93 protein-coding genes and 4 pseudogenes (1 of these 97 running past the window's edge) are annotated in these 115,343 nt (G+C 60.5%); 34 read left to right on the forward strand and 63 right to left on the reverse strand.

Annotation, left to right across the window (positions count from 1 at the left end; all coding sequences use genetic code 11):
* A protein-coding gene (locus tag AB7933_RS22255) for a substrate-binding domain-containing protein (RefSeq protein ID WP_024076372.1) crosses the window boundary here: on the reverse strand, nt 1–646 show its 5' portion. Its footprint begins 278 nt before the window's first position; the window shows 646 of its 924 coding nt (coding positions 1–646); the start codon lies at nt 644–646; its stop codon lies off the left edge, out of view.
* Between the two features lie 216 nt (nt 647–862).
* Here AB7933_RS22255 and AB7933_RS22260 point away from each other — a divergent pair, with 216 nt between their 5' ends.
* Nucleotides 863–1,540, forward strand: coding sequence for a sterol desaturase family protein (locus AB7933_RS22260; RefSeq protein ID WP_024076373.1), 678 nt, complete (start codon nt 863–865; stop codon nt 1,538–1,540).
* Nucleotides 1,537–2,634 (forward strand): SMP-30/gluconolactonase/LRE family protein, encoded by a 1,098-nt coding sequence (locus AB7933_RS22265; RefSeq protein ID WP_024076374.1) that lies wholly within the window; start codon nt 1,537–1,539, stop codon nt 2,632–2,634. The genes AB7933_RS22260 and AB7933_RS22265 overlap by 4 nt, the downstream gene beginning before the upstream one ends.
* Nucleotides 2,635–2,694: 60 nt before the next feature.
* On the opposite strand, the gene AB7933_RS22270 is transcribed toward AB7933_RS22265, so the two are convergent.
* The 7 genes and pseudogenes from AB7933_RS22270 to AB7933_RS22300 all read right to left on the reverse strand — a co-directional run bounded on the left by AB7933_RS22270 (nt 2,695) and on the right by AB7933_RS22300 (nt 9,353).
* Nucleotides 2,695–4,206 carry a hypothetical protein gene (locus AB7933_RS22270; protein WP_024076375.1) on the reverse strand — a complete coding sequence of 504 codons (1,512 nt, stop codon included), beginning with the start codon at nt 4,204–4,206 and terminating at the stop codon, nt 2,695–2,697.
* A gap of 188 nt (nt 4,207–4,394) precedes the next feature.
* Nucleotides 4,395–4,535: pseudogene (locus AB7933_RS22275) on the reverse strand (iron ABC transporter permease); the annotation flags it as partial.
* Nucleotides 4,520–4,894: a hypothetical protein gene (locus AB7933_RS22280; protein ID WP_024076376.1), complete on the reverse strand. Its 375-nt coding sequence runs from the start codon at nt 4,892–4,894 to the stop codon at nt 4,520–4,522. The pseudogene AB7933_RS22275 and the gene AB7933_RS22280, both read right to left, overlap by 16 nt.
* Nucleotides 4,895–4,896: 2 nt before the next feature.
* Nucleotides 4,897–5,034 (reverse strand): hypothetical protein, encoded by a 138-nt coding sequence (locus AB7933_RS22285; protein WP_024076377.1) that lies wholly within the window; start codon nt 5,032–5,034, stop codon nt 4,897–4,899.
* 137 nt (nt 5,035–5,171) lie between these two features.
* On the reverse strand, nt 5,172–6,233 hold the full coding sequence (locus AB7933_RS22290) for a lipocalin-like domain-containing protein (RefSeq protein WP_041160971.1): 1,062 nt from the start codon (nt 6,231–6,233) through the stop codon (nt 5,172–5,174).
* Nucleotides 6,223–8,685, reverse strand: coding sequence for an ABC transporter permease (locus AB7933_RS22295; RefSeq protein ID WP_024076379.1), 2,463 nt, complete (start codon nt 8,683–8,685; stop codon nt 6,223–6,225). Before AB7933_RS22295 ends, AB7933_RS22290 begins: the two co-directional genes overlap by 11 nt.
* Complete coding sequence (locus AB7933_RS22300) at nt 8,685–9,353, reverse strand: ABC transporter ATP-binding protein (protein ID WP_024076380.1); 669 nt, start codon at nt 9,351–9,353, stop codon at nt 8,685–8,687. The genes AB7933_RS22295 and AB7933_RS22300 overlap by 1 nt, the downstream gene beginning before the upstream one ends.
* Nucleotides 9,354–9,630: 277 nt before the next feature.
* Between AB7933_RS22300 and AB7933_RS22305 the strand changes: the two genes are divergently transcribed.
* The 3 genes from AB7933_RS22305 to AB7933_RS22315 all read left to right on the forward strand — a co-directional run bounded on the left by AB7933_RS22305 (nt 9,631) and on the right by AB7933_RS22315 (nt 13,685).
* Nucleotides 9,631–10,314 (forward strand): histidine phosphatase family protein, encoded by a 684-nt coding sequence (locus AB7933_RS22305; RefSeq protein ID WP_024076381.1) that lies wholly within the window; start codon nt 9,631–9,633, stop codon nt 10,312–10,314.
* Nucleotides 10,315–10,502: 188 nt separating this feature from the next.
* Complete coding sequence (gene arnT / locus AB7933_RS22310; protein WP_024076382.1) at nt 10,503–12,158, forward strand: lipid IV(A) 4-amino-4-deoxy-L-arabinosyltransferase; 1,656 nt, start codon at nt 10,503–10,505, stop codon at nt 12,156–12,158.
* 9 nt (nt 12,159–12,167) lie between these two features.
* Nucleotides 12,168–13,685 carry an ArnT family glycosyltransferase gene (locus tag AB7933_RS22315; RefSeq protein WP_024076383.1) on the forward strand — a complete coding sequence of 506 codons (1,518 nt, stop codon included), beginning with the start codon at nt 12,168–12,170 and terminating at the stop codon, nt 13,683–13,685.
* A 23-nt stretch (nt 13,686–13,708) separates the two neighbouring features.
* Here AB7933_RS22315 and AB7933_RS22320 read toward each other — a convergent pair whose 3' ends face one another.
* From AB7933_RS22320 to AB7933_RS22335, 4 genes are all read right to left on the reverse strand, one after another.
* Nucleotides 13,709–14,422: an AAA family ATPase gene (locus AB7933_RS22320; protein WP_024076384.1), complete on the reverse strand. Its 714-nt coding sequence runs from the start codon at nt 14,420–14,422 to the stop codon at nt 13,709–13,711.
* Nucleotides 14,422–15,165, reverse strand: a complete 744-nt coding sequence (locus AB7933_RS22325; protein ID WP_024076385.1) for a hypothetical protein — start codon at nt 15,163–15,165, stop codon at nt 14,422–14,424. Before AB7933_RS22325 ends, AB7933_RS22320 begins: the two co-directional genes overlap by 1 nt.
* Complete coding sequence (locus tag AB7933_RS22330) at nt 15,143–15,436, reverse strand: hypothetical protein (RefSeq protein WP_024076386.1); 294 nt, start codon at nt 15,434–15,436, stop codon at nt 15,143–15,145. The genes AB7933_RS22325 and AB7933_RS22330 overlap by 23 nt, the downstream gene beginning before the upstream one ends.
* A gap of 433 nt (nt 15,437–15,869) precedes the next feature.
* Entirely contained in the window at nt 15,870–18,419 is a 2,550-nt protein-coding gene (locus tag AB7933_RS22335; RefSeq protein ID WP_024076387.1) for a putative mucin/carbohydrate-binding domain-containing protein, read from the reverse strand.
* Nucleotides 18,420–19,016: 597 nt separating this feature from the next.
* On the opposite strand from AB7933_RS22335, the gene AB7933_RS22340 reads away from it, so the two are divergent.
* Nucleotides 19,017–19,793, forward strand: coding sequence for a helix-turn-helix transcriptional regulator (locus tag AB7933_RS22340; RefSeq protein WP_024076388.1), 777 nt, complete (start codon nt 19,017–19,019; stop codon nt 19,791–19,793).
* A 96-nt stretch (nt 19,794–19,889) separates the two neighbouring features.
* On the opposite strand, the gene AB7933_RS22345 is transcribed toward AB7933_RS22340, so the two are convergent.
* The 6 genes from AB7933_RS22345 to AB7933_RS22370 all read right to left on the reverse strand — a co-directional run bounded on the left by AB7933_RS22345 (nt 19,890) and on the right by AB7933_RS22370 (nt 24,986).
* Entirely contained in the window at nt 19,890–20,822 is a 933-nt protein-coding gene (locus AB7933_RS22345) for a pyridoxamine 5'-phosphate oxidase family protein (protein ID WP_041161260.1), read from the reverse strand.
* Between the two features lie 80 nt (nt 20,823–20,902).
* Nucleotides 20,903–21,787 carry a LysR family transcriptional regulator gene (locus tag AB7933_RS22350; RefSeq protein WP_024076390.1) on the reverse strand — a complete coding sequence of 295 codons (885 nt, stop codon included), beginning with the start codon at nt 21,785–21,787 and terminating at the stop codon, nt 20,903–20,905.
* Nucleotides 21,787–22,704 (reverse strand): LysR family transcriptional regulator, encoded by a 918-nt coding sequence (locus AB7933_RS22355; RefSeq protein ID WP_024076391.1) that lies wholly within the window; start codon nt 22,702–22,704, stop codon nt 21,787–21,789. The genes AB7933_RS22350 and AB7933_RS22355 overlap by 1 nt, the downstream gene beginning before the upstream one ends.
* An 18-nt stretch (nt 22,705–22,722) precedes the next feature.
* Nucleotides 22,723–23,355, reverse strand: a complete 633-nt coding sequence (locus tag AB7933_RS22360; RefSeq protein ID WP_024076392.1) for a glutathione S-transferase family protein — start codon at nt 23,353–23,355, stop codon at nt 22,723–22,725.
* Between the two features lie 165 nt (nt 23,356–23,520).
* Nucleotides 23,521–24,312, reverse strand: coding sequence for an ABC transporter permease (locus AB7933_RS22365; RefSeq protein WP_024076393.1), 792 nt, complete (start codon nt 24,310–24,312; stop codon nt 23,521–23,523).
* The gene (locus AB7933_RS22370) at nt 24,309–24,986 is read right to left on the reverse strand and encodes an ABC transporter ATP-binding protein (RefSeq protein ID WP_041161261.1); all 678 of its coding nucleotides are present in this window, start codon (nt 24,984–24,986) and stop codon (nt 24,309–24,311) included. Before AB7933_RS22370 ends, AB7933_RS22365 begins: the two co-directional genes overlap by 4 nt.
* 255 nt (nt 24,987–25,241) lie before the next feature.
* Here AB7933_RS22370 and AB7933_RS22375 point away from each other — a divergent pair, with 255 nt between their 5' ends.
* Nucleotides 25,242–26,447, forward strand: coding sequence for a DUF1835 domain-containing protein (locus tag AB7933_RS22375; protein ID WP_024076395.1), 1,206 nt, complete (start codon nt 25,242–25,244; stop codon nt 26,445–26,447).
* A 195-nt stretch (nt 26,448–26,642) separates the two neighbouring features.
* Here AB7933_RS22375 and AB7933_RS22380 read toward each other — a convergent pair.
* From AB7933_RS22380 to AB7933_RS22475, 20 genes and pseudogenes are all read right to left on the reverse strand, one after another.
* A pseudogene (locus AB7933_RS22380) lies at nt 26,643–27,044 on the reverse strand (Hcp family type VI secretion system effector); the annotation flags it as partial.
* Between the two features lie 175 nt (nt 27,045–27,219).
* Nucleotides 27,220–28,545 carry an LLM class flavin-dependent oxidoreductase gene (locus AB7933_RS22385; RefSeq protein WP_024076397.1) on the reverse strand — a complete coding sequence of 442 codons (1,326 nt, stop codon included), beginning with the start codon at nt 28,543–28,545 and terminating at the stop codon, nt 27,220–27,222.
* Between the two features lie 90 nt (nt 28,546–28,635).
* Nucleotides 28,636–29,070 (reverse strand): RidA family protein, encoded by a 435-nt coding sequence (locus tag AB7933_RS22390; protein ID WP_024076398.1) that lies wholly within the window; start codon nt 29,068–29,070, stop codon nt 28,636–28,638.
* 11 nt (nt 29,071–29,081) lie between these two features.
* Nucleotides 29,082–30,665 (reverse strand): flavin monoamine oxidase family protein, encoded by a 1,584-nt coding sequence (locus tag AB7933_RS22395; RefSeq protein ID WP_024076399.1) that lies wholly within the window; start codon nt 30,663–30,665, stop codon nt 29,082–29,084.
* A 12-nt stretch (nt 30,666–30,677) separates the two neighbouring features.
* Nucleotides 30,678–31,601 (reverse strand): ABC transporter substrate-binding protein, encoded by a 924-nt coding sequence (locus AB7933_RS22400; RefSeq protein ID WP_024076400.1) that lies wholly within the window; start codon nt 31,599–31,601, stop codon nt 30,678–30,680.
* 18 nt (nt 31,602–31,619) lie between these two features.
* Nucleotides 31,620–32,393 (reverse strand): amino acid ABC transporter ATP-binding protein, encoded by a 774-nt coding sequence (locus AB7933_RS22405; protein WP_024076401.1) that lies wholly within the window; start codon nt 32,391–32,393, stop codon nt 31,620–31,622.
* Nucleotides 32,386–33,351, reverse strand: a complete 966-nt coding sequence (locus AB7933_RS22410; protein ID WP_024076402.1) for an amino acid ABC transporter permease — start codon at nt 33,349–33,351, stop codon at nt 32,386–32,388. The genes AB7933_RS22405 and AB7933_RS22410 overlap by 8 nt, the downstream gene beginning before the upstream one ends.
* Nucleotides 33,352–33,367: 16 nt before the next feature.
* Nucleotides 33,368–35,761 carry a TonB-dependent receptor plug domain-containing protein gene (locus AB7933_RS22415; RefSeq protein ID WP_041160972.1) on the reverse strand — a complete coding sequence of 798 codons (2,394 nt, stop codon included), beginning with the start codon at nt 35,759–35,761 and terminating at the stop codon, nt 33,368–33,370.
* Between the two features lie 576 nt (nt 35,762–36,337).
* Nucleotides 36,338–38,560: a type II secretion system secretin GspD gene (gene gspD / locus AB7933_RS22420; protein ID WP_024076404.1), complete on the reverse strand. Its 2,223-nt coding sequence runs from the start codon at nt 38,558–38,560 to the stop codon at nt 36,338–36,340.
* The gene (locus AB7933_RS22425; protein ID WP_024076405.1) at nt 38,557–39,081 is read right to left on the reverse strand and encodes a general secretion pathway protein GspN; all 525 of its coding nucleotides are present in this window, start codon (nt 39,079–39,081) and stop codon (nt 38,557–38,559) included. The genes gspD and AB7933_RS22425 overlap by 4 nt, the downstream gene beginning before the upstream one ends.
* Nucleotides 39,078–39,689, reverse strand: a complete 612-nt coding sequence (gspM, locus tag AB7933_RS22430; protein WP_024076406.1) for a type II secretion system protein GspM — start codon at nt 39,687–39,689, stop codon at nt 39,078–39,080. Before gspM ends, AB7933_RS22425 begins: the two co-directional genes overlap by 4 nt.
* Nucleotides 39,664–40,707 carry a PilN domain-containing protein gene (locus AB7933_RS22435; protein ID WP_024076407.1) on the reverse strand — a complete coding sequence of 348 codons (1,044 nt, stop codon included), beginning with the start codon at nt 40,705–40,707 and terminating at the stop codon, nt 39,664–39,666. Before AB7933_RS22435 ends, gspM begins: the two co-directional genes overlap by 26 nt.
* On the reverse strand, nt 40,704–41,429 hold the full coding sequence (locus tag AB7933_RS22440) for a hypothetical protein (RefSeq protein WP_024076408.1): 726 nt from the start codon (nt 41,427–41,429) through the stop codon (nt 40,704–40,706). Before AB7933_RS22440 ends, AB7933_RS22435 begins: the two co-directional genes overlap by 4 nt.
* The gene (locus AB7933_RS22445) at nt 41,426–42,055 is read right to left on the reverse strand and encodes a prepilin-type N-terminal cleavage/methylation domain-containing protein (protein WP_024076409.1); all 630 of its coding nucleotides are present in this window, start codon (nt 42,053–42,055) and stop codon (nt 41,426–41,428) included. The genes AB7933_RS22440 and AB7933_RS22445 overlap by 4 nt, the downstream gene beginning before the upstream one ends.
* Complete coding sequence (locus AB7933_RS22450) at nt 42,052–42,420, reverse strand: type II secretion system protein (protein ID WP_024076410.1); 369 nt, start codon at nt 42,418–42,420, stop codon at nt 42,052–42,054. Before AB7933_RS22450 ends, AB7933_RS22445 begins: the two co-directional genes overlap by 4 nt.
* Nucleotides 42,417–42,848: a type II secretion system protein gene (locus AB7933_RS22455; protein WP_024076411.1), complete on the reverse strand. Its 432-nt coding sequence runs from the start codon at nt 42,846–42,848 to the stop codon at nt 42,417–42,419. The genes AB7933_RS22450 and AB7933_RS22455 overlap by 4 nt, the downstream gene beginning before the upstream one ends.
* 9 nt (nt 42,849–42,857) lie before the next feature.
* Nucleotides 42,858–43,283: a type II secretion system major pseudopilin GspG gene (gene gspG / locus AB7933_RS22460; RefSeq protein WP_024076412.1), complete on the reverse strand. Its 426-nt coding sequence runs from the start codon at nt 43,281–43,283 to the stop codon at nt 42,858–42,860.
* A gap of 20 nt (nt 43,284–43,303) precedes the next feature.
* A complete protein-coding gene (gene gspF / locus AB7933_RS22465) occupies nt 43,304–44,506 on the reverse strand; it encodes a type II secretion system inner membrane protein GspF (protein WP_024076413.1) in 1,203 nt (400 codons plus the stop codon).
* Nucleotides 44,503–46,232, reverse strand: a pseudogene (gene gspE, locus AB7933_RS22470) (type II secretion system ATPase GspE). Before gspE ends, gspF begins: the two are co-directional and overlap by 4 nt.
* Before the next feature lie 155 nt (nt 46,233–46,387).
* Nucleotides 46,388–46,612 (reverse strand): hypothetical protein, encoded by a 225-nt coding sequence (locus AB7933_RS22475; protein ID WP_041160973.1) that lies wholly within the window; start codon nt 46,610–46,612, stop codon nt 46,388–46,390.
* 507 nt (nt 46,613–47,119) lie between these two features.
* Between AB7933_RS22475 and AB7933_RS22480 the strand changes: the two genes are divergently transcribed.
* On the forward strand, nt 47,120–49,870 hold the full coding sequence (locus tag AB7933_RS22480) for a beta-glucosidase (protein ID WP_041160974.1): 2,751 nt from the start codon (nt 47,120–47,122) through the stop codon (nt 49,868–49,870).
* Nucleotides 49,871–49,918: 48 nt separating this feature from the next.
* Here AB7933_RS22480 and AB7933_RS22485 read toward each other — a convergent pair whose 3' ends face one another.
* The 5 genes from AB7933_RS22485 to AB7933_RS22505 all read right to left on the reverse strand — a co-directional run bounded on the left by AB7933_RS22485 (nt 49,919) and on the right by AB7933_RS22505 (nt 55,892).
* Nucleotides 49,919–50,533: a TetR/AcrR family transcriptional regulator gene (locus AB7933_RS22485; protein ID WP_024076417.1), complete on the reverse strand. Its 615-nt coding sequence runs from the start codon at nt 50,531–50,533 to the stop codon at nt 49,919–49,921.
* A gap of 352 nt (nt 50,534–50,885) precedes the next feature.
* Nucleotides 50,886–53,291 carry a TonB-dependent receptor gene (locus AB7933_RS22490; RefSeq protein ID WP_024076418.1) on the reverse strand — a complete coding sequence of 802 codons (2,406 nt, stop codon included), beginning with the start codon at nt 53,289–53,291 and terminating at the stop codon, nt 50,886–50,888.
* Nucleotides 53,292–53,418: 127 nt separating this feature from the next.
* A complete protein-coding gene (locus AB7933_RS22495; protein ID WP_024076419.1) occupies nt 53,419–53,871 on the reverse strand; it encodes a hypothetical protein in 453 nt (150 codons plus the stop codon).
* 57 nt (nt 53,872–53,928) lie between these two features.
* The gene (locus AB7933_RS22500) at nt 53,929–55,212 is read right to left on the reverse strand and encodes an ATP-binding protein (RefSeq protein ID WP_024076420.1); all 1,284 of its coding nucleotides are present in this window, start codon (nt 55,210–55,212) and stop codon (nt 53,929–53,931) included.
* Nucleotides 55,209–55,892 (reverse strand): response regulator transcription factor, encoded by a 684-nt coding sequence (locus AB7933_RS22505; RefSeq protein ID WP_041160976.1) that lies wholly within the window; start codon nt 55,890–55,892, stop codon nt 55,209–55,211. The genes AB7933_RS22500 and AB7933_RS22505 overlap by 4 nt, the downstream gene beginning before the upstream one ends.
* A gap of 188 nt (nt 55,893–56,080) precedes the next feature.
* Here AB7933_RS22505 and bamA point away from each other — a divergent pair, with 188 nt between their 5' ends.
* On the forward strand, nt 56,081–58,447 hold the full coding sequence (gene bamA / locus AB7933_RS22510; RefSeq protein WP_024076422.1) for an outer membrane protein assembly factor BamA: 2,367 nt from the start codon (nt 56,081–56,083) through the stop codon (nt 58,445–58,447).
* Nucleotides 58,448–58,540: 93 nt separating this feature from the next.
* On the opposite strand, the gene AB7933_RS22515 is transcribed toward bamA, so the two are convergent.
* The 6 genes from AB7933_RS22515 to AB7933_RS22540 all read right to left on the reverse strand — a co-directional run bounded on the left by AB7933_RS22515 (nt 58,541) and on the right by AB7933_RS22540 (nt 63,328).
* Nucleotides 58,541–58,828, reverse strand: coding sequence for a cyd operon YbgE family protein (locus tag AB7933_RS22515; protein WP_024076423.1), 288 nt, complete (start codon nt 58,826–58,828; stop codon nt 58,541–58,543).
* Entirely contained in the window at nt 58,825–58,947 is a 123-nt protein-coding gene (gene cydX / locus AB7933_RS22520; RefSeq protein WP_024076424.1) for a cytochrome bd-I oxidase subunit CydX, read from the reverse strand. The genes AB7933_RS22515 and cydX overlap by 4 nt, the downstream gene beginning before the upstream one ends.
* Nucleotides 58,948–58,969: 22 nt before the next feature.
* Nucleotides 58,970–60,106, reverse strand: a complete 1,137-nt coding sequence (gene cydB / locus AB7933_RS22525; protein ID WP_024076425.1) for a cytochrome d ubiquinol oxidase subunit II — start codon at nt 60,104–60,106, stop codon at nt 58,970–58,972.
* A complete protein-coding gene (locus AB7933_RS22530; protein ID WP_024076426.1) occupies nt 60,099–61,670 on the reverse strand; it encodes a cytochrome ubiquinol oxidase subunit I in 1,572 nt (523 codons plus the stop codon). The genes cydB and AB7933_RS22530 overlap by 8 nt, the downstream gene beginning before the upstream one ends.
* Nucleotides 61,667–61,843, reverse strand: a complete 177-nt coding sequence (cydP, locus tag AB7933_RS22535; RefSeq protein ID WP_024076427.1) for a cytochrome oxidase putative small subunit CydP — start codon at nt 61,841–61,843, stop codon at nt 61,667–61,669. The genes AB7933_RS22530 and cydP overlap by 4 nt, the downstream gene beginning before the upstream one ends.
* A 159-nt stretch (nt 61,844–62,002) precedes the next feature.
* Nucleotides 62,003–63,328, reverse strand: coding sequence for a sigma-54 interaction domain-containing protein (locus AB7933_RS22540; protein ID WP_093235417.1), 1,326 nt, complete (start codon nt 63,326–63,328; stop codon nt 62,003–62,005).
* Nucleotides 63,329–63,571: 243 nt separating this feature from the next.
* Here AB7933_RS22540 and AB7933_RS22545 point away from each other — a divergent pair, with 243 nt between their 5' ends.
* From AB7933_RS22545 to AB7933_RS22620, 16 genes are all read left to right on the forward strand, one after another.
* Nucleotides 63,572–64,450 carry an MBL fold metallo-hydrolase gene (locus AB7933_RS22545; RefSeq protein ID WP_024076429.1) on the forward strand — a complete coding sequence of 293 codons (879 nt, stop codon included), beginning with the start codon at nt 63,572–63,574 and terminating at the stop codon, nt 64,448–64,450.
* Nucleotides 64,451–64,502: 52 nt separating this feature from the next.
* Nucleotides 64,503–66,173, forward strand: a complete 1,671-nt coding sequence (locus AB7933_RS22550) for a bifunctional protein tyrosine phosphatase family protein/NAD(P)/FAD-dependent oxidoreductase (protein ID WP_024076430.1) — start codon at nt 64,503–64,505, stop codon at nt 66,171–66,173.
* 28 nt (nt 66,174–66,201) lie between these two features.
* A complete protein-coding gene (locus AB7933_RS22555; RefSeq protein WP_024076431.1) occupies nt 66,202–67,005 on the forward strand; it encodes a sulfite exporter TauE/SafE family protein in 804 nt (267 codons plus the stop codon).
* Nucleotides 67,006–67,075: 70 nt separating this feature from the next.
* Nucleotides 67,076–67,510, forward strand: coding sequence for a YeeE/YedE family protein (locus tag AB7933_RS22560; RefSeq protein WP_024076432.1), 435 nt, complete (start codon nt 67,076–67,078; stop codon nt 67,508–67,510).
* A gap of 2 nt (nt 67,511–67,512) precedes the next feature.
* Nucleotides 67,513–67,932 carry a DUF6691 family protein gene (locus AB7933_RS22565; RefSeq protein ID WP_024076433.1) on the forward strand — a complete coding sequence of 140 codons (420 nt, stop codon included), beginning with the start codon at nt 67,513–67,515 and terminating at the stop codon, nt 67,930–67,932.
* Between the two features lie 281 nt (nt 67,933–68,213).
* Nucleotides 68,214–68,447 carry a hypothetical protein gene (locus AB7933_RS22570; RefSeq protein ID WP_024076434.1) on the forward strand — a complete coding sequence of 78 codons (234 nt, stop codon included), beginning with the start codon at nt 68,214–68,216 and terminating at the stop codon, nt 68,445–68,447.
* A 343-nt stretch (nt 68,448–68,790) separates the two neighbouring features.
* Nucleotides 68,791–70,347, forward strand: coding sequence for a methyl-accepting chemotaxis protein (locus AB7933_RS22575; protein WP_024076435.1), 1,557 nt, complete (start codon nt 68,791–68,793; stop codon nt 70,345–70,347).
* A gap of 177 nt (nt 70,348–70,524) precedes the next feature.
* Entirely contained in the window at nt 70,525–71,517 is a 993-nt protein-coding gene (locus AB7933_RS22580; protein ID WP_041160977.1) for a SphA family protein, read from the forward strand.
* Nucleotides 71,518–71,532: 15 nt separating this feature from the next.
* A complete protein-coding gene (locus AB7933_RS22585) occupies nt 71,533–72,714 on the forward strand; it encodes an MFS transporter (RefSeq protein WP_041160978.1) in 1,182 nt (393 codons plus the stop codon).
* A 35-nt stretch (nt 72,715–72,749) separates the two neighbouring features.
* The gene (locus tag AB7933_RS22590; RefSeq protein ID WP_024076438.1) at nt 72,750–74,195 is read left to right on the forward strand and encodes a carotenoid oxygenase family protein; all 1,446 of its coding nucleotides are present in this window, start codon (nt 72,750–72,752) and stop codon (nt 74,193–74,195) included.
* A 229-nt stretch (nt 74,196–74,424) separates the two neighbouring features.
* Nucleotides 74,425–75,276 carry a fumarylacetoacetate hydrolase family protein gene (locus tag AB7933_RS22595; protein WP_024076439.1) on the forward strand — a complete coding sequence of 284 codons (852 nt, stop codon included), beginning with the start codon at nt 74,425–74,427 and terminating at the stop codon, nt 75,274–75,276.
* A gap of 3 nt (nt 75,277–75,279) precedes the next feature.
* Nucleotides 75,280–76,101 (forward strand): IclR family transcriptional regulator, encoded by an 822-nt coding sequence (locus AB7933_RS22600; protein ID WP_024076440.1) that lies wholly within the window; start codon nt 75,280–75,282, stop codon nt 76,099–76,101.
* A 21-nt stretch (nt 76,102–76,122) separates the two neighbouring features.
* Nucleotides 76,123–77,769, forward strand: coding sequence for a bifunctional 3-(3-hydroxy-phenyl)propionate/3-hydroxycinnamic acid hydroxylase (locus AB7933_RS22605; RefSeq protein ID WP_024076441.1), 1,647 nt, complete (start codon nt 76,123–76,125; stop codon nt 77,767–77,769).
* A 22-nt stretch (nt 77,770–77,791) separates the two neighbouring features.
* On the forward strand, nt 77,792–78,640 hold the full coding sequence (locus AB7933_RS22610) for a VOC family protein (protein WP_041160979.1): 849 nt from the start codon (nt 77,792–77,794) through the stop codon (nt 78,638–78,640).
* A gap of 72 nt (nt 78,641–78,712) precedes the next feature.
* Nucleotides 78,713–80,191, forward strand: coding sequence for an aldehyde dehydrogenase family protein (locus AB7933_RS22615; protein WP_024076443.1), 1,479 nt, complete (start codon nt 78,713–78,715; stop codon nt 80,189–80,191).
* 71 nt (nt 80,192–80,262) lie between these two features.
* Nucleotides 80,263–81,261, forward strand: coding sequence for a helix-turn-helix domain-containing protein (locus AB7933_RS22620; RefSeq protein WP_024076444.1), 999 nt, complete (start codon nt 80,263–80,265; stop codon nt 81,259–81,261).
* 86 nt (nt 81,262–81,347) lie between these two features.
* Here the strand turns inward: AB7933_RS22620 and AB7933_RS22625 are convergent, their stop codons facing one another.
* From AB7933_RS22625 to AB7933_RS22640, 4 genes are all read right to left on the reverse strand, one after another.
* On the reverse strand, nt 81,348–82,049 hold the full coding sequence (locus tag AB7933_RS22625; RefSeq protein WP_024076445.1) for an MlaA family lipoprotein: 702 nt from the start codon (nt 82,047–82,049) through the stop codon (nt 81,348–81,350).
* A gap of 102 nt (nt 82,050–82,151) precedes the next feature.
* Nucleotides 82,152–83,546 (reverse strand): efflux transporter outer membrane subunit, encoded by a 1,395-nt coding sequence (locus AB7933_RS22630; protein WP_024076446.1) that lies wholly within the window; start codon nt 83,544–83,546, stop codon nt 82,152–82,154.
* Complete coding sequence (locus AB7933_RS22635) at nt 83,543–86,677, reverse strand: efflux RND transporter permease subunit (RefSeq protein WP_024076447.1); 3,135 nt, start codon at nt 86,675–86,677, stop codon at nt 83,543–83,545. Before AB7933_RS22635 ends, AB7933_RS22630 begins: the two co-directional genes overlap by 4 nt.
* A 2-nt stretch (nt 86,678–86,679) precedes the next feature.
* A complete protein-coding gene (locus AB7933_RS22640) occupies nt 86,680–87,864 on the reverse strand; it encodes an efflux RND transporter periplasmic adaptor subunit (RefSeq protein WP_024076448.1) in 1,185 nt (394 codons plus the stop codon).
* A gap of 143 nt (nt 87,865–88,007) precedes the next feature.
* On the opposite strand from AB7933_RS22640, the gene baeS reads away from it, so the two are divergent.
* Nucleotides 88,008–89,393 (forward strand): sensor histidine kinase efflux regulator BaeS, encoded by a 1,386-nt coding sequence (gene baeS / locus AB7933_RS22645; RefSeq protein WP_024076449.1) that lies wholly within the window; start codon nt 88,008–88,010, stop codon nt 89,391–89,393.
* A 3-nt stretch (nt 89,394–89,396) separates the two neighbouring features.
* The gene (locus AB7933_RS22650; RefSeq protein ID WP_024076450.1) at nt 89,397–90,080 is read left to right on the forward strand and encodes a response regulator; all 684 of its coding nucleotides are present in this window, start codon (nt 89,397–89,399) and stop codon (nt 90,078–90,080) included.
* A 279-nt stretch (nt 90,081–90,359) separates the two neighbouring features.
* Here the strand turns inward: AB7933_RS22650 and AB7933_RS22655 are convergent, their stop codons facing one another.
* From AB7933_RS22655 to AB7933_RS22670, 4 genes are all read right to left on the reverse strand, one after another.
* A complete protein-coding gene (locus AB7933_RS22655; RefSeq protein ID WP_024076452.1) occupies nt 90,360–91,259 on the reverse strand; it encodes a LysR family transcriptional regulator in 900 nt (299 codons plus the stop codon).
* A gap of 162 nt (nt 91,260–91,421) precedes the next feature.
* Complete coding sequence (locus AB7933_RS22660; RefSeq protein WP_024076453.1) at nt 91,422–92,564, reverse strand: FAD binding domain-containing protein; 1,143 nt, start codon at nt 92,562–92,564, stop codon at nt 91,422–91,424.
* A 52-nt stretch (nt 92,565–92,616) separates the two neighbouring features.
* The gene (locus tag AB7933_RS22665) at nt 92,617–93,729 is read right to left on the reverse strand and encodes an alkene reductase (RefSeq protein WP_024076454.1); all 1,113 of its coding nucleotides are present in this window, start codon (nt 93,727–93,729) and stop codon (nt 92,617–92,619) included.
* A gap of 37 nt (nt 93,730–93,766) precedes the next feature.
* Entirely contained in the window at nt 93,767–94,411 is a 645-nt protein-coding gene (locus AB7933_RS22670) for a DsbA family oxidoreductase (RefSeq protein ID WP_024076455.1), read from the reverse strand.
* 350 nt (nt 94,412–94,761) lie between these two features.
* Between AB7933_RS22670 and AB7933_RS22675 the strand changes: the two genes are divergently transcribed.
* Genes AB7933_RS22675 through AB7933_RS22685 form a run of 3 tightly spaced genes read left to right on the forward strand, consistent with a single transcriptional unit; the run spans nt 94,762 to nt 98,749 of the window.
* Nucleotides 94,762–96,036 (forward strand): c-type cytochrome, encoded by a 1,275-nt coding sequence (locus AB7933_RS22675; RefSeq protein ID WP_024076456.1) that lies wholly within the window; start codon nt 94,762–94,764, stop codon nt 96,034–96,036.
* Nucleotides 96,033–96,497: a (2Fe-2S)-binding protein gene (locus AB7933_RS22680; protein ID WP_024076457.1), complete on the forward strand. Its 465-nt coding sequence runs from the start codon at nt 96,033–96,035 to the stop codon at nt 96,495–96,497. Before AB7933_RS22675 ends, AB7933_RS22680 begins: the two co-directional genes overlap by 4 nt.
* Nucleotides 96,494–98,749, forward strand: coding sequence for a xanthine dehydrogenase family protein molybdopterin-binding subunit (locus tag AB7933_RS22685; RefSeq protein ID WP_024076458.1), 2,256 nt, complete (start codon nt 96,494–96,496; stop codon nt 98,747–98,749). The genes AB7933_RS22680 and AB7933_RS22685 overlap by 4 nt, the downstream gene beginning before the upstream one ends.
* A 237-nt stretch (nt 98,750–98,986) precedes the next feature.
* Here the strand turns inward: AB7933_RS22685 and AB7933_RS22690 are convergent, their stop codons facing one another.
* Nucleotides 98,987–99,919 (reverse strand): LysR family transcriptional regulator, encoded by a 933-nt coding sequence (locus AB7933_RS22690; protein WP_024076459.1) that lies wholly within the window; start codon nt 99,917–99,919, stop codon nt 98,987–98,989.
* A 13-nt stretch (nt 99,920–99,932) separates the two neighbouring features.
* Entirely contained in the window at nt 99,933–101,165 is a 1,233-nt protein-coding gene (locus tag AB7933_RS22695; protein WP_024076460.1) for an MFS transporter, read from the reverse strand.
* A gap of 240 nt (nt 101,166–101,405) precedes the next feature.
* Between AB7933_RS22695 and AB7933_RS22700 the strand changes: the two are divergent.
* Nucleotides 101,406–101,657, forward strand: a pseudogene (locus AB7933_RS22700) (integrase); the annotation flags it as partial.
* A gap of 161 nt (nt 101,658–101,818) precedes the next feature.
* Here AB7933_RS22700 and AB7933_RS22705 read toward each other — a convergent pair.
* A complete protein-coding gene (locus AB7933_RS22705; protein ID WP_024076461.1) occupies nt 101,819–102,994 on the reverse strand; it encodes an integrase core domain-containing protein in 1,176 nt (391 codons plus the stop codon).
* 621 nt (nt 102,995–103,615) lie between these two features.
* Here AB7933_RS22705 and AB7933_RS22710 point away from each other — a divergent pair.
* On the forward strand, nt 103,616–104,329 hold the full coding sequence (locus AB7933_RS22710) for a hypothetical protein (protein WP_375156273.1): 714 nt from the start codon (nt 103,616–103,618) through the stop codon (nt 104,327–104,329).
* A gap of 2 nt (nt 104,330–104,331) precedes the next feature.
* Here the strand turns inward: AB7933_RS22710 and AB7933_RS22715 are convergent, their stop codons facing one another.
* Nucleotides 104,332–105,294, reverse strand: coding sequence for an IS30-like element ISPpu17 family transposase (locus AB7933_RS22715; protein WP_004577240.1), 963 nt, complete (start codon nt 105,292–105,294; stop codon nt 104,332–104,334).
* Nucleotides 105,295–105,410: 116 nt separating this feature from the next.
* Between AB7933_RS22715 and AB7933_RS22720 the strand changes: the two genes are divergently transcribed.
* Complete coding sequence (locus tag AB7933_RS22720; RefSeq protein ID WP_375156274.1) at nt 105,411–106,355, forward strand: hypothetical protein; 945 nt, start codon at nt 105,411–105,413, stop codon at nt 106,353–106,355.
* Nucleotides 106,356–106,513: 158 nt separating this feature from the next.
* Nucleotides 106,514–107,167: a GIY-YIG nuclease family protein gene (locus tag AB7933_RS22725; RefSeq protein ID WP_024076463.1), complete on the forward strand. Its 654-nt coding sequence runs from the start codon at nt 106,514–106,516 to the stop codon at nt 107,165–107,167.
* Between the two features lie 241 nt (nt 107,168–107,408).
* Here AB7933_RS22725 and AB7933_RS22730 read toward each other — a convergent pair whose 3' ends face one another.
* Together AB7933_RS22730 and AB7933_RS22735 are read right to left on the reverse strand one after the other, a co-directional pair.
* A complete protein-coding gene (locus tag AB7933_RS22730; RefSeq protein ID WP_236645990.1) occupies nt 107,409–108,302 on the reverse strand; it encodes a hypothetical protein in 894 nt (297 codons plus the stop codon).
* A gap of 298 nt (nt 108,303–108,600) precedes the next feature.
* Complete coding sequence (locus tag AB7933_RS22735; RefSeq protein WP_024076465.1) at nt 108,601–115,227, reverse strand: DUF3320 domain-containing protein; 6,627 nt, start codon at nt 115,225–115,227, stop codon at nt 108,601–108,603.
* Nucleotides 115,228–115,343: the final 116 nt, after the last annotated feature.

Genomic DNA, 115,343 nt, shown 5'->3' on the forward strand with positions numbered 1-115,343 from the left:
TGAAAATGCCTTTGAGCGTCGGTTGCGCCTGGAGCATGTTCTCGGTGACGGTCAGCGCCTGGTCACGTTCCTGCTTGCCGTTCTGGATGCTGACAATCTTGATGTCCGGGTGCTTGGCCACGGCCTCTTTGCAGCCGCGCACACGCTCGAGGATCGGCACCACGGCGATGCCGTCGAGGATCGCGATATTGCCTTTGTCGCCGATGTTCTTAGCCAGGTATTCACAGGCCTGGAAGCCGGCGTCGAAGTTCTTCGAACCGACGAAGGAATCCAGTGGGCCTTCGGCCTGTGCGTCGACCGCCACGACCACCACGCCGGCAGCGTGGGCGGACTTGACCGCCGATTGCACGCCGACCGAATCCGTAGGGTTGATCAGCAGGATATCGATGCCCTTTTGCAGCATGTCTTCCACGTCACTGACCTGCTTGGACACGTCGTGGCGGGCGTCGGTGATGATCAGTTTCGCGCCGATGGTGGCACCCGCCTCTTCCAGGGCGTTTTTCATGGTGACGAAATAGGGGTTGTTGATTTCCTGGAAGGACGCGCCGATGCGCAGCGGTTTGGCGGCGTCGGCAAAGGCCGGGGAAACGGTACCGAGGGTGATGCTTACAGCCAATAAACACAGGGTTTTCGGAAGCATTTTCATGGCGTGGGTCTCTGTTTTGTTTTTATTGTTAGAGCAAATGTTATCGTTAACATTTTGCGAGAAGCTAGCAAGGAAATCCGGCAGGCGCAAGGGGCCACTGGTCGGGCGCGGTCGAAATATGGGAGGCGGCTTGTTGGAGGTACGCCGCAAAAGCTCGCACAATCTTGAGCACCAACTAAGCTCAGCCTCCAACAAAAAAAATCCGAGCACCCCGCCATGGCCCACCCTACCGAGACCTTTCGCGCCCGCTACCGCGCCAATGTCGCGCCCCATTACAACCCCTGGCTGCATGCCGGTTTCGTGTTCGGCTACGGCATCGCCAGCATCCTCCTGGCCTGGTCATCGACGCATCGAATCACCCCGCTGCAATGGCTGACCGTGCCCGCGACCCTGGTGTTCTTCAACCTGTGTATCTACCTGGTGCACCGTCACCTCGGCCATCACAAACATGCCTTGTCACGCCTGTTCTACGCGCGCCACACCGGCGATCACCACAGTTTCTTCACCCCCGGCCACATGACCTACGACAGCCCTCGCGACTGGCGGGTGATCCTGTTCCCCGCCTGGCTGATCGTGCTGCACAGCCTGGCGATCACCCTGCCCGCCTGGTGGCTGCTCAAGCAGTTGAGCCCCAATGTCGCCGGATTGTTTGCTGGCTGCATGATCCTCGGTTATTTGCTTTACGAAGTGTTTCACGCCTGTGAGCACTTGCCCGTCGCACATCCATTGGCACGCCTGCCGTGGATTCGCCAGATGCACCGGTTGCACGCCCTGCACCACCGTCGCGAGCTGATGCAGGGGCGCAACTTCAATATTGTCTTGCCGCTGATGGATTACCTGTTCGGCACCCTGCATTGGGAACCGAACCCCCACGACAACCAGGAACCGTCATGAGTACCCGCCCCAAAAAACTGCGCCACCTGTTGTTTGTGCTGCTCCTGGCAGTGATCGCCTTTCTGCTGTTGATGCCCACCCCAGTACAACCGGTGAACTGGGTCCCCCCCAAGGCGCCCTCGCTGAAAGACGGCCCCTACGCCGAAAACCAGCGCCTCAAGGGCGTACAAAAAATCGGTGCCCAGGACATCGACGGGCCCGAGGCCCTGCTGCTGGATGCCCAGGGCTATCTGATCAGCGGGTTGCATGACGGGCGCATCATCCGCACCTCGCCCGACAGCCGCAGCCTGGAAGTGCTGGCCAATACCGGCGGGCGCCCACTGGGCATGGCGCTGCACCCGGATGGGCGCTTGATCATCGCCGATGGGGTCAAGGGCCTGCTGGCATTGGACCGCAATCGCCAGCTCACCACCCTGAGCACTGCGGCCAATGGCGTGCCGTTCGGGTTTACCGATGACGTGAGCGTGGACGCCAGCGGGCGCTACGCGTACTTCAGCGATGCTTCGAGCCGCTGGGGCTACGGGCAGGACGGTGAAGCCGTGATCGAGCATGGCGGCGACGGGCGGTTGCTGCGTTACGACTTCAGCAACGCCCGCACCGAGGTGTTGCTCGACCAACTGCAATTCGCCAACGGCGTGGCCCTGGGGCCGGATGAACGCTACGTGCTGGTGAATGAGACCGGTGCCTACCGCATCAGCCGTTACTGGCTCAAGGGCGACCGCGCCGGCAGCCATGACCTGTTTATCGACAACCTGCCCGGCCTGCCGGACAACCTCAGTTTCAATGGCCAGGACCGCTTCTGGGTCGCGCTGTATTCGCCGCGCAATCCGTTGCTGGACAGCTTTGCCGGCTACCCGCTGCTGCGCAAGGTGATGGTGCGCGCGCTGATGGTGGTGCCCAAGCCCATCGAGCGCAAAGCCTTTGTGCTGGGGCTGGATACCGAGGGTAAGGTCATCGCTAATTTGCAGGATGGCAGCGCGGGCAACTACTCACCGATCACCACCGCGCGGGAGTATGGCGACTGGTTGTACCTGGGCTCGTTGAAGAATACGAGCATGGCGCGCTTGCCGTTGAAACTGGCGTTGGCGCCATAACGCAAACAGGGCATACAGGCGCCTGGCCTGTATGCCCTGGGGACTACGGGTCAATCATGTTCAGCTCTTGGTGCTGCTCAGCAAGGTCTGTTTGCACAGGTGGCCGAAGCTGACGAACTCGGTGTTATCGCCACCGACACCAATGCCTGGGTATTCCAGCACTTCCATGCGCCACACACCGTAGTTGAAGTCGGTACGCCAGGTGTTCTTGTAGCCCTGGGCGTAATCGACAAAGGTGGTCTGGAAATCACCGAAGCAGGTGCCCACGTTGATCGTGCCCGACGCTAGCCCCGAACTGCCGGTCGCCGCGGAATACGCCTTATAGACGATATTGCCGGTGTCCGGATTGATGTGCTGGTCGAGGTAGACGACCGGGTGCAGCCCTACCAGTGGCGCACCGGTACTGTCCGACAGGCCCATGGTCCAGGTCAGGTCCCGATAGGCTTGGGTGGTCATGTAGCCGTAGCCCACATCGGAAGCCGAGTACGGGATGCGCAACACGTTCGCCTCGCCCTTCACATCCGGGTTGTTCACCCGTGGATTGGAGCCAAACGACAGGTTGTATTTACCCGTCGCGCTCCACGGCTCATTCGGGTGCTGGTTCGGCCGCACACGCACCTTGACCACGCCGCCGACGCCCGGGCTCGGGATCGATGTCGACAGGACGTTGGCCCCCACGGTGACCCACTGGGCACCATCGAAACGCTCAAGGATCCACTTGTTACGCGTGCTGCCACTGGCCGCATCGGCCGTCAGCGCAATACCGACACTCTGGCCACGGACCGCGGTGAAGTCGAAGTAATCGACATCATCCAGGCTGTCGGCATTGCCGCTGATGTAGTTGAGGGTGTCCGGCAGTTGGAAGGCCGTGTCCGGGGTGTCATTGGGTTCAAAGGCGTCGAGGTTGGTATCGACCGCAACACCGAACTGAAAGCTCGACCCTTGGACCGCCGCGTTGGCTTCCATGAACCAGTAGTAATCGCCGGCCGGCACCACGCCGCCGAGGCTTTCATCGCCAGTACCAGGGTTGTTCGAGGTGCCCAAAGGCAGCGGATTGCCCTGGCCGTCATCCTGGAACAGCGACAACGACATGTCGGTGCCCGCGGTCTGGTTGACCAGCAGGACGTTGATTCGCGCTTTCTGCGGCAGGTTGAAGTGGTAGCACAGCAGGTCGCCGGTTTGCACACCATTAATCGTGTAGAGCGCGTTGACATCCAGCGTCTGCTCACAGCCCTGGACCAGCGCAGCCTGCACGGCGGGCGCCGACTGGGCCGTGGCTTTTTGTACCTGGGTCACCCGGGCCGGCGCGGTGTTGTCTTCCACCACCGAGTCGGCTTGCGCCTTGGCGGCAAACAGCGGTTTCTTCAACTGGGCACCCGCCTGCAGTTGCTGCTTGAGGGCAGCCGGCGCCTTGTTGGCCTTGATCTTCGCAGCGTTTTTCAACCCTTGCTTGACCGCGGGAGGCGCCGCTTGCGCAGCCAGGTGAGGGTATTGTTCAGCGAGGGCAAAGGCCGAGACAAAGCAGGTGGCAGCCATGGCCGCGCCCAGCATAAAGGCTTTTTTCGATTTCATTTTTTATCCATCCATAGTTAAAAACTGAAGGTCAGGTGACATCCGGTCACCTGGGATGGAATGTAGGATAAGACTGGATGGATGTACAGTATTTTTTCAGAGAAATGTGGTTTTAAGGAGAAATTCGCGTAGGAAAAAACGGACCCCCTCTGGAGCCGAGTGCCCCAATAGCCCCAGCTGACAGCCCAAATCTTCAGCGACCAGCGTGTAGGAATGTGACGTCCGTCGATCACCGCTGTGTCCAGCGGTGCCAGTTGGATGTCGGCGTTGTACAGGGTCTGGGGGCAGCCTTCGCGGTCGATCCAGGTGCCGGTCAGGTGATATCGGCCCATCTACGCCAAACGGTCCAAACGACTGTTGCAATAACCCAAATGAAACCTACGTAATAAGGCCACAACACCCAACGCTTCAGTCCTAAGGGAACCGACGCCAGCTCGGCCTCGGTCACAACACCTGCTTTCACATAGCGTGCTGAGTCAGACAGGAAATCAAACATCAACAGCATGCGGTATTGCCTGTCGATCCACCGGTTTCGTCTCCAGAATCGCTTATTGGCGCGGACCCTTTCGTTATGACTGAAATAACCTTCCACCTCGTCGAGTTTTGTATATTCGGCAAACAACGCCAGCCCCAAAACGACAAACGCCCCACCAAAATGCACAATGGTGAAGGCAAGAAAAAACGACACGATTAAGCCCCCTCTGGCCGCAGGTGCCGGTTGAGCACATCAAAATGATCGGAGCGCTGCTGGCTCGGGGCGCTGCCCATGAGGCGGGATTTCAAACTGCTGTAGTCCGTTGTGCGGTCGTTGATATAGCTCTGCGCCATGCCCTACATCCGAGATGCAAAGAAGATGGCGTCGAAATATAAGCAAGCACCTACGCCCCGGACACAAGCGCGGGTGGGCTGAAATGCATTTGGGAAGTTGCCTACTTCACGAAGAAACAGCGCCTACAGAAACAACCCTAATATCCGGTCATCTCCAGGTAACCCACCCCGCCGTCAAACTGCACCGGCCCTTCCCAGTACGGAATACTCAGGTTCATCCAGGCGTTCGGGTTGACGGCCTGGGTGGTGATATCCAGCTGTTTACTGGGAATCTTCAGCGACCAGCGTGTGGGAATGTGGCGTCCGTCGATCACCGTGGTGTCCAGCGGTGCCAGTTGGATGTCAGCGTTGTGCAGGGTCTGGGTGTGGCCTTCGCGGTCGATCCAGGTGCCGGTCAGGTAGGCCGCGCCGTCGGTTTGCCGCACGCGAAACAGCATCAACTGCTCGCCACGGTCCAGGTGCAGGGAGAACCAGTCCCAACCGGTCTGGCTGGCGGTCAACGGTTGGCTGCTCCATTCGCGGTCGAGCCAGGCCGGGCCGCTGACCTGATACGTCTTGCCGTCGATGCTGACGCTGCCTTCGGCAGTAAAGAACGGCTGGCTGTAGTAGTACGACGCCTGGCCCTGGTCGGATTTGCGGCTGTAGCCGTTGTCGCCTTGCAACACCAATGGCCGGCTGGAGGTCAGGCGCAGGTCGTAGGCAAATTGCGCTCCGCTGGCCTTGAGTTGCATCGCCGCCAATGCGCTCGCGGCGCCGGGCTCGCTGGCGAAATTCCAGTCGTCGATCCAGGCGTTGAACGGCACTGCCTGCGCCCCGGCCTGGCCGACGCCGCCGCGGGCGAAGCGTTCGGCGGCGTAATGGCGAGTGGCGGAGGTGACCGCCGCGTGGCCGAGCCATACGTTTGAATCGTGCCAGCCGGCTTGCGTCGGCCCGGCCTTGAGGGCGTTGCGAAACAGCGTCCATTGCACGCCGAACACATTGCCCTGGGCGTCCTTGAGGTTGGCGGTGACGTACCACCACTCGATACGAAAGCCATCGTGGGGGCCGTGATCCTCGGGAAAGCTGAAGACCTTGCCGGGCAGCACCTGGGCAAAGTCGGCCGCGTCGCTGCCCAGGCCGGCAAAGCTTTCCTGTGGCGCGGGGACTTTGTCACAGGCCGCCAGCAGCAATAACGCGCACATCAACGACCTAATCTTCATGGGCAAACGTCCTCAACAAGTCCGCCGGACGGCTGCGATACAGCTGCCACAGCGGCCATGCCGACGCCAACAGCGTGGCCAGCAGCGCCAGCCCGAGCAATTGTGCGAGCTGCCACGGGAACACTTGCAACGGCAGGCGCCAGCCAAACGCCTGCACGTTGATCACCGCATCCAGGCACCACGCCAGCAACAGGCCCAGCGGCAACGCCAGCAGCAGCGTGAGCACCGCCAGCAGCCAGGTTTGCGCCAGGTTCAGCAGCATCAATTGCCGCCGCGTCACCCCCAGCGCCCACAGCGGAGCGAGTTGGCCGAGGCGGATTTGGCTCTGGGTCAGCAGGCTGATGAACAGCGCCACGCCGGCCACGCCCAAGGTCAGGCTGTTGAGCGCGGCGGTGGCGGCGAAGGTGCGTTCGAACACCTGGCTCGACCACCCCTTGAGTTGCTGTTGATCGACGATACGGCTGTCTTCCAAGGCAAAGGCGCGCTGCACTTCGCCCACCAGCGGCGCCACGTTTTCCGGCAACACCCGCAGGTTGAAACGCGCCGGCGTCAGTCTCGACCAGTGGGCCAGCAGGTGCCGGGCGTTGACCAGCACGTGGCCCTTGGGGTTGCCGTAATCGGCGTACACCCCCACCACGGTGGGCGACCACACACCGTGCGGCGTGGGAATACTGACCGTGTCACCCAGCGTCACGCCAAGCCGCCGCGCCAGTTGTTCGCTGAGCATCAGGGTCTCGCCTTGCTGCAACTGGTCCCACGGCGCGCTCGCCGCTTCCAGCAACGGCCAGTGCTGGCGATAGGTAGGGTCGTCGACCACGCCAAACAGATCCGCCGGCCAGCCCTGTAATTGCACCGCAACCTGCCAGGTAGGCAGCACGGTTTGCACCAACGGTTGCTGCGCCAGCCAGGTGCTGAGTTGCTCGGCCTGGGCCGGGTTTTGCGGGTTGAGGTACAGCTCGGCGGTGAGGCGTTGCTCCAGCCAGTTATTAAAGGTGTGGCGAAAGCCCGAGGTCATGGAGCCCGCGCCGATATTCGCGGCCAGGGCCAACAGCAGCGCCATCAATGCCAGGCTCAAAGCCGGCAATTGTTGGCGGCAGTCAGCCAGAAACCACTGGCCGAGTACCGAACGGCTGCGCCCCAGCAGCGCCTCCAGCAAGCCGTTGAGCAACACCGGCAAACCCAGGGCGGCGCCGAGCAGCAAGGCCGCCATCAACACAAAACCGGCAGCCAGGCTGTCGCCCAGCCATAACGCCAGCAGCGCGATCAGTAAGGCCGTCGCCGCCACCCAGCCCTGGCGCCGCAACCAGCGCCTATGGGCCTCGTGCCAGGCCTGGGCATTGGCCAGCGCCAGCAATGGCAGGCGGGCCGCGCGCCATAGGCTGCTGGCGCCGGCGAGCAAGGCGCCGAGCAAGCTCAAGCCCACACCTGCCACCCACCACCCTGGGCTCAAGCTCAATTGGCCCGGCACCTCGGCGCCATACAAGCCACGCAGGCTGGCAGCCACATCCGGCAGCAGCAGGCTGGCCAACAGGTAGCCGCTGGCGACGCCGAGCACGCCCCCCACTATCGACAAGGCACCCAGCTCCACCCCCAGGCCGAGGATCAACATCCGCGCACTCACGCCGCAGGCGCGCAATGTACGCAACAGCCCGCGTCGCTGCTCCAGGGCCAGGCCGATGGCCGCATGCACAATAAACAGCCCCACCACAAAGGACAGGAAGCCCAGCGCATCAAGGTTCAGGTGAAAGCTTTCGGTGAGCCGCGACAGGTTGTTGTCTTCGCCCTGCTTGAGTTGCAGCTCGGCCGGCGGCGTGGGCTGGCTGGCGGCGTAAGCCTTGTCCACCAGCAAGCGCGACAGGCGCGCGGGCATGTCCAGCAATGGTTGGGCGAAGCCGATATCGGTCAACAGCATGCCGGGCGCCATGTCCGGCTGTACCTGCAACGGCGGCAAGGTGCGCCCGCTCGTCGTCAGCGGCTGCTCACCGGCGTGCAGCCCCAGCGCCTGCAAGGTCTGCGGAGCGATCCAGGTGCGCCCGGGAGGCTCGAAGAAGACGAGCATCTGTGCCTGGCTCAAGCGCTGCCCCGCCACCACGCCACTGCCGGGCAACGACAGCGGGTCGATGCCCATCAATTGCAGGCGCTGGTCTTCATGCCCCTTGAGCACCACCCGCCCCTGCACCACCGGCGACACCGGCCACCCGGCGCGGCGCAATTGGGCAAACAGCGCCTGGGGGAAACTGGCGCCGTCCGGCGCACTCAGGCTGGCCTGGGGTTCGCCGCCGATCAATTGGCTGGCCCTGGCGTAGCTGTCACGCGCCTGGCTGTTCAGGGCCTGTACGCCGGTCAGCAGGGCGGTCGCCAGCCATAGTCCGGTCAGCACGCTGAAAAACTGTACGGGATGGCGCCGCCAATGGCTGAGCAACGCGCGCAAGGTCCACTGGAATACCGCCATCAACTCGCATCCGGGGCTTGCACATGCCCGCGCTGCAGCACCACCTGGCGATCAAGCCGTGCGGCAATCCGCGCGCTGTGGGTGACCATCAACAGGCTGGTGGGGGTTTCGCGCAACAGGTCCAGCAGCAATTGCAGCACGTCATCACTGGTGGCTTCATCCAGATTGCCGGTAGGCTCATCGGCCAGCAGCAGGCCCGGTCGCGACGCCAACGCCCGCCCCACCGCCACCCGTTGCTGCTGGCCACCCGACAGTTGTTCGGGATAGCGCTTGAGCAAGTCGCCAAGGCCCAGGCGCTCCACCAACTGCGCCTGCCACTGCGGATCGAAGCGTCCTGCCAGCCGCGCCTGGAAGGCCAGGTTGTCGTCCACGCGCAAACTGCCGATGAGGTTGAACTGCTGGAATACCAGGCCGATTTCCGTGCGGCGCCAGTGGGCCAGTTGCGTTTCGCTCATTTGGTCGAGACGCTGCTGCCCCATGCGGATGCTGCCGCTGTCGACACGATCGAGACCGGCCACCAGGTGCAAAAGCGTACTTTTCCCGCTACCCGACTCGCCCATCAACGCCAGGCTGCTACGCTCAGCCAGGTGCAGATCAACGCCGGCCAGGACAGCCAGCGGGCCCTGCGCAGTGACGTAGCTTTTATGGACACCTTGCACCTGCAACATGGAATGCTCGCTCCTCAATGGACTGCCATCGAGGATAACGGCTGACCGCCCTCGCCACGCAAATTTTTCACATGCATTTCACCGGTTAACTACCGACCCGCGCATAAAGTGCCGACCAACTGCCAATAACGATCAACTTTTTAGTTGCCGGCACTGGCAACTTTTAACACACCGATTTTCAGCAAAAAGACAGCAACTGTATGACAGGCTCCTGCACCACTACGGGCGCACTCAGAGAGTTGCACCTGTTTGATAAAAAACGCTGCCTAACGTGTCGATGGTGAACAACGTGGTTAACCTGACCCTGACCAAATCGCGCTCATACCAAGCCCGGGCCAAACGCTTGAAGAAGCTCTGGCTGGGCATGGCAGTGGCTGCCTTCTTCGGGACCTTACTGGCCGGCTACCTGGCCTGGCCACTGTCCCCGCCGGACCTGGGCGTTGGTAATCGCCTGCTCACCTCAGGCTTGCTCGCTGGCTGGCGCGACGGCAATGTGGTTGTGCTTGTGCGCCATGAAGAGCGCTGCGACCGCTCGTCAAACCCCTGCTTCGGCCCCGCTGATGGCCTGACCATCCACGGCACCCAGCAGGCCAAGGAAATCGGCAAAGCGTTTAAAACCCTGGGTATGGAGAGCGCTGACATCCTCAGCAGCCCCACCACCCGCACCGCCCAGACCTCGCAGTTCATGTTCGGCAAGACCCTGCTCTCCCCAGGCCCGCTGGCGATCTGCGGCGACGCCATGGGGGAAGAAATCCTCAGCCACAAACAACCCGGGCGCAACCTGGTGCTGATCACCCACAGTGCCTGCATCAATGACTTCGAACAAGCACTCGGGTACCCCCATGCGGTGACCGCCGAGTACGGTAGCGCGCTGTTCGTGGAGGTGCTGGGCAACGGTCACTTCAAGACCCTGGGCATCATGAACAGCGTGGACTGGCCGGCGGCAATCAAGCAACTCTAGACAATTTTTTACATATACAAGGCGCAGGTGTTCAGCCAAACGACAGCCAACTTCTGGCATGTTTAGTCGCGCCTGTTAGTTAAGGACGTCATGACTATTTTCAGCGACTTAGTGAACATTGTGAGTCTTTGTACTACAACTTTCCTACATCCATTTCCCTCCCTTAGACGTCAAGGAGCGACGTTCGCATGACCCGAATAAAACCTCTGCCCTTACTGCTGCTGGCGATTGCCGCGTTTTATCTCCTGCCTCTTGGCCTGCACGGTTTATGGGTACCCGACGAAACCCGCTACGCCCAGATCAGCCAGGAAATGCTCACCAGCGGCAACTGGGTGGCCCCGCATTTCATGGGCCTGCGCTACTTTGAAAAACCCGCCGCCGGCTATTGGCTGATCGCGCTCGGCCAAGCGGTGTTTGGGCAGAACCTGTTCGGGGTGCGGATCGCTTCGGCGCTGACCAGCGGGTTGAGCGTGCTGCTGGCCTACCTGATCGCCCGCCGCCTGTGGAACGACCCACGCAAAAGCTTCGCCTGCGCCCTGCTCTACCTGAGCTTTGGCCTCGTAGCCGGGCAAGCCAGCTACTCCAACCTCGATCCGCAGTTCACGTTCTGGGTCAACCTCAGCCTGGTAGCGCTGTGGTTTGCCCTCGACAGCCGCACCGTGCGGGCCCGGCTGGGAGCCTGGGCGGTGCTGGGCGTGGCCTGTGCCATGGGCTTCATGACCAAGGGCTTCCTGGCGTGGCTGCTGCCGGTGCTGATTGCCGTGCCGTACATGCTCTGGCAGCGCCGCCTGGGTGAATTGCTGCGTTATGGCCCGCTGGCGATTGGCGTCGCGCTGCTGATCTGCCTGCCCTGGGTGTGGGCGATCCACGTGCAGGAACCGGACTACTGGCGCTTCTTCTTCTGGCATGAACACATCCGCCGCTTTGCCTCCGACAATGCCCAGCATGCGCGGCCGTGGTGGTTCTTCCTGCCGATCATGGTGGTGGCCTGCCTGCCGTGGTCGGCGCTGTTACCCAATACCCTGCTCAAGGCCTGGAAAGAAAAACGTCAACCGGCGATGGTCTTCCTCGCCCTGTGGATGCTGCTGCCGCTGGGCTTTTTCAGCCTGAGCAACGGCAAGTTGCCGACCTACATCATGCCGTGCCTGCTGCCGCTGGCCTTGTTGATGGGGCATGCCCTGATCGACCTGATTCAACAACGCAAAGCACGCGCCCTCAGCATCAACGGCATGCTCAACTTCGTGATCGGCATGGTCGCGATGGTGGCACTGATTTATCTGCAACTCACCAGGCCGCTGTACGGCAATAGCCACGCGGAGATGTTCAGCCTGTCGCTGACCTTTATCGTGCTGTTGGGCTGGATTCTCTCCAACCTGCTGCAAGCCGTGCGCCCGCTCACGCTATGGGCAATGCCGGCCCTGGGTATCGGCTTGCTGGTGGTACTGCTGCCAGTGGGCATGCCCGAGTTCGTGGCGGATAACGAAATGCCCGACCAGTTCGTGTTGGAACACCTGGACGACTTGCAGCAAACCCAGGCATTGCTGAGCAATGAACTGGAATCGGCCTCGGCCCTGGCCTGGCGCCTGAACCGCACACAGGTGACGCTCTATAACACCGAAGGCGAGTTGCGCTATGGCCTGCAATACCCCGACTCGGTGCACCGTAAGGTCGGGCTGGACGATGTCCAGGCCTGGCTGGCCGATGCCCGTAAACAGGGTTCGGTGGGGGTCCTGATGCGTGTCCGGAGCACCAGCGAACACATTGAAGAGGGGCAACTGCCGCCCGGTGGCAAACGCTATCGCAAGGGCGACCTGGTACTCATCCTCTATCCGCAATCCCCCTAGGAACCCACCATGACTTTCTGGAAAACCGAGCGCGGCGCCCTGCTGCTATTGCTGGGCGTGTCGGCCTTGCTCCTGTTGCTGGGCCTGGGCAGTCGCGATCTGTGGGGACCGGAAACCCGTTGGGCCAATATCGCATTGCAAATGCTGCAAAGCGGCGACTACTTCGACCCCTACCTCAAGGGAGCGCCGTACTACGACAAGCCCCTGCCCTCCTACTGGCTGATCACCGCGTTTGCCAACCTGATGGGTGGCCTGGGCCCGTGGTCGCTGCGCCTGTCCTCGGTGATCGCGGCATGGCTGAGCATCTGGCTGGTCTACCTGATCGGCGAACGCCTGTTCCGCAAGGGCACCGGGCTGATTGCCGGCTGGATGCTCGCCACCACCTTCTACTTCCTGTTCTGGGCACGCGTGGCCACGGCGGATGTGCTCACCGTGTGTGGCGTACTGGCGGCAGTGTGGTGGTACTGGCGCGGGCCGGACGACACACGCCTGGGGCGCTACACGGTATTTTTCCTGTTGCTGGCGGCGACGTCGCTGTTCAAAGGCTTGATCGGTTTTGTACTGCCGGGCCTGGTACTGCTGCCGCACTTGCTCAGCGAACAGCGCTACAAACGCCACCTCAACCTGCGCCTGGTGCTGGCGCTGCTGATCGCTGCGGCGTTCTACGCCATCCCGTTCGTGCTGTCCCACCTCTACGGTGCGCCGACTTACGGTGAAAGCGGCCTGGCGTTGGTGTTCCGCGAAAACGTGGTGCGCTTCTTCGACCCGTTCGACCATATGGGGCCGATCTACACCTACCTGATCTACCTGCCCGCCTACACCCTGCCTTGGGCCCCATGCTGGCTGCTCGGCCTGTGGCTGGCCGTGCGGCACTGGCGCCAGACTCCCCCCAATGTGCGCTGGCTGGTCTGGGGCCTGGGCCTGTTGTTTGTGTTCTTCACCGCCAGCGGTAGCCGACGCAGCTACTACGTGTTGCCCCTGGTGCCCTTCGCGCAGTTACTGGCGGCCTGGTGGGTGAGTGAGCGGCTGGCGAAAAAACCGGCGAGCTGGCCGCGTTGGCAGAAAGGGTTTGCCGCTGCGGCCCTGTTGATGCTGCTGGTATTGGGCGTGGCGTATCCCTGGACCAATGGCAACGGCGGCGTGACCCGTTTCGTCAAGGACGTTCAGGCCCAGGCCATCAAGAGCGCCCCCTGGAACCAATGGCAAATGGTATTGGTGGAGGTCGACAACAAACTGCCGATGTACCTGCAAAACCACGGCAAACCGTTCTACTACGTAGCCGAGACCCAGGACTTCCCGCGCCAGGGCACCAGCGCCGAGTTCATGGCCTGGCTGGAAAAAACCAGCGGCCAGGGCTTCGACGCGCAGCATACGATCATCATCGCGCAGTTCTCCAAGGAAGATCCCACACCGCTGGCTTACCTGGGCGCGGATCACCAGGTGATCACCACCCAGCCGGACAATGGCGAGCGCTTGTTTCACACGCGTTCGGGTGGCAGCGTAGCGTTTATCCCACAGGGGCAATAACCGAACCTGGTGCGCGCCTGCCTTTAACCTTTTGGCAGGCTCGCAGCATGAATAAACGCCTCATCCAGGCTTGCAGCGTCATAGGCGTTCATGAAGCCCTCAGCATCAGTGAAGCGGTTGAAACGCCGCTGACTCAGCATGTAGAAGTCATCGCAGTGGGCAACGATCTCATCGACGTTATGCGATGAAACCAGAATCGCGACACCTTCCGCGGCAGCCCCTTCCAGGCATTTCCAGATGTGATAACGAAACTCGGGATCCACACCTGCCGTGGGCTCATCCAGTATCACCAGATCAGCGTTAACGGAGAGCAGGGACAAGGTAAAAAACCATCGCTTTTCTCCGTAACTGCAAAGAGACGATTTCTTTTCCCATATTTCACAATAGCGTTCAGCTATCCCCGGGCTCCATTTTTCAATTTTTTCCAGCGCGTGCTTTTGTGTGACCTGTGTGTCAGAACAAAAAAGCATCATCATTTTAAAAACATCAAACATTCGCAGCACCGGCGGCGTCGTAATGATTTGTGATAGATAAAGCAACTTCGAGAACGAATTGGATATCTCACCGGAATTGGCTTTTTTCAGACAACACACCGCGTCAAAAAAAGTCGTTTTTCCAGAACCATTAGGTCCCAACAAGCCTGAAATTGAACCGGGACCGACCGTCAACGAGGCGTCTTCAAGCACCACATGCTGCGCATATCCGATACCCAGTGATTTTACGATAAGCCGTCTCATCAATAGCGACTCCACACTGGGTTAATAAGTAAAAAACGGATCAACATCAAAAACGAAATAACAAAAAGGCAAACAACCACCCTAACGAGGAATGCGCATTCAGCGACCCCCAGTGACATTATCTGGTTTGCCCACCACATCGGATTAAAATAGCGGATCACTTCAAACACGCGATGAGAGGCGTTCGCGCTGACAACTCCCAGCACCAGCATCAGGAATGAAAATATAGAAAAAACCGTATTTGTATTTTGAAATCCCATTGGAATCAACGTCAGCAGAAGCGAAGGTACGGAAAACAAGAGAAAGCAGATGTAAAACCGCCCAAGCACAACAAAAAACTCTGTAACGTCCATTACGCCAAAATAGTTTCTCGTGAACACATAAAAAGCAGAACAATAGATAACCGACATTACAGAATAGGCAAAAAACTGCCCCAAAAGAAAGATTGTTTTTGTGCGCCGCGTATAGACGAAGGATCGTAGAAACCCACTCTCCCTTCTCCCCACTATATAAAATGCCAAGCCAAACAGGGCAACACTCGACGATACGAACGCATAAAACCACGAGGTATTATCCAGATAACGCTGAGACAGCGTACCCTCCCCCACCCTGGCATAGGCGATCAAATAGAACGTAACCACCGGGGATATAACGATCCAAAATAAAGCCACGGGCTCTTTTAACTGTTCTTTAATAAATAGCCCCGCCAACAATAATGGCTTAAGCAAGGGGTAATATCTCATCACTCACCTCATGGAAACGGCACCACTCTTTCCACGCGCGCAGTGGCTGCGAATGTACCTTTGAAACGCCCCTGTCAGCTACGAGCAAACTTTCCGTTGCGAAATTCATGATTTCATAGTTAGGTAGGGTTATATTCATCGCGGAATACCCTATAGCGGTTTTCCAGCATCCGCCTTGGCTTCCTGATGCTCCAGCGCTCCCCACATACAGATTGAACCCACATTCATTATCAAAATAGAAAAACATCACCTCAAACTCTTCATCGCTCATCTCAACTCTCCTGAGACCACACAATCATTATCTTCAATGACTGATTAACGAGTGACGATAGCAATCTAGATCCAGCTAAAAGAAAGCGCAATTTTTCCAATTTCGCCTTGTAGGAAAATGAACCGGACACTTTAGGAGTTTTCTTTCACGACAATCAGAACACCAACAAGCCCATACGAAATAAAGCTGTGCTACCCATACTCGATATAAATATTTAACCCTCATAAAATTAATCACTTACCAAAATCTCAATCGGCACCTATAAAAATGTTCAAACCAAGAAAATGTGTAGAACACCGAACAGTTCCAACGAACCTCACAAGAAAATCCGACATACGGTCTTACTTAAAGTATCCGGCAAGAATAGGTCGGCCGCTCTTTGCCGCTGCACACAGGACGGTACAAACCGGGGACAAGGAATCACCCAGCCCGATTAAATTTGCAACTTGCCGCCTCCAAGTGATCGAACAACATGTATCTGCCTGACTGGATATTGCGCTTGAGTATCAGTATTTACGATGACCGAACGAACGGGCTCCAAGTGCAAAACGCTAACCGTAGAACCCTCGACAAAAGGAAGCGTCACGTAACTGGGCTCGGCCTGAACATCACCTCTTAGTTCTTGAGAGTAAAGCACCTCACCTGTTGCCGTCCTGACCCACATGGCAATGTAAATAGAAGGGAAATAGCCATGAGGTTTAGCGGCAAGCACTTCGATAGCCACCTGCTGAGTGACCGTATCAATTTTTATATCTGCCACCGTTCCCTGTCCAACCCCAGATTGGCGCCAGGTAAAATAACTTCCCGCCACGCCTGCGTCTCCGGTATCACCATAGAAGACAATCAAGTCCCTGATGCTTTCAAGAAGCTGATCCCGCTCGGGGCTTTCAAATGTATTGATCGCCGCCAACACATCCATGACGGGCGAAGAGCCCGCATGCAACAATAAATGCGGGGTTTTTCTGATTTCATCAGCCGCCAGTGCAATTCTCGTTTTCAAATTATTTGCCGGCCTATTATCCAGTTTCAAATTCCTTAAACCCTGCACCGTGACCGTCAACGTATTATCGACAGAGGCCTTATCGATAAAGGGTTGTAAGTTCGGAGTCTCTGAGAGACGAGAAGGCTCTTTATGATGAATCGTAACGGTACAGCCAGGTCCTATCAAAAACTCGTGTACGAACACCACTGCACCTTTGCCGGGAATGGATAAATCAAACAGCACAAAGCCATTAATGTCCTCGACGGAAATACCTGCATAGACAGACGTTCCATAGTAGGAATGGGGCTCAGCCCTTAAAACATTGAACGTTGCCCTATGAAATTCCATATCGACATTCAGTACAGCAAATAAACCATACAACCCGAAAAACTCGATCTTTTGCGACGCCAACGAGGTGCCTTGAGCATAAGCATAATCTAATGACACGTTATTATTCATGTTCGCACTCACTTCTAGATAATTGTGATTGATCGTTCGAACGCCACTGGGCACCGCTGGATGCTGCAAATTATATACACCTATCGGCAGCCCCTTCAGTTCAAGCACAGGCGAAGTGACTTTAACAATATGCGATTGATTACTACCCGTGCGCAGGATGAAAGATTTATTTTTGTTTTCGAGATAGGCTTGATTCGTCATCTCCAGTGTCAAGTCACCTTTAAGATCAGTCACGTTGAGCGATAGACAGTCGACCAGTGAAAACGGCGTCTTCAAATTCAACTGCTGCTGGAGGTAGGCCAGTTGTTCAGGAGGCACGACCCGGTAAAGCGGACAGCACGGGCGAAAGTTCCCATAGACATTTTTCAGAGCGCGGTCAGCGGAGACTTCCACCTCCAACAATGCCATCAAGGGTCCGATATCAATATTGAGCCTATCAGCCCAGCGTGCACTGAACAGATCCATCAAGGGATGTTCCCAAAGATCAAATCCGTTGGTCGTGGCAAGTGCTCGGTAGTACTGGTTAAACTCGGTGAAAGCCGACTCGCCGGCTTTATCAATGATGATCATGAATAAAAAAAGCACTTCATGTAAATGCCATCTCCCCGGCGGCACACTACTGTCCATTCGGCTGCGCATCGCATCGAATGTCGCCTGAGCATTGCCGGCATACATCCAGCCGCGCTCATATACACTTTGCCCCATCATTTTATGTTGATAATAAGTCGCATAAATATTATTCCAGACCTCGCCGGTCGGTACGACACTGTTATACATCGCGTATGTCTGGTAGCCGTGGGCTATCTCATGCAGTGAGCACCAGTTATCTGCGCGCGTGTCCAACCAGCAACTCGCGATCGAATCGCCAACCTGAGCTGTCCACCCATTCCCATAGTAGGCAGAGCCTCCACCCGTTTTATCTGCCTTGATGAAATACCGATTGTGAATATTCTTATCGGTCGGGACCGGTGTATCGAATGAGATACCCGCCAAGGAATTAAAGTACTCAAACACGCCCGTATAATATTTCTCCAGGCTGTCAAGCCCCTGCGCCTGATGCAGTGCTTTGACGACGGCTTTATCGACCGCCGGAACGAGCAAGCTGGCATAAGTTGTCTGGATGAGCGCAAACGCAGAATCAGTCTCATCCCACTGCTGAAAAAACAAATCCGCATTGCCATTCGAAACATAGATGGGCAGGACTTCGTCGCCGCTTGTCGAATATTCGATCTCGACATCTATCGGCTCATAGGGTGTAAGCACGAACGGAACGGAGGGATGGGTGACAGTCAAGCCTGCCCACTCACCGGTGATCCGAATATAGGTTTCCGTCACGCCGCTATCATTTAGCAGATCCAGCTGCAGTACACGGTCAATGGCACTGGACCGGCGAATGGATATACGTGCACCGGCGGGAAGTATCACTCCAAGGGGTTGTCGATCATGGTAAATGCCCTTGGAAAAACCGGTTCCCCAAAACCAGCCTGGATGTTCCAAGGTATAAGGTTTAAAAAACTTTGTAATTGCCTTTGAATCGTCCATATCGCTTTCCAGGGTGATTGAACTCATTACCTGGAAAAATCATGAAGCCCCCCACCTGTTTTCACGACTGTGATAATTCACAGTTTTTTATATCTATTTCTTTGCCCGCGTAGACATAATCTTTCTATACCCGGGGTTGTCGTGCCTGCATCAACCAGGCGCCTGCTCAAAAACCAACACCCTGCCTTTTTCCCTGTTAGAAAACACCCTGCCTTCGCCCTGGGCGGCAGAGGTGTTGCCGTTGATACGCGCGATTAGAGGCGGTATCGCCTGTCACGTCCGGGAGCGAGCTTGCTCGTGCCCCCTGAGACCGAGGGTTGAAACGATGAAATCGATGTAGGACATCAGCTATATCTGTCCGCTGCCGAGTGACGAACACGCCGCTAAAAAACGAAAATTATGTTTAATATCAAATAGTTATTCGTAATGTTGAGCCACCGCGGTTTCTGCTACAGCGCAAAGGGCCGTGAGATACGTCGGATTAATGACGCTATTTTTATGGCAGATTGTGTCCCTTGTTTCCGCCGCACACCTGGGCCCCGGCGCCCACGCCAGGGCGCCCGTTGAGGTTTTCGACATCAAGGATGAAAGATGGCTATGAGTCTGCCGCGCAGTATCAACACCATGGAGAACCCGGTTTTTTACGCCGAATTGGGCGAGTTGATCGCAACCAGCGGCCACGCCGCATTCGCCGCCCATCTGTGGCAGCTGGTGGACCAGTGGGTACCGATCCACGGTGCCGAGCTCAATGAATGGACCCTCGACGAACAGCACGGCCGCGTGCTCAACATCCAGCGATTGGGCCGCGCCGGGCAGAGAAATGAGCTTTCGCCCGCCCACACCCTGCCCCCACTGAACGAGCATCCGCTGCTGCGGGACATGCTCGACATGCAGGACCCATTGCTGATCCAGATAAGGGCCCGCGCCGACCGCTCGCACCAGTGCAGCCTGGTGTCACGCCAGGGTGATCGACGCTATGTGATTTCGTTGTACCGTCCACCGGCCCAGCGCGGTTTTTCCCTGGCCGAGCTGTCGTTTCTCAAGTGCCTGTCAGACACCCTGTTACCGCTGATGGAGCGGCATGCACAATTGCTGCGCCAGGCTGCGCCCCCCGAGCGCGAACCGGCGCACACCCTGCTGGAACACTCGCAGTTGCAGCGCGAGTTCGACAAGCGCCTTTCCCTCAGCGATATCACCCTATCGGCCCGTGAGCAGCAGGTGTGTCTCGGCCTGTTGACCGGCGGCACCGTGCCGCAAATGGCAGAACAGCTCAGCGTGAAAAACAGCTCGGTCGAAACCTACCTCAAGCGCGCCGCCGCCAAGCTGGGCGTCAGTGGCCGGCACGGGTTGGCGAAATGGATGATCGGCGCCTGATGCGCAGGCCGATGCTTACCACAAGCGGCATGGCCTGAAGCCTTGCGCGCTGGCCTCGGGTGGCGGTCGCGGTCGCAGCCGCCCCCTCTCCCCCATCTACCGACGGCCCATCGCCAGGCTGAACGGTGAAAACTCCGCAAACCGCCACCTCAACGCCAACGCCGCCGGGCGGCGAATGACATGCTCCACGGTCACCGTCCACAACCGCTGTGCACCGTCGAACTCGTCGACTTCCGGGCCGCCGAGTATCAGCGAAGTGCGACCGGCCAGTTGCATCACATCACCTGATGCAAAATCGATGAACAACAGGCCCGCCACGGGGTTGGCCGCAAGGTTGCCCAAGGTATTGAAGAACAGATTGCCGGCAAAGTCGGGGATGGTCAGCACATTGCCTTCGACCCGCACGAACCCGGTGTTGCCGCCACGATGGGAAACGTCCACCGAGCGTTCGCCGTCCGCATCCACGTAGCTGGCAACGAAGAAGGTGTCGGCGTTGCGGATCATCACGCGGGCGGCATCATCCAGGTGGTTGGCGTGCTCGGCCATGCAACCGGGTTTACGCGCGATTGAATCGACGGGCCGCAGCTGGATGTACTTGGGGCAGTTGCCGAAGGTGTGCACCACGTTGACGGAGAAACCGTCGTGATCCAGAGCACCGATTCGCCCGTTCATGCGATTGCGTCGACGGGTATTGAGGTCGATGCCCAGCAAGCCCACAGCAGCATCGCTGTGCAAAGCGGCCCTGGCGGGGTCGCTTGCACTGGGCAGGCTATCGATCTGCAAGGTGTGGGGGTCGGGTGAATGGGCAAACCCCGGAGCGCCTTCGAGCATCGTCGCCCAGGGAATGCCGTGCTCATCCACCACACCGAGTATCAGGTACGGCAGCAAGGGATAGAAATCCCGATGCTGCTCCGGCAAATGATCGCGAATCACCTTCGGCCCGATCACGGCCATGCGTTCGGCGGCGCCGGCACTTGCCTGTATCTGCCGTTCACCGGCATGCCAGGGGGACTGTTCGTTCGGGTTCATGGCAATCACCTCAAGTTTGGACAGCCCCATGCTGCACCCCGGCGAGCACCGAGAGAATGCCCACCGCCGGCAATCCACTGTTACGCCAACTGAAATGCCGGGTGTTCGCGCAGGGCTGCCACGCAGTGGTCGACAAAGCTGCGCACGCGCATCGGCGCATTGCGGCCTTCGCGATACACCACGTGCACGGGCATGGCTGGCGGCTCATAGCCTGGCAAGACGCGAAGCAACTGCCCACTGAGCAGATGCTCATGCACGGGATAGCTCAAGCAACGCACCAGGCCCGCGCCCTGCACCGCGGCACTGATCGCCCCTTGTACCGTGGCACACCCCAGGCGCGCACGGGCCTTGAGCTGATAGCCCCGAAACGCCCAGGACACTTGATCGACGCTGGCGATCAGATGATGGCGCTTGAGGTCGGCGGGATGCGCTGGCGCACCGTGGGCTTGGAGGTAAGCGGGGCTGGCGCAGAGGATATGCCGCACGTGCCCGACTGGCCGTGCGATCAGCGCCGAACTGGGCAGTTCACCCACCAGGATCGCCACATCCAGCCCCTCTTCATGCAGGTTCGGGTAGTAGTCGTGGTAATGCGCCGACAGGTGTACATCGGGATAGCGGTCCATGTAGCTGCCCAACACCGGCGCCATCACGTGGCAACTGAACAGGAACGGCAAGAACACCCGCAAATTGCCCTGGGCCTGCACATGCAAGCCTTTGGCCGAGGCTTGCGCGGCCTCCACGGCGGCCAGCAGGCGCACGCAGTCGGCCATGTAGGCGCCGCCCACGTCGGTGAGGCTGGCACCCTGCGTACTGCGTTGCAGCAACGGCACGCGCAGGCGCGCCTCCAAACGGGCAATCGCACGCATCAGCGTCGGCCCGGACACCTGGGCGCTGCGCGCAGCCGCGGCCAGGCTCGGCTGCCCGGCCAACGCCACGAACAGTTGCATGTCGTGATAGCGCTCCATCAGCCGCGCCGCATCGGCGGGTTCAGGGCTGCATCCTGGCCGAGGCGATGGGCGAGGAAGTCCACGAAAGTCTGCACCTTGGCCGGCACCCGGTTGCTCTGCTGGAACACCACCTGGATCGGCAGTGGTGCCGGCTCGAACGCTTCCAGGACAATCTCCAATTCACCCGCCGCCACCGCCGCCGCGACCTGGTAAGACAGCACCCGGGTCAAGCCCCAGCCCAGCCGCGCCAGGTTGATCGCCGCGTTATTCGCCGTGACCACCAGGCGCGGCTCAATAGGCACCGTCAACGGCTGGCCAGCGTCGACAAACTGCCATTCACCCACCCGCTGGCTGGCGGACGAGGTCACCACCTTGGCCTCACGCAAGTGTTCGGGGCGTTGCGGCCGCCCCCACTGATCCAGATAACCAGGCGCGGCGCACACCACACGGCGCACTTCACCGACCTGGATCGCCTGTTGGCCAGGCTCGTGCAGATGGCCGATCCGCACGGCCACGTCGACGCCTTCGTCGGTCATGTTCACCACGCGGTCGACCAGCAAGGCATTGATGTTCACCAGGGGGAAGCGATCCAGGTAATCCCCCAGCACCGGCGCCACATACAGCTCGCCAAACAGCACCGGCGCGGTCACCGCCAGATGGCCGCAGGGGACGGAATAACTGCCCGCCGCCGCCTCCTCGGCTTCATTGAGTTCGGCGAGAATGCGCCGGCAATCTTCCAGGTAACGCTGGCCGGCTTCGGTCAAGTGCAGGCTGCGGGTGGTGCGCGCCAGCAGTTGCGTGCCGATGCGCTGTTCCATGGCGGCGATGGCCCGCGTCACACTGGGCGGCGAGGTCTTCAGGCGGCGCGCGGCGGCGGCAAAGCCCGCCTCCTCGGCCACCGCGAGGAACACCTGCATTTCATGAAATCGATCCATCCGCGCGCCTCGTGAGGGTTACTGTGATTGCAAACCCACCGCCGTACGCGGCATGCCCACAAAGCCTGGCAAAGCCTCGATGCTGGCGAGCCAGGCACGTACCTGAGGGTAGTCGGCCAACGATACATTGCCTTCCGGTGCATGAGCCACATAGGTGTAGAAAGCGATATCCGCGATGCTCGGCTGCTCGCCAGCCAGGAAGCGGCTTTGGCTCAGTTGCTGCTCCACCAACGCCAGCAAGGCATGGGAGCGGCTGATGGCGGTGACGGTATCGACATCGGCGCCAAACACCACCGCCAACCGCGCGCTCGCAGGCCCCGCATGCAATTGACCGGCAGCGGCCGAAAGCCAACGCTGTACGCGCGCCTGGCCCACGGGGTCGCTGGGCAGCCATTGACCGTCGCCATATCGGTTGGCCAGGTAGACCAGTATGGCGTTGGAATCGGCCAGTATCGTGCCGTTATCGTCAATCGCCGGCACCTGGCCGAAGCTGTTGAGGGTGGCCAGGAATTCGGGGGTTTTATGCGCGCCTTGCTTGAGGTCGACCAGGATGAATTCACTGGGCAGCCCCAACAGGGACAGCATCAACTCGACCCGATGGGAGTGGCCGGACAATGGGAAACCATAAAGTTTGATCGCAGGCTGGGACATGAAAGGCTCCAAAGGTAGGGGTTCGACGCCTCGCAGGGTCCTCCGCGGCCTCGATCAATGGAATGACCAGGATTGACAATCCAGCATTTCATCCAGTGAAACAATCACCCGCCGAAGTTTTTTCCCGTCGCTGCAACGTACGCCAACTCGGCGCGGGAGAGTCCTTCAGCGCTCTTCCAAGCGATCGCGCAAGAATCGATGGCTCTTGGAAAACAACCGCCGGTAGGTCAACAGCACCGCGCCGACCGTGCCCAACGCCGACGACGCCGCGATCAAGAACATAATCACGATCTGGTAGCGCACCGCATCCACCGGGCTCTCCCCCGCCAGCACCTGGCCGGTCATCATGCCGGGCAGGCTGACGATACCGACCACGGTCATCTGGTTCAGCGTCGGGATCATCCCGGCGCGCACTGCCTGGCGAATCGCTTCCTGCGCCGCTTCCCAGCGCGAACCGCCGAGGGCCAGGATCATCTCGATGGTGTTGCGGCCCGATGTGAGTTCCTGGGTCATGCGCTCGATGCCCAGGGACACACCCGTCAGGGTATTGCCGAGGATCATGCCGAGGATCGGGATCGCGTACTGCGGCTCGTACCAGGGGTGGATGCGAATCACCGCAAACAAACCCACCGCCGTCACCAGCCACGAACTGCCCCATACCGACACGATGCTGTCGACCCGTTGCCCACGGTAAGTGCGCCGCCCGCGCCCGGCAGCCGACAGCCCGGCGATCAGCGTCATCGCGCACATCAGTGGCAGCACCACGTACCAGTAGGCGAATTCGAACACCCAGCCCAGCAGGTAACCGATCGCCAGCAGTTGCACCACGGTGCGCACGGCGGCCCACAGCAACTGGCGCTCCAGGCCCAGGCGCAACGCCAGCGACAACGCGCCGTTGATCAGGATCAGCGAAGCGGCAATGGCCATGTCCAGTGCCGTGAGATTTTGATAATTCATGGCTGGGCGGCTCCACTCAATACCCCGGCACTCATGTGCAGGTGGATATCGCTCATGCGCCGGGCCTGGTCGAGGTCATGGGACACCCAGATATAGGCACGCGCGTTGTCAGCGGCGAACCAGGCATCGATCAACGCTTCCACCTCACGGGATGACGCGGGGTCGAGGGCAGCGGTGGGTTCGTCCAGCAACAGCACCTCGGGGTTGAGCTGCAACGTGCGGATCAACGACATCACCTGGGCCTCCCCGCCCGATAGGTCACCGGCATTCTTCGCCAGGAAGTCGGGCGACTTGCCGGCGTGGCCCAGCAGCGCGATGACAGCCGCCGGCTCGAAATGGCGTTGACGCAGGGTCTTGAGGCTGAAGGGAAACCGCAGGTTGTCTTCCACCGTACCGTCGATCAGCGCCGGGCGTTGGGACAGGTAGCTGATATGGCTGCGGTAGTGGGGAATCTGGGCGTTGCTGATCGGCTGGCCGTTCCACAGGACCTGCCCCGAAGAGGGGGCATCGAGCAACGCCAAGGCCCGCAGGAACACGCTTTTACCGGAACCGGACGTGCCGGTGATCGACACGCGGTCGGCGCGTTTCAAGGAGAAATCCGTCGGTTGGAGCAAGGGCACCTGGCGGCGCTCGTCCATGCGCGTCAGGGCGCGGGTTTCGATCAGTGCGCTCATGAACGCGGTGTTCCTCGGCTGTCGGTCGGACGCAATGGTGAAGCAGACGAGCAGGCTTTTCATAGCAAAAAATCAAACGATGGCGCCCCGTCCCATAGCGGTGCCTTGCAATCGACACCTGCCCTGCCTATATTTGCCGCCTGGCGCTCTCTACGCCACCTTCCGCGGAAAGGGCTGCGCCCAAGACAGTGAAGCACCCCCTCATTTCTACGACTCCCAACCTTAAAGCGGAAAAGGTTTGTGCAAGGAGCTCGTATGTCACAACGCCCCCTGACCTCCACCACCGATGGCCGTATCAACCTTGAGCAACAGCGCAAGCGCGCCAAGGAACTGCTACCGCGCCTGAAAGCCGAAAACCCCGGCGCCACGTTGTCCCAGGCCCAATGGCAGGTCGCCAGACAACTGGGTTTCAGCAGTTGGCCCAAGCTCAAGGCCCACGTCGACGCCCTCGATTTCGCCGCCCGCCATCCCGACTTCGACGCCAGCGATGAAGCCCGCACCACCCATTGGCGCTGCGGTAGTGACATTGCCCACAGCCTGCACCTGGCCGGGTTCAAGGGCCAGTTCCAGATGCTCACCGACCCGTTGTGCATGGGCCCGGTTCGCGACCTGCCCCGCGACGCATTCCGCGCGATGCGCAGTGCGTTCATCAGCCAGGCATTCACCTTGGACCTGGCCGATGTCACGCGTCGCGTCAATGATGAGTACAACCAGCTTGAAACCCTGGCCGACGCCGAGCACAGCGTGCTCTGGTGCGAGGCGGATGCCTATGACCAGTTGTTCCTGATCCACGCCTTGGCCAGCCTTGAACGTGTACCCCGTAAGCTGGAGCTGATCGAGGTCGACCGCATCCCCGGCGTCGAACGCTTTATCGGCATAGGCCAACTGGCCCCCGATGTCCTCGCCTGGCTCTGGCCGCAACGGCGGTTGATCGATGAGGCTGCGCTGCAACTGGCCCGTGAGGCTTGGGCAGCCTACTGCGACAGCGCCCCACTCAAGTTGGCCGCCCTGGCCCAGCGCCCGCATCCCGCCCTGCCCTTGCTGGCACCCGCCTTGCGGCGACAACTGCAGGAATTGCCAGGCGCGCGGGATGGGCTGTCGCTGACCGAACGCCTGTCCCTGGCGTACCTCGCCGAAGCCGGCCCGGTGACGTTCGGGCGCGTGTTTGCCGAATTGATGGCCAAGCGCGAACCGCTGCCGTTCCTGGGAGACATGATGTTTCACGCGCTGTTGCGGCCGTTGATCGATGGTGAGCAGCCGTTGCTGACAGAAACCGAGCCCCACCTCGAATGGCCTCGGCGGGTGCTGGCGCTGACGACACTGGGGCATCAAGTACTGAACGGCGACGCTTACTGGCTGGACCACGCCAGCCATGAACGGTGGGTCGGCGGTGTGAGCCTGAAGCCCGGCCAATGCCATTGGACCCTTGATAAACATCTGTCGCCCGTATGGCGGCCTTGACTCACCTGAGAGTGACCTGATTGTCACCTGCCTGCTGCCGACCGCCTTGATGGGATACCAGTAGCCCCCAGCGCCGGCGCCTGCAACCGGTACAGCGCGCCGTATGGGGATGATGGGGAGTTGCCGTTTGAACAAAAGCGGCAAGTCAAGCAACGAGCCTTGTTGTTGCGGTAATAGTGATTGATTGGCCGTGGCTCAGGCTTTCACGTTCTGCCGGATATTCCAGCCAAACTTCACCGCCCCACCGTCCTTGGTACCGTCGGCTTTCTGCGGCTGGTAACTGACCTCGACGGTGGCGAAGTTCAAGGCGATGTTGTCGTAGAGCACATCATCCTGACTGTGCGCACCGGTGCCGTAGGACACCACCATCACTTCCTTCAAGGTGATCACCAGGTACTCCACCGGGCTGGCTCCGCCCGCCTTGCGCACCACCAATTTGGCTTCGGGGTAATGCTTGCCACTGGCGCAGGCCATCATCAGGTTGGGGCTGGATTTATCCAGCGGTTTTTTCAGGTTCAGGTTGGCGATATTGACCTTGCCCGCACCACCTCCAGTGCCCGAGTGCATCGACCCTGTCTGCGACACCCCCCAGGCCCATTACCTCCTATTTACCCTTGCCTTACTAAGCCTGCTGATCGGGCTTCTATGCCTGAACAGCAAACGCCAACGACAAATGCGCCGAGAGATGTTGGAAATCAGACATAAACGCAACGGCGTTATCGCGCCCCTGAAACAACAGGGCGGCTGGAAGTGGTGATGACCCTCAGGCCGCCTAGCTCCTTGCCGCCGTATGCCGATTCACCGGCACCGGCAACCCCAGGTGCCCACGCAGCGTGCTGTGGCTGTACTCACGACGAAACAACCCACGCTCACGCAGCAGCGGCAGCACCTGGTCGGTAAACCGCGCAAAGTCATCCGGCGCCCCTACATGGATGTTGAAGCCATCCACCGCCCCGTCCACAAACCAACGCTCGATCTCATCTGCCACGGTCTTGGGCGAGCCGACGAAGCTGGAGAACGGCTTGGCAAAGCGCAACGCCGCCTCACGCAGAGTCAGGCCCTGTTCGCGGGCGACTTGCTTGATGTTTTCGGCATGCCCGCGATAGCCATTGCTGCCCAGGTCGCCCAGGTCGGGGAAGGGTTCGTCCAACGGGTACTGGCTGAAGTCGTGGTAGTTGAACGGCCGCCCCAACTGCACCAGTGCCTTGTTCAAATCCAGCTCGCCATTGCGTTCGCGGTCGATGGCCTGGGCCTGCTCATCGGTGTCGGCAATGATCGGCGAAATACCCGGCAGGATGGTCACGTGATCGGGGTTGCGCCCGGCAGCGGCGGTACGTTGTTTGATATCGCTGTAATAGGCCTGGGCGTCCTCGAAATTACCCACCCCAGCAAAAATGCCCTCGGCATAGTTGGCCGCCAAGCTGCGTCCGGATTCGGAAATGCCCGCCTGGAAAATCACCGGTTGGCCTTGGACTGAGCGCGCGATATTCAGCGGCCCGGTCACCGAGAAGAACTCGCCGTGATGGTCGAGGCGGTGCTGGCGCTGCGGGTCGAGGAACACCTTGCTCGCCTTGTCGCGCACAAAGGCGTCGTCCTCGTAGGAATCCCAAAGGCCTTGCACTACCTCCAGGTGCTCGGCTGCCCGACGATAGCGCTCGGTATGGTCGATATGCTGCTCACGGCCGAAGTTACCGGCCGCGCCTTCCAGGCCGGTGGTGACCACATTCCAGCCGGCGCGGCCGCCACTGATCAGGTCCAGGGAGGCGAACTGGCGGGCGACGTTGAAAGGTTCGGTATAGGACGTGGTCAAGGTGGCGACCAGGCCGATCTTCGACGTCGCGCCGGCAATGGCCGAGAGCAGGGTCAGCGGCTCCAGGCGGTTGAGGAAGTGCGGTGCCGAATCGGGGGTGATGTAGGGGCTGTCGACGATGAACACCAGGTCGAACTTGGCCGCTTCCGCCTGCTGTGCCTGGGCACGGTACCAGTCGATATCGACACTGGCATTGCCAGGGATTTGCGGGTGCAGCCATTCGTTTTGCGCGGTGCCGACGCCGGTGAGGATGGCGCCGAATTTGAGTTGCCGGGGTGCTGTAGACATCGGGATTCTCCAAGGTGGACATAAGGATCATCTGGCTGAACCGGATAAAAGGTGGGAGCAAGCCCCCTCCCACCGTCTTTCCCGCTCGAATCAGGCTGTTCTGGCAGCGATGGCTTCGACTTCGACCAGCGCTCCGGGCAAGGGCAGCGCGACGACTTGCAACGCGGTGCGTGCAGGTTTATTCGGCTGTTCAGGGGTACCGAAGAACTGCGTGTACCCACGCTGCAACCCGGCGAAATCCAGCTTGCCGCCGGTTTCTGCGGCGCCCACCAGGAACACGCGCAGTTGCACGATATCGCCCAGGTCCAGGTCTTGCTGGCGCAGGATCTTGCGTAGTTTGTCGAACACCGACACGGTCTGTACTTCGGTACTGCCATAGGCCGCTGGCGTGCCGGCCGGGGCGTTCGGATCAGCCAGGTCCGGCAAGGTGCCGCTGACGAAAACCAGGCTGGCGGACGCGGGTACGGTGACGGTCTGCGAGATCGGGAAATCGCCGACGCTGGTGCGTTGAATGCTGTCGCTCATGGTGGGGTTCCTCAGGAGGCGGCCACTGCCGCAAGGTGGGTTTGTCGGGTAACGCGCTCAGCCAGTTGCGCCACCACATGCCGCGCCGAGTTGGCCGCCGATTCCTGCCAGATGCCCACGCCGCTTTGCACCAGGCCGTCGCCGGCGAAGTACACGCGGCCGTGGCCTGCTTCGAGCAAGGCGCTGGCAGCGGCCGGGAAGTGCTCACGCTGCAGCCACGGGCCTTCGCTGAAAGGGATCTGTTCCCAGGACACCGCCAGTGGGTGGCGCAGGTACCTGGAATACCCAGGATGCAACAACTCCACAGCCTCCTTGGAGGTGGCGTACTGCTGGTCGAACGGTTGCGCGCCAAACACATCGGCGCCCTCCCCGGTCACATAGCCCGCCACCAACAAGCCCTCACGGGTGTTGAGGTCGTTGCTGGGGTACCAGAGCAGGCGCGCCGGGTGTTCGATCCAGGACAGGCCGCCGTAGGTGCGGTAGTCGGTTTCCCAGAAGCGCGGCGATTGCCACGCCACTTTCGTCGCCTGGTCGCTGCGGGTGCTGAGCAGCGCGGCTTTGATCGGGTCGCTGAAGTCGGTGTCGAGCCTGGCCACCAGCGGCAGCGGTAGCGTCGAGACCAGGTAATCGGCGCGCACCACCTGTTCGCGGCCGCTGCGCTGGTCGTGATAGGTGACCGCGACACCGTCGTCCAACTGGCGGATCTGGCGGACCTGGGCGCCCAACTGCACGTGATCGCTGACGCGCTGGTAGAAGGCATCGGTGATGCGGTCCATGCCGCCCACCGGCTGGAACATGGTCGCCGAGAACTCCGGGAACTCGGTGTGCAGCAAGGCGCCCCACAGCTCGGGGTGCAGCAGTTGGTCCAGCGCCAACGGGCGGCGGCTGGCAGGCAAGGCGCCAGGGTGGGCGGGGGATTCCAGGTGCCCCGAACGGATCGTGCCCTCAAAGGCCAGCTCCTGGGACAGGTCGCCATACACCTGCAGGAATGCCAGCAAGCGCGTGCGTTCCTCGGCGCTCAGCACATCGTCAAGCGCATCGCGCTGCACCGCTTTGGCCAGCAACCCGGACAAGTGCCCGCGCGCATCGTTGATCGCCTGGCCAACCGTAAACGCCGGCTGGTTCACATCCGGCCGTACCTGGGCGCCATGGCTGCTGTTGACCAGTACTTCCAGCGGCACCCCCAGCTCACTGCAATAGTCGAGGATCGTGCGGTGCTGGCTGGGAATCCGTGCAGGCCCGGCGTTGAAGTAATGCCCCGGCTCGAACGCGGCGGTTTGCGTACGGCCATCCTTGTAGTCCACACGGTCGCCATGGCGCAGGGTCCAAGTGCGCCCGCCTACGCGGTCGCGGGCTTCCAGCACCTGCACGGCGAAGCCGGCGCGGGTCAGTTCCAAGGCGGTGACCAGCCCGGCAATCCCAGCACCGAGCACCAGCACGCGGGTGCCCTGCCCCAGGCCGTCCTTGAGTTTCAGCGGTTGCGGCCGGCGGTGCGACGACGGCCCCAGGCCCAATACCGCCAGTGCATCCTTCACGGCCTTTTCGCCGCCTACCGCAGCGATGCTGGATAAGGCTTCACGTCGTGTCAGTCCCATGGTCGATACTCCTTAATCCGGCAAGCCCGGTGGGTTGATCAGCGACTTGTCGACCCGCTCCACGTCCAGGCCCCAGCGTTGCAGCACCTGTTCGTATTGGCCGCCGGCAATCGCGCCTTCCAGGGCCGTGTGGATTGGCTTGACCAGGCCGTTGTCCTTGCGGGTGGTCACGGCAATGTCCGCCTGCAACGGCCAGCCACCGTTCACCGTGCCGACGCGCTTGATGCCGCCGGTGATCGCCGCCGAATAGGCGTACACCGAGTTAGGCCCGAACAACGCATCGCTGCGCCCGGATTGCACCGCCAGTTGCGCGGCGGCCTGGTCGTCGAAGTACTGCAACAGCGCGGGCTTGAGGCCAGCCTTTTCATTGGCCTCGTTCCAGGCCAGCAGGACCTTTTCCTGGTTGGTGCCGGAACCCACGATGATCTTCAGCCCGGCGATATCGGCCGCCTGTTTGATCTCGCTGATCTTGCTGGTGCTCTTCACATAAAACCCGAGCACATCCTGGCGATACGTGGCGAAGTCAAAGCGCTTCTTGCGCGCCTCGGTCACGGTGACGTTGCTGATCACCGCGTCGTACTTGCCCGAGCTGACGCCCAGGGGCCAGTCTTCCCAACTGGTCTGCACCACATTGAGTTGCAGGCCGAGGCTGTCGGCCACCAGTTGCGCGGTGTCGGCTTCGCTGCCGATGGTGGTCTTGTCATCGCTGGCCAACAGCGCCAGGGGCGGCCCGGCCACGCCGGACACGGCCACGGTGAACTTGCCCGGCTGGGCGAACTTGAAGCCCGGCGGGATCTGCGCGATGGCCGCTTCATTGCGCGGCGCATGGATGCGCGGGCGGTCGGGGCTGAGGTCGACCTGTTGCACGGCAAATGCGTGTTGCGCGGTGCTGACGGCCAGCGCCAGCAGGGCCACGCGGGCAGTATTGATAAACATGGGCAGTCACTCCGTGAACTAAAGCACCTTGCCGAGAAAGGCCGCGGTGCGGGGATGTCGGGGTTGGCGGAAAATCTGTTCGGGCGGGCCCTCTTCGATCAACTCGCCGTCGCAGAGGAACACCACGTGGTCGGCCACTTCGCGGGCAAAGCCGATTTCGTGGGTGACGATCACCAGGGTCACGCCCAATCGGGTGAGGCCCTTGATCACGTCGAGTACTTCGCCCACCAGTTCCGGGTCGAGGGCCGAGGTGGGCTCATCGAACAGCAGCACCTTGGGGTCCAGCGCCAGCGCACGGGCAATCGCCACGCGCTGTTGCTGGCCGCCGGAAAGCTGGCGGGGGTAGGCATCGACCTTGTCCGCCAGGCCGACCTTGGCCAGCAGCGCCGTGGCCTTGGCCTGGGCGTCGGCCTTGCTCCAGCGCTTGTGCGCCAGCGGCGCCTCGGCGACGTTCTCCCAGGCGGTCAAGTGCGGGAACAGGTTGAAGTTCTGGAACACGAAACCCACGTCGATGCGGCGCTTGAGAATCTCGCGTTCCTTGAGTTCGTAAAGCAGGTCGCCCTTGCGTCGATAGCCGACGTATTCACCGTCGATGGTGATGTGCCCGCTGTCGATCTTTTCCAGGTGGTTGATGGTGCGCAGCAAGGTCGATTTACCCGAGCCGGACGGCCCGAGAATCACCGTGACCTTGCCTGGATCGATGGTCAGGTCGATGTCTTTCAACACCTGTTGATTGCCAAAGCGCTTGCCCACGCCCTGGATCTGGATACGGCCGGCGCGGGCGTCACTCATGGGATTTCTCCTTGAGCCAGCGACGGATGCGCTGCAGCGGGGTCGGCGGCAGTACACGCGCAGTGCCACGGGCGAAATACCGCTCGACGTAGTACTGCGCGCTGGTGAGCACGGTGGTGATGATCAGGTACCAGACGGTGGCGACGATCAGCAGCGGGATCACCGCCTGGGTGCGGTTGTAGATGACCTGCACGGTGTAGAACAGCTCCGGCAAAGCCAGCACGTAGACGATGGACGTGCCTTTGACCAGGCCGATGATTTCGTTGAACCCCGACGGCAGGATCGAACGCAGCGCCTGGGGCAGGATGATCCGGAAGATACGCCGCGACGCAGGCAAACCGAGGGCCGCTGCCGCTTCATGCTGGCCGGCATCTACACCGATCAGGCCACCGCGGATGATCTCCGCCGCGTACGCCGCCTGCATCAGGCTCAAGCCCAGCACGGCCACGGTGAATTGGCTGAGTACGTCGACCGTCGACCACTCGGCGAACACCACGCCGGTGAACGGTACGCCGAGCACGATGTGGTCGTACAGGTAGGCGAAGTTGTAGAGGATGATCAACACCAGCAGCGCCGGCATCGAGCGAAAAAACCAGATATAGCCCCAGGCCAGGGCCGCCAGCAGTGGCGAGCCCGAGAGCCGTGCCAACGCCAGCGCGGTGCCGAGGATGACGCTGAACAGCGTGCTCAGCAGCGTCAGCAACAGCGTCTGGCCAAGGCCGCGCAGCACCGACGGCGAGAAGAACCACTGGCCGAACACGCCCCACTCCCAGCGCGGGTTGGTGGCCAGGGAATGCACGATGGCGAGCAGCACCAGCGCGGCAAAGATCGACCCGGCCCAGCGCCAGGGATGGCGCGCGGGCACCACCTGCAGGGCTTTGATCGGTGTGGACACACGGGCCTGGCGCACCGTGCTGGGCGAGTCAATCAGGTCATAGGATTTGGCGACGATGGGCATGTGTGACTCCTCGGCCTTAGAAGGCATAGGTCAAGCGGGTGTAGTAATACCCGCCGGTAAAACCGTAGGGCGAATAGGTGCCGTAGCTGGCAAGCATGGTGCTGCTGGGCACGCCTTGTTTCTTCGGATAGAGGTCGAACAGGTTCTTGGCGCCGACGGCGATGTTCAGGTCCTTGGTGAGGTGGTAACCAAGGTCCAGGTCAGTGATCCACTTGGCGCTGTAGACGCGGTCCAGGTCGCGGTTGGCCGATGAGTTGACTTCCTTGTAGGTGCCGTAGCGGGTCAGGGCCAGGTTGAGGTTGAAGCGATCGATGCTCCAGTCGCCGCCGAGGATCAACTTGGTGTTGGGCTGTACCCCAGTGATCAGGTTGCGCGCCTGGCGATCCATCAGCTCATAGGAGGTGCCCAGGATGTTGGTGGACTCCTTGTAGTTGAGGATCTTGGTCTGGTTCCAGTTGAACGCCGCCGTCCACTTCAGCGAGCCGTATGGGCCAAGGTCCTGGTTGTAGCTGCTGACCAGGTCCAGGCCCTTGGTGCGGGTATCGGCGCCGTTGATGAAGTACTGGCCGCCGGAGGTGGAGTTGATGCCGTTGTTCTGCAATACCTGGGTGACTTCCGGGCCGAGCAAGGTGCCGGTGAGGGTGATGCGATCGCGCAGGTTGATCACGTAGGCGTCGGCGGTGAAGCTCAGGCGATCGGTGGGGGTCAGGGTAAAGCCGAGGCTGAAGTTGGTGGAGCGCTCGGGCTTCAAGTCCTCTGCGCCCAGGGCCTTGGCGGCGGCCGAACCGACTGGCAGGACACCGTAGTTGATCGACTGGTACACGCCGTCGACCACGCCATAGGTGGTCGAGCGCGCACTGAACAAGCTGTTGGCCAGGGACGGTGCGCGAAAGCCATTGCTGACCGTGGCGCGCACGGCAAATTGTGGGGTGAAGTCATAACGCGTGGTCAACTTGCCGCTGCGGGTGGCGCCCACGCCTTCGTTGTAATGCTCGTAGCGAAAGGCGGTGCCGATATACCAGTCGGGCAGCGGGTTGAAGCCCACGTCAACGTAACTGGCCAGGCTGTTGCGCGAGGCGCTGCTTTCTTCGTCCGGTGAAATGCCGTTGGTGACCTGGGCCCCGGACGAGGCGCAGTTGCCCGGCGCCACGCAGTAGCCGCCATTGGCGTAGGACGCGTAGTCTCCGGCCTGCACCTCATAGGTGTCACGTCGATGCTCAAAGCCATAGGACAGGTCCAGCGGCTTTTGCAGGCCGATATCGAAGCCGCGCTTGAAGTCGAGGTTGGTGGTCAGCTCGGTGGAAATCCACGTGCCGGAGGTGAAGCTGTTCGGCGTGGCCTCGCCTAAGGAGGGGTTCTGGTTATGGGTGGTGCCCTGCTCCGCCTCGTTGCGCCCATAGGTGGTGGACAAATCCCAGTCCCACGCGCCCACGCTACCTTTGCCGCCGAATGCGGCCTGGAAGTCGTCCTCGTCGATGTACCAGGTCGGCGTGTAGCCGGACGGGTAGCCATTGGGTCCGGTGGTGATGGTGTTGGTGATGGTCGGCAGGCGGAAGTTCTGGCCCTGCTCGGCCTTGCGCCGCGAATAGGTCGTGAAGGAGTACAGGCTCAAGCGGTCATCGATCGGCAGCTCGGCGTTGTAGCCCAGGGTCAGCAGGTTGGTCTTGGGCGTGCCGTAGCCGCCGTAGGTCGACTTGCCGGCCAGGCCATAGGCTTGCTCATAGGTGTAGCCGTTGGCGCTGGCCTTGTTGTCATCATTCTGGCTGCGCGCGTCCAGGGCCAGTTGCACGATGCCGCCGTTGCCAATTTCAAACCCCTTGTTGAGGCTTTGCTGCACGGTCTGTTTCTTGCCGTCGTAACCCAGGCCGGCGTTGGTCACCGAGGTGCCGCTGGTATCAGCCTTGAGGATCACGTTGATCACCCCGGCGATTGCATCGGAGCCGTACTGGGCGGCGGCGCCATCGCGCAGCACTTCCACATGGTCGATGGCGCTGATGGGAATCAGGTCCAGGTCTGCCGGCGCGGCGCCGGTGTTGATCCCGTTGATGTTCAGGGTCGCGCTGGTGTGGCGGCGCTTGCCGTTGACCAGCACCAGCACCTCGGCGGCGCTCAGGCCACGCAGGTTCGGGGCACGGGCCATGCCGCTGGCGTCCCAGCCGGTTTTTTCCGGCAGGGTCAGCGACGGGATCACCGCGCTCAGCGCTTCCATCAAGCCGGGCTTGCCGGTGTTCTGCAATTGCTTGGCGCTGACCACATCGATCGGCACCGGGCTGCTGGTGACCGTGCGCTGCTCGGCGCCACGGTTACCGGTGACCACCACGGTGGACAGGGTGCTGTCGTCCTGGGCCTGTGCCGCTGCGGCCAGCACGGCCAGCGCCAGTAAGACGGTCGGTTGTAAGACTTGCTTCATAGCCACTCCAGACATTCCAAATCGCGAAGTCGGGCAGTCACGCGGGCGGGCGCGGTGCTCGTTTTTTCAGGGGTATTGCGGCGATTGGTGACTAGGTGTGGGGCAGTCGAGGGGGTTGAATCGGCAACATACGTTGAGCTCCCTTCCAACGATTCTGCCGCGGGGCTATCACCCGGTTATGGCGCGCAGAATCTGAATCACGCTGGGTACCATCCGAGGTCAGGGGTAGGCTGTTGCGATCAAACATAACGGAATGGGTTTTGAAAATATAATGCTGTTTTGGTATAAGCTAATATTCTCTAATTTTATTATTTTTTAGTTTTTTTATTCATATAAATAATGTCTTTTTGAGGTTGGTCTTTATCTCAGGCCCAGATCTATCTGATATCGGGATATCAAACTGTGGGAGGGGGCTCGCGTACATCGCCTCCTGTAGGAGCGAGCTTGCTCGCGAAAAACGTCAACGATAACGCGTGCCTCCTGAATGAACGTGGCGCCTGTGAGTTTTTCGCGAGCAAGCTCGCTCCTACAAAAAGCCTTAACTGACTGGCATTACGGCAAGCCCCCTCCCACATTTCAGTTAGCCGGCTTCAACAACTGCATCTGCTGGCGATAATCATCCGTCACCTGCCGCGCCTGGCTGCTGCTGGTAATCACCCTGGGCGTAATCAGCACAATCAACTCCGTGCGGTCCTTGGACTTGCTGGTATTGCCAAACAACCAGCGCAACCCCGGAATCTTCCCAAGGTAAGGCACCGCACTGACGCTCTCTGCGTTGTCCTGCTTGATCAAACCGCCCAGCAACACCGTTTGCCCACTCTGCACCGCGACCTGGGTCGATACCGAGCGCGTGGAGATACGCGGGTTGGCCTGGGTGTCGTTGCTGGACGCCTGCTGGTCCTGGGCATCGCTGACCTGCTGCTGAATATCCATGTACACCAAACCACCCGGATTAATCCGTGGCACGACGTCGAGGATCACCCCAGTCTGCACATATTCAACACTGCTCAACGTGGTGTCGGAGGTGCCGGTGTTGACCGTGGTCTGGCTGATCGGGATGTTGTCGCCCACCTGGATCTGCGCCGGCTGGTTGTTCATCACCACCAGCGACGGCGCTGACAGCACCTGGGTGCGGCCGTTGGTTTCGAGGGCGTGCAGGGCCACTTGCAGGTTGGAGCTGACGAAGGAATAGAACAACGAATCCGTCGCCCCCAACCCTGCCCCGCCGCCGCCCAAGGCGCCTTGGCTGCCGGCGGCGTTGCCCACGGTGGTGCTGGTGGAATTGCCCGCCAGGCGACCGAGGTACCACTGCACACCAAGGTCCAGTTCACCCGTGAGCTTGACCTCGAGGATGCGCGTTTCGATCTGCACTTGCAGCGGTGGGTTGTCGAGGCGCTTGATCGCCGATTCGATCTCTTTCCACTGCACCGGGCGCGTGCGCACCAGCAGTTGGTTACTGCTTTTTTGCGCGGTGATGCGGGTGCCGGCGTCGAGGCTTTTGGCCGGGGCGTCTTCGCTCGCGCCCTGCTCGGCGTTGTCCTGCTCGGCTTCGGGTGCCTGCTCGTCATCCTCCGCAGGCGGCTGGTTGCTATTGAGGTTGTTGCTCAGGCCACCCGGCGTGCTGCCGGAGGTGCTGTTGGTGCCCGCCGAGGACAAGGTCGCGGTGCGCAAACCAGGGGCGACCTTGGCCGGCGTGTCGTCCTTGATCGCGCCCGTGCCGTAGATCTGCCGCAGGTACTTGGCCAGGTCGGTGGCCTTCATGTTGCGCACGTCGTAGACATACATCTGCGGCTCGTTGCCGCCGCCCTCGTCGATGGTGTGAATCCAGTCGCCGACTTCGCTGAGGTACTGCGGCTGCGATGAGATCGCCACCACCGAGTTGGTCCGCTCGATGGGCAAAAAGCGCACCATGCCCGCCAGGGGCATGCCGCTGTCGGGGCCGAACATTTTTTGCAGCTCGGGCATCAGCTCGGCCACCGACGCGCGTTGCAGGCCGAACACGCCCACCGACATGCCCTTGAGCCAATCTACGTCGAAGGTGTCGATGGTGTCCTGGTAGTTGGCCAGTTCCTCGGGAGTGCCGGCCAGGCTCAGCACATTGCGCGCCGGGTCCACCAGCAGGAAGGCGTTCTCGCGAGCGAACGGCTTGAGCAGTTTCTGCATCTCGGTGGCCGAGATATAGCGCAGCGGAAACAGGCGTGCCGACAGGCCGCTGGAGGGTTGCGACACGCGCATCTCCGGCACCAGCTTGCCCGCCACCGCCTGGTTGGCCGGCAGGATCACATAGCGGTTGCCCTGCTTGATCATGGCGTTGTCGGTCCACGACAGCAGGGTCTCCAGAATCGACAAGGCCTGCTGCTTGTTCACCGGCTTGGAGGTGGAAAAGCTGACATTGCCCTTCACACCCTGGGCGATGCTGTAGTTCTCGTGCAGCAGGTCGCCCATCACGCTGTTGATCACGGCTTCGATCGGCTGGTCAGCGAAGTTGAAGACGATGTCGCCGCTGCCCTCCTCCTTGGCGGCCGAGACCGCGGCCGGTTGGCGCACGAACTGCTGGTTGCCACGTATCAACTGGCGCTGGGGCGGGGTTTTCGCCTGGGGTTGGCCGCTGTCGACCGGGGCCTGTTCGCTGGCCGGGTCCACGGGCGGGCGCTGCGAACCGGTGCCCTGCATCGCCTCATGCAACAGGGCCTCGTCCGGGTCGAGATGCTCAGGGAATGTGCCGCAGCCACCGAGGGAAACGGCGGTGGCCAGGCAGAACACGGTGGTGCGCAAGGCGCCAGGGAAGGTATCGATCAAGGGGTGGACTCGTGAGGAAGGGTAATCGGGGCGGTGGTGGACGGCGGCGGCAAACGCAGGGCACGCAGGCTCAGGGTTTGCGTGCGACCGTCGAGTACAAAGCGCGCATCGCGGGGCGTGAGGTGTTCCAGGCGCCAGCCATTGGGCAGGGTCTGGCCCTGGTGGACCTTGAGGGGTGGGCCATCGGCACGTTTGAGCAGCGCCACGCGCAGGTCGCCGTCGAGGACGATACCGGTCAGCACCAGGCTCGACAGGCTGGAGACGGCCGCCTGGCCCACCGCACGGTCAGGGCTGCGGTCGGGGCTGAACAGCGGTGCTTGCCAGGTGCCGGCCAGGCTTTCGAGGGTCGCGCTCGGTGCCACCAGTACCTTGGCGGCGGTATTGGCGCGCGCATCGGGGGCCGGCGCCGGCAACCACTGCGGCGCATCGCCGATGCTGCTGAGGATGCCGACCATCAGCAGGCCCAGCAGCCCGGCCACACCGAGCAACAGCCATTCCAGGGGACGCAATGCATTGATCATCGCTGCACCTGCCGGGCGGCGGCCGGTTGCAGGTAACCGCGCACCAACAGGTGCACCACCAATTGCCCGGCGCCGCCGCTGGCCGGCGCGTTCGGCGGGCGGCGGATGCTCATCTCGTCGACAAACAGAAATGGCCGCTGGTACTCCAGTTCATGCAGGATCGCGGTCAACGGCTCGATGGCGCAGTTGAGGGTCAGGCTGACCTTGACCTGGCGATAGGGCTCGGCGTCGTCCTGCTCCGGGGTGATGGGCATGCGCTGGGTCAGGCTGCAACCGCCACCGAGGCCGGCGCGGCTGTTGATCAGGTCGGCGATGCGCTGCATCAGGTCCGCCGCCACCGCACTGGGGTCGTCGCCGGGCAACAGGCTGGTGCTGCTGGCCGGGTCCTGCCGCGCTTGCTCCAGCTGTTGGCGCAGGCTGTCGCCCTGGCGCAACACACCGGCGTAGCGTTGCTGCTGTTCACGCAACTGCTCGGCCTGCTCGCCCATGCTGCGCAGGGGGCCGGCGAACCAGCTGTCGATCAACAGCCAGTAACCGGCGCCGAGCACCAGGGCCAGGGCGATCAGGGCCGCGCCACGGCGTTCACGGGGTGTCAGTGGTCGGCGCATCGGCGGCCTCCTGGTGCAGGTGGGCGCGCAAGGAAAACTGATCCTTGCCGGTTTGCGCATCGGGTTGGATCACCCCTTCGAACTGGGCGTTTTCCAGGCTGTGGCAGGCCTTGATCCGGGTGATCAGCGCACTGGCCTTGGCGCTTTGCCCGGAGAAGGACACATCGGCGCCGTCGTTGACTTCCAACTGGTCGAGCCAGGTGTCCGACGGCAGGCATGCGGTCAGCTCGTTGAGCAGCGCCGCCAACGGCGGTTGAGCGGCCTTGCGGCGAATCAGGTACTGGGCGGCGCCACGGGTATTGAGCAGTTGCTGGCGCAGGGCCTGGATCTCGGCGACCTGGGCTCTCTGCTCGCGCACACTGTGCTGCATGGCATCGAGCACGCGCTGGCGGTCGTTGAGCCACAGCAGCATCGCCGCAATCAACAAGGCGCCGCACAACCACGGCAGGCTGCGTTGCAGGCCCTTGCCCTGGGGGCGCTGGCGCGGGCGCAATGGCGCCGGCAGCAAGTCGATGCCCATGGGGTTGCCTGCGCTATCGGCGACATCCACGGCATGGGGCTGCAAGCCGAGGGCGGTGCAGTCGATGAGGATCTGGTCGAGGCGCTCACGCAGGATCGCTACCAGCGTGACATGCAGGTGGCTGGGGGTGCGGCGTTCCTGGCGCGCGACAAAGTACAACTGGGCGGCGTCGAACGGCGTGAAGCGGTCCAGTTCATAGCCGACCACCGTCGACAGGTTGCGCGCCGCCGCCGGAGGCAATTGCAGGGTTTGCACCAGCACTGTTTCCGGGGGCAGCACCAGCACCTGACGCGCTTCGCCAGGGCGCTTTTCGACCGCCGCGGTCAACGGCCAGGCGTAGACACGCTCGGGGATATCGGCGAACGACAACCACGCCGGCAGGCAGCCACGCAGCTCCTTGAGCCACAGGCGCCAGCCCAGTTGCAGCAGGCTGCCGCGCCAGCGCTGGGTGATGGGCTGTGCCAGCGCCTGAAGCCGCGCGGTTAGCTGTTCGTTCATTCTTGCCAACGTAGGACTCGATAAGGTTGTGCGCTGCCTTGCGCGGGGCTCAATAACACGGTGGCTTGCACTTGGGCGTGGTAACCGCCGGGGCGTTGTGCGCGACTGCTGACCACCAGCACGTCGCCGGGGTCGGCACCCACCGCACTCGGGTGCGGCAGGTTCAGCGCGCGGCGCATCACGGCACTGGCGAATGCCGGATCAGGCCGGTCCAGGCCACTCCACAGGCTGATCTCGGGCACCAGTTCGCTGTACAGCGCCTGGGTCATGCCCGGCAGCTGGCGCACTTCTTCCACCACCCGAAACGGCGCCAGGCCCTGGTTGCGGCGTACCTCCAAGGCCCTGGCAAGCTGCTTGGCCTGGGCCTGGGTCGCACCGCAGGCCAGGGCCAGGCGGGCGAAATCGCCCACTTCGGCGCTGTTCAAATACAACTTGCCGCGCTCGCTGTGCAGGCTGACGCGCAGCTGCGCATCGTCGAACACCAGCGCGATTTCACGCCCGTCGGCAATCCACTGCTTGCGCTGCAACGGGTCCGCGACGGCCTGCATCGCCAGCGCCACCCCGGCCTCGGCGGCCAGCACCGCCTGGGTGTGTTGGCGGTGCCAGGCGGCCTGGCGCGTTTCCAATTGCACCCAGCCGGCCAGGCCGCCCAACAACAGGCTGAGCAAGGCCAGCACCCACAGCACCAGCAGCAGGGCCACACCGCGTTGATGCTTGATCATTCGGGCGCCCCGCCGGACAGGTTCAGGCGCAAGGCAACCACCTGGGTCACCCATGGCACCGGCCCATTCACCCGCGCGTCAATCCGCACCGCGTATGGCAGGCGCTTGGTCCACGGCCACGTACTGATCCAGCCGGTGGCCTGGCCCTTGGGCGACACGCCGCGATAGCTGAATTGCAGATCCTCGACATCCTTCAACAACACTTGCGGCTCACTGCGCGAGGCCGGGACGCTGACTTGCGCCGCGGACTCAAACCGTGCGAACGCCACCTGCAAGTCGCGCTGCGATTCAGGCCCCACCCACTGCAAGGTGAAGCGCTGAATCCCGCCACCGAGCACACCCGGCAAGGTCGCGACAAATTGCATGCGCTGGGGGCCACCGGCAAAAAAGCCATCGGTCTGGCTGTCGTCCTCGGTCACATCCAACGGCAACGCCTCGCTGATGGCGGTGCGTAAAAACTGTTGCGCGGCGCGCATTTCATCCAGGCTGACCGTGTAGCGCTGGGCCTTGAGCACGGCGCGATTGGCGCCCAGCAAGGCGCCGCCGACCAGGGTCAGCAACACCCCGAGCAGGCTGAGAACGATCATGATCTCAAGCAAGGTGAAGCCCTGCTGACGCGCCTTCACAAGCCAGCCCCGAGGCCGACAGCGCGCAGTTTCAAGGTGCTGAAACTGGCACGGCGCGGGCCTTCGCTGACGGTGAGATCCAGGCGAAACAGATGCGCCTGGCCAACGCGGCTGGGCTGTTGGGCGATGCGCAGTTGCCAGGCGATACCGTCCAACTCGCCCTGGCGTATGCCGCTGGCCAAAGGCCCGGTGCCTTCCTGATCCATCACACTCAAGGCCGCATGCGTCAGGCGGTCGCTGTGGGACACCTGCAACAACGAGCGCGCGCTCTGGCCGAAGGCGACCAGCAGCACCGTGCTACAGATCGCCATCAGCGTCAGCGCGGCAAGCATTTCCAGCAAGGTAAAACCCGCCTGGCGCTTCATGGCAGCGCCTTGGACTGCACGCTGCCGGTCAGCCAGCCGATGTCGATGCGCCAACGCCGACTGCCGTTGGCCAGCAACACATGGCCCCCCGTGGAACTGCCATCGGGATAGAAATCCACTGCCGCGCCGGCTTGCTCGGCGGTGTGCAGGGTCACTTGCAGCCCGGCCGGCCAATACTTTTTCGGACGGCCCGGCGCCTGCACGCTGAGGTTGCGCAAATCGAACACGGTGCTTTCGGTGGTGCCGCTGACAATCGCCCGCGCCCGCGTGCTGCGCAATGCCTCGACCACCTGCCCGACGGCCTGCCGTTCTTTGGCGGCGCGCAGGCCTTGTTGCAGGCCAAACCCGACCAAACCGGCCGCGATGCTGATCAAGACGATCACCACCAGCATTTCCAGCAGGGTAAAGCCGCGTTGGGCGTTGACCATGGTCGTGGGTTATTCCCAGTTGCCCAGGTCGGCGCTGTAGCCTTCGCCGCCGGGCTGGCCGTCCTGGCCGTAGAAAATCAGGTCGAACGCACCGTGCTCACCCGGGAAGCGGTAGCCGAAGGCATGGCCGAACGGGTCCTTGAGGTCTGACGGCTTGGCGTACGGCCCGGCCCAACCGGCGCTGTTGCCCGGCTTGTCGACCAGTTGCTGCAGGGTCTTGGGCGGCGAGCCAACGTCCAGGCCGTAGCTTTCGATCTTCATGCTCAAGCTGGCCAGTTGGGCCTTGCCCGCGCCGTACTTGCCCTTGTCCACGTTGCCGCCGACCTGGCGGACCACGATGGTCGCGACGATGCCCAGCAGCACGATCACCGCGAGCATTTCCAGCAAGGTAAAACCGCCCTGGCGGCGGGCGGGCTTGAATCGGGTATGGCGCATCAGCGTGTTTCCTTAAGGGTTCATATATTGCTGGTCAGGCTCATCAGCGGCAGCATGATCGCCAGCATGATCACCGCCACCAGCACCGCCATGACCACGGTCAGGGACGGCACCAGCGCGGCGAGCAGGCGGTCGATGCCGCGTTTGGCTTCGACGTCGAACACCTCGGCGACCTTGAGCAACATGTTGTCGAGTTCGCCGGCCTGTTCGCCGACTTCAATCATTTGCAACGCCAGATCGGGCAGCAGCGGCTCGCTGCCGAAAGCGCTGGCCAGGGTGCCGCCGCCTTTGACCGACTCGGCGGCCTGGGCGACCTGGGCTTGCAGGGCGCGGTTGGTGCAGACCTGGCGGGCAATCACCAGCGCTTGCAGCAGCGCCACACCGTTGCTGAGCAGCGTGCCGAGGGTGCGGGCCAAGCGGGCGGCTTCGACCCGTTGCAGCAGCGGGCCGATGATGCGGATGCCCAGCACGCGGCGGTCATAGCGTTCGCGGCGCTGGGGGTCGCGTAGACGTGCGGCCAGGGCCCATGCGCCGACAATCAACCCGGCCAGCACCACCAGGCCGTAGGCCCCGAGGAATTGGCCAAGGCCCAGGATCACCTCGGTGATCAGCGGAATCGGCACGCCCAGGTCCTTGAAGATCGGCACGAACTGCGGCACCACGTAGGCCAGCAGCAAGGCCAGCGAACCGAGCACGCCGACCACCAGAAAGGCCGGGTAGATCAACGCGTTGATCACTTCGCCCCTGAGTAACTGGCTGCGTTCCAGGTAATCGCTGAGCTGGCGCAGGGTGTCTTCGAGGGCGCCGCCCGCCTCACCGGCGCGGACCATACTCAAGTACAGCGGCGAGAATTGACTGCCCTCCGCCTCCAGCGCCTTGGATAACGGCTGGCCGGCCTTGACCTGTTCGCGGATGCGCTCGATCAACGCGCGGGTCTGCGGCTGGCCGGGCTGCTTGAGCAGGATGCCCAGGGAACGCTCCAGCGGCTGACCGGCGCCCAATAGGGTGGCCAACTGTTGCGTGAAACTGACCAGCGCCGCGCCGTTCAACTGGCCCCGGCCGAAGGCCTTGCGCAGCCCCTGGGCGCCCGCCACCTCGATCTGCAACAGCAACAAGCCACGCTTGTGCAGCGCGGCGACGGCGGCGTCCTGGTCCTTGGCTTCGAGGGTGCCGTTTTGCGCCTGGCCCTGGCCGTCGAGGGCACGGTATTTGAACAGGCTCATGCGCCCTCTCCACGGGTGACGCGCAGCACTTCTTCAAGGGAGGTGACACCCGCCACGGCCTGGCGCAGGCCTTCTTCATGCAAGGTGCGCAGGCCGCCACGGCGGGCGGCCTGTTCGAGGGTGGCGGCGTCGGCCTGGCGCATCAGCAGGCTGCGCAGTTCGTCGTTCATCACCAGCAGTTCGGTGATCGCACTGCGGCCGTGGTAGCCACCGCCCGGCGCATCGGCGCGGGGGCGATAGAGCAGGATCGGGCGCTGCTCGGTAAACCGATCCAGGCCGTGCTCGGCGATCAATTCCGCAGGGGCTTCGAAGGCTTCGCGAGTGGCCGGGTCCAGGCGTCGCACCAGGCGCTGGGCGAGGATGCCGTTGACGGTCGAGGCAATCAGGTAGCTTTCGACGCCCATGTCGAGCAAGCGCGTGATACTCGCGGCCGCGCTGTTGGTGTGCAGGGTCGAGAGCACCAGGTGGCCGGTGAGGGACGACTGGATGGCGATGCGGCAGGTTTCCAGGTCGCGGATTTCACCGATCATGATCACGTCCGGGTCCTGGCGCACGATGGAGCGCAGCGCGCCGGCGAAGTCCAGGCCGATGGCCGGCTTGACCTGGATCTGGTTGATGCCTTCAAGCTGGTATTCCACCGGGTCTTCGACGGTGATGATCTTGCGCTCGGCGGTATTGAGTCGCGACAACGCGGTGTACAGGGTGGTGTCTTGCCCGAGCCGGTGGGCCCGGTGACCAGCAGGATGCCGTGGGGCCGCTCGAGCACTTCGAGGAAGGTTTCCAGGCGCTGGCCATCAAAGCCCAGGCTCTGGAAATCGAATTGCACGGTCTGGCGGTCGAGCAAACGCATGACCACCGATTCGCCAAAACTGGTGGGCACCGTGGACACCCGCAAGTCCAGCTCCTTGCCCTGGATGCGCAGCATGATGCGCCCGTCCTGGGGCAGGCGCCGCTCGGCGATGTCCAGGCGCGCCATGATCTTCACCCGCGAAATCACCGCCGCCGAAGAACTGGACGGCGGGGCTTCGGCTTCGTGCAGCACGCCGTCGATGCGGTAGCGCACCTTGAGCTGGTTTTCGAAGGGTTCGATATGAATATCCGAGGCACGATGTTCTACCGCGCGCTGCAGGATCAGGTTGACCAGGCGAATCACCGGCGCTTCGGAGGCCATGTCCTTGAGGTGTTCGATGTCTTCCAGGGCACTGCCCTGCTCGTCGAGGTTTTCGATCAGGGTGCCCATGGCCGAACGGCCCTGGCCGTAGTAGCGCTCGATCAGGGTTTCGACTTCGTTGCGCGGGCCCACGGCCAGCCACACCGGTACGCCGCAGGCATAGGCGATGGCCTGGAACGGGTAGACCAGCGACGGGTTGGCCGCCAGTACCCGCAGGCCGCCCTGGCTCCAGCCCACAGGCACCACCTGGTAGTGGTGCATGAAGCGTTCGGTCAATACCGGCAACGGATCAAGCAGCGGCGGCGCCGCATCGGCCAGCAGCAGCGGTGCGCCGAGCAGGTCCGCCCAGGCACGGGCCAGTTCCACTTCCGAGACCAGCCCTAAACGTGTGAGCAGGCCGAGCAACTCGGCATCGCCGCCCTCCTGGGACAGGCGCCGGGCGCGCTCCAGGTCAACGGTTTTCAACCCAGCGTGTTGCATCAGCCACGCGCAGACCTGTTCGGTGTGCGGGATGTGCAGTTGGCAGGCATCGATGGGCGTTGAGGAACTGGGCATGGGTGACTATCTGAAGGGCGATGTTCTAAAGGGCGTTGGGAAACCCTTGTGGGAGGGGGCTTGCCCCCGATAGCGGTGGGCCAGCTGCCGTATGCGCCGGCTGATACACCGTTATCGGGGGCAAGCCCCCTCCCACAGGGGACCGCGTTTCCCCGTTAGTTCGAGGTCTTCGGCGCGGCCTGGCTGCTGTTCAGCGGCCGCCCGCCTTTGGTGGTTTCGGTCTTCTGCTTCTTGGCCGCCTTGGCATCGTGGCTCTGGGTCAGCACGGTGGAATCGGCGGCGCCTGACTTGGCATCCGCGTCGGTGGCATCAGCCGCCATCACCGCACCACTTAGCGCAACGCCCAATACAACACCGGCACCCAACAGGGAAATCTTCATCAACTTTCTCCAGATCAAAAACAGCAAATAGCCCAAGTGGCGCCTTGAACTCGATCAAGACCCTACACCAAAGCGTTGTGTATGACAGCTTGTGTAAACATGGCACTTTAGAACCATCGAGCAATGCCACTAGTTAGCCATGCCAGGATGTTTTTTGTTAAACCAATCGACTGGTAGGTTTAGTCTTAGTTCCAGAACGTAAGAAATTATTTCTTATTTCACGCAAAAATTAGCTTTCGTTTGACTTACAAGCGCAAGAATTGCCTTAATTATGCCGCTTTCGCGGTTCAAAATGCCATCCCGTGATATCGCTTAGACACTACCTACAACAATAACCAATACAATTATTACACTTATAAAACTGCGAATTTCGCCAAATAGTTGCAATTAGCCATCGGTTAAAAATTGCGATCACGGGCAACTTTTGCCCAGAAAAAAGTGACGAGGTGCAGTGCAATACGCACTTCTCGGCGCGCCATGTTTACTGAACTGTTGTCGGAGAGTCCCATGAATAAACGCAAAATGATCGGTGCACAGTCGGCATTCGCCCTGCTGGCACTGGCCGTGTCCCAGGTGCATGCAGCCACCAGCCCCGCCCTGGATGAAGGCCGGGTAAGCCGCGCGGAAAAAGCCGCGGACAAGACCCTGGCGAAGATGACGATGGAAGAAAAACTCGCCTACATCGGCGGCACCGGAGGCTGGGACGTCAAGCCACTGACCCAGTACGGCATCCCGCAGATTCACGGCGCCGATGGCGGCGTGGGCGTGCGCTACACCAGCGAAGGCAATGCGCAGGGCGTGGTCTACCCGTCGGGGCCGAACCTGGCCGCCAGCTGGAACCCACGTCGCGCCATCGACCTGGGCCGTGCCCTGGGCTATGACACCGCCAGTGGCGGCTATCAGTTCGTCACCGGCCCAGGCGTGAACCTCTACCGCATGCCGTACAGCGGCCGGGCGTTCGAGTACTTGTCCGGTGAAGATCCGTTCCTGGGCGCCAGCCTGGGGCCGGCGGTGATCAACGGCATTCAGTCGCGTGGTGTGTGGGCCAACGCCAAGCATTTCGCCGCCAACGACCAGGAAAGCAACCGCTTCCACCTCAATGAAATCATCAGCGAGCGCGTGCTGCGCGAGATGACCCTGCCGCCGTTCGAGTCCGCCTCGAAGAACAGCAAGGTCGCGATGATGATGTGCGCCTTCCAGCAGGTGAACGGCGAGTTCGCCTGCCAGAACAAGCACCTGATGCGTGACATCCTCAAGACCGAATGGGGCTACCCGGGGTTCGTGCAGAGCGACTACAACGCAGTGGTCAACGGCTTGCCGGCGGCACAGGCGGGTACCGACCTGGACATGATGGGCTACCAGATGAACAGCACCATCCTCAAGCCGTACCTGGACAGCGGCGAGCTGAGCAGCGCGACCATCGATGACAAGGTGCGCCGCATCCTCAAGCAGATCTACCTGTACAAGTTCGACAGCAAGGCGCCGCTGACCAGCCACAACATGAACAGTGCTACCAGCAACCGCGTGGCCCTGAACGCTGCCCGCGAAGGCATCGTGCTGCTGAAAAACCAGCACAGCCTGCTGCCGCTGGACGCCAAAAAGGTCAAGCGCATCGCCGTGGTCGGCACCCTGGCCAAGTACGCGCCACCTACCGGTTTTGGCAGCGCCAACGTCATGGCCGCCAACTACATCAGTGAGCTGAGCGGCTTGCAGCAACTGGCGCCGGGCGCCAAGGTCGAGTTCATCGACGGGCTGTCCCTGGACCCCGCCACCTCGACCTGGACCCACGCCGACAGCCATGGCAACCGCGTCAAAGGCTTGAAGACCGAGTTCTTCAGCAACACCAACTGGTCCGGCGACCCGGCCGCCAGCCGCACCGACGCCCATGTCGACCTGGACTGGTCCACCGACAGCCTCCCAGTGAACGGCGATACCGCCGCCACCTCGATTCGCTACAGCGGCCAGATCACCCCGACGGTCAGCGGCGAGCAGGTGTTCAAGGTGCGTGCCGACGGCGCCGTGCGCCTCTACGTCAACGGCCAGAAAGTCCTCGACAACGGCGACGGCAAACCGCTGCCGAACAACAGTATTCCGCCGACCATTCCGGTGTTTGCCAAGGTCAACCTGGAAGCCGGCAAACCGGTCGACATCAAGCTGGAATACTCACGCCGCAACGGCTACCTGTCGACCATGGGCGGCCTGGTGGGCGTGCAGATGAGCTGGGCCTCGCTGGTGGCACCGCAGGACCTGGCCCAGTACGACGCGGTATTGGTCGCGGCCGGTAACAGCAATGAATACGAAGGCGAAGGCTTCGACCACAGTTTCGACCTGCCCGAGTACCAGAACCTGCTGATCCAGAGCATCGCCAAGGTCAACCCGAATACCGTGGTCACCCTGCACGGCGGTACCGGCTTGAAGATGAGCGACTGGATCGACCAGGTACCGGCCGCGCTGCATGCGTTCTACCCTGGGCAGAACGGCGGCCAGGCGTTGGCGGAGATCCTGCTGGGCAAGGTCAACCCGTCGGCCAAGCTGCCGATCAGCATCGAGCGCAACATCGAAGACAACCCGATCTACGCGACCTTCCCCAAGTTCGACAACCAGGAAACCCTGGCCGAGATGAGCTACAAGGACGACCTGTTCCTGGGCTATCGCGGCTACGAGAAAAAGGGCATCAAGCCGCTCTACCCGTTCGGCTACGGCTTGTCGTACACCACCTTCGGCTACAGCAACATCAGCGTGACCCCTGGGGTGGCGGTGGCCGGTGCGCCGATCAAGGTGTCGTTCGACCTGGCCAACACCGGCAAGGTCGCGGGCGCCGAAGTGGCCGAGTTGTACGTGGGCCAGAACAACCCGAAAGTCGAACGCGCGATCAAGGAACTCAAGGGCTACAAGAAAGTGTTCTTGAAGCCGGGCGAGAGCAAGCGCGTGACTATCGAGCTCAACGATCGCTCGCTGGCCTACTACGACGTGGCGAGCAAGCAATGGGTCGTGGATGCCGACAGCTTCAACCTGTCGGTGGGCGCGTCGTCCCAGGACATTCGCCTGAACGCCAAGCTGGTCAACCCGTTCCGCCAGGAACTGTCGACCACCACCAGCAACCCACTGCCGCGCTCGGCGCTCAACTCGACGCTGCGTGAATCGACGGTGAAGACTGGCGGTGTGCTGCATCAAAATGAAGGTGATAGCGGCACCAGCGACGGTGATGGCTATAACATGAGCGATGACAGCAGCCAGGGCAGTGCTGCGGGTAACTGACCGCTGTGGGAGGGGGCAAGCCCCTCCCACATTTTTGAGTGGGTTCACTCAGGTTCTGATGGCTGCCTCGACCCGCGCGATGTAGCTGTCAAACCGCGCCACCAGGTCCACCTGCTCCGGAAAGCGCAGCCACTGGATCTGCAAGCCGTCCATCATGGCCAGGATTTCTTCCACCAGCCCGGCGATGTCCACATCGCTGCGCACCTCCCCCGCTGCGACCAGGTCGGCAAACTGCCCCTGCATACGTTGCTGAATCGCCGCATAGCGCGCCTGGAACCAGGCCCAGGCCGGTTGGGTGTCGAGCAGGCTTTCGGCATTCAAGATGGTAAACGCGCGCACCACGCCCGGCGCGGTGGCGTTCGAACGGTTGATCGCGCGCAGGCTTCCGAGCAACCCGGTCAGCGACTTCTCCGCGCGCACTTCATCGGCAATCCGTTGATTGACCTCGTCGCGACGTTGCAACACGCCCATCAATAATGAAATTTTGCTGGGGAAGTGATGCAGCACACCGGCCACGGAAATACCGACGATGGCCGCCACCTTGGCCACCGAAGCGCCGCTGTAACCCTCGAGGGAAAACACCTGCAAGGCCGCGTCCAGCAGCTCTTCGCGGCGTTTTTCACCTTTGGGCGCGCGGCGGGTCTTGGGGGCAGGCTCGGTCATGGGGAGGTCCTTGTGGGCAGGCTTGCACCGTATCCAAATTGCCCCTGGGCCGCAAATAAAGCTCAGGCGCTTTCCCGTTCGATCAGGCGGCAGTCCAACCGGTTCAAATGCTGTACCTCATCCTCCAAGGCTTCCGACCGCCCGGGGCAAGCCCTGATGCCTGTCAGTAAAGGAGGACCACAGTAACTGTGGCGAGCGGGCTTGCCCCGCGTTGGGTCGCGAAGCGGCCCCAATAAGAGCGCTGCAGTGTGTCAGGCAGCTCCGGGACGGTGTCTTGGGGCTGCTTCGCAGCCCAACGCGGGGCAAGCCCGCTCGCCACAACAAGCCATCAATCCATACAGGGGCGCGGGTATTAGAAGTCGACGGTGGCAGACAGCAGGTAGGTGCGTGGGGTCGACAGGGTCAGCCCCGGCTCGCTGTCATCCGACGCACCCGCCGAGCTCCAATAGCGCTTATCGGCGACGTTCTCGACATTGGCCCGCAGGGTGATGTGCTTGTCATCCACCTTGAAGGCATAGCGTGCGCCGACGTCGATGCGGTTCCAGGCGTCGATTTCCTTGACGTTGGACGGGTCCAGGTACTGCGAGCTGGAGTAGATGCCGCGGCTGGTCAGGGTCAAGCCTTCGAGGGTCGGTACGTCCCACTCGGCGCCGAGGTTGACGTTGTACTTGGGCGTGGCCGGCGCGCGGTTGCCGTCGTAGGTACCGTTGGTGGTGTGCGTCAGTTCGCTGTCGATGTACATCACCCCACCGAGCAGGCGGACGCCCTTGAGCGGTTCACCGAACACGCTGACTTCCGCCCCTTGGTTCTGGCGCTTGCCGTTGGGGCCGAATAACCGCGAGGTGGCGTTGGTTTCATAGGCCGGTTGCTTGATGCGGAACACGGCGGCGGTCACGGCGAAGGCTCCGGCGTCGTATTTGGCGCCGACTTCGACCTGGCGGCTGATAAACGGCGGGAAGATCTCGTCTTCATTCCTCGACGTGGACGGCGCGATCTTGCCCTGGCTCAAGCCCTCCATGTAGTTGGCGTACAGCGACAGTTTGTCGGTGGCTTTGAACAGCAAGCCGCCGGATGGCGAGATCTTTTCTTCGTCGTAGCCGGTGAGGCCTTTGACCCCATTGTTCCAGTCATCCACCTTGACCCGCTGCCAGCGCGCGCCAAGGGTCAACAGCAGGCGATCATCGAAGAAGCCGAGGGTGTCGGACAAGGCCACGCCACTGAACTTGTTCTCGGTGTAGACCTTCGCATCCTGGCGCGTGGCCACGGACGGCGTCGCAGTTTGCACGGGGTTGTAGAGATTGCTCGACGCGTTCGCATAACGCGCGCCGCCGTTGGTGAAGTCCATATAGAAGTAGCTGGCGGCCAGGTTGACCTCATGGCTCACTGGCCCGGTGTGAAACCAGTTGCGCACACCCGCGTTGTAGGTGCGCACATTTTCATCACGGGTGAAATCACGGGGCTGCACCGTGAAATCGCCGGCCGCATTGGTCACTGACACTGCATGGCGCAGGAAGTCGTGGTTGCTTTTACGCGCGCCCACACCGCCGTAGAGCATCACCGAATCGCTGAGGTCATATTCGGCATTCACGGTACCGAAGGTGTCGTTGGTGCTGGCCTTGCTCCAGGATTGCGCATAGTTGTGGCGCACATCGTTGGCGCTCGGCACTGGCGCGGCGGCGGCCACTTGCACACGTTCCTGTGGCGCATCGGTATCGCGTTCGGTGTGGCCGATATCGGTGGAAAGGCGCAGGCGTTCGCCACGGAAATCCAGGCCCAGCACCGCCATTTCGCGGTCGACGCTCTGGTGGTCCCAGGTGGTATCGCCAGATTGCTTCACGCCATTGAAACGCAGGCCGAACTTGTTGTCCTCGCCAAAGCGCCGCCCCACATCCACCGCCCCGCCCGCCTGGCTGTCGGAGGCCCAGGTGCCGGTAAACGAGGTGATGTCCTTGTCGGTGGCGCGCTTGGGCACCACGTTGATGCCGCCGCCCACGCTGCCGCGCGGCGAGATGCCGTTGATCAACTGGGTGGGGCCTTTGAAGATATCGACGCGGTCGGCCATTTCCATGTCGATGGTGTAAGTGGGCAGCACGCCGTACAGGCCGTTGTAGGCCACATCACTGTTGAACAGGCTGAAGCCGCGAATGGTGAACTGTTCATACCGCCCGCCGGCCGGGTTAGTGGCGCGTACCGAGGGGTCGCTGGCGATCAGGTCGCCGAGGGTACGCGCCTGCTGGTTCTTGACCGTGTCCTGGGTGTAGGTGGTCATGCTGAACGGCGTTTCCATGAAGTCCCGCGTGCCCAGCAAGCCTTGCGAGCCACGGCGCGCCACCTGGCCGCCGGCGTAGGTATCGCCGTCATACAGGCCCGTGGTGCCCAGGATGGACGTCGGCGCCAGCTCCAGGCTGCTGCCATCCGGTACCGGCACCAGCATGTAGGCCTGCTCGCCCATCGATTGCAGTTGCAGGCCCGAGCCTTGCAGCAAACGCGCAAAGCCCTCCTCCACGCCGTACTCACCGGACAACCCAGCGCTGCTGCGCCCGCTGACCAGCGCCGGGTCCACCGACAGGTTGACGCCTGACAACCCGGCGAAGCGGGTCAGCGCGGCACTCAGGCTCCCCGCGGGCACCTGGTAGCTGCGGCGGGCGGCGGTGTCTTCGGCATAGCTGAGCGGGACAAACAACGGGCTGGCGCTGAGGCTCAGCACCAGGCTCAGTTTGAGCAACGGGCGCAAGCGCAAGGGGAGGACTGCGGGCATTGGAAGAAGCTCTCGATTTTGTTCACTTACCTGGAATGACCGGTGAGGTGAAAAAAAGGGACAGGCTTCGACGAAAATCATTCACAAAAAAAGTTCGAGTACTCCTTACGCCGCCTTGATGGCGTGTTTACCAACGCTGAGCGGAGGTGTCGGCCGAATAGATGACGGTTTGCGCACAGTTCGGCGCGACGGTCGGCCGGGTGAAGTAGGTGTCGCCTTCGTCGGTCAGGATCTCGTAGTCGACTTTGCGCGTGGCGCTCGCGTGCTTGATGATTTTCAGCACGCGCTGGAATTTCACGCTTTGCGTACCGTTCAGGTCAGGCCCGGTCAGCACATTGACGCTTTGAAACCAGCCGGCCTGTTGCTTGTTGCCCACCAGCACGCTGGTCATCGCCTCGAACCGCTCCAGCCGGGTGAAGCCCCACAGCGTCTGCTCTTCGACGCTTGCGCCTGGGGTGGCCGCGCCGGTAAACACGAAGAGATTGATCGCCGGGCTGTCTTCGCAAAAGAAATCATACGGGACCAGGCCGTCGACCATTTTCCTGCCGGGCACAAAGCCCTTTTTATGCACCTGAAACATTGCCATCTCCGCTCGATCACTGGCGACCAGTCTAATGAGCGGCGACGTACAGGGCGGTCAAGCCAATGTAATGTCGTGTAAAGATCGCGCGCTGTGCAGGTTGACCTCCACGGTCAGCCCTCCCCCCATCTCATTGCGCGCCTCGATAGTGCCGCCGTGCATCTGCACTGCCCGCGCGGCGATGGCCAGGCCCAGGCCAAAGCCGACAGTGGCATCGCCCACGCCGCGCTCGAACGGCTGGAAGATGCTGTGCAGCCGGTCATGCTGCACCCCCGGGCCTTGGTCGCTGATGCGCACGCTCAAGCGATTCGCCTCGGCATTGACGTGCGCCGAGACCCGCACGGTAGTACCCGGCCGGGTATAGCGCACAGCGTTGCGGATCACATTCTCAAAGCAGCGGTACAGCAACTCGCCGCTGACACAGGCGATAAACGGCGGGCAAGCCTGCAGATGAACGCGGCAGCCCTTGATACCGGCTTCGAACTGCGCATCTTCGACAATCATCGCCAGCAATTCGACGATATCCAGCGGCTCGCGCTCGATGCTTTCGGGCCGGCCCTGCAGGCGAGCCAGGGTCAGCAACGCTTCGATCAGGGTGTCCATGCGTTCGGATTCGCGCTCGATGCGTTCGAGCATTTCCAGGCGCGCGGCGTCCTGGCGCAACAGGCCGATGGCCGCTTGCATGCGCGTCAGCGGCGAGCGCAGCTCATGGGAGATGTCGTGCAGCAGGTGCTGCTGGGCTTGCACCAATACCTTCAACTGGTTGGCCATGCGGTCGCAGTCTTCGGCCAGGTCGACGATTTCATCGCGGCGCTTGCCCATGGACGGCTTGACCCGGGTTTCGAAACGCCCCTGGGCCACATCGCTCATTGCCCGACGCAAGTGCGCCAAGGGCCAGGCCAGGTAGTACGCCATGTAACCGCTGAACAGCGCACTCATCAGCGTACCGATGATCAGCGGGATCTGGGGCCACGGCCTGCCTGCGTCATTACCCGGCGCATGGGTCGACCGCAGAGACAGCGCCAGGCCCTCCCGGCTGGTGACCGCTTGCTCATAGGCCGGCTGTGCAACGGGAGCGCCAACCAGCAACTGGCCGGTACTGTCATAGACCCCGATGGCCTCATCCGGCGGCCGCTCCCATACCGTCAGAAGCTGGCCGGCGGCTTGGACACCAAACTGTTGCAGCAGCCTCTTTTCGCTGGCGAGGATCGCCTCCACATGCGGGTCGCCCGGGCGGAAGCGGCCCACCTCAAGCACACCGACGCCCACCAGGAACGTCAAGGTGGTCGCCAGCCAGAAAGCCAGGAACAGCTTCCAGAACAGCAGGCCGGGCTTGCTCATTCGGCAATCAACAGGTAGCCAAGCCCGCGCACGCTCTGGATCCAGGCCTTGGCATCCGGGCGCGGCCCCAGCTTTTGCCGGATGCTGCTGATGTGCACGTCAATGCGCCGATCGTAGCGGGTCAGCGGGCAGCCCAGGGCGTTGAGCGACAGGTCTTTTTTGCTTACCACCTGGCCGGCGCTGCGGGCCAGCTCTTCGAGCAGGCTGAACTCGGTGCTGGTCACACCCAGCTCGGCGCCGTTCCACAGGGCCTCACGCTTGCCTGGCCACAACACCAGCGAGCCGGTCTTGATCACCTCGGTGGTCGGCTGGCCCGCCGCCTGCACCCTGCGCATGATGGCGCGCAGGCGTGCCACCAGCTCGCCTGGGGAACTGGGCTTGGGCACATAATCGTCGGCGCCCAGCTCCAGGCCGGTGATGCGATCGATGTTGTCGCCACGGGCGGTCAGCAGCACCACGGGCACCTGGCTGACCGTGCGGATACGCCGCAGCACCTCGATGCCCGAGCGCTGGGGCAGCATGACATCCAGCACCACAATGCTGTAGCGGCCCGACAGCGCTTCGGCCTCGCCCTCCTCGCCCGTGTGCACGGCCGTGGCTTCGAAGCCTTCACACGCCAGGTACTGGCTCAGCATTCCAGTCAATTCCTGGTCGTCGTCGACTAACAGTACGGAGATCATTGCCGGCTCGTCTGTGGGGTGGGTGCGCATTATCAGCCTTGCAGCAGCGATTCGGGCCAACCTTTACCTAACTTGACATTCGGTTAACCGCACCAAACGCCCCGCGCTCGTATGCTCGCCCTTCACCGGTCGGCGAGTGATCCAAGCGCGCCGGCGCTGCTTGTCGATGTGTTCTGGAAAAGATCTTGATGAATTTTTCGCGCCTGCTCTGCTCGGTTGCGCTGCTGCTCAATGCCTCACTGGCACTCGCCCAAGGCTTCAAAATTTCGGATATTCGAATCAATGGCCTGCAACGGGTCTCGGCGGGCAGCGTGTTCGGCGCACTGCCGCTGAATGTCGGCGACGAAGCGGATGACCGGCGCCTGGTGGACTCCACGCGTGCGTTGTTCAAGACCGGGTTCTTCCAGGACATCCAGTTGAGCCGCGAAGGCGACGTGCTGATTATCAATGTAGTCGAGCGTCCTTCGGTTGCCAGTATCGAATTCGAAGGCAACAAGGCGATCTCCACCGACGACTTGATGAAGGGCATGAAGCAGAGCGGGCTTGCCGAAGGTGAGATATTCCAGCGTGCCACCCTGGAGGGTGTGCGCAATGAGTTGCAGCGTCAGTACGTTGCCCAGGGCCGCTATTCGGCGTCGGTCGACACCGAGGTCATCGCCCAGCCGCGCAACCGGGTCGGCGTGAAGATCAAGATCGATGAAGGTGAAGTGGCGTCGATCCAGCACATCAACGTGGTGGGCAATACGGTATTCCCCGACGACGCCTTGACCGACACCTTCACGCTCAAGACCAGCAACTGGCTGTCATTTTTCAAGAACGACGATAAATACGCGCGGGAGAAACTCTCCGGCGACCTCGAACGGCTGCGCTCCTATTACCTGGACCGTGGCTACATCAACATGGACATCAGCTCGACCCAGGTTTCCATGACTCCGGACAAAAAGCACGTCTACATCACCGTGAACATCCAGGAAGGCCAGAAATACACGGTGCGCGACGTCAAGTTGAGCGGCGAGCTGAAAGTCCCGCAAGACCAGCTCCAATCATTGCTGCTGGTGCAAAAGGGCCAGGTGTTCTCGCGCAAATTGATGACCACCACCTCGGAGTTGATTACCCGCCGCCTGGGCAACGAAGGCTATACGTTCGCCAACGTCAACGGTACGCCCCAGGTCCATGACGCCGACCATACGGTCGACATCCTCTTCAGCGTCGACCCCGGCAAGCGGGCTTACGTCAATCGCATCAACTTCCGGGGCAATACCAAGACCGACGACCAGGTGTTGCGCCGCGAAATGCGCCAGATGGAGGGTGGCTGGGCGTCGACCTACCTGATCGACCAATCCAAGGTCCGCCTGGAGCGCCTGGGGTTCTTCAAGGAGGTGAATGTCGAGACGCCGGCAGTCGCCGGCGTGGATGACCAGCTGGATGTGAACTACGCCGTGGAAGAACAAGCCTCCGGCTCGATCACCGCCAGCGTCGGCTTCGCCCAGAGTTCGGGGCTGATCCTCGGCGGCTCGATTACCCAGAACAACTTTCTCGGCACGGGTAATTACGCCAGCCTGGGGCTGACCCGTTCGTCCTACCAGAGCAAGTACAACATCGGTTTCACCGACCCTTACTTCACGGCCGACGGGGTGAGCCTGGGTTACAACGCGTTCTACAACAAGACCGACTACAACAAATACTACGATGATGGGGTGTCTTATTACGCCATCAACAGTTTTGGCCTGGGCGCCACCCTCGGTTACCCGATCAATGAGACTTCACGCCTGAGTTTCGGCCTGACAGCCCAACACGACAGCATCGAGCCAGGCACTTACAGCGCCGACGAGATCTACGATTTCATCGAACGCGAAGGCAAGCAGTTCACCAACTTCAAGGCCAACCTGGGCTGGTCGGAGTCGACCTTGAACAAGGGCGTATTGGCCACGCGCGGGCACTCGCAAAACCTCAACCTGACCGTGACGGTGCCCGGCAGTGACCTGAGCTTCTACAAAGTCGACTACACGGGGCAAACCTTCCTGCCCGTCAGCAACACCACGGCCCTGCGCCTGCATACCAAGCTCGGTTACGGCAACGGTTATGGCGCCACGGACGGGCTGCCCTTCTATGAAAGCTATACCGCGGGCGGCGAAGGCACGGTGCGCGGTTTTAAAAGTGGCACCCTCGGCCCGCGCAGCACCCCGGCGACCGGCACCTATGCCAGCGCCGGTCAGGCGTACTATTCAGACCGCGATACCGATGCGTTGGGCGGCAATATCCTGATTACCGGGGGCGCGGAGTACTTGTTCCCAGTGCCTTTTATCAAGGACAACAAATCCGTGCGCACCTCGCTGTTCTGGGACATGGGCTCGGTGTATTCGGACAAATGCTACCTGAGCACCACCCAAGGCTGCGGCAGTGTGGACCTGAGCCAGATGGCCAGCTCAGTGGGGGTGGGCGTGACGTGGTACAGCCCGCTGGGGCCCTTGAGTGTCAACCTGGCGTATCCGATCCGCACGCCGGAGAACGCGGACAAGCAGATCTTCCAGTTTTCCATGGGCCAGACGTTCTGAGGCTTCCAGCATTCCGGCGCCGCCGCGTGCGCAAGGCTCGACGATCCCGCTACGGCAAAGAGATGCCACCGTAGCTTCGGGATCGTCGCGCCTTCAGCGCAGGAACTTCAGCGCGCCCGCCAGGGCCAGTGCGGCCAGGCAGGTCCAGCCCGAGAACAACCCGCGCCACACACGCCTGCGTGGCACAAACCCCACGCCCCTGACAAAGGCCACGCTCATCGCGGTGAACAACGCCGTTGCCAGCCCATGATCAGCGCGGCCATCTGGCGCGGTCATCATCGGCGGATAGAGCGTACACGCTAGCATCATCGCGATCGCAAGCAGCAAGCTCAGCAGGTGTAGCTGTGAGGGCGCCGGTGCGTCGGCGGCACGCGGCGTCATGGCCGCGTCTCGTCACGATCGTTCAGGGCGCGGCCGGCTTCGTTCTCGCCCCACATCGCATTTAATATGGCCAGCAGCAGTGCAAAGCCGACTCCCAGCATCCAGGCGAAATACCACATAGTCGTTGCTCCTCCGATGACGCTAGTAGGCTGAATGTTCGTTGGCTTTGATCTGCGCCACGGTGACCTTGCCGCGCATGACGCGATAGGCCCATGAGGTGTAGATCACGATCAGCGGCATGAAAATCAGCGTGGCCCAGAACATAATCGCCAGGCTCAGATGACTGGCAACGCTGTCCCACACGGTCAGGCTGGCCGCCGGTACCGATGACGACGGCATGACGAAGGGAAACATCGAGACACCGGCCGTGCTGATCACGCCGATCACCGCGAGCGACGACGCGACGAACGCGGCCAGGGTCCGCCGCATCATCAGCAACAACGCGGCAGCGGCTGCGCCGACCAAGCCCAGCACGGGCAGCAGCCACAGCCAAGGGTAATGGCCGTAATTGGCCATCCAGGCACCGGCTTCGCGCACTACCGTCTTGTTGAGAATGTCCGGCAGCCCGGCGGTATCCACCACCGAGGTAATGCGATAGCCGTCGATCCATTGCAACCAGATGCCAGCGATCACAAATGTGCAGAGCAGCACCAACGCCGCGCCCACCCCGCCTTTGATCGCCCGGGCCTGGATCGCCCCTTCAGTGCGGTGCGCCAGGTACGTACCGCCTTGCAGCGTGATCATTGCACTGCTCACCACCCCGGTCAGCAGCGCGAAGGGGTTCAGCAGTTGCCAGAAACTCCCGGTGTACGTCGATACGAGCAGGTCGCTGAAGTGGAACGGTACACCTTGCAACAGGTTGCCGAACGCGATGCCGAACACCAGCGGCGGCACGGCCCCGCCGACAAACAGCCCCCAGTCCCAGGTGCTGCGCCATCTGGCGTTGTGGATCTTGCTGCGATAGTCGAACCCCACGGGGCGGAAAAACAACGCCCACAGGACCAGGATCATCGCCCAGTAAAACCCGCTGAACGCAGTGGCATACACCACCGGCCAGGCCGCGAACAACGCGCCGCCCGCCGTGATGAACCACACTTGGTTGCCGTCCCAGTGCGGCCCCACCGTGTTGATCGCGACGCGGCGCTCCAGGTCCGTGCGGCCCACAAAGGGCAGCAGGGTGCCGCCCCCCATGTCGTGGCCGTCCATGATGGCGAAGCCGATCAGCAGTACGCCGACCAGTGCCCACCAGATAATTTTCAGGGTGACGTAATCAAGCATGGTGGAGTTCCTTCAGGTTGGCATCGTGGGCATAACGGCCGGTTCCGAGGCTGCCGGGCCCTTGGCGGGCGAACTTGACCATCAGGAACATTTCAACCACCAGCAGCACGGTGTAGAAAGCGACGAATCCTGCCAGCGAGCCATAGAGGTTGTTGATGCTCAGCGTGGAGACGCTCATGTGGGTGGGCAGCACGCCGTAGATGGTCCAGGGTTGACGACCGTATTCAGCGACGAACCAGCCCAGCTCGCAGGCCAGCCAGGGCGCGGGGAGCATGCAGAGCGCCCAACGCAGCAGCCAGCGGCGGCGTGTGCAGGCCGACTTCAAGGTGCTCCAGAAGGCCAGCCCGAACAGCAGGAGCATGGCGAAACCCAGCGCGACCATGGCCCGGAACGCCCAGAACATCGGGGTTACGCGCGGTACGGTATCGTTCACCGCCTTGTCGATAATGGCCGGGGTGGCCTGGTTGACATCCGCGACGTACTTTTTAAGCAGCAGGCCAAAGCCGAGGTCGGCCTTGTACGCTTCGAAGGTCTCGAACGCCGCCTTATCGGTGCGATCGGCGCGCAGGGCTTCCAGCGCATTGACCGCGGTAATGCCACGCAGGATGCGCGCACGGTTTTTCTCTTTGATGTCATGAATGCCGGGAATCTGTTTGCTCACCGAGCGCGTGCCGATCAAGCCCATCACCCACGGCACGTCGACTTCCCAGTTGTTCCGGGATTCGGCTTCATTGATGCTGGCCAGCAAGGTTAGCCCCGCCGGCGCCGGCTTGGTTTCCCACATGGCCTCCATGGCCGCGAGCTTGGTTTGCTGCGCCTCGCCCACCGTGTAACCCGATTCATCCCCCAGCACGATGACGCTCAGCACCGAGGCCAGGCCGAAGGCAGCCGCCACCCGAAAACTGCGCTTGGCGAACTCGATGTCACGCCCCTTGAGCAAGTACCAACTGGAGATCGACAACACAAACATCGAGCCGGTGACATAACCGGCAGATACCGTGTGGACAAACTTGGCCTGGGCCACCGGGTTGAACACCACCGCCCAGAAATCCACCATCTCCATGCGCATGGTGATGTAGCTGAACTCCGAGCCCACCGGGTTCTGCATCCAGCCATTGGCGATCAATATCCACAACGCCGACAGGTTGGTACCGATGGCCATCAGCAGCGTGACCAGCAAGTGATGCTCTTTCTTCAGGCGATCCCAGCCAAAAAAGAACAGCCCGATCATGGTCGATTCGAGGAAAAACGCCATCAACCCCTCAATGGCCAGCGGGGCGCCGAAGATGTCGCCCACGTAGTGGGAGTAGTACGCCCAGTTGGTGCCGAACTGAAATTCCAAGGTGATGCCGGTGGTCACCCCCAAGGCGAAGTTGATGCCGAATAACTTGCCCCAAAAGCGCGTCATATCTTTCCAGATGACATTCCCGGTCATCACATAGACGCTCTCCATGATGACCAGCAGCCACACCATGCCCACCGTCAGCGGCACGAAAAGAAAGTGGTATAGCGCAGTCGCTGCGAACTGCAGCCGTGACAAATCCACCAGTTGTTCTGAGATCACTTGCTTGCCCCTTGAGTCGAGGTGGGTACACCGAATCGGTTGCCGACCGTGTTCGGGTCGACAGTGACGTGCGAATCCCGGACGAACAGCCACCACAGCACGCTCAGCAGCACGAGCTTGATCAGCACCGCGGTGAGCAGATGGCGTAGCAGGCGTTTGTCGGAAATGGTCATGCCAGGCAATTAGCACAGGGCATGCCAAGGCCTGATTCTGTATTTATATGCTTATAAAACAGACAGTTACGATGTGATCGGGTTGAATTAAGCGGGAATTGGCAGACCAGCGCGCTGCCAATCTGCCAGGTTGGCAGCGCGCTGGCAGTCGGAGACTGCCTAGGCCAGGCCCTGTTCTTTCAGGCGTCGGTACAAGGTCCTGTCACTGATGCCCAGGTGCCTGGCCAACTCGCTGCGGGTGCCTTTGAATGTCGCCAGGGCCTGCGCCAGCGTGTTGCTGTCGAACGGGGTCGAAGCCACAGCCTGAGGCGGCAGCGCCACGCATGCCTGGGGTAAATGGACGGCACGGATGACGCCGTCGTCAGCGAACAGGCTGGCTCTTTCCAGCGCATTGCGTAACTCACGGATATTGCCAGGCCAAGGGTACTGCTGGAGCCTTGCCAAGGCTTCAGGGTCGAGGGTCAGACGGCGCTTGCCGGCACCGCCACGCTGCAGAAAGGAATTGGCCAGCAAGCCGATGTCTTCGACCCGGTTACGCAAGGGTGGCAAGTGAATCGGGAAGGCGCTGATGCGATAGTACAGGTCCTGCCTGAACTCGCCTTTTTCCATCATCTTTTCCAGCGGTTTGTGGGTGGCGGCAATCAATCTGAAATTGGCGTGACAGGTCTCGACACTGCCAACCCGGCGATAAGTCGAGGATTCGATCAGGCGCAACAGTTTCACCTGCATGGCCAGCGGCACATCGCCAATTTCATCCAGGAATAATGTGCCGCCCTGGGCGGTTTCGACCAAGCCGGGCTTGCGCGTGACGGCGCCGGTAAAGGCGCCTTTTTCATGGCCGAACAGCTCGCTCTCGAACAGCGTTTCGGTCAAGCCCGAGCAATCCACCACCACAAACGGCCCGGCGGCCCGCTCGCTGGTTTCATGGACGGCGCGCGCGAACAGCTCTTTACCGGTGCCCGATTCCCCCAGCAGCAGCACCGGCAGCATGGAGGGCGCCACCCGTTGCAACTCCGACAGGGCGAGGTTGAAAGCCGGTGAACAGCCGACCAACCCTTCGTCGCTGGGGCGCGCCGAGGCGCTGCGTACCAGTGTCAGGCGCTCCACATAGGCGGTAATCACCCCATGCTCGTCGAGGATCGGGCGCAATTCCACGTCGACATGCTCAGGCCCCCGAGGCGTGTGGTGGATGTGCAAGACACGATCCGGCCCACGCATCTCCTGGGCTTTTTTCATCGGGCAATTCTCACCTGCCTGATCACACGGGACGTCGTAATGGTGGGAGATCTGATAGCACTTATGCCCGATGAAGGGCTTGTCGGCGCTGCCGAACTGACGCTGATAGGCCGTGTTGGCCGCCAGGATGTTGTAGTCCGGATCAAGCACGATCATGGGGTTGGGTTCGTGCTCCAAAAACGAAACAAGCGACTGCACTTGATCCGGAGGGGGCACGGCGTTGGTGGGGGTCGGCTGGAAAGTCTTCATCATGGCTCCTGGAATCCATTCTTCTATCCTGTTGTGGCACTGCCACCTCTGTCAACAGGCACTGCCAATGGCAGAAAACCCCATCCGACAGAGGCCCGAACACGCCCATACACAAATACAAAGCCCAATAAAATCAATTGGATATCATACGATTTGGTGAGCGCCATCGCCTGGCAAACTTATTGCACCGTCAGTCCTTAGTCTAAGTGGCTCGGTAAAAAAGCCCCCTCAAGGAGACCGTTCATGCGCGCCAAACTTCACGTCGAAGGCTTCTTCGATCCTGCTACCCATACCGTCAGCTATCTGGTGCTGGATGAAGCCACCCACCACTGCGCGATCATCGACAGCGTTTTGGATTACGAGCCCAAATCAGGCCACACCGCCACCACCTCTGCCGACCGCCTGATAGCCCGGGTGAACGCGCTGAATGCGCAGGTCGAGTGGATTCTGGAGACCCACGTCCACGCCGACCACCTGACCGCCGCGCCCTACCTGAAGGAAAAGCTCGGTGGAAAAATAGGCATCGGCAGCCAGATTTCGACGGTGCAAAAGGTGTTCGGCACGCTGTTCAATGCCGGCAGCGATATGCCCCGCGACGGCAGCCAGTTCGATCACCTGTTCGCCAACGAGGAAACGTTCCGTATCGGCACGCTGCACTGCTCTACGCTGCATACCCCCGGCCATACGCCGGCCTGCATGACCTACCTGATCAGCAATGGCAGCGAAACGGCGGCGTTTGTCGGCGATACCCTGTTCATGCCCGACTACGGCACCGCCCGCTGTGACTTCCCCGGCGGTAACGCGCGCACGCTGTTCCAGTCCATCAACAAAGTCCTGAGCCTGCCCGCGCAGACGTTGCTGTACATGTGCCACGACTACCAGCCCGGCGGGCGCGAGGTGCAATTCGTCAGCACCGTTGCCGAACAGCGCGAACTCAACGTGCATGTGCGTAATGGCATCAGCGAGGAGGCGTTCGTAGCGATGCGCATCAAGCGCGATGCAGCGCTGGACATGCCGACCCTGATCCTGCCCTCGGTCCAGGTCAACATCCGCGCCGGGCATTTACCTGCGCCTGAAGCCAACGGTACCCGCTACCTGAAAATCCCCCTCAACGTCGTCTGACATTTCCTACCCAAAAAAACACATAAGAAAAATCCCCATCACGGAGACACGTATGGATATCCGCAGCCTTGCACCTGCTCTATCAGTATCAGAACAGATTTTCCCCAGCCAACTGGCCGAACTGAAAGCCGCCGGCTTTCGAGCCATCGTGTGCAACCGCCCCGATGGTGAGGGCGCTGACCAACCGTTGTTTGCCGAAATCAAACGCGCCGCCGACGCGGTCGGCATCGAGGCGCACTATCTACCCGCCGAATCGGGCAAAGTCACCGACGAGCAAGGGATTGCCTTCGGCCAACTGTTGGAAACGCTGCCCAAGCCGGTGTTGGCCTATTGCCGCTCCGGTATGCGCTCGACCACGATGTGGGCGCTGTCACAAGCAGGTCAGCACGACCTGCCGCACATCGTCGAAAGCGCCAAAAAAGCCGGCTTCGACATGAAAGGCGTGATTCGGCGGATTGCGAACCTGGGTCGCACGCCGGTCGAAGTGGCTGAGGCGCAGCACACCGTGGTCATCATCGGCGCTGGCGCGGCGGGTATCGCCACCGCCTCCAGCCTGCTGGCCCGCGCGCCGGGGCTCGACATCGCGATCGTCGACCCGGCCGATGTGCATTACTACCAACCTGGCTGGACGCTGGTCGGCGGCGGTGTGTTCGATGCGCGTCAAACGGCCCACACCATGGGCGTCACCCTGCCCCGCGGCGTGCATTGGATCAAGGCCGCAGTGGCGGCCTTCGAACCCGAGAGAAACGCGGTCATTCTGGATGGCTGCCGGGTGGTCAAATACGAGCAACTGATCGTCTGCCCCGGCCTGAAGCTCGATTGGCATGCCATCGAGGGCTTGTCAGAGACCCTGGGTCGCAACGGCGTGACCTCCAATTACCTGTATCACCTGGCGCCTTATACCTGGGAACAGGTGCAACACTTGCGCGGTGGCCGGGCGATTTTCACGCAGCCGCCCATGCCGATCAAATGTGCCGGGGCACCGCAAAAAGCCATGTACTTGTCGGCCGATCATTGGAAACGCAGCGGTGTGCTGGATGCCGTCGACATCGAGTTCCACAGCGCCGGCGCGGTGCTGTTCGGGGTGGCCGACTATGTGCCGGCGTTGATGGAATATGTCACGGCGTATGGGATCGACCTGAATTTCGGCAATACCCTCACCCACGTCGATGGCCCGGCACGCACCGCCACGTTCAGCAGCGTACACGCCGATGGCAGCGCTCGCCGGGTGACGCGCGAGTTTGATTTGCTGCATGTGGTGCCGCCGCAGATCGCGCCGGATTTCATTCGGGTCAGCCCCCTGGCAGACGCGGCGGGTTGGGTAGATGTCGAGCCCGCCACGCTGCGCCATAAAACCTGGGCCAACATTCACGCCCTGGGCGACGTAGCCAACACCAGTAACGCCAAGACAGCCGCCGCCGCGCGCAAGCAGGCACCGGTGGTGGCCCATAACGTGTTGGCGGCACTCGGTAAGGCAACCGGCATCGCCCAGTACGATGGTTACGGCTCCTGCCCGCTGACAGTGGAGCGCGGCAAGATTGTATTGGCGGAGTTCACCTACGGCGGCAAGGTGGCCCCCAGCTTCCCGTCATGGCTGATCGACGGCACTCGACCTTCCAGGCTGGCCTGGCTGCTCAAAGAGCGGATTCTTCCGCCGCTGTACTGGAAAGGCATGCTCAAGGGGCGGGAGTGGCTGGCGAAACCCGAGTTGACCGACCAATGAATGCCGCGCAGAAGGCAAGGACACTCAGATGATCATCGTCTTACTGCTGGGGCTCACGGTGGGCGTGATTCTGGCCCTGACCGGTGCCGGCGGCGGCATACTCGCGGTGCCGTTACTGGTATTCGGGGCGGGCTTGAGCATGGCCGAGGCCGGGCCTATTGGCCTGCTGGCGGTCGGGCTGGCCGCGACCCTGGGCGCGGTGATGGGCCTCAAGAACGGCACCGTCCGCTACAAGGCCGCGTTGTTGATCGCGGCCGCGGGGATCGTCTGCTCGCCCCTGGGCCTTTGGTTGGCACAACGCACACCGAATCGTCCGTTAACGGTCCTGTTTGCCTGCGTGCTGATGTACGTGGCGTTCCGGGTATTCAAGCGCTCGTTGCCGCCCTCCCCGGCCTCGAAGACCGCCGTCGCGCCCAAGCCGCCTTGCGTATTGAACCCCCAGCGCGGAAAGCTGAACTGGACGGCGCCGTGCGCCTGGGCGCTCACCGTGTCTGGCATAGTCGCGGGCGGGCTGTCGGGCCTGCTCGGCGTGGGGGGCGGCTTTGTGATGGTACCGGCGCTGCAGCGATACACGAATTTGACCACGCAGTCGGTGCTGGCAACGTCCCTGGCGGTGATAGCGCTGGTGTCCATTTCCGGCGTTGCGGCCAGTTCGGCGGCCGGGCATTTGCAGTGGGCAATTGCGCTGCCGTTCTCTCTGGGCGCATTGTCTGGCATGGCCGGCGGACGCCTGATCGCGGCTCGGTTGGCGGGGCCCCACCTGCAACGAGGGTTTGCCGCCGTGTCGATGCTGGTGGCGGTGGCCCTGCTGGTCAAGGCGATTAATACATGAACCTGAACGAGCGACTTTCAGGCGCGCCTGAACCGCGCCAGTCCCCCAAGATGTGCACAGGAGAAACCCCATGACTGTCGACTGGCTCAACTTCACCCCCTGGTCGTCCCTGGCAGGCGGCGCATTGATTGGCCTGGCGGCCAGCCTGTTCGCCGTCGGCAACGGCCGCATCGCCGGCATCAGCGGCCTGATCGGCAGCCTGCTGCAGCGCGGTGGCGAAGGCGTAAGTGAAAAAGCGCTGTTTCTGCTGGGCCTGCTGGTCGCGCCGCTGCTATGGGGCTTGTTTGCCGCGCTGCCGGCGATTGAGTTCCAGAGCGGCGGGCTCGGGCTGATCGTCGCCGGTGTGCTGGTGGGGGTTGGTACGCGGTATGGCTCAGGTTGCACCAGTGGCCATGGGGTGTGTGGCTTATCACGCCTTTCGCCGCGCTCAATGGTCGCCACGGTTTGTTTCATGGCCAGCGGATTCCTGACGGTGTTTGTGCTGCGTCATCTACTGGGGGTTTGAACATGCTCAAAGTCACGGCATTCATCGCCGGCCTGCTGTTCGGTCTGGGCCTGCTGCTGGCCGGCATGGCCAACCCGAGCAAAGTGCTCGCGTTCCTGGATTTGGCTGGGGCCTGGGACCCGTCCCTGGCGCTGGTCATGGGCGGCGCCATTGCCGTCGCGATTGGCCCGCTGACCTGGGCACGCCGACACGCCCGTTCGCTCCTGGGCGCGCCCATGCAATTCCCTGCCAAGCGTGAGTTGGACCGGCGCCTGATCGGCGGCAGCCTGTTATTTGGCATCGGTTGGGGGATCGCCGGAATTTGTCCTGGGCCGGCCGTGGCCATCCTGCTGACCGGGCATTGGCAAGCGTTGGTGTTCATGGTGGCCATGCTGAGTGGCATGTTGTTATTTACGGCCCTGGAAAACCGCCACGGTCGTTGATTGCGTTTGCACTCTCAACAACAATAGCGTTGCAGCCGATCATTCAAGAGCGTTTATTTAAGGCTCAACTTATCGGCTGAATCGAATCATCGGTTTAATGCAACAAATAATGATTATCACCACAACGATATTATCCAGCGGATGAATACCCGCACCTAAAAAATTCAACTATGAGTGCCCGACTTGTTAGCCATTCGTCGAATATGGCCCTTTGCGAGCAGCGTTTTATAGTGGGCAGCACAAACCCCCACCCTGATTAAAATTGTTGCCTGGTACTTTTAATGCCCCTCAAACAATCCACACCCAATACCCTTCCCATTAATGAGGAGTTCTTGCAATTAATGCAGGCGACGCTGAACGCCCAAACCAGTTGGATGACAACCGTAAACCATTTAGAAGAGGCCTGCGATGAGGTCTGGCTCGCCCGCATGTGGGAGGTCGAGAACCTTGAAAATCACTACAGGGCTTGCCAGGACCAGCTGTTTTCCTACCTGAAAAAAGCCATCAACCATTAAATTCATGATGACGATCGTGGCCCTTTCGGGAAGTTGTCGCTCTCTATTCGGGCTCACCAGAACCTGGCCTTCCTGAATATTCGACTAAAGCACAAGATCACACTATGAGCCTTCTGAAAACGCACTTGGTTAATTGGCCAATCTTTCCACCCCCCCGAAAAACAAGGTGCTTTAACCTTTCAGTGGCACTACCGCCCTTCATTCCACCTCTCGATATTTTTTCATGCAGTGCTCAAAACCAGCCGGAGTAATAGTGTGGCCGTCACACTCACGCTAAAGCATTACGATTCAAGGTCGACACTCAGAACTCACTTATCAACCTGCGTTACTATCGGGAGTCCATATGTTCGGCTGGATCAGCAATATCCGAGTCAGTGCTAAATTAAGTTGGGGGTTCGGTCTGGTACTGGGGCTTGCGTTGTTACTGGCCGCGACCGGCTGGTACGCCGTGGTGACGTTGACCGACCGCGGGCTGAAAGTTGAAAAAATTGCGCAGGTCAGCGATTACACCAAGGACTTGCGAATCATTCGTCTACGCATCGGTACGAACGCGCAGCCGAATGCCTATCAACCGTTGCAGCAAACCCTGGATCAGCTCGCAGCCCACCTGCACAGTATTCGGGCACTGTTCATTGACCCACTGGATGCCGACCTGATCCAACAGCAGGAAAATGCGGTCACCGCGTACGGAGGGCTGCTGCACGACCTGTCCACCCCCGGCATTGACCAGGCGTCGTTATTTAAACGAATGGGCCAGTTGGGTGACCTGCTGCTCGATACCACGCAAAAACTCATTCAATCGCAAAATGCCAAACGCGATGCCGACGCCGCTTCCACCAAGACCCTGCTGGGGCTCGTCGCGGCCTTGGCGCTGTTGCTGGGCGCCCTCGCTGCGTGGGTCATCACCCGTCAAATCGTGAACCCACTGCAACACACGCTCCGGGCGGTGAACCGCATTGCCCAGGGTGATTTGACCGAGCATCTGCAGGTCAACCGGCGTGACGAACTGGGCCAGCTGCAATCAGGCCTCCAGCAGATGATGCTCAACCTCCACGAACTGATCGACGGCATTCGCTCCGGTGTTATCCAGGTGGCCAGCGCGGCCGAGCAGCTGTCGGCGGTCACCGAGCACACCAATTCCGGCATCAGCAACCAGAAAGCCGAAACGGATCATGTGGCCACGGCAATGAACGAGATGACCGCCACCGTGCACAACGTCGCACGCAATGCCGAAGAAGCTTCTGCGGCGGCATCCATAGCCGATCAGCAGGCCAGCGAAGGGGAACGGATCGTGGGCGAAGCCATCGCGCAAATCCAGCGATTGGCGGCAGAACTCAACCAGTCGGCGGACGCGGTGCGCCATCTCCAGGAACAAAGCGACAAAATCGGCGGCGTACTGGATGTGATCAAGGCCGTGGCCCAGCAAACCAACCTGCTGGCGCTGAACGCGGCCATCGAAGCGGCCCGCGCCGGAGAGGCTGGTCGCGGGTTTGCGGTGGTCGCGGACGAGGTCCGCAACCTCGCCCTGCGCACCCAGCGCTCCACCGAAGAAATTGAAACCCTGGTCGCCGGCGTCCAAAGCGGCACCCACGCCGTGGCCTCCGGCATGGAAAGCAGCCTGCTGCTGAGTGAAAGCAGCGTGGAATGCACCCATCGAGCGGTCAATGCGCTGGAGAACATCACGGGCAAGGTCTCGATCATTCAGTCAATGAACCAGCAGATTGCCACGGCAGCCGAACAGCAGAGCGCTGTCACCGAGGAGATCAATCGCAGCGTGATCAACGTCCGCGACATTTCCGAGCAGACGGCCAACACCTGCGAAGAAACCGCAGCGTCGAGTAACGAGCTGGCGCGGCTGGGGCATGAACTGGAAAGGTTGGTGGAGCGCTTCAAGGTCTAGGGGCGCGAGGGGTGGGCTGATTGCACAAACTTGCCGCTCAAGCGCCTAACGCCGGCAACATGACGCTCTCAGTCAACTCTGACCGCTGTGTACAAGTAACGCAAAAGCTCAGGAATTAGAGTTGAAGCGCCAGGGGAAGCTACCCCAGCTCACAACTCCAATAATAGAGCGACGTCAATGAGACTGACACCATCCTTGCCAGCGTGCCTGGCTCTGAGCTTCGTATCACTTGCCACCTATGCTGCCGAGGGCCCTCCTCCGCCCTCCGTCAGCCAACCCAGCGGTATCAACCTGGGCGGCACCAGCTTCTACGACGGGTTCGCCGGGCCACCCGGGCTGACGCATCAGACCTATCTGAAATTCAGTACGGCCAGCAGCATTCGTGACAATGGCGGCAAGGACAACCGCAACTTCGATAACCCGAAGATCAATGTCATCAGCTTGATCAACCAATTCAGCTATTACTCACCCGACACCATCGGCGGTGGCGCGCACCTGGGTTGGAGCCTGTTGGTACCCGTGATCTCACTGGACGGCGACTTTGGCGACAACGGCGCCAAACTCAAGGACAACGGCGTTGGCCTGGGCGACGTCACGGTCGGCCCGCAGATCCAGTTCGATCCGATCGTCAATGCCGAAGGCCGGCCGGTGTTTGTGCAGCGCGTGGCCTTCGATACGATCCTGCCCACCGGCAAGTACGACAAACACAAGGACTTGAATACCGGCTCCAACTACTTCTCCTTCAACCCCTACTGGGCCGCGACCTTGATGCCGGCACCGCGCTGGGAAGTGAGCTGGCGCCTGAATTACCTGTACAACTTCAAGAACGACGATCCAGCCAGCAGCTCGGCGCAGTTCTTTGAAGGGCGACCGGTGCGCGACACCCAAGCAGGGCAATCGGCCTGGGCCAACTTTACGGCCTCGTACGAGGTGTTCCCGAAGGTCTCGGTCGGGATCAACGGCTATTACTTCCGGCAGATTTCGGATGACCAGGTCAACGGCGACCGCTTGAGTAATTCCCGCGAGAAAGTCCTCGGCATTGGCCCTGGCCTGTTCTGGAAGATCACTGAGGACAAGGCGTTCTGGCTCAATACCTATAAAGAAACCGGCGTAGAGAACCGCAGCAAAACCGATTACGCCGTGCAAGTTCGCTACGTCCATAAGTTCTGACTGAGGTGATGTGTGATGAATGCGCTCGACTCCATCGACAGCAAGCAATCACTGGGCGTTATCTGCCTGATGATGGTCATTTCCCTGGGAACGCTGCAGATCCAGCCGATTCTGGGCGGCGCGTTGATTGATCAACTGGGTGTGCCGCTCAATGCCATCGGCACGATTTTCGCCGCCGAGCTGATCGCGATGGCCATCGCCTGCGGCGCCTGTGCGCTGTTGATGGCGCGTGTCGACCGCCGCCGCTTTGCCCTGGTAGCGTTGTTGATCCTGGCCGCTGGCAACCTGGTCAGCACCCAGCTTCACAGCCAGGCATGGCTGGTGGTCTTCAGAATCATCTGCGGCGCCAGCGGTGGCGCGGTCATGGCGGTGGTATATGCGACCGCGGCACTGCGCAGGTCCAAAGATGCGACCTTTGCGGTGATCAATATCGGCAACCTGTTATGGGGCATGCTGCTGGTCACCTCCATGCCCCTGCTGTTGCGGGGGTTTGGCGTACAGGGTGCCTTTTGCCTGCTGGCCATCACCAGCCTGCTCGCCGCACTGGGTTGCTGGAGAATACCCAGGCACTACCCGGACGCCCAACGCATCGCCCATGGCGCAGCCCGGCCGTTCGGGCTGACGTCGATGCTGCTGATCGCGCTGTTTGCGCTACTGTTCTTCGGGCACTCCGCCCTGTGGGTGTATCAGGAACGCATCGGCAAAAGCCTGGGCCTGGAGCCCCAGCAGATCGGCGCCATCCTCGGTGGCAGCATCCTGGCGGGCGCCCTCGGTGCCGGCCTTTCCGGGCTGATCGGGCGGCGTCTGGGGCTGTTGTTCCCGCAACTGTTGAGCTTCGGCACTGCGTTACTGGCCACCCTGATCATGGTCTACGGCGACAGCACCGTGGCATTCGCCACCACGGCTTGCCTGATTCATATGGTGTGGTTTTTCAGCTTGCCGTACCTGCTGTCCATGGCCGCCGAACTCGACCCCTCCGGTCGATTGGCCGGCCTTGGCAACGCAGCGATTTTCGTCGGTCAGGGCCTTGGCCCCTTTGGCGCCGCGCTGGTAGTCGGCGAAGGGCACTTTCGCGCGGTGGGTTGGCTCGCCGCCTGCGCTTATATGCTGGCCTTGATCATCTCGTGCCTGGTGGTGGCCCGTTTCCGTCGAGGCGTGAAGCCTTGTGGGCAAGCCCTGGCAACCCAATCCGCCTGAACGACGTCAACCAAACCGCTCAATGAGATCACGCAATGAATACGCCATTCCCCAATACCCCCGAATTTTCCGGGGCGCTGTATGCACCCAGCCGCGTCGAGGGCGAGGTGTACGACCTTGAAGTCGAAGGCACCCTTCCCGAGTCGATCCGTGGCACTTTTTATCAGGTGTCGCCGGACCCGCAGTACCCGCCGATGCTCGGCAGCGATATTTTCTTCAACGGCGACGCCCTGGTCAGCGGTTTTTACTTTGAAGGCGGCAAGGTCTCGCTGCGTCGACGCTATGTGCTGACCGATCGCCTGGTCGCTCAACGCCGTGAAGGGCGTTCGCTCAACGGCGTGTACCGCAACGTCTACACCAACGACCCGCTCGCGGCCAAAAACAACACCACCGCCAACACCTCGGTGATCCCGCACAACAACGTCCTGCTGGCGCTCAAGGAAGATGCCATGCCCTGGGCCCTGGACCCACAGACGCTGGAAACCCTCGGCGAGTGGAATTTCGACGGGCAGATCAACTCTGCAACGTTCACTGCCCACCCCAAGCTCGACCCCGTCACCGGCAACCTGCTGGCCTTCAGCTACGAAGCCAAAGGCGACGGCACACCCGACATGGCCTATTTCGAGATTTCGCCGCAGGGAAAACTGCTGCATGAAATCTGGTTCCAGGCCCCCTATGCAGCGATGGTCCACGACTTCGCGGTCACCGAACATTATGTGGTGTTCCCGCTGATCCCGCTGACGGTAGACGTCGAGCGCATGAAAAATGGCGGCCAGCATTTCCAGTGGCAACCCGAGCTGCCCCAGCTGTTTGCCGTGCTGCCCCGCCATGGGCATGCGCGGGACGTGCGCTGGTTCAAAGGGCCCAAGGACGGCTTCCAGGGCCACACCCTGAATGCGTTCGACGAAGGCGGCAAAGTCTATCTGGACATGCCGGTCACCGGCGGCAACATCTTTTACTTCTTCCCCCAGGCGGACGGTTTTGTACCGCCACCGGAAACCCTGGCCGCCAGCCTGATGCGCTGGGTGTTCGACCTCAACAGTGCGCAAGATGAACTGCAACCCCAGGCGCTGACCGACTACCCCTGCGAGTTTCCCCGCTGTGATGACCGCTACATCGGGCGCAAATATGAACATGGATTCCTGCTCGCCTTCGATCCAGAGCGCCCCTACAACCCGTCGAACGGGCCGATGCCGTTCCAGTTCTTTAACCTGCTGGCTCACCTCAACCTCACCACCGGTGTCACCGATGCCTGGTTTCCCGGTGACAGCGGCTGCTTCCAGGAACCCATTTTCATTCCACGCTCCGCTGACGCCGCGGAAGGCGATGGCTACGTGGTGTGCCTGCTCAACCTGATTGCCGAAGGCCGCAGCGAACTGGTGGTGCTGGACGCCTCCGCCATGGCCGCCGGCCCCATCGCACGCATCAAAATCCCGTTCCGCCTGCGCATGTCACTGCATGGCTGCTGGGCACCGCGCTAAATCGTCCCAGCGTTCCCCCTTCCGCGCGTCACGCCCGTGGCCATCCACTTGCTGGAATGGCACGGGCTGCCTGGCATTGCCGGCCTCGATCCGATGATCGAACAGAAAAATCGCATTTATTTCATATTGCAGGATTTATGCATAAATCCCACTTTACAGGATAAATGTTCAGGACTAGATTAACCCCCATTGCCGCCATCTCCCGCTGCCCTTTACGAGAGGACACTTCATGAAACTCGCAAGCTTCATTGTTCACGGCCGTACGACCTACGGTGTGGTCGACGGTGACCAGTTGATTGACCTGGAATCGGTCAAGCCCACCGTTGGCACGGACCTCAAGCAAGCCATCACCGCCCATCGCCTCGGGGAACTGACCCCAGCCGTGCTGGCGTCATTGCCCCGCGTCGCAATCGCGGACGTGACGTTCCTGCCAGTGATCGCAAACCCCGGCAAAGTGCTGTGCATCGGCATCAACTACGCCACCCACGTGCGTGAAACCGGGCGTGACATGCCAACCTACCCGATGATTTTCACGCGCTTCGCCGACAGCCAGGTGGCGCACCTGCAACCGATCATTCGTCCGAAGGCTTCGCACAAACTGGACTTCGAAGGCGAGCTCGCGGTGGTCATCGGCAAAACCGCGCGGCACGTCAAGGCAGCGGATGCATTGGACTATGTGGCCGGTTATGCCTGCTACAACGATGGCAGCGTCCGCGACTGGCAGAAGCACACCATTCAGTTCGTGCCGGGTAAGAATTTCCCCAACACCGGCGGCTTCGGTCCCTGGCTGGTAACGCGCGATGAGATCGGCGACCCGCAGGACCTGGAATTGACCACGCGCCTGAACGGCGAAGTGATGCAACACACCTGCACCAGCGACATGATTTTCAGTGTGCGCCAGTTGATCGAGTACTGCTCCACCTTCACCGAACTGGCGCCCGGCGATGTGATTGTCAGCGGCACCACCGGCGGCGTCGGCGCCTTCCGCGAACCAGCGGTCTGGATGAAGCCCGGCGATACCGTCGAAGTCGAGATAGCCGGCATCGGCATTCTGCGCAACAACATCGCCGACGAGCAGTAAGCCATGCAGCCATTGTCTGAAACAGAACAGCTGTCCGAACAGGACGTCGATAGCAAAGGTTCGAGCCTTGAACGCATGCTGCGGGTACTGGATTTATTCACCGAAGCCAGCCCGATCTGGGCGGTCGACGAAATGGGCGCCGCACTGGGCTATACGCGCTCGACCATCTATCGCTATGTGCGCGAACTGGCCGAGGCGAGCCTGTTGTTTCAGGTCGAAGCCGGACGCTACGCACTCGGCGCGCGGATTATCACCTGGGACCGCCAACTGCGCCTGAGCGACCCCCTGGTGCGCGCCGCACAGTCGCTGGAACACGACCTGCCACGCTGGAGCGAACAACAGGTCTGGCTGATCTGCCGGCTGTTCAAGGACCAGGTGGTGTGTATCCACCAGCATGGCGAGTTGTTCAGTGAGGTCAGCTACTCCCGGGGCTCACCCAGGCCGCTGTTCCTCGGCGCAACGTCGAAGGCGATCCTCGCCAACATGACCTCGCGCCAGCACAACCAACTGTTCCTGGAAAACCCTGATGAAGTGCGCGCCAGCCACCTGGGCCAGACCTGGGAACAGTTCCGCCGCTCGCTGCAGCAACTGCGCCGCCAGGGCTATGTCGCCAGCGCGGCGGAAATCGATCCCGGCGTCTACGGCCTGGCGGCGCCGATCTTCGACAGCGATGGCAAGGTGGTCGGCAGCATCAGTTGCGTGCGCCCGATCCAGCAGCGCGACAACGCCCAGGAAGCGCAACAAGGGGCACAGATGCTGGCCCTCGCGCAGACGCTGTCGCAACGCATGGCGGCGCTGACCCATCGCCCGCCGCAGCCGGACTGAAACCTTTGGAAGGGAATAACAATGACAACCCTCAACAGCTTCAGCACTCAAGTCCTGATCGTCGGCGCCGGCCCCACCGGGCTGACCCTGGCCAACCTGCTCGGCCAGGCCAATGTGGACACCCTGATCGTCGACCGCAAACCCGGCACCGTGACCGAACCCCGCGCCGTTTCGATCGATGATGAATCCTTGCGCACCATGCAGGCGATCGGGCTGGATGACGCCGTTTTACGCGACGTCGTGCCCGGCTACGGTGTGCATTACTTCACCCGCGCAGGCGGCCGTTGCTTTGGCAAGGTCGAGCCCACCGGCAGGTTATATGGGTTCCCCAAGCGTAATGCGTTTCGCCAGCCGCTGTTCGAAAGCACGCTGAAGGTCGGCCTTGAACGTTTTGCCAACCTGACAGCGCGCTTCAATCACGAACTGCTCGAGTTCACTCAAGACCAGCACGGCGTGCGCGCGTTGATCAAGGATGCCGATGGCCAACTGCTCGACGTCAAGGCCAGCTACCTGATCGCCTGCGACGGCGGTCGCAGCCCGGTGCGCAAGCAACTGGGGATCGAGATGGTAGGGTCGAGTTTTTCCTCACGCTGGCTGGTGGTCGACACCGACCAGGACGACGACCCCTTCTGGCAAACCCGCGTGTATTGCGATGCCCGACGCCCGGTGGTGGAAGTGCCCGGCCCGCACCATACTCGGCGCTTTGAGTTCCAGCTCAAGTCGGGCGAAACCGATGCGCAGGTGCTCAGCCCCGAATGCCTGCACACGCTGCTTCGTCCGTTCAAGGGCGATGCCCCGGTGTCTATCGTGCGCAAGACGGTCTACACCTTTCATGCCCGCGTCGCCGAGCGTTGGCAGGTCGGCCGCGTATTTCTTGCCGGCGATGCCGCCCACTTGACCCCGCCCTACGCCGGGCAAGGGATGAACAGCGGCGTTCGCGATGCGCACAATCTGGGCTGGAAGCTGATCGCTGTGCTCAAGGGCCAAATGGCCGCAACCGCCCTGCTGTCCTACGAAAGCGAGCGGCGCGACCATGCCTGGGCCTTGATCAAGCTGGCCCTGAACCTTGGCGTGGTCATGGCGCCGGCCACCGTGCTGCGGGCTCGCCTGATCAGCGCGGCCTTCGCGTTAATCGGCCTGGTGCCGCCGCTGCGCGATTATTTCCTGCAAATGCGCTTCAAGCCCAAACCACGTTTTACCAAAGGCCTGGTATTGCCCGAAGGCAAGGCCGGGAAGCTGGCCTGCGGGCAAATGTTTCCTCAGCCATTGCTGACCGATGCCCAAGGCCACACACAACTGCTGGACACGACCATCGGTGCCGGTTTTGCCCTGATCCAATATGGCGACCCCGCTCTCCAGCGCCTGGATGAACTGCGCCACGGCCTTTGGGACCACCTGGAAGCCAAGCGCATCCTGATCCTGCCCGCGCACGTGCAGGCCCTGCCATCACTGCCCGGCTGCACCGTGCTGCACGACCGCGAGGATGCGCTCAAGGACCTGCTCGGCGACAGCCACACGTTTGTGCTGCTGCGCCCGGATCGCTATGTGGCCGCCATCTTCGACCTGGCCACACAAGACCAGGCCGCTGGCGCATTGCAGTCGTTGTTCGGCATCACCCTGACGAACCATCGCGTGGATCAGCCGGCGATGGCGCCCGTCTACCCCTGAACCTTCAGCCCCAGAGGTGTTTATGCAAACCTTGCAGACTTCCACTCCCGCACGCCTGTGTTACCTGCACCTGGCGAGCAAAGCGCCCCAGCAGCAAGTCGATTTCTATCGGCGCCTGCTGGACATGGACAGCCTGGCGCAAGCCGACGGCAGCTGGCTGCTCCAGGGGCCTCAACGGGCCATGCTGATCTCGCCCGCCGACCATAGCGGCCTGCTCGCGGCGGCGTACGACCTGGGCAGCCAAGCACACTTGAGCGAGCTGCGCACGCGCCTGGTCGGCAACGGTTGTAACGTCGAGGCGCTCGACTCGCCGTTGCTGGAGGCGGGCGCCTTTCAAATCCGTGACCCCCAGGGTCGACAAACCGTATTTGGGGTGTCTCGCGGCGCGTCCACGGTCGACCGCAAGGGCATGCCGGGCCGCCTGCAGCACGTGGTGTTCCAGACCACGGAGCTGGAAGCGATGATCGACTTCTACGTCAACACGGTGGGCTTCACCGTCTCGGACAATGTCGTCGACGAGCAGAGCGGCCAGCTCACCACCTGCTTCCTGCGTTCGGACGATGAGCACCATTCGCTGGCGTTCTTCCGCGGATCGAAAAACGAGTGGGATCACCACTGTTACGAAACCAACGAATGGAACGACATTCGCGACTGGGGCGACCGCTTCGCCAAGGAACGCATCACCTTGTTCTTCGGCCCGGGACGACATGGCCCAGGCAACAACCTGTTCTTCATGGTGGTCGATGCCGATCGCAACCGCCTGGAGTTCTCGGCCGAGCTGGAGATCACCGAGGCCACGCGCCCGCCTGGCGTCTGGCCGCAGGAGGAATACACCCTCAACTCCTGGGGACGCGCCTGGATCCGAAGCTGAATACGCACAACCTAAAGGGTCTGCCCTCACCCACCCTCAATCGACGCGGCTACCTGCCTCAAAGGTAAGACAATGACAACTCCAATACTCGCGGCCTACGCCATCAACGGCGACCAATACATCAACGGCACCTGGCGCGCCGGTGGTTCGACACGACGCCTGGACGACCGCAACCCCTTCAACGGCGAACCCTTGCTGGAAATGCCCCTGGCCTCGGTGGCCGACCTGGATGACGCCTACCAGGCCGCCCAGCGCGCACAGACCGACTGGGCCGCGCTGCACCCGACCGAGCGCGGCGCACAGCTGGAAAAGCTCGCCCAGGTCATCCAGAACCGCCGCGAAGAAATCATCGACTGGCTGATCTGTGAGTCCGGCAGTACCCGCATCAAGGCGGGCATGGAGTGGCAGTTCACCCTCAACCTGGTTCGCGAGTGCACCACCCTACCGATGCAGGTTGAGGGGCGGATCCTGACCAGCTACAAGCCTGGTGAGCAGAGCTTCGTGTTTCGCGAACCACTGGGGGTGGTCGGTGTGATCAGCCCGTGGAACTTCCCGCTGTACCTGAGCATGCGTTCCGTGGTGCCGGCACTTGCGCTGGGCAATACCGTGGTACTCAAGCCGGCCAGCGACACGGCAGTGACCGGCGGCCTGCTGATTGCCCACCTGTTCGAAGAAGCCGGGTTCCCCGCCGGTTCGCTGAACGTGGTGGTCGGCGCGGGTTCGGAGATTGGCGATGCCTTCGTCGAACACCCGATACCGAGCCTGATCTCTTTCACCGGTTCCACCGATGTGGGACGCAATGTCGGACGCATCGCCACCGGTGGCAAGCACATCAAGCGGGTGGCGCTGGAGCTGGGCGGCAACGCGCCGCTGGTGGTGCTGGAGGATGCGGACATCGAGATCGCGGCGCATGCCGCCGTGGTCGGGCGCTTCCTGCATCAGGGCCAGATTTGCATGAGCGTCAACCGGGTCATTGTGGATCGCTCGCTGTATGCCGATTTCGCAGCGCTGGTGGTCGAGCGCGTGCGCAATCTCAAGACCGGTGACCCGGCCCAGGCCGATACGGTGATCGGGCCGGTGGTCAACCAAAGTCAGCTCGACGGTCTGCTGGGGAAGATCGCCGCCGCCGAGCGCGCCGGTCTCAAGCAGTTGTGTGGCGGCCAGGCGCGCGGGCTGGTGCTGCCGGCCCATGTCTTTGGCGAAGTGGGCCCCGACCAGGCCCTGGCTCGCGATGAAACCTTCGGGCCGTTGCTGCCGTTGATGATCGCGCAAAACCAGGCCCATGCCCTGGAGTTGGCCAACGCCAGCGAGTACGGTCTGTCCAGTGCGGTGTTTACCCGCGACATGGCGCGCGGCCTGAACTTTGCCCGTGGCATCGTGGCGGGTATGACCCATATCAACGACATCACGGTCGATGATCAGCCCAATGCGCCGTTCGGCGGCGAAAAGAACTCCGGCCTTGGCCGCTTCAATGGTCACTATGCCTTGGATGAATTCACCCGGGCCCATTGGGTGACCTGGCAAGCCGGGAGCCATCACTACCCGTTCTGATCGTCTGCGAGGATCGGGCAGGGTCCAGCCCTGCCCCGTCTGCCCAAAACAAAAAACAAAAGGCGAAACCAATGAATAATCTAGCCTGTGTGTCCACCGAACAGGTCATGCGCTCCGATCGGCTGATGAAGTGGAAAGAATTCATGAGCGATCATCTGGGCCGCACGCCGGAGTATATAAAGCGCCTGGAATCCACCCACATCGACCCGCTGCACAACGGTAATTTCCAGGGGCGACTGGAATACGGCGACCTGGGCCAGTTGCGTTTCTGCCGCATGACCGCCAGTGCCCATCGCTATTCACGTCACCTGAGCCAGGCGCTCGATGTGCTCGACACCCCGCGTATGCTGATATTGCAAATCGCCGGTGTCAGTCACTTCGAGCAAGGCCAGAAAAGCAGCGCCGTCGCGCCGGACGAGATGCTCCTGGTCGACTGCGGCAAACCCTTCAGCGTCACCAGTACCCAGGGCTGCGAGCACTTTATCCTGCTGTTCCAGGGGGCTGCCGGGCAACTGACCCAGACCGGCGACATGCACTTGAGCGGCCGCAACGGGCTGGGGCGCATGCTGATGCACTTGATCAGCGACGCCTACCACCAATACCCCTTGCTCAACAGCCAGTCGGCGGGGCTGATCGGCGACAGTATCGCCGGGCTGCTGAACAATGCGCTGAAGAACAAGCAAGATGAAAAGCAGCTCGACCATGACTTCCGCTTCTTCAAGCAGAACCGCCTCAAGGCCTACATTGAGCGCCACCTGGCCGACCGCGACCTGAGCATCGAACGCATCGCCAACGCCGAGCAGTGTTCGGTGCGCAGTTTGCATCGGGCATTCCAGGACGAACTGGGGTGCAGCGTCAGCGAGTACATCTGGCAGCGTCGGTTGTCCCGCTGCGCCGAAGACCTGCGCAACCACGAGCAGGCCCATCGCTCCCTCACCGAAATAGCCTACGCCTGGGGTTATGGCAGCAGCTCCCATTTCAGCCGGCACTTCAAGTCGACATTCGGCATGTCGCCCCGGCTGTTTCGTGAGACCGCCAGCGACGCCCGCGCCAACTCCACCGCGGCGTAACCCCAGGCACCGCCCATCCACACCGAGGTCAGGGTGGACGGGCCAGGCAACGCATGCAGGTCACCTCGTGTAGGTCGTCACACGGCTCAAAAATCATCCTTGACGTTTGCGCCCTGGATCTTGAACGCTCGGTTTTGCAGATAAACACTGCGGATAAAGTTGTATTTGTCGCCAGTGATGAGCTTTTCAGATTTCAGGTATTGGGCACGCCCGTCGATCATGCTCACGCCGTACAGGCTATTGCGCGTCGGAACGTCGCCGATGTAACGGACCGGGTTGGCGTAGGCATCGGGCAGGATCGCGGGTGCATCGCGAAGCGTGCTTGGCCCCAGGAATGGCAGTACCAGGTAAGGGCCGCTGTTGACGCCCCAGTGCCCCAGGGTTTGGCCAAAGTCTTGGTCACTGCGTTGCAGCCCCATCGGCGTCGCGACGTCGATCATCCCCACCAGGCCCAGCGTGCTGTTGAGCAAAAAGCGACTGGTATCCACGCCGGCACTGTGAAATTTGGCTTGAAGTACATTGTTAGCCAGGTTTTTCACCTCCCCCAGATTGTTGAAGACGTTATGAATACCGTCCTGGACCCTACGGGGGGTGATGAATTGATAGCCTTGGGCGAGCGGTTTGAGTGCATACGTATCCAACGTGTCATTGAATGCAAAGATCGATCGGTTGAACCCCTCCCATGGGTCCTCGTCGGAATCCGCACGGCACAGCGGTGACAGCGTGATGAAACAGGCGCAGGCCAGTGCCTGGGCGCGACGGCTTAAGGTGAAACGAAAGGCACGCATGTTTATTCCCCAATGAATGAAGTCACCCGATTTGATCCACGCAAGCCGTTCCATCGCTGCGGTTATGTGTGTGTATGCGGCAGAGTCTTTTCGCCTGGGCCTTCAGTTCCAGCCGCCGCCTAACACTTTGTAGAGCGTGATGCGGTTGCTCTGCTCGGTCAGGCGCAGGGTGATCAGGTCTTGCTGTGCGCTGTAGAGGGAGCGTTGCGCATCCAGGGCTTCGAGGTAGCTTTTCGACCCGCCACGATAGAGGGCATCGGAGAGTTCGAAGCTTTTGCGGCTGGCGTCGGTCAGCGCCTGTTGCGCGGCGATCCGGCGATCCAGGGTGCTGCGCACCGCCAGCGCGTCGGCCACTTCACGGAACGCGGTCTGCAGGGTTTGCTGGTAGGTCTGCACCTGGATATCACGTTCGACCTTGGCCGAGTCCAGGGTCGCGCGGTTACTGCCCGCGTCAAAAATCGGCACGCTGATGCTCGGGGCAAAGGTCCAGGCACCGCTGCCGGATTTGAACAGGCCGGCCAACGCCGCGCTGGAGGAGCCGGCATTGGCGGTCAGGCTGATGCTGGGGTAAAACGCCGCGCGCGCCGCGCCGATATCGATATTGGCGGACTTGAGGGTGTGTTCGGCCGACAGCACATCCGGGCGTTGTTGCAGCAGGCTGGAAGGCAGGCCCGCGGGTATCTGCACCAGCACGGCCGCTGACTCCAGGTGCGTGCCCGGCAACAGGGCCTCGGGCACGTCACTGCCGACCAACAGGCGCAAGGCATTGCGGTCCTGCAGAATCTGGCTCTCGTAGGACGCCACATCGCCCCGCGCCGACTCGACCGTGGTCTGGGCTTGGGCCACGGACAGCGCGGAGGAACCGCCCAGGGCATAGCTGCGCTGGGTCAGGTCGTAGGTGGCCAACTGGCTGGTCAGGGTTTCCTGGGCCAGCAGCAGCCGTTCGTTGTCGGCCGCCAGGGTCAGCCAGGCGGTGGCCACTTCGGCCACCAGGCTGATTTGCGTGCTGCGCCGGGTTTCCGTCAGCGCCAGGTAGTCTTCCAGGGCCTCGTCCCGAAGGTTGCGTACCCGGCCAAACACGTCCAGTTCATAGCTGCTCAGCCCCAATTGCGCACTGTAATCGTGGGTGGTGGCCGCCGTGCCGGTATTGGACAACGACCCCGGCGTACGGCTATGGGTGCCGCTGACGCTCGCATCAAGGGTGGGAAACAGGTCCGCGCGCTTGATGCGGTACTGCGCCTGGGCCTTCTCCACGTTCAGGTTGGCCAGGCGCAAGTCGCGGTTATTGGCCAGCGCCAACGCCTGCAACTGCGCCAGGCGGCTGTCGGTGAAGAACTGCTGCCATTTGACGTCGGCGCCCACTTGCCCTTTCGGCAGGCTGGCCGCCGGCAGCCATTGCCCGGAGACGGGCGCTTCAGGCCGCTCATACTGGGGCGCCAGGTTGACGCAGCCGCCCAGGACCATGGCGGCCAGTAAAGGCCAATGTGACTTGATCATGCATCACCTGTCGGGGCAGATTGACGAGCACTGCGCTCGCGGCCGAAACGGCGGCGGATCAGCACAAAAAACAGCGGTACAAAGAAGATCCCCAGCACCGTGGCGCTGAACATCCCGCCCAGTACGCCGGTACCGATAGCCTGACGTCCGGCGGAACCTGCGCCGGTACTCAAGGCCAGCGGCAACACGCCGAACATGAAGGCCAGGGACGTCATCAGGATCGGCCGCAGGCGCTGGCGCACCGCGATCAGCGTCGCGTCGATCAGGCTGTTGCCCTGCTCTTGCAGGTGCTTGGCGAACTCAACGATCAGGATCGCGTTTTTCGCCGCCAGGCCCACGGTGGTCAACAGCCCCACCTGGAAATACACGTCGTTGCTCAACCCCGCGACGCGGGTCGCCAACACGGCGCCAATCACCCCCAGGGGCACCACCAGAATCACCGAGAACGGCACCGACCAACTCTCGTAGAGTGCGGCCAGGCACAGGAACACAAACAATACGGAGAGGGCATAGAGCAGCGGGGCCTGGGAGCCGGATAGCCGCAACTGATAGGACTGCCCGGTCCATTCGTAGCCGATGCCCTGGGGCAATTGCCGGACAATGGCTTCCACCGCGTCCATCGCGTCGCCGGAGCTCACCCCTGGCGCGGGGTCACCGACGATTTCCAGGGAGGCGTTACCGTTGTAGCGTTCCAGCAAGGGTGAGCCGTAACTCCAGGTGCTGCTGGCAAACGATGAGAACGGCACCATTTCATTGTTGCTGTTGCGCACGAACCAATGATCAAGGTCCGCGGCCTGCATGCGCGCGGATGCCTGGCCCTGCACGTAGACTTTTTTCACCCGGCCCTGGTTGAGAAAGTCATTCACATAAGTACCGCCCAACGCCGTCGACAAGGTGGTGTTGATGTCGCTGGTACTCAGGCTCAGGGCCCCGGCCTTGCGGTCGTCGATGCTGACCTTGAGCTGCGGCGCATCGTCCAGGCCGTTGCTGCGAACCCCGAGCAAACGTGGATCCTTTCTGGCCAGCTCAAGAAACTGTTCGCGGGCCGCCACCAGTGCATCGTGGCCCAGGCCAGCGAGGTCTTTGAGTTGCAGGTCGAACCCCGAGCTTTGGCCCAGGCCGCGTACGGTCGGCGGTTGCATGACGAACGCGTCGGCATCCCCGATGCTGGCCAGTGCCAGGGTCGCCCGTTGGGCAATGGCCGCCGCACCCTGGCCGGGCCCACCGCGTTCGTCCCAGTCCTTGAGGCGGATAAACGCGCGCGCGGTGTTCTGGCTGTTCCCCCCCATGCCCAGCCCGCTGATGCTGATCATCGCTTCGACTTCGGGCTGTTTGAGGATGTAGTCCTCGAACTGCTTGATCACCGCCTGGGTGCGGCTGTCCGTCGCGCCGACCGGCAACTGGATCTGTGCCAGGAGGATCCCTTGGTCTTCGTCCGGCAGAAACGACGTGGCCAGGCTCATGTAGCCCACCGCCATGACCACCAGCACCCCGCCATAGAGCAGCAGGCTGCGCACCCAACGCCGCAACACCACACCCACCCAACGCTCGTAAGCGGCGCTGGCACGTTCAAAGGTGCGGTTGAACCCGCCGAAGAACCCGCGCTGGGCCGCATGCCCCTGGCCATCGTGGGTTTTGAGCAACGAAGCGCACAGCGCGGGGGTCAGCGTCATCGCCACCAACACCGAGAGGACCATGGCCGAGACAATGGTCACCGAAAACTGCCGATAGATAATCCCGGTGGAACCGCCGAAAAACGCCATGGGGATAAACACCGCGCTCAGCACCAGCGTGATGCCGACCAGTGCGCCGCTGATTTCGCGCATCGATTGACGCGTGGCCGCCACAGGCGATAGCCCCTCCCCCATCAGCCGCTCAACGTTTTCGACCACCACAATGGCGTCGTCCACCAGCAAGCCAATCGCCAGGACCATGGCAAACATCGTCAAGGTGTTGATCGAATAGCCAAACATCGCCAACACGCCGAACGTGCCCAGCAACACCACCGGCACGGTAATCGCCGGGATCAGCGTCGCGCGCAGGTTTTGCAGGAACAGGAACATGATCAACACCACCAGCACGATGGCCTCGCCCAAGGCCTTGACCACTTCCTCGATGGACAGGCTGACAAACGGCGTGGTGTCGTAGGCAATCACGTTTTTAAGCTGCATTTCAGTCGGGTAGAACGGCTCCATCTCCTTGAGCTTGGCCTTGACCGCCTTGCCGACGTTCAGCGCATTCGCGCCTGCCGCCAGTTGCACCCCCATGGCCGCCGCGGGCTTGCCGTTGAGGGCGGTGCTGATGTCGTAGCTTTCGCTGCCCAGTTCCAGGGTCGCGATATCGCCCAGCAACACCACGGCACCGTCGCTGCTGGACTTGACCACCACATCACGAAAGGCTTCGACGGTCTGCAGTTTGCTGCGGGCGCTGATCGTGGCGTTCAACTGCTGCCCCTTGATCGCCGGCAATGCCCCCAGTTGCCCGGCGGAGACTTCGGTGTTCTGCGCCTCCAGGGCACTGCTGACGTCCGAAGGCATCAGCGCGTACTTTTCCAACAGGGCCGGGTCCAGCCAGATACGCATGGCATAGCCTGCCCCCAATGTCTGCACATCGCCGACCCCGTCTATGCGGCTGATGGAGTCCAGCAAGGTGGTGGAAATGTAGTCGCCGATCTGGGTGCCGGTCACGCTGGGGTCATCCGATGCCAGGGCGACAATCATCAGGAAGTCCGAGCCGCCCTTGGTCACGGTCAGGCCTTCGCTTTGTACCGATTGCGGCAGTCTCGACTCGGCTTGTTGCAGCTTGTTCTGTACCTGCATTTGGGCGACATCCGGGTCGGTGCCGGCGGTGAACGTCAAACTGATGCTGGCACTGCCCGCCGAACTGCTGGTGGCCGACATGTAGGTCAGGTTGTCCAGGCCTTTCATCTGCTGTTCGATGACCTGGGTCACCGAGTCTTCCACGGTCTTGGCCGAGGCCCCGGTGTAGGTCGCGGAAATCTTCACCGTGGGTGGCGCGATGTCCGGGTATTGCTCCAACGGCAACTGGCTGATGGAGAGGCTGCCACCGAGCATGATCACGATGGCGATGACCCAGGCGAAAATCGGTCGATCAATAAAAAAGTGCGCCACGCTTAACCCTCCTTCACAGGGGTGGGTGGCGTGGCCGCTTGCGCGCTGGCGTCCTGCGCCTGGACTGCGGCACCGGCACGGACTTTTTGTCCGCCTTCGACAATCAACTGGTCACCCGCCTTGAGGCCTGCCGTGACCCACCATTGATTGCCCACCGCGCGATCAATGCTCAGCTGACGTTGTTCCACCTTGCCGTCGACCACCAGTAGCGCCGTGGTCACACCGCTGGCGCTGCGGGTCACTGCTTTTTGCGGAACCAGAATGGCCTGGTCATTGCGGGCCTGCTCCAGCACCGCGCGGACATACATGCCCGGTAGCAGCAGGTGGTCTGGATTGGCGAACTCCGCGCGCAGGGTGACGGTGCCCGTCCCCTCGTTGACACTGACGCCGCTGACCTTGAGCCGCCCTTGCTGGTTGTAAGTGCTGCCATCGTCCAGCTTCAGGCTGACCCGCGCCTGGCCGTCACCGTTGGACTGCAACACGCCGCTGGCCAGGTCCCGCTTGAGCCGCAGCAATTGCGTGGTCGATTGGGTAACGTCCACATAGATCGGATCGAGTTGCTGCACCGTGGTCAATGCACTGTCCTGATTGGCCACCACCAGCGCGCCAGGGGTCACGGTGGACGTTTCGATGCGCCCGCTGACCGGCGAGGTGATACGTGTGTACGCCAGGTTGATCCGGGCAGTTTCGACTTCCGCCTCGGCGACTTGCACATCGGCGGCAGCCGTCAGCAAGGTCGCCTGGGCGTCCTCGTTATCCTGCTGGCTGATGGCATTGATCTTCACCAGTTCCGCGTCGCGCCTGGCGGTGCTCTGCGCCGATTTAAGCGTGGCGCGAGCCTTGGCCAGGCTCGCCTGGGACTGCGCCAGCGCGGCGGTATAGGACGCCGCATCCAATTGGTACAGGGCCTGCCCGACCTTGACATCCGCGCCCTCGACAAACAGTCGCCGCTGGACGATGCCGCCCACCTGCGGACGGATCTGCGCCACCATGAACGCCTGGGTGCGCCCCGCCAACTCAGTGGTCAGCACCTGGCTCTGGGGCTTTATGCTGATCACCGAGACTTTGGGGGTGACCGCTTCAGGCGCCGGCTCGCCACCGGAGCAGCCACCCAACATGACCAGAATGATCAACGACAGGAAAACCGCGGCGGTTACCAGGAATTTGGCGATTATTTTCGTGGACATAGCTGCCTCTGCAAGACGGAATGGCTTGAGTCAGCGCCATCCTGCGAGGCAAATGTGCAGGAAAATTGAAGATTGCCCGACCGGGTTGAATCTTTCCGTCGCCAGGGCCTAAATGGTCCATCCATTCTTAACGGCCCACCTGCATGAAGTTGAGTATCTCCACCAAGCTGTTTATCGCGGTACTGGCCGGTGTGCTGCTGGTCATCCTGAGCATGGGCTTGGCGACGAGCTGGAGTTTTGGGCGCGGCTTTCTCGGGTATCTCAATGAGCAGGCGCTGGACCGCATGGCACCCGTGCTGCCACGCCTGGCCAGTGCCTATGCGCGTGAGGGAAATTGGGAGTTCCTGCGCAACCAGCCGGACCGCTGGTTTGACATTATGCGGCCCGAACTCGGCGAAGATCCGGCGAAGAACGACTTGCGTACCCCCATGGCCTCGGACCTGACGGGCGCGCTGTTTCGCATTGCATTGCTGGATAAACACAAAAAACGCGTGAACGGCTACCCGGATATCGGCAACGACGCCTTGTTGCGCCCGATCGTGGTGGCCGATGAAACCGTCGGCTGGCTGGCCGTGACCCCGTTCCAGAGCGTGACCGAGGCCGGCGGTGAACGGTTCCAGCAATACCAGTTACGCACCAGCCTGGTGATGGGCGCCTTTTCGCTGCTGCTGGCGATGCTGATTGCCTGGTGGATCGCCCGCACGTTGTTAGAGCCGGTCAAACGGGTAGCCGCAGCGACCCATCGCCTGGCCAGCGGCGACTACAGCGGCCGCGTGGCGGTGGCCTCCAATGACGAAGTGGGCCAATTGGCCCGGGACTTCAATCAGCTCGCCTATACCCTGGAGCGCAATGAACAGATGCGTCGTGAGTTCATGGCCGATGTGTCCCACGAATTGCGCACCCCGCTGTCGGTGTTGCGCGGCGAGCTGGAGGCCATCGAGGATGGCGTGCGCACCCTGGACCAAGGCTCGATGAAGTCCTTGCAAGGTGAGGTCGGCATGCTCAGCAAGCTGGTGGATGATCTGTATGAACTGTCCCTGGCGGATGTGGGCGCACTGACCTATCGCAAGAGCGCTTGCGCACTGGAGCCGCTGCTGCGCAACAGTGTGGCGATGTTCCAGGAGCGCTTGCACGCCCAGCACCTGCGCATCGAACTGGACTTGCCATCCCAGCCCCTGGAACTGCTGGCCGACGCCAATCGCTTGCAGCAATTGTTTTCCAACCTGCTGGAAAACGCCGTGCGCTACACCGACCCGCAGGGGCTCATACGCATCCGCGCCGGCCTGGATCGCACCCACGTGTGCATTGACGTTCTAGACTCCGGCCCAGGCGTTTCAGCCGAACAACTGCCGCGCCTGTTCGAGCGTTTCTATCGCGGTGAATCGTCGCGCAACCGCGCCAGTGGCGGGGCCGGCCTGGGGCTGGCGATTTGTCACAGCATCGCCCTCGCCCACGGCGGCAGCCTCAGCGCCGCTCACTCCCCCCTCGGCGGTCTTTGGCTGACCCTGCGCCTGCCACGGAATACCTGACTCATGAGCGACGAAAGCCCGATCCTGATCGTCGAAGACGAACCGAAGCTGGCCGCACTGATGCGCGATTACCTGGTCGCCGCGGGCTACCCGACGCGGTGCCTGGACAACGGCTTGCAGGTGGTGCCGAGCGTGCGCGCCCAGGCACCGCGCCTGATCTTGCTCGACCTGATGCTACCCGGGCGCGACGGTATGCAAGTGTGCCAGGACCTGCGCGGGTTCAGCGCCGTACCGATCATCATGATCACCGCCCGAGTCGAAGAGGTGGACCGCCTGCAGGGCCTGGACCTGGGCGCCGACGATTACATCTGCAAGCCGTTCAGCCCGCGCGAGGTAGTAGCGCGAGTCAAGGCCATCCTGCGTCGCGGCCCCCAACTGCTGACCAGCACACCGCCGCGCCTGCTGATCGACGAAGCGCAATACCGTGCGTCACTCGACGGTATCGAACTGGACCTCACGCCGCTGGAACTGCGCTTGCTCAGCACCTTTGCACGTTCCGCCGGGCGGGTGTTTTCCCGTGACCAACTGCTCGACAACATCTACTCCGACCACCGTGTGGTCACCGACCGCACGGTGGACAGCCATATCCGTAACCTGCGGCGTAAGCTGGAGCAGGCATGCCCTGGGGAAACGCCCATCGAGTCGTTGTATGGGGTGGGCTACCGGTTTCAGCTTTCCGGGGGCTGAGGTTTTGTCGAGGCCAAGACCCGCCTCACCTGGACATCGTCCGCGAGGCTGTTATCAGACTTGATCGCACACGAATTGCCCGCGTGGTGGTGGTTGAGGTGCAAATAGTCCAGTACTGCTTCAAAAGTGCCTTTCGGGATCACAAGCGTTGTATCACCCACGGCAACCTTGACCCGATCAAGCGTCACACTATCAATAATGAACTCAGAACGTCGCGACGGCGTTTGAAGCGTTCCCAAGTCACCCAGCATTGCGTCTTGCCTGATGCACGAGACGCGCTTAGGGCGTGATTATTTCCTGAAGAAACGCTATGAATACATTGATGCGACTGGAGCCACGATGGTTGGGCAGATACAGCGCATTGATGCAGGTGCTTGCACTGCCTGGGTTGACCTCATATTGCTCCAACACCCGCGTCAGCCGACCTGCACTGACATCCTCACGTACCAGCCAATCGGCCAACAGCGTCACCCCGCCACCGGCCAAGGCAGCCTCGCGCAGAATGTCGGCATTGTTGCTTTGCAGCCGTCCCTGCACATTCAAGCGGATGACGTCCTCATCCCCCTGGAATGTCCATTGGTGGTGGCCCATGCGGTAATCGAAACGTAAGCACTGGTGCTCCAGCAAGTCGCAAGGGTGTCGGGGCAGTCCGGTTCGTGCCAGGTATTCGGGACTCGCCACAACCCAGCGCTGGAACTCGCCCAACTGCCTGCTGATGATGTCGTCGCTGACAACCGATGAACCGAGACGTACCGACACATCAATTTGTTCGCTGAGCAGGTCACTGATCTCGTCGCTCAGCAAGAGACTGATTTCCAGACCGGGATGGCGTTCAAGCAGCCGCCCCAAGTGCGGGGCGATGATTCGCCGGCCGAACTCCACCGGGACACTGACCCGCAGACGCCCCTGAGCTTCGCTGCCACGATCGGCAACGACGGCATCCGCTTCATCGATGGCCTCCAGGATCGCCACGGCCTTATCGAAATAGTGCTGCCCCGCCACTGTGACGCTCGTATTGCGCGTGGTGCGGTTGAGCAGGCTGGCGCCCAACTCACTTTCCAGCCCCGCGACCTGCCGCGTCACCGACGACGTGGAGATGCCGAGCTTACGCGCTGCAGATGAGTACCCCCCACAGCGTACCGTTTCGACAAACATTTTCAGCGCAAGCAACTTGTCCATGAACGGACTCCGAAATCGAAAGGTAAAGGTGGCGACTGTGCATGACCAGGCAATGGGAATCTTGCATGGCTGTGCTCAATGGCCTGATTAAAGAGGCCTGCGACTTGATCAATAGAGTGGCATCCCGGGGCAGGTACAGGTTGGCCGGTGTGAACCGCACCATCAGGCTTGCGCGATGCCCATGATCCGATTGCCCATATTCACTCCCCAATCCGCCATGCGCTTGCCTTCTGCAAGTTGCTGTCGCTGCCAGGCCAGCAGTGCATGATCGAGGTCGCCGCTGTCATCGATTGTTTGCGCCAGGGACAGTGCATTGCGGGCGGCCTTGGCCGTGCTTCCGGCGGTATGAGGACGCGGCACAAAAGCGGCATCCCCCGTCAACAGCACACGGCCAAACACCATTTGCGGGACGTTGAGATCAAGGATCGCCTGCACAAAAATATCCTTGGTCTGGCGAATCAGTTCCCGAAAAGCCGGGTTCGCCTGCCGCTCACCCATTTCCCGAATGTAAGCATCCTGCCCCGTGGCCAAGGCCCCGGGTGGAATGGAGTGACTACGCCGATGGCCATTGCGGTCAGTGAGCACAGCGTCCAGTTCCGGCCCTTGTGCAGCTTTCAAATACCACAGCCAATTGAACCGACGCTCGCCAGGATTAACGGAGCCATTCACGCCCGGGACCATGTATTCCAGCATCAGCGATTCAGGGTCCTGTTGAAAAACAAAGTCCTCGTAAAGCTGCGTTTTGGCGAAGTCTGGAAGTTGCTCTTCATCGACCAGCCCGCGCCACACCACATACCCCGAATAAGTAGGTACAGCTCCAGGCAGCACCATGCTTCGTACGGTTGAACCCGCGCCATCGGCACCAATCAGCAGGTCAGCCTCTGCACTGCCGCCATCTGCAAAAGTCGCAGTCACCCTGTGCTCATTCTGGGTCAGATCCACCAACGTCTTGCCACGGTGATAATGCTCGGCAGGAAACGCAGAAAATAATGCGCTGTATAGCGTATTCCAGGACGTCTGGGTTTGCGGCATCGGCTCTTTATGCACGATGCTACCGACTCGATCCAGATAGAGACGATCATGGGACCGGACGCCGAGCGCACCTGCCGGATGAATGCCCGCATAGCGAAAATGGTGCAGGACATCCGCCTGCAAAACGATGCCCCCGCCACGACTGTCCATCGCCGCAGGGGATCGCTCGTAAATATCGACCTGCCAACCAATCGCGCGTAACGCCGTGGCGGCGAACAGCCCTCCCAGGGAACCACCAATGACCAAGGCCTTCGGAACACCTGAACGCTTCATTACCTTTCTCCTCGTTGCCGGGTGATTTCCCCGGCTGCGGTTTAGCGTTGCGTTATGCCAACACCGGATAGTCGATGTACCCCTTGGCGTCGCCGCCAAAAAAGCTGTTGCCGTCAGCCACGTTGAGTTCGTTGCGACCGCGCAAGCGAGCCGGTAAGTCGGGGTTGGCAATGAACGGGCGACCAAACGCGATGAGGTCCGCACGGCCCTGCGCAATGGCCTGTTCGGCCGTTTCGCCGGAGTAGCCTCCCGCCAACATCAGAACGCCGTGGAAGTCATTACGCAGTTGCTTGATGATCGCGTCCCAGCGTGGGTCGTTACTTTCATCGAGCACTGTGCCAACCATCATCGGTTCTACCAGGTGCAGGTACGCGAGATTCCAGTGATTGAGCCGGGATGCGATGTAGCCAAAGGTTTGTTCCGGGGTGTCATCGCCCATCCCCATGAAACGTCCCATCGGTGTCAGGCGGACAGCTACGCGTTCGGCGCCTACTTGCGCGGTCACGGCGTCCACGACTTCAAGCAGCAACCGGGCACGGTTTTCGATACTTCCCCCGTAGCGATCACTTCGCTGATTGCTGGCGCTGTTGATGAATTGGTCGAGCAGGTAACCATTGCCGGCGTGAATTTCCACACCGTCCATACCCGCCAGGATCGCGTTGCGAGCGGCCTTGCGGAAGTCGGCAACGATCGCTTCGATCCCGGGAATGTCCAGCGCTTGAGGGACAGGTACATCACCCCATACGCCCTCGCCCTCTTCATTGAGGATGAAGGTCTTGCCGGGCACCGGTTGCGCGGTCGGCGCCACCGGCAAGCCGCCGCCAGGCTGGAACACCGGATGCGACACTCGCCCCACATGCCAGAGCTGCAGGAAAATGCGCCCGCCTTCTGCGTGCACGGCCTCGCTGACCGCCTTCCAGCCCTGGATCTGCTCGTCGCTATGGATGCCGGGGGTCCAGGCGTAACCCTGGCCCTGCTGCGAAATCTGCGTAGCCTCGGTAATGATCAATGCGGCACTGGCACGCTGACGGTAGTACTCGACGTTCATCGATGTCGGTACGTTGCCAGGTTGCCCCGCCCGCGAACGAGTCAGAGGCGCCATGGCGACGCGGTGCTTAAGGGTGAGTTGGCCAAGTTTGATCGGGCTGAACAAGTGATGAGTCATGATGATTTCCTGAATGAATAGGGATTGGAAAAACGCCTTAAGCGGCTTCGCTTCGTTTCAGTATCCGGGTCATTATTTCGACGGGCTGGGCGCCACTGATCACGTCATCTGCGATCTGAATGCTGGGCACCGAGCGCACACCGGACGCCTTGGTTTGGGCTTCGAGCTTCAAGACTTCAGCCGTGCCTTCATCGGACTTGAGAAAGTCGACAATGACCGCTCGGTCCTGCCCGGTTTCGGCAGCGATGTCGGCCAGTATCGTGAGGTCGCCGATATCCCGCCCCTCGCCGAAGTACGCCTTGAAAATGGCCTTGACCAGCGTCGACGCGTCTCGACCCGCCTGTTGCTCGCGCCATACCAACCGATGCGCGGCCAGGGTGTTGGGCGTTTTTTTGACTCGCTCGTAATCGAACTCAAGCCCGACCGCCTTACCGGCGTGGGTGACCTGTGCGTCCATCGCCTGGCTACGTGCCCAACTGCCGAATTTGCCAGAGCGATAGACTTTGCGATCCATGCCTTGAACGGGCATGTCAGGGTTCAACTGATAAGGCAGGAAGCCGATGGGTCGGTCCGTTGATAAACCCGAAGCAGCCAGAGCGCGTTCGAGATGTTCCTCACCGATCCAGCACCATGGGCAGATGAAGTCGTAAGTCACTTGAATTGTGGATGAGTGCAAACTCATGACGGTCTCCGTGGTTGAGTGTTTCACCCCCCCAAGGTAGGGGCCGGAGCGCCGCCAGAGAATCCGTCGGTTGCACAACGTAGCTTTTCGCAAAACGCAACGATGTGCCGATCACGCCTTCGGCGCGCCACGGTCCTTGAGCGCCTGTCTTTGGACAGGGGCGCACGCTGCGCGAGTTAACGGTTGTTGATTCGGTCACCGTTGCGCCTGGCGCAATGTAGCGTTGCGCCTTGATGGGGTACTCCATCACAAGCGCCCTCTCTAAGCTCACGTCATGGAAAATCGCCGTACGCCCATCGCACGCGGCGGATTGAAAAATCTGTCGTTAATTCAGCTCGAGAGGTAAGGCGATGAAGCGCAAAACGATCATCGGTGTCGTTCTGGCGATCGGCGTCGTGGGGTTAGGGTTTGCGTTCTGGATGATGTGGAGGCCGGAAATTGCCACGGTCAGCCAGCCCCTGAAGGCCGATCGCGAAACCCTGGACAGAGGCCGCCGCGTCGTCGAAGCCGGAGACTGTGCGGTCTGTCACACGCGGCCAGGAGGCGCCTACATGGCCGGCGGTTTGCCGCTGGTAACGCCTTTCGGAACCCTCTTCACCACCAACATTACCCCGGACCCGGAATCCGGTATCGGAAAGTGGTCGCTGGACGCCTTTGAACGGGCCATGCGTGAAGGCATCGCGCGTGACGGCCATTTCCTCTATCCGGCGTTCCCCTACGTGCATTATCGAAAGATGAGCGACGCCGATATCGCCGACGCCTATGCCTACCTGATGAGCGTGGACCCGATCACATACACCGCGCCGCAGAACCACATGGTCTTCCCCATGAACTTCCGTCCACTGGTGTCCTTCTGGAACTTGTTGTTCCTGCATGGAGATCCGCTGGAGCCACTTCCCAACCAGTCAGCACAATGGAACCGCGGACGCTACCTGGTCGAGGGAGCGGGACATTGTTCATCCTGCCATTCGCCCCTGAATCTGATTGGCGGGGAAAAAAGCAGCGAACGGTTCAACGGTGGTGTCGTCGACGGCTGGACAGCCCCTGCCCTGCGCGGAATGACCGAGGCGCAACACCCCTGGAGCGAAGCCCAGTTGGTCGCCTATCTGACGGGCGAGGTCGCCGAAGGACACGGCGCAGCAGCGGGCCCGATGTTGCCGGTCAGTCTGAGCATCGCGCAATTGCCGACGGAAGATGCCCATGCCATCGCGCAGTACATTCTCGACCTCAAGAAAACCTCATCGGATGCCCCATCGCCGCCCTGCACTTATGGGGTCAAGCCCAGCGCCAGAGCACTTATGGGCGCCTCATTGTTCGACGGCGCCTGCGCGAGTTGCCACGGCGGCGCGGCGCCGATGCGCGTCATTGAATCGCGGCCGGCGCTGGCGAACACCTCGGCGGTGATGGCGGACTCGCCACGCAATTTGATCCAGACCATCCTGCAGGGCATCCCCATGTCCAGCGCCGCTTCCAGCCACTACATGCCTGCCTTCGCCCCTAGCCTGGACGACACCCACGTGGCTGCACTTGCCGAGTACTTGCGCAACCAAAGTTGCGCGAACCGTCCCTGGACGGATCTCGACAAGACCATCAAAAGCATTCGGGCTCAGGAGCAGCAACCGTGATCACACTCGATATCAACGGCAAGACTCACGAACTGGACATCGCGGACGACATGCCCTTGCTGTATGCCTTGCGCAATCAAGTGGGGCTCAACGGCGCCAAATACGGCTGCGGTCTGGGTCAATGTGGCGCCTGCACGGTGCTAGTGAACGACAAACCGGTGTTTTCCTGCCTGACGCCCTGCGGCGCGCTGGCGGGCAAATCGGTGCGCACGGTCGAGAGCCTCGGCAGCGCTGACCAACCGGGTGCCTTGCAGAAAGCCTTTATCGAGGAACAGGCGGCCCAGTGCGGCTATTGCATCGCGGGAATGATCGTCCGCGCACAGGCGCTATTGGAAGCCAACCCCCATCCGGACGATGAAACGATCCGTCGCCACATGGCACCCAACTTGTGCCGCTGCGGCACCCATGTGCGAATCCTCGCCGCTATCAAATCGGTCATCGCGCAAGGGGGCAAGGTATGAAAACCTCAACGCAAAAAGTCGATCTGAGCCGCCGCGCATTCATGATAAATGGCGCATTGGTGATGGGGTTCGCACTGCTCCCGGCCATTCCTCGCGCCTTCGCCGACACTGAAGTAGACACCTTGGGGACAGAGATCCTCGCCCCCGACCTGCCGGGCAGCCTGCGCGCCACTCCTCACCTGGACGCCTGGATCCGCATTGATGCAAAAGATGGCATCACCGTCTACACCGGCAAAGTGGAACTGGGCACTGGCGTCAAAACTGCGCTCCTGCAGATCGCCGCCGAGCGGCTGGAAGTGCCGCCCGCGCTCATCCGTTTTCTCACCGCCGACACCGCACTGACACCCAATGAAGGGTATACCGCCGGCAGCCATACGATCGTCGACAGCGGCACCGCGCTGTTCAACGCCGCGGCCCAGGTGCGTCAATTGTTGCTAGAGTCCGCGGCACGGCAATGGCATCTCAACGTCGACAGCCTGACCACGCGGGACGCGGTGATCTACGATGCGCAAGGCCGCAGCATGACCTACGCACAAGCCGTGGCAGGGGTCCAACTGCATCGTTTTGCATCGGCCAACTCGCCCTTCAAGCCAGCCAGCCGTTTCACCCTGATCGGCCAATCACTGCCTCGACTGGACATCCCGGCCAAAGTCAGCGGCGGTGCAGCCTACGTGCAGGATATGCGCCTGCCCGATATGCTGCATGCCCGCGTGATACGGCCACCCCGGCGCGGCAGTCAGCTTCTGGAGATTGACGAGGCCGCCCTCGGGAAACTGCCCGGCGAGGTGAAACTGATCCGCAACGGCAGCTACCTTGCCGTGGTCGCCACCGATGAATGGCTGGCGGTCAAAGCAATGCGCGAGGGCTATGCCACGGCCCGCTGGACAGCAGGTAACCCGCTGCCCGACTCGACACACATCCATCAACTCCTCACCGAATTGCCGGCGCGACGCTACCCGGTGAGTGCCAAGGGTGACCTCCCGCAACCGATGCCACACGCCTACAAGGCCCGGGTGACCAAGCAATACCTGATGCACGGCTCCATCGGCCCCTCCTGCGCAGTGGCCTGGTTCAAGGATGGCACACTGACCGTGTGGACCCACTCTCAAGGTGTCTATCCATTGCGCGCGGGTATCGCCGAGATGGTCGGCCTGCCGGTGGCTCAGGTGCGGTGCATCCACGCTGAAGGCTCCGGTTGCTATGGCCACAACGGCGCCGATGACGCCGCCGCCGACGCCGCGCTGATCGCCATGGCCATTCCCGGCAAGCCGATACGGGTGCAATGGATGCGCGAACAGGAAAATCTCTGGGAGCCCTACAGCTCGGCCATGCTTGCCGAAGTGGAAGCAGGACTGGACGACAGCGGGCGGCTTCGCGACTGGACATACGAACTCTGGAGTACGCCGCACAACGAACGTATCGTCAACGCCGGGCGCCTGTTGCCGGCGTGGCTGTTGGCCAATCCCTTCACCCCGGCACCGTCGGTACCGATCGCTCAGCCCGAAGGCGATGGCGACCGCAATGCCGTTCCGTTGTATGAGATCCCCAACCTGAAGGTCGATCTTAACTTTGTACTGACCATGCCATTCAGGACCTCGGCCATGCGTTCGCTCGGTGCCCATATCAACATCTTCGCCATCGAGAGCACCGTCGATGAACTGGCGGCCAGGGCCACCGTCGACCCGGTACAATTTCGCCTGAATCACTTGAGCGATCCGCGAGCACGGGCGGTGGTGGAGCGCGTGGCCGCTGAGTTCCGCTGGCCGCAAAAAGCAACGGGCCCCGGCAGCGGAATCGGCTTTGCCTTTGCCCGCTACAAAAACATCATGGGTTACTGCGCAATCGCCGTGCAGTTGCATGTGCAGCGCCAGACTGGACAGGTGACGATTGATCGCGTTGTCGCCGCCGTCGACGTGGGGCAAATTGTCAGCCCCGACGGGCTGCTCAATCAGATCCAGGGTGGCATCGTGCAGTCCGCCAGTTGGACGCTCTATGAGCGAATCCTCTATGACGCCAGCGGCATGCACAGTTTCGACTGGAGCGGCTATCCGATCATGCGTTTTCCGGATTTGCCGCAACAGGTCGAGGTCCACCTGATTGATCAGCCGGATCAGCCATTTCTTGGTGCGGCGGAAATCGTCCAGGGCCCCATGGCCGCAGCACTGGGCAATGCCATCAACGATGCCACCGGCAAGCGCTTGCTCGATCTGCCGCTGGCGCGACGTGGCTGGCAGGAGGCGCTGGGGTCATGACCGATCCGGGCGGTGTCGACTTTATGCCCTTCGGCCACAAGTCAGCCAGCCGATGCCGGCGAAACGTCTGAATCGGTAGCCAGGCGCACGCTCATGAGCGCCTGGCGCTCATGCAGCAACCCGTTAACGCGAACACGAGGAATCCCACTGATACACCTCGTCGTACACGCGGTCTATCCGTGCCTCTTTGCTGGGGAAATATCGATAGAGTTTTGCAGGCGCTTGAGCATTTCAAGGCTATCTCCTGACAGCATCGTTCGAAAACGAGCCTTCAGGCCCTAGCAATTCGCTGATGAAATCGATAAACGCATTGACGCGCTTGGAGCCACGATGATTGGGAAGATACAGCGCGGAAATGGCCGAACTGGCATCGTTCGGATTGATAACGAAAGACTCGAACAATGAAGTCAAATCACCGCTGCCAATATCGTCGTTGACGAGCCAGTCAGGTAACAGAGCCACTCCACCGCCCGCCAACGCAACCTCACGCAAAACCTCGGCATTGTTGCTTTTGAAGCGGCCCTCAATCGGTACTCGAGTCTCCTCAGCTTCCTTCAGGAAAGTCCACACCTGTTGCTTTGGGCCGTAACTGAAACGCAGGCACTCGTGCTGCATGAGGTCCATGGGATGTTCAGGAAAGCCATGTGCATTCAGGTACTCGGCACTGGCCACCACCCGGCGCTTGAAATGACCGACGGGACGACTGACGACACCATCCATGGCGGCTGCCGATCCCAATCGAATCGCCAGATCGACGCGCTCCCCCAGTAATTCAACGATGTCATCGGAGAGCGTCATGTCCAACACAAGTTGAGGGTATCGCTTCAACAGCGAGGCAATATGAGGTGCAATCAGACGACGCCCCAGCGCTACGGGCACGGAAATACGAAGATGGCCCGCAGGGAGTTCCCCGCGGTCACTGACCGAGGCATCCGCCTCGGCGACAGCATTCAGCACTTCCCGCGCTTTCAAGTAGTAGGCGGCCCCGGCATCTGACAATGAGATTTGACGCGTGGATCGATTAAGCAAGACAGCGCCCAGTTCCGCCTCAAGCCCATCGATCATCCGAGTCACAGAAGACGTCGCCAGGCCTAACTGTCGAGCGGCAGAAGAAAAGCCCTTCGAATCCACAGCCTGGACGAACATCTTCAATGCGAGCAGCTTGTCCATGACACTCCTTGACTCACCCGTTGTTCATATTGAGCATTGTGCCAGTTCGGGTCCGACGAGAAACCACCGAGAAGACGACTAGAGCTACCAGCGACAATGCGCTTCCCACCGCAGCAATTGCCAGCCAGCCGGCATGTTCATAAAGCAAACTGGCTACCGAAGAACCGATTGCACCCCCAATAAAGATACTGATCATGTACAACGCATTCAGACGGCCTCTGTTGGCAGTGCCCAATGCATAGACAGCTCGCTGGCCAAGCACCATGTTCATTTGCACTGCAAAATCCAGTGCTATCCCGGTGACGGCCAACCCAATCACACCGTAAAAGGGATTGATGAAGGCCGGAAGGAAACTCAATACACCCAGCACCATGGCCACCTGCGACGCTCGTCGAGTATGGCCTGCATCGGCAAGACGGCCACTGATAGGTGCGGCAATGGCACCGATGGCGCCAACCAGAGAGAAAATCGCAATCTGACTTTGCGTGAGGCCGAACTCACGACTCAATATCAATGGCACAGCGGTCCAGAACAAACTGAACGCCGCAAACATCAGCCCTTGATAGAGCGCGCGCTGACGCAGCACGGGCTCGCGGCAAAACAGTTGGCCCAGGGACATCAGCAATTGGCCGTACGACGCACGATGGGTCGGTTGCCATTTAGGCAGGGTCATGCCAATCACGATGGCGATAACGAGCATCAAGGCGGCGGCCCCGACAAACACCACCCGCCAGCCCAAATGATCGGCAACCAGGCTCGACAGAGGCCGCGCCAGCAGAATCCCTAGCAGCAAGCCCCCCATAATCCCGCCAACCACCCGACCGCGAGACTCTTCCGATGCCAGATGTGCCGCCAAAGGAATAAGCATCTGCACGGAGACTGAGCTGAAACCGATGAGTGCCGACACCACTAGAAATACACTCGGCTGCTTGGATAAACCGGCGGCGACCAGGCTGAAGATCGTAATCACGATCGTCGCGATCATCAGCCGACGGTTTTCTACCAGGTCCGCCAAGGGCACCAGGAAAAACAATCCGAGCGCATAACCAATCTGGGTCAGCGAAACGATGAAACTCGCGCTCCCACTCGACATGCCGATATCCGGGGCGATCAAGCTAATAATCGGTTGTGCGTAATAGATGTTGGCCACGATGGCACCGCAACAAAAAGCAAATAGAAGCACCAGCCCCTTTGTCATTGATGCTTTTTGTATCGTCGCTGCTGTATCACGTGTAGAAAGGCCCATGCCATAGACTCCTGAGGTTCGACAGCGGTGACCTTCCAACGAAGGTCACTCGCATTCATGTTTGCCAGGCCAACAACATAGGCGGCAGTGCACCTCGAGAGAATATGGACAGGACGCAACGTCGCGTTGCGTCGTGCGCAAGAGATGCCCGGGCTGAGTCGATAACAGCAACTGCACACATCAGGTTTGGACGCCATCAGAGCGCCCTATTGATATGTCCAAATTCATTAGGCCGGCTCATATTTGACGCGAGCGCTCAAGGCGGTCAGCGAGGCGGCGAGCGGCTACGCGGGATGGAAGGAAGAGGAGATGCCAGGCTTCCACGAAGTGCGAGCTCTGTCGGTGCACCTGTAAGAGAAAGCCGGAAAGGATGAGCAAAAGATCACTGGTCATGCGAGCGAGGGCATGACCAAAAACTACCAGCGGGACCACGATGAAATCATCTGGTTAGAAGCAATCCCGGACCTGAATATCAGTGAAATCACCGGGTAGTTTTGCGCTGATTTTGCCCAGGCACAAAAAAGCCGATCTGTTAGATCGGCTCAATTGTCTGATTCTACTCAGGAATAATGGTCGGGACGGAGTGATTCGAACACTCGACCCCTAGCACCCCCCATGTACGGGACAACCACATGGGTTACAAAAAAGTGCATTCACATAGGTGACACTTTGATTGAAACGTAGCCGTTCTTTGCGTCCCTGGCATTGACGTGACCTAGGATCACCGGACCGAAGATCACATTCCATACTCCGTCTTTGATCATCTCCATTCCAATGTTTTGATGCCTGAGCAGATTCCCCACGTATATCCGCAGCCCCGCCCGATTAATGATTCCGCAACTATCAGCCAGGTAACACTCAACATGGCTCGCATACCCCATTTCCGGTAGCTTTTCCGGGTAAGCTCGAGTTGAAGGGGTATAGCAGGAAGCCGGGGTTTTCTGGCCGAGCGCCTCGTGCCCTCGCTCGTGATTGTAGTGCTGCATAAAACGATCAAAGTGTTTTTGCTGAGCCTCCCAGGCAATGGCTGGCGGTTTGGGGAAAGTACTTTTCAATGTCCGGTGCATGCGCTCATGACGCCCATTTTGATCTGGCCGACCGGGCTCAATTCGCTCAGAAATAATCCCAAGGCGCAACCACCAGATCGACAACTGCGATAGTCCTGCACGACCGGTGCTGGCAAACGGCACGCCGTTATCGGTGCGGATGCGCTCAGGCATCCCGTATTCACGAAAAACGCGCTCGAAGGTTTGCTGGGTCTCCTTGAGATTGGTATTGGCCATGCTCTCGCAGGCAAGCAAGAACCGACTGGCATGATCCATGATCGTCAGTGGATAGCACCAAACGCCCGCCCCAGTGAGAAATTGGCCCTTGTAATCTGCGCTGAAGAGCTGATTAGGCGTTTCTGCCTTACGCAAAGGCTTGGGATAGACAGCGACACGCTGACGCAACGGTCGAGACGTAATCAAGTCCGCAGCCTTGAGGATGTTGTAGATGGTCGTTTTCGACGGCGGATCCTGCCCCGGAAAACGTTTTATCAGGTCGTTCTGGATCTTTTTAGGGCCCGGAACCGTTTCGCCAGTAGAGCGAAACTCAATGATTGCCTGCCTCACAACCAATGGCACCACATAGGTTTGGTTGTGCCGTCGGCGGCTACGTTCGTCGAGCCCACTGGGACCCTCCAGCTCATAGCGCTCGACCCATTTGTAGCCAGTCTTTCGGCTGATCTGATAGTCCTGGCACAGCCGGCTAAAGCTGTGCTTTTCAGACAGATACTCAGCGATGAACATCACTTTGAGGTCCATAGGTTTCAGCTCTCTCCAGGGCATGGTCAGATCCTCGCGAAATCGACCCTGCCAGTTAAAAACTGTTACCTATGTGCGTGAACTGATTTGTAACCCATGTGGGTGAGTCATACCCCCCATCTCCTTTTTCATACTTCTTGAAAGCTTTGAAAATATCACTCTGGATTTTTCCAAGTGAGTATTTACTTGAGCTCCAGCGGTGTTCTGCTCTACGAGAGTCCAGCAACGTCCATCAAGAGCCGACGTTTTTGTGGGGGGAAAAGTAGGGGGAGCACCAGCTCAAACTATGATCCAACCGAGAAGAACCGGTGAAGTGAATAGGGTTACCGATCGGTTATTTTTTCAGAACACCCTGTCCAAAATCGAACCGCCAATACTGAATTTCATACAACTGGAATGCTTCTGATCGAAGGAAATGCACTTGTGGCAGGGTCTGCCTTGCGATTCATTTACGTTTCGCGATAAGCTCAGTCACCAGCGCCGCTCATGGTCGGCGCGCTGCCCACCCCCAGGGGCCCTAGAGGCCGCAGCTAAGTGGATATTCAACCATGTATCTATAGAAGCCTCTGGCCGCTCCTGTTTCGGGCACCGGGGAATGTGGGTGGGCGTCTCCGGTGTAGCTCTTCGAGAGCAACGGAAATCACCATGGCATTGCTGAAAACCTCCTATCTTCGTGAAAACATCGTTCGTCAATCCAAACGTCTTAGCGAGAAACTTGCCGTCCCGCTAACTACCGCCAAAGAGATACTCGCTTCAGGGCCTTACGGTTGCGCGAGCTGGGCGGATTTAAACGCCCGACTGGAGTCACCTTCCCCACACGACGAATCATTGATCCTTGCGGCTTTACCGCACGTGGACGCGGCACAAGCTTATTTTGCCAACAACATACGTGAGCTGGCGAAGGCGCTCAGCCGCCGCATTTTGACAAACACCAATTTGGCCGGTTTGTACGAAATACTCAGGTACGTCTTTGTTATATCCCAAGTACCAGTATCGCTCAGTGATATTGCTACGAAGATAGAGGCCAGTGCCTGGCAGCCAAGTCACATCGGCCCCGATCCTGCCGCTGTTATTCATGCTTATACGAGAATCAATGACACTTATATCAAACTCATTGCGACTCGCGTCTACCTTCCAGAATATTACGATCTCGGAGAGCACTACCAACCTCTCGCAAAAATAGCCGAGCCTTACAACGAGAAGATCAAAATCATTTGGTCCGACCCGATGGGTTGGTACAAGGCAACCTGCGACTATCTGGAGGCCTTTGACCGTACAGCGGATGACGATGAATATGACGTCGAGCTGATATTGCCTGAGGAACATTTGGATGAGGCCATGCGCATTCACCAACCCTGAATTCAACACATAAGTGCAACGCTCACCCCTGTATGCACTTCGTACGGCGTCTTCCAGCCCAAGCGCTTGCGCGGGCGTAGATTGATCCTCGCTACTGTCCGATTGACGGCTTCGACGGTCAGCTTGCTGAAGTCGCTGCCCTTGGGGAAATACTGGCGGAGCAGACCGTTGGTGTTTTCATTGGTGCCACGTTGCCAGGATGAATAGGGGTCTGCAAAAAAGACCTGGCACTGGCTCCGTAGCGCGATGCGTTCATGCCCGGCAAACTCCCTTCCGTTATCCAGCGTCAGCGTGTGAGCGGCATGGCCCTGAAGCATCAGATTGATCGCCCGCGTTACCTGCCGGCGCGTTCTGCGCTTGACCGGATAGGCGCTCAGATAGCCGCTTTTGCGATCAACCAGGGTCACCAGGTTACCGCCCAGTCCATGTACCGTATCGCCCTCCCAGTCCCCCAGGCGCTCGCGGCTTTCGACCTCGGCTGGGCGTTCACTGATTGACACGCGATTACGCAGCTGCCCGCGCCGATCGTGGCTTCCATAGCGTTTCCGGTAGCGCTTTCGGCGATGTCGCAGATAGGTATAAAGCTCACCACCGGCGCGCTGTTCGGCGGCAATGAACCGATAAATCCACTCATGGCTGACCGCCCGGCTTGGCTGCTCCTGCTTCAACCGCTGGGCGATCTGCTCCGGACTCATGCCATGCTTGAGCCACACCGGGAGATGATGGCTGAGCCATGTCGCCGGCTTGCAAAACTTGCGCGCACCCGCTCGACGAGCATCACTTTCATGGGCCGCAGAAACAGCCTTGTAGATATTCTGGGTGCTGTTGCGGCGAACCTCGCGACTGATCGTCGAGGGATGCACGCCGACCCGCTTTGCAATGCTCGCCTGGCTCTCTGCGGCGCTCAAGCCAGCCTCAATCTGGTAACGTTGTCCCTGAGTCAGCTGCCGGTAATGCGTAGTCATCTGCGCTTGAATCCTTCGGTGTGAGAGCCTGGATTCTACCGGTGGCTGGCTCTCTGCCTCTCGTTTCAAGCGTTGCGCTTATTCTATGAATTCAGGAACGATGGTTCGACAATGCCTTGAACGCATGGCGTGACGAAAGCCGTTATGGTGAGAGTGACCAATATTTTGTGCCCTATGCTCTTCCACTAGGGTGTTACCTAGTGCTCGGCGTACCCTGTACCGCTCCTGCCAATCTCCCTGTGCTCAACAGTACTTCAGTCGCGTTTGACTCAGAGTGGGACAACGACACCACTCTGGTGACGCTCGGCAAGCAGCCTGTGTGTATTGAATGGATCACCATCAACAACCAGACACGGCAGCATGATGGTGAACACCATGAGCATTTCAAAAGTCTAATGGATGGCGTCTTTTCTCACTCGGATTGCGAACTTGATCAATTTCAATCCGAAGGCCGTTACCACAAGCTGTTCTACATCACGCCTGCCTCGAATTTTGCGATCGACAGTTATTTGAAGGTCGAACTCGAACCGTCTGGTGACGAAGAGTTCTTTGTGCTTCAAACCGACAATCCCTTCCTTGCATCGAAAATCGTGGATTACGCATCAACGCGACGACTCATGGGTTATCAATCGAAACTTGGGACCTCCAATTTCCTTATGAAAATTGAGGCTAAAGAGTCGCTCCTTGAAAAGGCTAGCTTAGCCTTGATCGCGTATCGGGCGGGTAACAAAAAAAGCTATAACTTGATCACTCAATCCCTGCTAACCAGAAGGGCTGAAAACTCCACGGTGGTCGTGAATATCCAGGCCGCCCTGCTGTCACTTTGCGACCTGATTGACAAGCGGGTGCTCAAGGATGCTATTCATCATGGGATCGTGGTGTACTGCGATCCGGGGTTTCTCGATGATCTCGATGTACCGTCAAAGCGCAGTAAAGGCTTACAGGTCGCACCACAATCACTGATTGAAACGCTTGAGCAACCGTTCCAGGAAAAAGACTTTTCTCTCCACGATTTATTCTCAAACCTAACGCTGGCCCACTACACCCGACGAAATCACTAGCGCCAACATAACGAGAAATGCCCCTTGAGTTTTGCTCCGGGTCATTTTTATTTCACGTAGGCGTTGAGGTGGGTTGAGCACTCTGCCGTTCAAAAAGCACACGCAGAGCGCGCCCCATACAACGATTGATTCATTACGTAGCTCAAGGAACCCCAACAATGAGCGCAGGTTTTGTTTACTTGATTATCAATCCCAGCATGCCCGGACTGGTTAAAATTGGCCAGTCAACACGCTCATCCAAACAACGGGCGAGGGAGGGAAAAGGAACTTGGGTACCTGATAATTTTGAGGTCGTCTACGATGAACTTGTCACCGACTGCCGGCAGGTAGAAATCCTGATGAAACAACGTTACCTGGACTACCAATACAAACCCAACCGAGAGTTCTTCCAACTCCCCATTCGCGAGGCCATTCGAGGACTGATGGAGGAGGCACTGAACTTCCGCGTGCCTCAGGTGGGCTCTAACAGCGGCGTGGAAATTCTTCCGGACTTGAAGCGCAAGTACCCGACTTATCTGGATCCTGCTTTTCACTCGATCAAAATCGTCCACCGCGATAATATCGTTTACCTAGAGTCTGTAAGATTTCGCCACACCACTAGCCGGGACGAGATCGTCGAGCGCACCGATTTGGCGTTTATTTCCGATGGGGAAATCGATATGTTTATAGCCAATCGCAGCCCTGAGGATAACGCCCGACTTTTCGTGCATGAACTGGACGAGTATTCGATGATTCACTGCACTGATCTTTTCACTCAGCAAGCGTGCTCATACATCGCGGAAACACATGAGAAAAGTCGCTGCCTTTCTTAAACGCTTGTGCCAACCGGATCAAAGATGGCACCGCGCTCTTGACCAAAATAACTCAGCACTCCCCGCTCGCTACTTTGCTGGTAGCAGGCGGGACACTGCTGTGCGGTCACCGACCGTGGGTATGCGATCCACGAAGTACACCTACCGCCAGGAGCGTTTCGTGTTTACCGTGACATCTCTGGTGCGCAGTTCCACGGCAACAACTCTTCATAGTCGGCCACCGACTGCGCATGCGATTCAGTTACACGGTTACGGCGAAACGCTGAGTATCAAGGGCGGCAACGGCCGAGAATCCTGCGCCCTTCTTGAAGCTCATGTTATGGACGAAATTCTTCATCGCATCAGACGGGTCGATGGTTTCGAGGTTAAGTCCGTCAACAGTTGACCTAGAGAAAGCAACACTCAGAATTGGCTGCTCTTCCATATGACCTGTCGAGCTGTTGAGCACATTGTCCAGAGCGGTGACGATGACTAGGTCATCCGGCAGAATTGCCAACAACTCTCGACCTACTCGCAGAGCGCAGCTGCACACGTAGTCCTGGTGAAGCTCGTTGAACCGCCCAACAGGCATAGCTTTGGTCGACAGCTTGCCACTTTTGAGTAGAGATTTGATTTCAGTCGGAATCACGTCGGAGCCATGGATAGCGAGCTTGGCTTCTAGGATGCCACCTTCATGAACAATCATCTGAATGGCTGAGCCGAGGTGCGAGATTTCTGCAAACGACTCGAAAGCTACGATGGCATCGAGCTTGGCTTGACGGTCACCATCAAGGATGCGGATCGCAATATCCCGCTCCTCTGCCCACTCGGTATGGGCAGTCTTCCATTCATCAAGCTGAGCCTGATACTGCCTTTCATCTTCCGCCTGTGCGGCGCCAATCTTGTCGAATAGGACTGCGCGTTGACGAGCCTCTAGCTTGAAGAGCCGAGCCCAGAAATTGGGGTGATATGTAGCGGCCGCATGCGTGGCTTCTTGCTCAAGCGTACCGCTCTTCAGTGGCTGTCTAGGTTCGGGATTGGAGAGAAGCCGCTTCCATTTCACAGGCTCGGCACACTCCTTGTGCATCGAAAGGAGGATATCTATGTGATTTTCGTACACATCGACTTCATACGCTGCTTGCTCCAGCGCTTCCATCTTTGCGTACTCTTTCTGTTGCTTTTCGAGCTCACGTTGCCGGCGATGAGCGTTGCGCTCTGACCTCCGCGCAGACGCTTGCAGCGAGCGTACAGTCCCTTTCCAGCCCATCACGACTCTCCATACCATTGATGTGATGGCACAAGCATAGCTCTGCCTGAATCACCTGAGCTCCTGGAAATTGAAAATACTAGGAAATCCAGAAGGAGCACATTTTTACTTCATGCATCACAGAGTAAGGGCAGGATCAAAACCCACAAAAAAAGGGGTACCTCTACAGTACCCCTCCTTCTCGCTACTACACTGTTCGACGTATGGCCTTTTCAATTCGCTGACGTCCCGCATGAGCAAGCTTGCTTACACCAGCTTCCTTAGCGACCGCGTATATCAAGGCCTCCCCCTCGTGCCCCCGCCGCACCATCTCATCAACCAAAGCACGCAGTTCTGGTAGGCAGATTTCAGCTAGCGCTCTCATGGAGTCTTCGTCGCCGGGCCTACGGAAGACGACACTGGTGTCCGACTCGATATGAGCGGGCCAGAAGAAGACCCCAGTTTGTTCCTCTTCATGCGACCGGAATCGTGCCCGGGCAATTTGGTCAACCCGATCACGAATCCGCGAGCCGGTTCGTACCCAGCCATGCGCCCGGGCAATGCGCCTTGCGAGCGCGGTGTCCAGAACCGGCCCCTCCTCCGCAACCACATGAGCAATCATCTGCTCCAACGTTTCTGTGTAACTCGGCTCAAAGAACTGATCTGGATCGACCAACCCTACCGCTTGACGAGGATCGGCTTCCTTATAAACCAAATTTACAAGGGGACGAGTAAAGGCCAGGACATCTTCAACTGGCGTGATGGATGCCGCCTTGGCGTACTTCAACTCATCCAAAGCGCCTGAGGGATCATTGGCTTCAGCCACTCCATCCGCTGCGGCGACCACAGCAACCTGATCCACTACCTCAATGACCTCAGCCATAGCCGCGTCGATTTTCAGTCGCTCTGCCTCTTGAGCTGCATCGATGACAGCCTGCTTTGCTCGGGACTCAGCAAGGATCTCGTTCAGACGTTGATGTACCTTCTCGGCAATTCCAACTGCATCTATCCACCAGTCCGTCGACCATATCCTAACGATCTCCCAGCCAAGTCCACGCAGTACAGATTCACGGAGCTTGTCACGATCGCGAGCAGTCGCGCTGCGATGATAGGTAGCACCGTCGCATTCAACGCCGGCAAGAAATCGACCAGGAGCATCAGGATGAACAACCCCAAGGTCTACTCGGAAGGAGGAAACGCCAATCTGGGTATGAATCTGCCACCCCTTTTTGGCCAAGGCTGCTGCAACCGCCTCTTCGAATGGGCTGTCGAAACCACCTACGCTACCAAAGTCAGCTTCTGCCAGGGCCCGCGGGCCACGCTCTGCAAACTCTAGGAAGTGCTTCAGATCACGCACCCCAATCGCTTGCGTACGGGCCAAATCAATGTGCTCTGGTCGTAGAGTCGAGAACACCACAAGCTCCTGTCGAGCGCGAGTGATAGCCACATTCAGCCGACGCTCACCACCAGGGCGGTTCATCGGGCCGAAGTTCATCGACAGCACACCAGCAGCGTCTTTCCCATAGGTGGTCGAGAAATAGATGATGTCTCGCTCATCACCTTGAACGCTCTCCAGGTTCTTGACGAACACCGGCTCCAACTCGGACTCTGCGAAGTACGAATCGAGTGTTGGATCTTTCCGGCATGCTTCATCCAACATGTCCATGATGAGTTTCTGTTGCTCTCCGTTGAAGGTTACAACCCCCACGGTTCGCCTGCTTTCGCGGAAGGCCGGCGACTGAAGACGAGCAACCAGATCAGCAACTAAAGATCTTGCTTCGATCAAGTTGGTTCGCGACCCACCCTTGTCATATACACCCGGGACTGGGCATAACCGTACTGCTTTGTCGGCCGTAAACGGTGATGGGAAGGTCACCAGCTTCGACTGGTAGTAACGCTGGTTCGAGAAAGCGATCAGACTCTCGTGGCGGCTACGGTAGTGCCAGTTCAGGTTACGCATCGGCAAGTTGGCACTGATGCACTCGTCCAGAATACTCTCGAGATCAGCCTCTACATCCTCATCTTCAGCGGTCGACTCAGCTCGGTTAAAGAACGAAGTTGGAGGGAGCTGTTTGGGGTCGCCCACCATCACCACCTGCTTCCCTCGGGCCATGGCGCCGATGGCATCCCATACAGGTATTTGAGATGCCTCATCGAAGATAACGAGATCGAACGGTGTTGAGGCAGGCGGCAGATACTGGGCAATGGAGAGAGGGCTCATGAGCAAGCATGGAGTCAGCTTGGTTAGCGCTTCTGGCGCACGACTCATCAGCTCCCGCAATGGAATGTGCTTGGTCTTCTTGCCCATCTCATGTCGTAGGACGCCCCACTCTGAAGAGCGACTTACACTGTCTTGGCTTGGTAGGTCGGAACACAGCCGAGCTCGGAGCCAGTCTTTGGTCAACTCCGTGAACTTGTCGTCCAAAGCTCGGAAATCGCGAATTCGTTGCTCATGCTCCACGCTGACGAACGTCCGGATCACCTCTTCGTTGTCGACCGTCGTATTCAGCCACCAGCGGGCATAGTTTACTTCCAATACACGCCGGACTTTTCCAAAGGTGATAGCTCCGGCTTCCATCGCTTGAACAATTGGCGCCAAGCCGACAGCGTAGGCTTCATCGCGAACCTTTCGCCAAGCGCACCATGCCTTAAGGCGCGACTCAGACGAAACGACAGTTTCGCAGTTTTTCTTGATATCACTTAGTGCCAGGTTGGCAGTTTCGATGACGCCCATTTCGGTGAAATGACCGACGGCAGTCAGGTGCGCTGCTCGCTCCTGGAGCAGCTCGAGCTTTTCACGAAGGGTAACGCCGGCAATGGCTATAGCAGCCTCCGGCTCAAGTAATGCGTTACCATCACCCAGCAACGTTTGAAGCGGTGCTTTGTAGGCCGCGACCTGCTCAGGATTGAGTGCTAGCTTAGCCACCGCGGTAGCCATTTCCCCTTGGAAGGCTACCGCCGTAAGTGCGACGTCAACCTTCGTTTTCAAGTCATTCCAGACAGGAACGATTTCTCGCAGATCAGCCAGATCCACCAACTCTCGTTCAACTGCTGCTCTTTTCTTGAGCAGCTCAAAATCAGCTTTGAACGACGAGCCACAACGCCCTTCCTCTACATGAGGATGATCGTCGACAAGCCGACCACGTTCTTCAATGTCACGTCGTTCAGCCTGAAAACGCAGCGCTGCAGTCAGCACATCAATATCAGTGGTCAAACCGCTCCAGAGAGAGCTAGTTGCCAAGCTGAGATCAACCAGCTCATCTAACCCAGCATCGAGACGAGTCAACGTACGCAGCCGGCGGAGTTCCTCCTTCAGCTCATCACCTAGCTGGCCCTGCTCAACCAACTGCAAGCCGTCATCGATCCAAGCAGAATTACTTTTCTGAAGCCGCATAGCCTCTTGCAGTTTGATCGCTGTCGCGAGATGCGTTGCTTCGGATTTGGCACCTTGCCAAACAGCAACACACTCATGACCTGGCTCCAGCTTATCGATTGCTCGACGCACCGACCGGATCTCTACCCAAGTAGCGAGATCCTTGCCATTGTCGACTTCACCTGTTGATGTCTGCGTCGGCGCCAATAGCCCAGCGATGCGGCGTTTTCCGAACCAGGACTTAGGCCAGAAAGACTCCTCCGACTCTTTCCATTCGCGCAGCAGGAGTTCGGTGTCAAGTACTTCAATCGCATCCCCGTAGGACGCCGTTAGCTGGTGCTTGAGGTCGTCTATCTGACGCAACAATGTGACAGCTTGCCCGAGAACGTCTGTGACATTTTCTGGCCAGGCCGGGCCTAGATCAACGAACGTAGCGCGGCGTTGCTGCAGCAGATCAATGCCTAGTTTAGCTTCAGCAGTAATACGAGAGGACCAGAAGGATGAGAGTCTGGAGTTAATGTTCCGGTGTTCGTCTACCCAAGTGCAGCCGTCACTCAGGCGTTTAGAAATCGAGCGAGCATCGGGGCGCAGTGCGAACCGCCAATCATGCCCAGCGGCAGCGGGAAGTACTCGAGAAAGAATCGACAGCCCCTCAAGCGCTGTTGGGGTGTACTCCGTAACAGGAAGCCCGGACAGCTCAACGAAGCGATCGGCAGCTCGCTGGACTTCAACCACAGCGGGAAGCACATCACGAGCCGCCTGCACGAATTGTTGCTGCCAATGAGGCGACCACTCTGCTTGGCCTACCCCAGACAAAGCGTTGCCTGCCAGCTGACTGTAACCCACAGCTTGAGCGTTCACTTCAAGGCGGTCGGCCAGTTCTCGAAGCCCAAGCATAGCCTTCTGATCATGCGTGTCCGGAGATGGCCAACCAAGTGGAGCTACTGCCTCATCAACACCCGATGTCACCGTCCCGATGGCATCGTAGATGGTGTAGCCGTTGCGGTGCCGGCGATGCAGACGCTCGACATAAATATTGAGGCTGTCACGCAGGGAAGCCAGCCGCTGCGCTTCCACCTCCCAAGCGGAAGCATCTACCTCCCCTTTCGCTTCCCAAGCCGACTGCAACTGAGCAAGGACATCCGTTTTTCGAGCCTTGCTGGAGTGAAGTTCAAGGCAAAACTCACCCAGACCGATTTCACGCAAGCGCCGGTACACGACATCCAGGGCAGCAATTTTCTCAGATACGAACAACACCCGGCGCCCTTGAGCGATGGACTGGGCGATCATGTTGGAAATCGTTTGGCTTTTACCTGTGCCCGGTGGACCTATGAGAACGAAATCTTTTCCCTTCGCTGCTGCCATCACAGCAGCAAGCTGAGATGAATCAGATGGCAATGGGCAGAACACATCAGTCGGACCGTAATCACGGTCCAGTGACTCCGCCTCCGGAAACGGGGTATCGGAGATGAACGAATCACGTGGCGTATCCAGAAGGTGCTGGACTACAGGGCTCTGTCGAAGGTGCTCTGCATTCTCGGCAAGATCCTTCCACATAAGATACTTGGCAAACGAGAACATCGAGAGCACAACGTCCTCGTTCAACTCCCAGCCAGGGATATCCTTGATAGCATGACCAACTTTGTTCCAAATGGCTGCGATATCCAGACCGGAGTCGTCCCGAGGCAGCTCCTGCTCCAGTGAACCCAAACCCAGTTCAAAGTCCTGACGCAGCATCTCAATCAGAGTTGGGTTAAAACGAGGCTCATCATCGTGCAGCACCATGGTGAATCCAGAACGCGCACTCTTACGCTCCAAAGTGACAGGAACCAAGACCAGTGGCGCTTTGTACTTCTGCCCGGCCCTATCCTCACGCGTCCAGCTAAGAAAACCGATGGCCAGGAAAAGCGTGTTGGAGCCACCTTCCTGCAAAGCAGTACGAGCGCTTCGATATAACTCAGTTAACCGGACATCCATTTCAGCGGACGTCAGCGCAACGAATACTTCCCTACGTTTGAGAGCATCTTCAGCATGACGGCGGCGAACATCTTCTCGCTCACGCTGCTCATAGAGTGCGCGCTCACGCGGATCTGCGCCATCCATCAGGTCAGGCCTGGTAAGCAGCTTCAGAGACTGCCCACTTGCAAGAATGTCCTCGAGAGCACCGGGGTCAGGAGATTCAAGCTTCAGCGCTCGCTTACCCATTTTGAAATTGAGCAAGTTATTTCGAAGCGACAGATCCAGAAGCTTCCGCTGCCACCGGCCCAAGCGATCTGCTGGGTCTAGCTTAGACAGATCCTCAACCTGTACCTTAATATTCTCATCAGCGATGCCGATCCCTTCCTCCACAAGAAACGATGGAGCTTCATCAGTCTCAGCAACGGCGACACGTGCGATCTGAGCCTCTGAGCTGGCGAGCGGTTTGATACGCTGCAAACGGGCGCGACGGATATCTAGCAGCATCTCGAAAACACTTTCAGCGTCTTCGGCTACCTGTTTCGTGCCCATCTCTACCGCATAAGAAAATGGCGGTATCGAGGTGTGGGTAATAAGAGTGGTCTCAAATAGCACGAGTTCCTGAAGCTTCACCCGCTTACGTACTGCAGTGACATCATCCACCACGGCAGCCGTAAACTCTTCTGGCTTAAGCCACAAACCAGCAAAAGCATGACCATGGGTGAATACGATCACGGGGTTAAGACCGATCTGCTCCAATGCTGCGCAGAAAAGCAGAGTCAGGTCGAGACAAGTAGCCAACCCGGAGTCAGCAATTTGGCTGGGGCTACGAATCTTCTGCCCTGATTGTTCAAAGCTAGCCGGCGGCAACGCATAGTCGAGCTTCATGCGCGCCACCGCGCCCCACACTGCCGACGCCAACTGCCAAGCTCTTTTGGGGCCACCTTCATATCCATCAAGCGCGGACGGCTTATCGCTAAGACGAAGCAACTCGGCCGCCTGTTTGAGCAACCGCTCAACCGCTGCATCATTCGGCTGAACAAAAGCCGCAGTCATATCTGGTATATGCCACAATCCGCCCCACTGGTTTCTGGGCAAAAGGTCTACGACCTGTTCAAGCCGAGCAACTTCCTTGCGACCGCTCTCCGCCTCTTTGTCATCGGCTTCGAGGACAAACGTAAAGGTCGACATCTCTGACTCTGTCAGGCGACTCAACAACGGGCCATCCAAGACAAGATCAAGCCCAGGTATGACCCGGAAGCTATCTGCAGCGATCTCGTCGATCCGCCAGATCTTGGACTTAAATACCTCGGGGGCCGAGCTAAGCGTAAGAGTGGCATTGACGAAACGATTGCTCGTTTCGTTCGAGATACGAAGCTCGCGAATCACAGGGATAGCGTTCTGGAAATCTGCAAGATTCAGCTTTGCCACCAAGGTGGCAAGGACCTTCACTTCTTTAGGCGGGGCTTCTTCTTGGGGTGTGAGGGGCTGAACGGTATCGTCCATGCGCAACAATCCTTGTCGTTATGCTCAAGGGAGTGCCGAAACTGACCGGCCAGGGAGCCCCTCTTGAGCTGATGGCGAGATGATATCTCTTATAGCGACAGCCGTAATGTGCCTTT

The sequence above is a fragment of the Pseudomonas gorinensis genome, assembly GCF_042015035.1.
GTDB lineage: Bacteria > Pseudomonadota > Gammaproteobacteria > Pseudomonadales > Pseudomonadaceae > Aquipseudomonas > Aquipseudomonas gorinensis.

What these genes read in the sequence shown, in the direction of transcription:
- AB7933_RS22515 (WP_024076423.1), bottom strand. Translation starts at nt 58,828, where the DNA reads ATGACGCCGCGTGCCGCCGACGCACCGGCGCCCTCACAGCTACACCTG.
- AB7933_RS22620 (WP_024076444.1), top strand. Translation starts at nt 80,263, where the DNA reads ATGAATAATCTAGCCTGTGTGTCCACCGAACAGGTCATGCGCTCCGAT.
- AB7933_RS22600 (WP_024076440.1), top strand. Translation starts at nt 75,280, where the DNA reads ATGCAGCCATTGTCTGAAACAGAACAGCTGTCCGAACAGGACGTCGAT.
- AB7933_RS22715 (WP_004577240.1), bottom strand. Translation starts at nt 105,294, where the DNA reads ATGACTACGCATTACCGGCAGCTGACTCAGGGACAACGTTACCAGATT.
- AB7933_RS22370 (WP_041161261.1), bottom strand. Translation starts at nt 24,986, where the DNA reads ATGAGCGCACTGATCGAAACCCGCGCCCTGACGCGCATGGACGAGCGC.
- AB7933_RS22580 (WP_041160977.1), top strand. Translation starts at nt 70,525, where the DNA reads ATGAGACTGACACCATCCTTGCCAGCGTGCCTGGCTCTGAGCTTCGTA.
- AB7933_RS22360 (WP_024076392.1), bottom strand. Translation starts at nt 23,355, where the DNA reads ATGTCCCAGCCTGCGATCAAACTTTATGGTTTCCCATTGTCCGGCCAC.
- AB7933_RS22330 (WP_024076386.1), bottom strand. Translation starts at nt 15,436, where the DNA reads ATGAGCGATGAAGAGTTTGAGGTGATGTTTTTCTATTTTGATAATGAA.
- AB7933_RS22495 (WP_024076419.1), bottom strand. Translation starts at nt 53,871, where the DNA reads ATGTTTCAGGTGCATAAAAAGGGCTTTGTGCCCGGCAGGAAAATGGTC.
- AB7933_RS22450 (WP_024076410.1), bottom strand. Translation starts at nt 42,420, where the DNA reads ATGAAGCGCCAGGCGGGTTTTACCTTGCTGGAAATGCTTGCCGCGCTG.
- AB7933_RS22485 (WP_024076417.1), bottom strand. Translation starts at nt 50,533, where the DNA reads ATGACCGAGCCTGCCCCCAAGACCCGCCGCGCGCCCAAAGGTGAAAAA.
- AB7933_RS22585 (WP_041160978.1), top strand. Translation starts at nt 71,533, where the DNA reads ATGAATGCGCTCGACTCCATCGACAGCAAGCAATCACTGGGCGTTATC.
- AB7933_RS22500 (WP_024076420.1), bottom strand. Translation starts at nt 55,212, where the DNA reads ATGAGCAAGCCCGGCCTGCTGTTCTGGAAGCTGTTCCTGGCTTTCTGG.
- AB7933_RS22730 (WP_236645990.1), bottom strand. Translation starts at nt 108,302, where the DNA reads ATGGAAGCGCTGGAGCAAGCAGCGTATGAAGTCGATGTGTACGAAAAT.
- AB7933_RS22315 (WP_024076383.1), top strand. Translation starts at nt 12,168, where the DNA reads ATGACTTTCTGGAAAACCGAGCGCGGCGCCCTGCTGCTATTGCTGGGC.
- AB7933_RS22415 (WP_041160972.1), bottom strand. Translation starts at nt 35,761, where the DNA reads ATGAAGCAAGTCTTACAACCGACCGTCTTACTGGCGCTGGCCGTGCTG.
- AB7933_RS22385 (WP_024076397.1), bottom strand. Translation starts at nt 28,545, where the DNA reads ATGTCTACAGCACCCCGGCAACTCAAATTCGGCGCCATCCTCACCGGC.
- AB7933_RS22540 (WP_093235417.1), bottom strand. Translation starts at nt 63,328, where the DNA reads ATGAAGACTTTCCAGCCGACCCCCACCAACGCCGTGCCCCCTCCGGAT.
- AB7933_RS22610 (WP_041160979.1), top strand. Translation starts at nt 77,792, where the DNA reads ATGCAAACCTTGCAGACTTCCACTCCCGCACGCCTGTGTTACCTGCAC.
- AB7933_RS22655 (WP_024076452.1), bottom strand. Translation starts at nt 91,259, where the DNA reads ATGGACAAGTTGCTTGCGCTGAAAATGTTTGTCGAAACGGTACGCTGT.
- AB7933_RS22545 (WP_024076429.1), top strand. Translation starts at nt 63,572, where the DNA reads ATGCGCGCCAAACTTCACGTCGAAGGCTTCTTCGATCCTGCTACCCAT.
- AB7933_RS22675 (WP_024076456.1), top strand. Translation starts at nt 94,762, where the DNA reads ATGAAGCGCAAAACGATCATCGGTGTCGTTCTGGCGATCGGCGTCGTG.
- AB7933_RS22340 (WP_024076388.1), top strand. Translation starts at nt 19,017, where the DNA reads ATGAGTCTGCCGCGCAGTATCAACACCATGGAGAACCCGGTTTTTTAC.
- AB7933_RS22325 (WP_024076385.1), bottom strand. Translation starts at nt 15,165, where the DNA reads ATGAGATATTACCCCTTGCTTAAGCCATTATTGTTGGCGGGGCTATTT.
- bamA (WP_024076422.1), top strand. Translation starts at nt 56,081, where the DNA reads ATGAATTTTTCGCGCCTGCTCTGCTCGGTTGCGCTGCTGCTCAATGCC.
- baeS (WP_024076449.1), top strand. Translation starts at nt 88,008, where the DNA reads ATGAAGTTGAGTATCTCCACCAAGCTGTTTATCGCGGTACTGGCCGGT.
- AB7933_RS22295 (WP_024076379.1), bottom strand. Translation starts at nt 8,685, where the DNA reads ATGGCGGTATTCCAGTGGACCTTGCGCGCGTTGCTCAGCCATTGGCGG.
- AB7933_RS22555 (WP_024076431.1), top strand. Translation starts at nt 66,202, where the DNA reads ATGATCATCGTCTTACTGCTGGGGCTCACGGTGGGCGTGATTCTGGCC.
- AB7933_RS22395 (WP_024076399.1), bottom strand. Translation starts at nt 30,665, where the DNA reads ATGGGACTGACACGACGTGAAGCCTTATCCAGCATCGCTGCGGTAGGC.
- AB7933_RS22575 (WP_024076435.1), top strand. Translation starts at nt 68,791, where the DNA reads ATGTTCGGCTGGATCAGCAATATCCGAGTCAGTGCTAAATTAAGTTGG.
- AB7933_RS22560 (WP_024076432.1), top strand. Translation starts at nt 67,076, where the DNA reads ATGACTGTCGACTGGCTCAACTTCACCCCCTGGTCGTCCCTGGCAGGC.
- AB7933_RS22725 (WP_024076463.1), top strand. Translation starts at nt 106,514, where the DNA reads ATGAGCGCAGGTTTTGTTTACTTGATTATCAATCCCAGCATGCCCGGA.
- AB7933_RS22265 (WP_024076374.1), top strand. Translation starts at nt 1,537, where the DNA reads ATGAGTACCCGCCCCAAAAAACTGCGCCACCTGTTGTTTGTGCTGCTC.
- AB7933_RS22650 (WP_024076450.1), top strand. Translation starts at nt 89,397, where the DNA reads ATGAGCGACGAAAGCCCGATCCTGATCGTCGAAGACGAACCGAAGCTG.
- AB7933_RS22615 (WP_024076443.1), top strand. Translation starts at nt 78,713, where the DNA reads ATGACAACTCCAATACTCGCGGCCTACGCCATCAACGGCGACCAATAC.
- AB7933_RS22570 (WP_024076434.1), top strand. Translation starts at nt 68,214, where the DNA reads ATGCCCCTCAAACAATCCACACCCAATACCCTTCCCATTAATGAGGAG.
- AB7933_RS22550 (WP_024076430.1), top strand. Translation starts at nt 64,503, where the DNA reads ATGGATATCCGCAGCCTTGCACCTGCTCTATCAGTATCAGAACAGATT.
- AB7933_RS22345 (WP_041161260.1), bottom strand. Translation starts at nt 20,822, where the DNA reads ATGAACCCGAACGAACAGTCCCCCTGGCATGCCGGTGAACGGCAGATA.
- cydP (WP_024076427.1), bottom strand. Translation starts at nt 61,843, where the DNA reads ATGACCATTTCCGACAAACGCCTGCTACGCCATCTGCTCACCGCGGTG.
- AB7933_RS22350 (WP_024076390.1), bottom strand. Translation starts at nt 21,787, where the DNA reads ATGGAGCGCTATCACGACATGCAACTGTTCGTGGCGTTGGCCGGGCAG.
- AB7933_RS22630 (WP_024076446.1), bottom strand. Translation starts at nt 83,546, where the DNA reads ATGATCAAGTCACATTGGCCTTTACTGGCCGCCATGGTCCTGGGCGGC.
- AB7933_RS22475 (WP_041160973.1), bottom strand. Translation starts at nt 46,612, where the DNA reads ATGAAGATTTCCCTGTTGGGTGCCGGTGTTGTATTGGGCGTTGCGCTA.
- AB7933_RS22440 (WP_024076408.1), bottom strand. Translation starts at nt 41,429, where the DNA reads ATGATCAAGCATCAACGCGGTGTGGCCCTGCTGCTGGTGCTGTGGGTG.
- AB7933_RS22305 (WP_024076381.1), top strand. Translation starts at nt 9,631, where the DNA reads ATGGTGAACAACGTGGTTAACCTGACCCTGACCAAATCGCGCTCATAC.
- AB7933_RS22505 (WP_041160976.1), bottom strand. Translation starts at nt 55,892, where the DNA reads ATGATCTCCGTACTGTTAGTCGACGACGACCAGGAATTGACTGGAATG.
- AB7933_RS22705 (WP_024076461.1), bottom strand. Translation starts at nt 102,994, where the DNA reads ATGCCCTGGAGAGAGCTGAAACCTATGGACCTCAAAGTGATGTTCATC.
- AB7933_RS22735 (WP_024076465.1), bottom strand. Translation starts at nt 115,227, where the DNA reads ATGGACGATACCGTTCAGCCCCTCACACCCCAAGAAGAAGCCCCGCCT.
- AB7933_RS22455 (WP_024076411.1), bottom strand. Translation starts at nt 42,848, where the DNA reads ATGGTCAACGCCCAACGCGGCTTTACCCTGCTGGAAATGCTGGTGGTG.
- gspM (WP_024076406.1), bottom strand. Translation starts at nt 39,689, where the DNA reads ATGCGCCGACCACTGACACCCCGTGAACGCCGTGGCGCGGCCCTGATC.
- AB7933_RS22290 (WP_041160971.1), bottom strand. Translation starts at nt 6,233, where the DNA reads ATGAAGATTAGGTCGTTGATGTGCGCGTTATTGCTGCTGGCGGCCTGT.
- AB7933_RS22355 (WP_024076391.1), bottom strand. Translation starts at nt 22,704, where the DNA reads ATGGATCGATTTCATGAAATGCAGGTGTTCCTCGCGGTGGCCGAGGAG.
- AB7933_RS22270 (WP_024076375.1), bottom strand. Translation starts at nt 4,206, where the DNA reads ATGAAATCGAAAAAAGCCTTTATGCTGGGCGCGGCCATGGCTGCCACC.
- AB7933_RS22300 (WP_024076380.1), bottom strand. Translation starts at nt 9,353, where the DNA reads ATGTTGCAGGTGCAAGGTGTCCATAAAAGCTACGTCACTGCGCAGGGC.
- AB7933_RS22625 (WP_024076445.1), bottom strand. Translation starts at nt 82,049, where the DNA reads ATGCGTGCCTTTCGTTTCACCTTAAGCCGTCGCGCCCAGGCACTGGCC.
- AB7933_RS22605 (WP_024076441.1), top strand. Translation starts at nt 76,123, where the DNA reads ATGACAACCCTCAACAGCTTCAGCACTCAAGTCCTGATCGTCGGCGCC.
- AB7933_RS22695 (WP_024076460.1), bottom strand. Translation starts at nt 101,165, where the DNA reads ATGGGCCTTTCTACACGTGATACAGCAGCGACGATACAAAAAGCATCA.
- AB7933_RS22670 (WP_024076455.1), bottom strand. Translation starts at nt 94,411, where the DNA reads ATGAGTTTGCACTCATCCACAATTCAAGTGACTTACGACTTCATCTGC.
- AB7933_RS22375 (WP_024076395.1), top strand. Translation starts at nt 25,242, where the DNA reads ATGTCACAACGCCCCCTGACCTCCACCACCGATGGCCGTATCAACCTT.
- AB7933_RS22665 (WP_024076454.1), bottom strand. Translation starts at nt 93,729, where the DNA reads ATGACTCATCACTTGTTCAGCCCGATCAAACTTGGCCAACTCACCCTT.
- AB7933_RS22390 (WP_024076398.1), bottom strand. Translation starts at nt 29,070, where the DNA reads ATGAGCGACAGCATTCAACGCACCAGCGTCGGCGATTTCCCGATCTCG.
- gspF (WP_024076413.1), bottom strand. Translation starts at nt 44,506, where the DNA reads ATGAGCCTGTTCAAATACCGTGCCCTCGACGGCCAGGGCCAGGCGCAA.
- cydB (WP_024076425.1), bottom strand. Translation starts at nt 60,106, where the DNA reads ATGCTTGATTACGTCACCCTGAAAATTATCTGGTGGGCACTGGTCGGC.
- AB7933_RS22565 (WP_024076433.1), top strand. Translation starts at nt 67,513, where the DNA reads ATGCTCAAAGTCACGGCATTCATCGCCGGCCTGCTGTTCGGTCTGGGC.
- AB7933_RS22260 (WP_024076373.1), top strand. Translation starts at nt 863, where the DNA reads ATGGCCCACCCTACCGAGACCTTTCGCGCCCGCTACCGCGCCAATGTC.
- AB7933_RS22320 (WP_024076384.1), bottom strand. Translation starts at nt 14,422, where the DNA reads ATGAGACGGCTTATCGTAAAATCACTGGGTATCGGATATGCGCAGCAT.
- AB7933_RS22590 (WP_024076438.1), top strand. Translation starts at nt 72,750, where the DNA reads ATGAATACGCCATTCCCCAATACCCCCGAATTTTCCGGGGCGCTGTAT.
- AB7933_RS22410 (WP_024076402.1), bottom strand. Translation starts at nt 33,351, where the DNA reads ATGCCCATCGTCGCCAAATCCTATGACCTGATTGACTCGCCCAGCACG.
- arnT (WP_024076382.1), top strand. Translation starts at nt 10,503, where the DNA reads ATGACCCGAATAAAACCTCTGCCCTTACTGCTGCTGGCGATTGCCGCG.
- AB7933_RS22405 (WP_024076401.1), bottom strand. Translation starts at nt 32,393, where the DNA reads ATGAGTGACGCCCGCGCCGGCCGTATCCAGATCCAGGGCGTGGGCAAG.
- cydX (WP_024076424.1), bottom strand. Translation starts at nt 58,947, where the DNA reads ATGTGGTATTTCGCCTGGATGCTGGGAGTCGGCTTTGCACTGCTGCTG.
- AB7933_RS22400 (WP_024076400.1), bottom strand. Translation starts at nt 31,601, where the DNA reads ATGTTTATCAATACTGCCCGCGTGGCCCTGCTGGCGCTGGCCGTCAGC.
- AB7933_RS22595 (WP_024076439.1), top strand. Translation starts at nt 74,425, where the DNA reads ATGAAACTCGCAAGCTTCATTGTTCACGGCCGTACGACCTACGGTGTG.
- AB7933_RS22335 (WP_024076387.1), bottom strand. Translation starts at nt 18,419, where the DNA reads ATGGACGATTCAAAGGCAATTACAAAGTTTTTTAAACCTTATACCTTG.
- AB7933_RS22640 (WP_024076448.1), bottom strand. Translation starts at nt 87,864, where the DNA reads ATGTCCACGAAAATAATCGCCAAATTCCTGGTAACCGCCGCGGTTTTC.
- AB7933_RS22685 (WP_024076458.1), top strand. Translation starts at nt 96,494, where the DNA reads ATGAAAACCTCAACGCAAAAAGTCGATCTGAGCCGCCGCGCATTCATG.
- AB7933_RS22285 (WP_024076377.1), bottom strand. Translation starts at nt 5,034, where the DNA reads ATGGCGCAGAGCTATATCAACGACCGCACAACGGACTACAGCAGTTTG.
- AB7933_RS22425 (WP_024076405.1), bottom strand. Translation starts at nt 39,081, where the DNA reads ATGATCAATGCATTGCGTCCCCTGGAATGGCTGTTGCTCGGTGTGGCC.
- AB7933_RS22660 (WP_024076453.1), bottom strand. Translation starts at nt 92,564, where the DNA reads ATGAAGCGTTCAGGTGTTCCGAAGGCCTTGGTCATTGGTGGTTCCCTG.
- AB7933_RS22365 (WP_024076393.1), bottom strand. Translation starts at nt 24,312, where the DNA reads ATGAATTATCAAAATCTCACGGCACTGGACATGGCCATTGCCGCTTCG.
- gspG (WP_024076412.1), bottom strand. Translation starts at nt 43,283, where the DNA reads ATGCGCCATACCCGATTCAAGCCCGCCCGCCGCCAGGGCGGTTTTACC.
- AB7933_RS22690 (WP_024076459.1), bottom strand. Translation starts at nt 99,919, where the DNA reads ATGGACAAGCTGCTCGCATTGAAGATGTTCGTCCAGGCTGTGGATTCG.
- AB7933_RS22490 (WP_024076418.1), bottom strand. Translation starts at nt 53,291, where the DNA reads ATGCCCGCAGTCCTCCCCTTGCGCTTGCGCCCGTTGCTCAAACTGAGC.
- AB7933_RS22435 (WP_024076407.1), bottom strand. Translation starts at nt 40,707, where the DNA reads ATGAACGAACAGCTAACCGCGCGGCTTCAGGCGCTGGCACAGCCCATC.
- AB7933_RS22480 (WP_041160974.1), top strand. Translation starts at nt 47,120, where the DNA reads ATGAATAAACGCAAAATGATCGGTGCACAGTCGGCATTCGCCCTGCTG.
- AB7933_RS22710 (WP_375156273.1), top strand. Translation starts at nt 103,616, where the DNA reads ATGGCATTGCTGAAAACCTCCTATCTTCGTGAAAACATCGTTCGTCAA.